Here is a 104,465-nt window from a genome sequence, read left to right on the forward strand (position 1 = left end):
CTTGGGGGTACCAATTTCCAGCACTGAAAACACTGCTGTCCAGCCGATTGATGGTACCAGCTATGTACTAACCCTTGACCGCAATATTCAAAATGTGGCTCGCGATGCTTTAGTCAAAGCGGTCACCGATAACAGGGCTGAATCGGGTAGCATTATAGTTATGGATCCTAAGACTGGCGCTATTAAAGCCATGGTAAGCTACCCCGACTACGACCCCAATAACTTTAGCACTGTCGGTGACTATAAGACCTTTGTAAACACGGCCATAACCAGTCTCTACGAACCTGGTTCGGGGTTTAAGATATTCACCATGTCGGCCGGGATCAATACCGGCAAGGTTAAGCCAGACACGACATACAATGACACGGGCGAAGTTAAGCTCGGCGACAAGGTGATACGCAATGCCGAAAATGGTAAGTTTGGTGTTCAGACTATGGCCGATGTAATCCAGCGCTCACTTAATACTGGTGTGGTGTTTGTATTGCGCCAGCTCGGCGGCGATCCCGATAAGATAACCTTAAAGGCTAAACAAACATTAGCCGAATACTTTAAAAAGTTCGGCTTTGGTGAACGCACTGGCATAGAGCTTGCCGACGAGGCTAACTCACCAATTAAGCGACCCGAAAAAAGCGCCGATATTGATTATGCTAACATGGCCTTCGGGCAGGGTATTTCGGTCACCAGCATTCAGATGATTACAGCGGCAGCCGCGATTGCAAATGGTGGCAAGCTCTACCAGCCGCAGATAATTGCCGAATCAATCGCGCCCAACGGCACTATCAAGAAGACTCAACCTAAGCTGATCGACAGTAACGTCGTTAGTCCTCAAACAGCAGCCCAGGTAGCCCAAATGATGACCCGAGTGGTGCAAAACGGTTCAGGCTGGATGGCTCGCACGACCGGCTACAGTATAGCCGGTAAAACAGGGACGGCTCAGGTGCCAAAAGCCGATGGCAGTGGCTACGAAGAAAGCAAAAACATCGGCAGCTTTGTAGGTTTTGCGCCGGTTGATGATCCTAAGTTCGTAATGTTGGTTAGAATCGATTACCCGAAAGTTTCGGGATTTGCCGAAACCACAGCTGTGCCGGCCTTTGCGGCTATCGAGCGCACCCTGTTTGATTATTACAACATCCCGCCAAGGGCGAATTAAAGTAAGTTTTTTGTTAAAATAAGGAAAGATATGTTTGATAAAGCCCTAGCTATAAGCAGCCTAACATTTGTACTCACCCAAGCCTTCGTGGCTTTTGTAGTTGCTATGGCATTTACACCGCTTTACACTCACTTTGCTTATAAGTACAAACTCTGGAAGCAGATCCGCGAAACGGCCGTAACTGGTGAGAAAGCTCCGGTTTTTCACGCCCTGCATGCTGCCAAGCACAAAAAGCCATTTCCAACCATGGCTGGCATCATAATGGTTTTAGCTATCACCTTGGTGACAGTAACCCTCAACTGGAGCCGGTCTCAAACCTACTTGCTGGTGTTTGGGTTGGTAGCAGCCGGCAGCGTGGGTTTGCTCGACGACATTATCAACATTCGCGGCCGTGGTGGTGGGGTGGCCGGCTTGCGTTCGGTAATTAAGTTTTTGTTGATCTTGGGGGTAGCCGCTGTAGGTGCGTTATATTTCTTCTTTAAGCTCGGCTTTAGCCATATTCATGTACCCGCTGTTGGCAATTTCGACATCGGCTGGCTATATATTCCGCTATTTATTGTGGTGATAGTAGCAACCTCAAACGCCGTTAATATTACCGATGGGCTCGATGGCCTTTCGGGAGGCCTTCTGTCGCTGGCATTCTTGGCTTATGGCGGGATTGCCTTCGTTCAGGGCAATATAGGCATAGCTGGTTTTTGCTTGGCAACTGTTGGTGCTGTGTTGGCATACACCTGGTTTAATATCTTTCCGGCCCGCTTTATGATGGGCGATGTTGGCTCCTTTGCACTTGGCACAGCGCTTGGCATTGTGGCTATGCTGACCAACTCAGTCTTTGTATTGCCTATAATAGGTGGTGTATTCGTGCTCGAGGCTGGCTCGAGTTTATTACAAATTTCTTCCAAGAAGTTATTTAGGCGTAAAATCTTTCGCTCTGCGCCGATTCATCATCATCTGGAAGCTCTAGGCTGGCCAGAAACAAAAGTCACTATGCGGCTTTGGATTGTTGGTGCAGTTTTGGCGTCGCTTGGGCTAGTAATAGGCTTAATTGCGCGTGGCTAAATTTGACACTATGTTTAGCAAGCGGCCGATCAGTGCTAGCCACCACAGCCGCTCGCCGGTTCAGCTAGCTCACCGGCCCGACTATGTAATAAGTGTGCTGGTTTTGTGCTTAATTGCCATTGGCATGGTTATGATTTACTCTACGGGCTGGATCGCAATTCTAAAACAGACTGGTGGCAGCAACGACACCAACAGCCTGTTTTATACTCAGCTGGTAACCTTTGCTATCGGTATTTTGCTTTGGTATTCAGCTAGCAAGGTTCACTATAGTGTTTGGCAAAAATACGCCGCTTATATTTTTTATGGTTCAGCCGTCCTAATGTTTCTGGTGCTAATACCAGGTATCGGTGTTCAGGTAAATGGGGCATCACGCTGGGTGCGTTTTGGGCCGCTCAACTTTCAACCGGTAGAGTTTTTTAAGCTCGGCATAGTACTATATATGGCGGCTTGGGTCGAAAAGAATCGTGGTCATTTGAGCAGCTTATTTGAGGGGTTAGTGCCATTTTTGGTTATTATTAGCCTAACAGCCTTTTTGGTGGTTTTGCTGCAAAAAGACATGGGCAGCGCCATGGTGATAGTGGCGGCATGTTTAAGCATATACTTCGTGTCGGGCGTTAGGCTGCCGATTTTTGCGGCTGGTGTTGGCATTTTGACAAGCTTGAGCGGGCTGCTCATAGTGTTCTTTCCATATCGTTTAAGCCGATTTTTAACCTTTTTAAACCAAGCCAACGATACCTCGGGCTCGGCCTATCATATCAACCAGGCTCTTATAGCCCTAGGTTCTGGCGGAATTTTTGGCCGGGGCTTGGGTAAAAGCTTACAAGCTTATGGTTATTTGCCTGAGTCGACTAACGATTCAATTTTTGCAATCATTGGCGAAGAATTCGGCTTGTTAGGCTGTCTGGTGGTTGTGTCTTTGTATGGTGGGCTATTGTATAGGGGCTATCGCGTGAGTCGATCTGCGCCCGACAACTTTGCTAAGCTGGTAGCCGTGGGCATTACTGCCTGGATTGGTTTTCAGGCCGTATTTAACGTGAGCGCAATGATTGGTTTGATTCCGCTAACGGGCATTACTTTACCATTTGTAAGCTATGGCGGCACTAGCTTAATTGCCTTGTTGATCGGCATTGGAATCTTGCAAAATATTTCTAAATTTACTCACAAGGAGGTTCGAAGTGAAGATCGTAGTGTCGGGCGGGGGGACAGGCGGACATATCGCGCCGATTTTGGCGGTTCTCGAGCAACTGCAAAAACTCGAACCTAATCTCAAAGTATTATTCGTTGGTTCGGGCAATGAGCTCGAGAAGAAGATTCTACAAAGCAGTGGCTTTGAATATGTTGCTATTCCGTCGGGTAAGTTTCGGCGCTATGGTCGGGGGTTGGTGCGAGAGGTTTTAGATATTAAAACAACTAGTCAAAATATTAAAGATGCCACTCGAGTGGTGCGTGGAATTCGGCAAGCTCGCAAAATATTGAATGGCTTTAAGCCCGATGTGGTATTCACCAAGGGCGGCTATGTTGGGTTACCAGTCGGTTTGGCGGCCGCCAAACTGGGCTATCCACTGGTTATTCATGAATCAGATTCGATTTTCGGCAAAGCCAATCAAGTTTTGGCTACCAAGGCCACAAAAATAGCCGTAAGTTTTCCGGTCGAAACCTACCAGCTACCAGACAGAGTTGATCGATCTAAACTGATCTACACCGGCAATCCAATACGTGGTTCAATATTAAGCGCCTCGCCCGCAGCTGCAGAAAAATTTTTCCCGTTCGACAAAAATAAACCAGTAGTTTTGATTACCGGGTCTTCACAAGGCGCCCAAGCTATCAACCAGGTAATATTTTCATCGCTAGAAAACCTTTGTAAACATTACAACATTATTCATCTAACGGGTGAGCGCGATATTGAGCGAGCCCGCTTTATGCATCACAAACTGCCGGCCGGGCTCAAAACTAGCTATCTACCATTTGGTTTTTTGCAATCAGAAATGGGGCTGGCTTACCAAAGAGCAGAGGTAGTTGTTGCAAGAGGCAGCATGTCAACACTAACCGAGGTTGCAGCAGTTGGCCGCCCAGCTATCATAATACCACTACCAAGTTCAGCAGATCAGCCATCTAATGCACGTATATTGGCCAGGTTTGGAGCTATCCGCCTGCTAGAACAAGCCGATCTAACCGAGCTTCGGTTGCGCTCAGAAATTGATCAGATACTCGAGCACCCCGAAGCAACAAACTACTTGATAAAAACATTTCACAAGTTCTACAAAGCCTATGCTTCAGAACATGTCGCTACGATTCTGCATAAATGCGCAACAAAAACTGGAGTAGAAAACTAAGTGTCCAAAGATACTCGACGACTCGGCCGGACTCGGCGCGTGGTTTATCAGCCACATTATGAAACGCCAAAAACTAAGCGCCAATGGCGTGTTTCGGCTTTTGTTCGGCCACTGATTTACATTCTTTTATTTCTAGGTGCTGCCTATGTGGTTATCATTTCACCACTGTTTCAGATTCGCAAAATAACTATTAGGGGAAACAGCGTAGTGGTGGCAGGGGAAGTTCAAAAAGCCGTAGAACAGGCACTGAGCGAGACACCGCTAAGCCGTAATATTATATTCCTCAATACGACCCAAATAAGCGACTTAATAAAGAGCCAAAATCAGCAGGTGGCTAGTGTTCGGGTGGATCGCAGCCTGCCAAATGGGATCGTGGTGATCATTCGCGAGCAAGACCCGGCGCTGCTTTGGCGTAGCGCCACCAAAGCCTATGTCGTTAGTAACGACGGCTATGCCTACAGTCAAACCACAAATAATATTAACAATCTAATCACTGTGATCGATACCTCGAATCTGCCAGTTCGGCTGGGTCAGCCTATAGTGCCAGCATCGTTTGTAAGTTTCGTGAAAGACTTGCAGACAAAGCTGCCGAGCCTTGGTATTAAACTAGCACAGTTGAATGTCGGCGAGACGACCTCTGAGATAGTCGTGGCTACCAACTCTGGTTATAGCATACGACTCGATACTACCAGGAGTTCAGACGATCAGCTCAATGACCTAAAATCGACTCTCGATGCCCTTAAAAAGCAAAATAAGAAAATTACTGAATATGTAGATTTGAGAGTACCGGGCAAAGCCTTTTATAAATAGCATTCGTTTTTTGTTCATATGACAAAGCTAAGTTAGCCAGGAAATTCCAGAAGTCTAGAAGGTAGCAGATTTTTACGGTCGGGTCACAAAAAATAGAATAGTACAAAGTCAAATAAAGTAGTGCTTAAAGGCCGAGAAGAGTCGAAGCAGGCGAAAAGCAGTTATTAATTGGCGCTTCAGCTAAGCTATTTAGCTTTGAGCAAGATATCATTTCACGACTAGTTTCACAATAATATTACTTGCAGGTAGAATTTGGTCTTCTGTTCTATGTTCGGTTTCTATTCACCCTTAACTCACGCCTATGATTGCCCAGAAGTGGCTGTACTTTTACGTATAGATTTCGCGTTTACACTATTAAAAAGTTAAGAAATAGCCAAAAAATATAAAAATCGTTAAATTACGCTTATACTCAATAGTCATAGATGCATGACGCAAAAGGTATATTGTGCGACATATGACATTAGTACTTGTAGGCGTATTAACCAGCATCTTTTGAGGTACGGATTGCGGCAGCACGGCCACATTTCTTCGCTGCAAGTAGCTATATACTAACATACCTTAGATCATCGCCTGTGAGATTTATTTATAACAACTAATTACCACGGCGCAGCTGCTTTTTATATGGCTAGCTAGCCACCAGCCAAGACCTATCTGTTACTCTTGCTACGGCGCTTGCGCGAACGTGAACTAGAACCAGATCCGCCGTGCTCTCTTCGGGATTTTAGCTGCTCGCTATATTTCTTAGGCTCAATCCCGGCTAAGTTCGGTTTGTGTTCATAGACGGGGATTTGAGGCTGCTTAGGCTTTTCGGAGTTTTCGCTCCCCCGGCTTTCGGTCTCGTCTTTTTTGCCAAAACCACTCCACTTGGCGATATCGGTCTCAACCTCAGCTTTAGATTTACTATAATGCGCCCTGGACTGCTCAATAATGGTCCGGGTAAAGTCGTGTGGCGGCTTGGGGCCATTAAGGGTTCGGGCACTAAATGGTAGCGAAGTTTCGCCGTCGATACTCATGGTTACATAGACGTTCTGAATGCCCAAATTTACCAGATCGGCTGGTTCAAAGACTGGCTCAAAGTATTTAGCCAAATAAGTGGCGTCGTCGGCTCCGACTCTGAAGGTTATCATACTGCCAACGTTGCCAAACACGGCATCTTTGACCTCATCGGGCATTTGAGCAATGTACTGGTTGGCCATGGTTAAATACAGCCCATATTTGCGGGCTTCAGACAGAATTACAGCAAAACTCTCGGTGGCAAAGTTCTGGAACTCATCGACATATAAATAGAATGGTCGGCGCTCTTCAATATCGGCAATGTCAGCCCGACTCATAGCCTCAAGCTGGATTTTGGTGATCATCAAGGCGCCCAATATTCCCGCATTGTCCTCACCAATTTTACCGCGGCTTAAATCGACCACCAGTATCTTACCTTCGTCCATCATTTTTCGTATATTAAAACTTGAGCTGCTCTGACCAAGCACGTTACGCACCAGCGGGTTGGCGGTAAAGGCACCAACCTTGTTTAGCACCGGTGCAACTGCCTCCGAGGCGAACTTGTCGTTCCAGCTAGCAAATTCATTGACCCAAAAGGCCTTAACCACTGGATCCTTCACGTTGTCAACCACCTGTTTGCGATAAGCTTTATCGGTCAGCATGCGGGTTATACCGAGCATGGTGGAGTCGGGCGATTCTAGTAGCGCCAACAGCGTAAAGCGCAAAATGTGCTCGAGCCTCGGGCCCCAGCTGTCACCAAACATTTTTTTGAGTACACCCACTATTTCGCTGGCCACACTGTTGCGCTTGTTTTCGTCGTGTACCTCCATCGGGTTAAACCCGATCGGGAATTCGGTGTCAGCTGGATTAAAGTAAACTACATCGCCAATCCGGCTTTCGGGTATAAACTTCATAATGTTCTGAGCAAAATCACCGTGCGGGTCGACGACCGCAAAGCCCTGATTTTGATATAAATCCGACAAGGTTAGCAATTCTAGCAAATAAGACTTGCCCACGCCCGATTTACCAACTATGTAGAGGTGGCGCTTACGATCGTCACGCTTGATGCCAAACTTAACGTGAGCCTGACGAAACGTGGTGCTACCTATTAGGCTTAGATTGTCGGCACTAGTGTTTTGTAGGGTTGGCAGATTAGCAGGCGGCTCCCCCACCTTGGTGGATGTATAGACTACGCCTGGTGTCTCAACTGAAACATGTGGTAAGTGGTACAGGCTGGCTAGCTCCTCGATGTTTAAGACATAACCACTGCCCTCAAATAGCCTAGCTTGGTAGGCTTTAAGACCATCCTCCCCGGCCCGTATGCCATTGTTGGTAAAGCCATTTAGGTTTATGGTGTTAAACTGTTTAAAACCGCCAATTAAAGCCTGCATACGTGATTTGGCAGCAGCATCATTATCGCCTAGATAGCAGATACGGATCTTCACACCATAGCCTAATTTTTGAGCCTTGGTTTCAACAGCCGTATTAATGGTAGTCTGGCCAGGGCTAAGCTCTTTTTTGTCTTTTTTCTCTTCCTTTTTGCTCTCGGCTGGCGGTTTGAAGGCAGCGTTAAATAGTGCGCCTACAAATGCAAATGGTGCACTCAAGGCCTTTTGTTGCCAGTTATCAAAAAACTTAGCTGCCTTGCCATTGCGTATCTCGTCGACATAGGCAATTGAGCGAGCGTGCCAGCCGTCATCAATTGGCTTTAGCAAGAACTGGACCCACATTTCTTCGGTTTCACTCAAGGAGGCCAAGACGGTTGTTAGGCCGGCCAGTGGATCTACCTCGAAGGTTAGAAAGGTGCGAATTGGAAAAATGTCGTCTTTGGTAAGTACAGCCTCTGTGGTATAGGCAGTTCGTTCTCTCACGTCGGCTCGCGAGTAGTCGGCGTCCATAGTAAAGATTTGAACGGTTGGGTATTGAGCGTAGATTTGGCTCTCGACATAATCCTTCAGCTGTTTGGGCACCCAAACATAGAAGTGAATCATATTGCCTTGGCTGGCAAACTCAAAGCTAATGTGGTCTTGGATGGTGTTCTCTTTGTTAATCTCGGCAGAGGGGCGCAATATGCCGTGCAAACTAGCAAACATTTGCTCGGCCGAGAGTTCCTTTTTCTCGTTGTTTTTCGGCACTATTATCTGCAGCACAACGTGCTCGGTATTGATAATGTTTTCGGCTTTGCGATTATTGCGCCAAATCAAATACATCAGGAAGGCTGCTATCAGAGTCCAGCCCCAGTATGTAAATAAGACGGCGCCAATTACACCGAAAATATTAGAGATGATGGTTGTAATGGCTGACATAAGAATTTTGGGTGATCAAACGGCCCCCTAGCAGCCTATAGCTATTAAGCTTTAAGCTGATTTTTTGAGACCGTAAATGCCCTTACCGACACGCTCGAACTGCGGTTTTTCCTGCAGGTTGAGCACAATGGTGCTGGGCTTAACCTGGCGACGGGCCAAAACCCGCTCAATGATTTGGTCTTTTGGTAATGGCGACTCAGCCTTCAATACCTCTTCTATGATATCAGCAACAGTGCCGGCTTTGTAGCCCCACTCTGAGAGCGCATAAATGCCTCGACCAATCAGTACGAATCGGCTATCTTTAATTAGCTCGTTGTGTACAGCCTGGGTTGTAACAGATTTAGGGTTGGCCTTGAGCTTGCCGATAGAATGAGCGATCTCGGTGAAGTGCATAGGTCGACTGGCCTTTTTGAGCACCAGATATATCTTGTCGCGGATACTACGAGGATTTACCTCGGGCCACTGGCTCAGGCCCCACAGGTCATCTAGGTTGGAAATGTTGTGAGCTGTTAAAGCTAATTGCTGCATAGCTTCAGATTTATGTGGGCCATCAATTCGAGCCATCACCTTGTCGAACTTAACTGGCTTACCTAGATCGGTTACGACATCTACTAATTGACTATACAGCTTTGCCAAGTCACGTTCTGAATAGATTGAGGCGTCGAGCACCAGATGAATATGATGATCAGTTTTGTCAACAAAGTAAAACCCCGGGTTCAAACGGATTAAGAAACTGACACGTGGGGCTGATCCACTGGCAGCTTGGAGTTGGTTTAGTAAGACGTCAAAACTGATTATGCCACCGTAGTTAGCCATAATCTGTTGGAGCCGGGCTGTTAGCTCGTGATCATGCTGACCCTGCTCGCGAATTCGCATGAGAGCAGCCTTCTCTATCTGGCGGACGCGCTCACGAGTAATACCCAGATCCTGACCAATTTCTTCAAGAGTTTGAATTCGACCGCCAGTAATACCAAACCGACGCCGCAAAATCTCTCGATCGCGATCCTTCTTGAGTGCTTTAAGTGACTGTTCAATTAAGGCGTTAAGCTGTTCGGGCTGAATACGATTGTTCATAGTTGTATCACTCTAAATTATGAATGTCGGCCAAAACTTGTAGCAGACAAAAACTTAAGACAGTTAAGATTATAACATCTAAAGCGCTTTTGGTCAATGATTTTTATAATGTTTTTACTTTTTTCCAAATCGTTTAGGTTTGGTCTTGGCTTCGGCAACCAGTTTTTGGCATTCCTTAAGGCTAAGTTTTTTAGGGTCTTTGTCTTTTGGTACCTTGGCATTGGTATTGCTATCGGTTACATATGGCCCATAACGGCCGTTCAACACCTGCAAGCCTTCGTCAGCGAAATCCTGGATAATTCGCTCGCGCTCCTGTTTTTGCTTGGCGGCAATAAGCTTGCGGGCCGTAGTCTCATCTATTTGAAACGGATCTTCACCTTTAATCGACACAAACATCTCACCAACCTTTACGTAGGGTCCAAAACGGCCAATATTGGCAGTAATCTCTTCGCCCTTGGCAGTTGCACCGACTTTTCTGGGCAACTTAAACATTTCTAAGGCTTCTTTTAGGCTTACCTCGTCGATTTTTTTACCTTCTGGCATTGGCGCAAACTTAGGCTTTTCGTCGTCTTCGGCTTGGCCTATCTGGATCATGGCGCCATAGCGGCCCATTCTGGCAATTACTGGCTTGCCAGTTTTGGGGTCATTGCCAAGCTTTCGACCCTGGTTGGCCTCGTGTCGGCTGATATCTTCAGATTGCTTGATTAATTTGTGAAACGGCTTATAAAAGTCCGCGATCATCTTGTTCCACTGTTCTTGGCCTGTGGCAATTTCGTCGAACTCCTTCTCGACCTTGGCGGTAAAGCCATAATCGACAACTTCTGGGAAAAATTTAACCAAAAAGTCGGTTACTACCAACCCGGTATCTGTTGGCACCAACTTATTTTTGTCGGCACCATAAGTTTCTTCGACTTGTGTTCGGTTTATATTCTTGGCCTTGAGCTCCAGTTCCACTACCTCGCGAATTTTACCCTCTATTTCGCCCTTTAGCACGTATTCACGAGCTTGAATGGTTGAGATGGTTGGTGCATAGGTGCTAGGTCGGCCTATGCCCTCCTCCTCGAGTTTTTTAACCAGGCTAGCTTCGGTATAGCGAGCGGCTGGCCGTTCAAAGCTCTGGCGCCCCACAATCCTTATTAGTTTTAGGGTTGCGCCTTCTTTGAGTGGCGGTAGTAATTTATCTTCTTTTTTATCGCCATAAACTTTCAGAAAACCATCAAACAGCACGATCTCCCCTTTGGCCACAAAGCTTTTATCGGTTTTGTCGGTAGTGATAGTTACAATAGTGCGTTCCAGCTTGGCATCGGCCATCTGAGTAGCTAGGGCTCGAGCCCGGATAAGCTTGTATAGCTTGGTTTGGCGCTCATCAGCTCCAGCCGTCTCTAAGCTCATATCGGTTGGGCGAATGGCCTCGTGGGCTTCTTGAGCGCCAGCTGACTTAGTTTTGAAAGCCCGCTGCTCTACGTAATCCTTGCCATATTTCTTTTCTATATAACCGGCAGCCTGCTTAACCGCAATAGCCGAAAGATTGACCGAGTCGGTACGCATGTAGGTAATGTGGCCAGCCTCATACAATCGCTGCGCTAAGGTCATGGTTTGGCGCACCGAAAAGCCTAGGCGGGTGCTGGCAGTTTGCTGCAACGTTGAGGTGGTAAATGGCGCGCTGGGTGATTTTTTACCAGGCTTTTGCTCGAGTCCAGATATCTTCCAGCTGGCATCTTTTACCGACTCCAGAAACTTTTGAGTAGCCTTTTCATCTGGCAGCTTTTCGCTGAGTTCGGCTTGCAGCACGCCATCTTTACCTAGATCGAACTCAGCTGTAACCTTAAAAAAGTCCTTGCTCTCGAACTTCTCGATCTCGCGTTCGCGCTCGACTATTAAGCGCACCGCGACCGATTGCACTCTACCGGCGCTTAAGCCCGGTCGGATCTTCTTCCACAGTACGGGGCTGAGCTCGTAACCTACCAGTCTATCTAATACTCTACGGGCCTGCTGTGCGTCTACCAGGTGTAGATCAACCTTGCGGGGGTTTTTTATGGCCTCTTCAATAGCTGGTTTAGTAATTTCATGAAATACAATCCGTTTGGTGGTCTTTTCGCTCAAGCCCAAGGCTTTGCACAAATGCCAAGCTATAGCCTCACCTTCGCGGTCTTCGTCGGTGGCCAGCCAGGCGGTAGTGTTTTTATCAATAGCCTTTTTAAGTTTGGCTACCACCTCGGCTTTATCTTCTGGCACCACATAGGTTGGCTCGAAATCTTTTTCGACATCGATCTCTAACCCACTTTTGGGCAGATCGCGTATGTGGCCGTAGCTCGAAAGCACCTGGTAATCTTTACCTAGGTACTTCTCGATGGTTTTGGCTTTGGCGGGACTCTCTACTATTACAACGTTTTTTGGCATACTATTCGATAATGCTAATGGTTAATTAAAAATTATGCAAGCACTTGAGGGCATACAAGCCTGTCCCGCATACGATGCTGCTGTAATAACAGGATGGAATTCGTTTTACAGCAAATTGATGTGCGGCGATACAGCACTATATATGAATGTGTATATTTTTGTCAAATTAATGGCCTAAAATGCGAACACCCCACAACGGGGCGGGATGTCCGCAGGTCGTGGGGCGTATGTTGGTGCGGCACGGTGTCGCGTGCTGGCTACTCGCCGGCTAGCTTGAGGCCTCGGCCCCCCAAGACGTAGACGATGGTGTCGATGTCTTCGTTGAGGAAGCCAAGGTTCAGCATGTCCTCGGAGGTGTGAGCTCGCAACTGATCGATGCTGCCGATGCAGTTGTGGTGTAGCCGACGATGGACGACCCTGAGGGAGCTGTCCGGCACGCTTGGGTTGTCCTCGGCGCTGAACAGCTCGTCGATCTCGGCGAAGGCTTCGACGTAGACCACGGCGTTCAGGAAGTCGGCGTAGCGCTTAGCGATTGGTAGGCAGTCCGTGCCGGCCTGGAGTACGACCTCGGGGTCCTCGTGCTGGACTCGAACCTCGAACCAGTCCAGTTGTACCTGGGCGAGACTGAAGCCTTCGATGTCGGCCAGTTCGTCGCGCAAGGCCTTGACCTTGTCGTTGAGCCGCGCCGTCTGACGCTCAGGGTCTTGGTAGATCCATGGCCGCCCAGAGTGAAGGCCGGGCTTGGTTTCGCTCAGCAGGCGCCAGAACGGGCCCGGGACCTGAAGCTTTGCTTCACTTTCTGTGTCCATTCGCGGTCTCTCTTTCTTTGAGTAGTTGGTTTGATGGCGCGAATCTTGTACAGCGTACCATATAAGCGTTAAAAAGTCAATAGTTTGTCATCCTGAACTGTCTCAGAATTTCTAGATTCCGGATCCTGAGCATAGATTTCCGGTCCGGAATGACGCTATGGGCTAGCTACACAGCCAGCCACTGACCGGCACCCATGGAGCGGATTTTGCCGGTGATCTCCATAAGGCTTAGTATTGTGGCGACTTGGGCGGCCTCTAGCCCTGTAGTGTCTATAAGTTCAGCTGTGCTGCAGCTATGTTCGGCTAGAATATCGAGTATTTGAGCTTCCTCTTTGCTATCAGCTTTGACGGTCGGTTTTTTGAGCAAGCCACTTTGTAGGCCCAAAAGGTCTAGTACATCGGTAGCGTCGGTAATGGCATGGGCACCGTGCTTTATTAGATTATTAGGTCCGGCCGAACGTGGACTGGTAATGTTGCCGGGCACAGCAAACACATAGCGATTGTTGGTTAAAGCAAAATTAGCGGTTATGAGGGTGCCCGATTTGGCATCGGCCTCGGTAATAATTACCCCAAGAGATATGCCTGCTAGTATGCGATTGCGAGCTGGAAAGTTAAACTTTTGGGTGGCTAATCCTGGCTCATATTCCGAGATAATGGCTCCGCCCTGCTCTAATATCTGCTCGCCAAGCTTTTGATTGCCAGCCGGATAAATACTATCAATGCTGTTGCCAAGCACGGCAATGGTCTTGCCCTTGGCATCGAGCGCAGCTTTGTGGGCTACGGCGTCGAGGCCATAAGCCAGACCACTAACAATGCAAAAGCCGGCCTTGGCTAGATCATGAGCAATTCTATAGGTTTGCTGGCGACCGTAATCACTGGGCTTGCGGGTGCCCACCACCGTAATCATTGGCAGTTCAGGGATTTGCCCACGTACATAGAGTTTTTTGGGCACGCTTGCAATATCACGCAAAAGTGGCGGAAAGTACTTGCTTTTATAATCTACTTCTTGTATATTCATATTCTACCGCTAACCTGCATAGCATAAGCGTCATTAAATTTCTTGTGGTTAGAGCTATTGACAAAGTAGTGCTTGTGTGATACCATACTTGCGATCTTGAAATCAGATATTTCCTTCGTAAAGGGAGTACTCTGCTACTCGAGAGTCAACCTAAAACTCACCCTCCTTTTAGGTTCTCGGTAGCAGATTACTCCCTTTAATTGCCACGGTCTATAGAATAATTTTTGAGGCCGCAAAATCCCATTCGGGGGCATTAAAGGGTGTGTAAAACAGACTAGTTCGATTCGTACGGCTAGTCTGTTTTATTTTGTGTTGTTTTTCATTTTTAAAAATACACACATAAATTACTCATGGCTGCAGATACTGCAGCGCAATATATTTACCATACCCCACTTTGTTAACAACATGCGAGCATGGAGCGTTTTTAAATTTTGATTTTGTTTGCGCCAGCGGCGCCAAGGTGCTACGATCGCTACATTTTTAGTATAAATTATAGCCGAACAAAAAGCAAACAGTTTATAGCAACAAATTCGAAGGAGCCCACAAAGTGAGTTCCTTCGTGAGCCAATCGATAGTCGGCTACCAGGGTGAGTTCGAGATCCAGCGACCGGTGGTGAACAAGGTGGTTTGCAAGCTATGGCAGTAGTGATACCATAGCCCCGAGCGGGCGTGGCTGGGCCGCCACAGCCGGCCGCACCACCTACAAGGGCTGTTCACGCAGCTGGTCGAATCCGACGACGTTGGCGCATGGCTGTCCGTGGAACTGAACAATGGCTGACTCCTCTCCTGCTTGGGGGTATTCCCCGGCTTGGGTGTAGCGCACCAAGTTGGCGTTAAGGATGCTCTCTCCTAAAGACGGTTCGAGCTGTAGCTGACAATTGGGCTGCCACATCTTCTGAGTCTCCTCACCCTCGCAGGTTCTTACCTTCACACTGACCAGCACGTGCCCGGGGCTGGTGAGCATGACTGTGCAGAGCACGCCAGTGGTGAGTGGAAGGCAGTCAACTGCCTCGTGTACGGCCGCTTTCATGAGTGCCTCCTGGTTGTTTGGTACGACTTCTTAACTAGCATAACTACCAGCAGGTAAAAAAATAAGTAATACGTTTTGACTCAACGCGGTTTGAGTGAAAAATATTTAACTATAGCGAGCTAGAGGTGTGTTCCACGCCTTCGGCAAAAGCTTTTTTGATTAGCCCTTCGGTTTGGGCAATTACACCTGGTAGCTGTTCCTCTTCGGCCTGGCCAAAGCGTTGCAACACATAGTCGTGAGCGCCAATCTTGGCTAAATTATTGGTCTTAATACCGATTCGAAAACGCACAAAGCTCTCGCCAACTTTGTCGATAATGCTTTTAAGCCCATTGTGGCCACCACTGCTGCCACCAATTCTTACCCTGACTTTGCCGAATTCCAGGTCTAGATCGTCAGAAACTACCCAAGTATCGGTATGGGTTAGTTTATAAAAATGGCTTAGAGCTTGCACGGCCTGGCCAGAGTCGTTCATAAAGGTTGTTGGTTTAGCTAAAACAACTTTTTCGTCGCCGACTTGAAATTCAGAGATTTCGGCCGAAAACTTAGAGCGCTCGTAGAATTCAAGCTCTTTTAGTTTGGCAATATGATCGACCACCATAAATCCCAGGTTGTGGCGAGTTTTGGCGTATTCAGTTCCGGGGTTGCCGAGTCCGACGATTAATTTCACTTAGCTTCCTTATACTTACTCTTGTACTCTATTGTAATTGGTACGCCGTTAAGATCATAGCCAGAGCGCAGGCGATTCTCTAAGAACCTGGTATAGCTCCAGTGCATGAGCTTAGGATGGGTGGCAAAAATTGTAAATATTGGCGGTCTAGTGCCCGTTTGGGTAATGTAGTTCACCTTGGGCCGCCTGGTTTTTACCGCTACCGGTGGTTGCTTGGCGTTGGCCTCAGCCAAGAATTTATTAAGAGTCGAGGTGGTTAACTTAAAGTCGAGGCGTTTGTGAATGTCTAATATCATATCTTGCAGCTGATTAAGATTTTGCTTTTCGTGGGCCGAGGTGAAAATAAGTGGTGCCCACCACACAAACTGTAGCCGCTTAGCAATTACGCGCGACAGGCGTGCCATGGTGGTGCTGTCTTTGTCTTGCACAGAATCCCACTTGGTTACAACCACAATCAGACCTTTCTTGGCTTCTTTTACGATGCCTAATATGTGTTGGTCTTGAGCTGTGGCTGGTTCGTTGGCATCTATCAATGCAAGACAGATATCGGCCTGCTCAACGGCTTTTTTGCTACGCAAACTTGAATAATACTCAATGTCGCGACCAATTTTGCCAGGTTTACGAAGCCCGGCGGTATCGAAATAATGAATTTTTTGACTGTGATAAGTTAGCTCAAAGTTATTAACATCGCGAGTGGTACCGGCTGTGCTGCTAGTAATAGCCAGTTTATTGCCGGCTAGCGCGTTCAAAAGACTACTTTTACCAACGTTTGGGCGACCCAAGATAGCTACCTGGATAGTTGGCTTTTCGGCCTTTTTAGCTTTGGGTATCTTGCTAGCAATGTAATCAAGCAAGTCCCCCGTTCCCTGCCCATTTAGGGCTGAAACTTTGAATTCAACATCAAAACCAAGCCTGTTAAATCTGTCTTGACTCACTAACTTTTTATCCGACTCCGCCTTGTTGATTGCCAAAACCTTCGGTTTACCTGTCTTATGAACTGTTTTAGCCAAGGTTTGATCGGCTTGCCCCGGCTCAACCGTGCCGTCTACCAGTAATAAAACCAGATCCACCTCGCCCAAGGTTTTCTCCAGTTGTTCCATAGCGGCAATTTTGATTTCACCGTCGGGCTTGGTGTAGCCGGCGGTATCGATTACCTCAAACTGTTGATTTTGCCATTCTGCCACGCCGCGGTTTAGATCGCGCGTAGTATGGGCCGTATCCGAGATTACCGCTTGATTACTGTGCGTTAAGCGGTTAAATAGTGTAGATTTGCCAACATTGGGCAGACCCACGATGGCAACTTTTGGCAACGACTTCATTGTGCAACCCTCCCAGCCGTTGCAAGATCAGCCGTCATTGAGCTTATTCTGGCATTAAAGCAATCAGCAAGTGAAGATAGCTTTGATACTCGGTGTTCGAGGACTGTTTGAGCCCCGACGGCACCGTCGGGGCGAGTTCCACAAGAACCCGAAGTTAAAGCCATCTGAATGCTGCTGAATTGTGTCCATGCCGGCAGTTTTGGCTTAACTTTTTGCTGCCAAAAAGTAAGTCGGCCGTTCAGGCCGAAAGCTGAGTCTTGTCCTGTGCGGACAGCACTTCTTTGTGGCCAAAGAAGCAAAGCCTCCGACATAGGCTCAAAGATCAAACACTGCCCGGCCTTGTCTGTAAACCCCGTTTTAATACCATATATATAGGGCACGCTCAGGTCTTGATTGGTAGTGGTTAGTTTGTACTGTTTGCCACTCTGAGCGGTGATTGTACTTTTTTGGGACTTTATAGTATCGCGAAACATCTTGCTATTCAAAAGTATACTGCTTAGCTTTTGCAGATCTTTGGCTGAGGCATAGTGGTTGGGCGTGTCTAGACCGCTAACGCTATTAAACTGACTATTTTCTAAGTCCCAGGCTTTGGCTGACTGGTTCATTTTGGCCGTAAAACCCTCGATCGAGCCAGCATCCCAGACAGCCAAAGCATTGGCGCTGTCGTTGGCTGATTGGATTAGCAGCGCTTGTAACATCTGCTCAACTGTAAACTTCTCGCCCGGCTGAAACCCTAGAGCCTCATCAGCCGCGCCCAGAGCTGGTAAGCCGTCTGGAATTGTAACTACATCATCTGGTTTGTGCGATTGCATTATTACCAGTGCGGTCATAAGCTTGGTTAGCGAAGCCATGGGCAGCTTGGCGTTGTCGTTTTTTTGGTACAGATATTTGCCACTACCTACATCGTAAACAAGGGCGGCCTTGGCGGCAACGGCTGGATCGGTAGCACTGGCTTTGCGCTCAGGCATGGGCTGGTATTTAGCGGCCTCAAAAACTTGGCTGTAGTTAAGCTTGCCAGCCGAAGACAGCGAGGTCAACCAATCTTGAGCTTTAGCTATCAGCCCGTTGGGGCTAATTTGAACCTGCACAACTATCAGTAGCAACACCAACCAACTAACAACAAACACTACAAAACCTCATTGGGCTTAATAATTTTGTGTTTCCCTGTGCCCAAATTACTCAAGCTCAACCCCCCCAAAGACACTCGCTCCAGAACCTTTACGGTGTAACCCAGGTCGGCTAAGGTGCGGCGGATTTGGCGATTACGACCCTCATGCAGGCTAAGCCGCCAGCGCGTAGAGGTGATTTTGCTCAAACTATCAAACTTGCTAATTCCGTCATTGAGCTTAACACCCATAACTAGCCTTTTTTGGTCACCGGCCGCCAGTGGCTTATCGAGGCCTACTACATATTCCTTGGGCTTTTGGGTTGAGGGGTGGCTAAGCTTTTGCACCAAGTCTCCATCGGAGCTTAAAATCACCAAGCCAGAGCTATCTTTGTCGAGACGACCGGCGATCTTAAGGTGCGCAAAATTCCGAGGCAGCAGGCTAAAAATAGTTGGACTATCGCCCTGTTGGGCGTGCGAGCAAATATAACCAACCGGCTTATTGAGAGCCACAACTAAACCACTATCGTGAAACTTGGCCCCACGGCCAGTTACAGAAACAATATTATTGCTAGTTACGGTGGTGGCTAGGTTATTGATGGTTTTGCCGCCAACTCGAACCTTGCCAGAGCTAATTAACTCATCGCCAGCCCGCCGGGAGTTTACAAAACCTAGTTGCACCAAGCGCTTATTAAGTCGAATTTTTTCTGGCTCGCTCAACCTACCCTCCAATTTTAACTAGGGAGTCAAACGATTAATATCGCGCGGGAACAGGGTGGCTTCTTTGACGTTCTTGAGACCCAGTGTTAACTGGACAAAACGGTCTATGCCAAAACCAAACCCACCATGCGGTGGCAATCCAAATTCAAATGCGCTCAGATAATGTCTAAACCCAGGATGCTTGGGATCTATGCCAGCAGCCGTGATCTGTTCCACGAGCTTTTCATGGCGATGTTCTCGCTGTGGTACGGTTGCAATCTCGACACCTCTAAATAGCAGGTCAGAGCTTAGGGCGGTTTTGTCATTTTCGGGATTTTCCATGTGGTAGAACTTCATAGCCTCTTTTGGCAGATCGGTTACAAATACTGCCTCACAGCCATCGTTCTTTTTGGCATATTCACAGATCCAGCGTTCTTCGTCTGGGCGCAGATCTTTTTCGCCCACAGTATTTTCGTTGTTGGCCTTGCTGTACATTTCGTGCACCTGCGCTACCGTGTAGCGAGGAAATTCCCTGGTTAGTTTTAGCTCAGGAGAATTTAACTTTTTGAGAAGTTCGGCCTGTTCTTTGTATAGCTTTTCGAGTGTATCACGAACTAGGTCTTGAGCCAAATCCAGAACATCTTTGTAAGAGTCTATAAACCCAACCTCAACATCTAGCATTGTAACCTCGCTCATATGTCGGGTAGTAGCACTTGGTTCGGCACGATAGGCTTGACCAATCTCAAAGACTCGCTCAAACACACCAACCATCATTTGCTTGTAAAGCTGCGGACTTTGAGCCAAAGTAGCCTCCTGGCCAAAGTAGTCTAGCTTAAATACCTCGGCGCCACCTTCGGCCGATCCTGCCACTAGCTTGGGTGTTTGGATCTCGACAAAGTCATTGTTGGTCAGGTATTCACGTAAGAGTTGATTGATATGTGAACGAGCCTTAAAAATAGCCTGTTCTTGTAAGTTGCGTAAGCTCAGTGCCCGGTGTTCAAATAGAGTGTCTAAATGCTCTGGCTTGTGGCTAATGGGCTTGTCAATTTCAATTAATGGTTCGGCAGTTACCGGAACCAACACTTCGATTCTAGGGTCGTGGATCTCTACACCGCCCTGTGCTCGCTCTTCTTTTACAACTTTACCTTCAATTTTCAAAACCGTGCCGATTTGTAGGCTGCGCAGCTTTTCAACTTCGTCTTTTTGTTCGACCACAATCTGAACTAAGCCGCCACGGTCGCGTAAACTAATAAAATTAAGGCCGCCAAGCAAACGCTTTTTATGCAACCAACCCTCTATCATCACCGACTTGCCAACAGCTTTGGCAAGTTCACTTGTTAGAGTTCTCATTGCATACATTTTAACAGATAAGGACATGGTTGATCAAACCAATAATAACGAAGAAGAGCCCGAAGGACTCTCCCTCGAGCTCGGTTGTTGCACCGATCTTGGATGTTGATCACGCTGGTTCGAGCACTTGGTCTCGCTTGCCGTCGACGGCCTCTTGTTCGAGGCGAGCGACTATCTGCGGTGAGACCAGTGGTTCGAACATGGGCTCTGCCTCTGGTGCTGCCACCTGTTCCTCTGTGGCGATCACCACTAACGGACAGATGCTGTGCTTCTTGGCAACTGCCGTACGTCCGATGAGCTGGATTGTGTCGCGGATTGGCCGGTTGTGCTGTTGACCAATGCTCTCACGGCTCAACTTCTTGGCTTTCCTCTTCGTGTCGAGCGCCTCCATGGCATAGAAGGTCCCCCATAGGGCCGCAAGACTGGCGGTTGAGATACCGACCATTTCGAGAATGGCGAGGAAGTTGACGATCGCCCCAATCAGTACGGCGACCGTGCCCATACCGACCCCCCAGATGAAGAAGATTCTGCCGGTCACGCTGAGGCTCTTCTTGTGTCGACGACCCCATTTGCCGCAACGACGACTCACATCGCCGACGAAGCTTCCTACCGCTTCTGCCGCGTCGTTGTTGAAGACCCAGGCGATCGGCACCCAGATAACCACGACCCGCCAGTAGTGGCACAGGTTCTCGCGGTAGTCCGGTTGGTTCTTGTACTCTCCGTGCTGCTGCCAGTATTGGTAGGCTCGGGCGTGCCAGGCGTTGGGCTGCACTGTCCAGGTACCCCTGTAACTCTGACTCATGTTGCTTCCCCTTGTTGGGTCGGTACTTCTACGAATAGATCTAGGCTTATTAAACACCCAAAACCATTAAAGGGCAACAAAAAAGACCCTTGCGGGTCTTTTGAACTTTCTAAAACGATTTAGCTAGCCGGTGCGGCGGGCTCTTCGGGCTTCTTTTCGTCTTTACCGCCCACAACTGGCTCGGTCTTGGTTTGAGTATCGGCTGGGCCCGATAGTATGCGCTTAATGGCGGCTACCACGTCTTCGAGTGTAACTTGAGATTTTACTAAGTATTGATCAACACCCAGCTTTTCACCACGTTCGCGATCCTCGGGCGAGCTTAAGGCGGTCATCATAATTACTCGGGTGTGGGCAATCTCGGGTGTGGTACGAATAATGTCTAATACATCGAAACCAGAAATTCGCGGCATCATAATGTCTAGTAGTACAAGGTCGGGGCGCTCTTTTACGGCTACAGCTAAGGCCTCTTCGCCATTGCTAGCAGTTACAATTGTGTAGCCCTCGGCTTGTAAACGAGCCGAATAGACGTCGCGCAAGCTAATGTCGTCTTCTACGATTAGGATTTTTGCCATTACTTTTAGGGTTCCCTCGGTTACTTTTCTTGATTATAACAAGTTGCTTATGATTTTAGCAAATTTTAGGCGTTCTTAACGAGTGGCAAACTAAATATAAAGCTCGACCCCGCCCCCGGTTTACTCTCAACCTTAATCTGGCCACCATAAAGCTCTATTAAGCTACGGGCAATATATAGGCCTAGGCCGGTGCCGCCGATCTCGCGCGTCATGCTGTTGTTTACTCGGTAAAACTTCTCAAACATATGCTTTTGGTCTTCTAAGCCAATACCCATGCCGGTGTCCCGTACCTTCACGGTTACAAAGTTGCGATTACCGTCGAGCTCAATATCGACACTGCCAGAGGCGGTATATTTAATAGCGTTATCGACTAGATTAGTAAGAACCTCACGAATTCGTTCGGCATCGGCCCGCACGTTATAGACTGGTGCAATAACCGTTTCGTGGTGGTTAGAGCTACCGCCAATGTGCGTAAATAGCTGTAAGTTTTTTTTGCGAGCCACCATTTCCATTTCGTTGGCAACTTGGGTTACTAAATCACTCAGATTAAACACCTGCCTGGTGTCGTTAAGTCGCTGATCTTCGATCTTGGTAACACTCAATAAGTCTTGGAACAGCTTACCAAGGTGTAAAGCTGACTGGTGAGCCTTCTCGAGATAGCTATGGGCCCGATCGTCGATGGTAGCAAGGTTGGAATTGTTGGCCATAGATATATAGCCCTCAATTGCGGCTACTGGGGTGCGCATTTCGTGACTAGCCGTACTCACAAACTCGTTGCGCTCGCGCTGTACCGCCTTTTGTTCGGAGATGTCGTGCAGCACCGCAATAGCACCTGAGATTTCGTTATTAACATCGACCGTGGGCGCAATCGACAGTGACAGCGATATTTTGTTGTGCTCCTTATCTAGTATATGAAATGAATCGGTGGTCAGCGTGCTTTTTTGCTCAAACACCTGCAAGAATGGATCGTTGGCGTTGGTTACGTCGTTGCCATTGGCGTCTTTGAGCTTGAGCACGTTGGTGTAGAATATGTCGTTGGCACTTTGAGCATCCCAGCCAGTCATGTCTTCGGCAGCTGAGTTAAATAGAACAATCTTGCGCTTGTTGTCGACGCCCACCACAGCATCGGCAATTGAGGCCAGCATTAGCTTTTCGGAAAACTTAGTGCTATCAAGCTGGTTGGTTATGCGATCAGCTGTTTGAGCAGCCTGTTTAAAGTTCTGAAAAGCCAAGGCTAGCAAAGCTCCAAAAAACACGGCTAGCCCATTTAGAGCCAAAGCTACAAAGTTAAAACTCCAGCCCTGCCCCTGCGGCACCATCAAAAAAGTTAGCATTACAAAGCTACCGAGCGCAATCGCAGCATTTATGTAAAAAGCTCGAATGCTCAGACAACACGAAATCGTTAGAAGTAGCAACCAGGCTGCATAGTACTGAGAGTTAAAGCCGCCAGTGAACACTATAACTACAAAGAATTGCAGCAAAATAAAAACCAGCGCAAAGTAAGTTGCCATGTAGGGCAAACGACCGTTTACTCTATTAAAAACAAAAAAGTTATAGATTAGCCCAACCAGCGCAATTGGGCTAATTAAATACACCATCCAGGCCCCTCCGGGCAACTTATAGCCGCTAGCCGTTGCGATCATAAAAAATGCCAAAGCTACAGCGTTGCTAACGCTGGCAATATTTATTACAAAAGCCTGAAGAGATTTATATTTTGTTAGGGTTTGCACATTATTTGCCTATACCAAGTAATTATAGCATAAGCGCTTTGTTATTTTTGGCCGCATTAGGCATCGTTAAAGGCTATGGTGTTGCGGAGTTTTATAAACTCACCAAGCACTAGCAACAAGCCATTTTGATTCTTGTACCATCCTTCACTACTAAACTCAGGCTTGGTACGACTATTTATTCGGTGAATCTGCACGTTGGCTGCGGTGTGTTTTTTCCATACACACCAGCCTCGTCGTTGCGTGTATGGTGAATTAACAACAATGAAAGAATCGTAAGTCATGTCCTTGGCATCCATCATATTGAGCGTTCGTCGAACGTTGTCGGGTATGGTTATTGACCCGTCTTCAATGATAATATCTGACTCTGGCACTCCAGACTTTAGCGCTATGGCCGCATATTGCTCGGCTTCGGTTGTATCTTCAGATTTGCCATAGAATGGCCCGCGGCCACTAAATATTACCTTTGGCGCTAGTTTTTCCCGGTAGAGTTCGACCGCCTTTTCTACTCGCAGCGGAGTGCGTGCCCCAAACACATATATATAATCGGCTGCTTTTGGCTCATCTTGTTCAGATAAATAGCTGTAACAGCTTTGCAATAATCCAATCTCTGCCGTGCTTAGTTGGGCATTTAGTATGAGCCCTACTAACTTGCTATTTAGCTCGCCCCCAGAGTCTAATATGTTCTTTGCCTCTAAGCCTGGCTTGTCGAAGATTGCCGTGTCTAAGTCAAAATGATTGTAGACATTCTTAATTGTTCTGAAGTCCACAAAATGTTTACTTTTCTGAACCGGCTCTCGCTTTTCTTCGGCATTAGAAATGTGCATTATCTCATTGCCAGCCGGCAGTCCAAGATGCGATTTCCTTTTAGTGTGTTGATTGGGTGACATTTCTTACAGCCTTTAACACATTATAAACTACGCAAACTGGCTAAAACCAACGATACAAATATCCAAACCAACACTACTAAACCCAGTATTCGTCTGGCACGAACAGTCCCCCAGCCTAGCTCCATGACGGCCCAAATTATCAGCCCAGCATTAAAGATTATCTCCAGGACTGTGTGCCACGGACCGCTGCGCACAAACAGCAGTGCAGCCCAAGCCAAACCGGCTACCACGATCGGTGCGTTTGGTGCCTGGAAGACCACAGTCTTGCCGTTTTTATCTCTAAATAGCCAACTGAATAGGTCGGGTCGAGGTTTATTTGTATTTGCCATTAGAACTTGTCGGTGTAGCCTGGGAACCAGTCACCATGGATTTGATCTTCGGCAATGCCCACCCCGGTTAATTTGTCTTTTAGGGCATCGACCATGGGCTCGGGGCCAGACACATAATAATCAAAATTGTTTAAATCTTGAACGTACTTCTTAATTAGTGCTGGGTCAATATAGCCGTGCTCGCCTTGCCAGCCGGCCGGCGGGCTTTCGCTCAATACCTCTACAAGTTTGAATTTCGGCATTTTAGCACTTACCTCTTTTAGCAGGTCGTCCACGATATTGTCTTGCTCGGTGCGGTTGCCATAAAATAAAATGATTTTTCGGTCCAAATCGTTTGTATCGAGCATGTATTTAAGCTGCGACCGAAATGGTGTTATGCCAATACCGCCCGCCACCCATACCAGTTTTTCCGATTTGGGTTTGGGTAGCACAAAATCACCGTCGGGCCCAGTGAACTCCATGCTATCGCCAGGCTCAAGATGGTACAAGGCAGCTTTAAAGCTAGAGCGCCTGCTTTGCACGAACCGGGTGCGAATTACTAGATCCGGCTCGGTTGGAGAGCTGCTTAGAGTAAACCAACGTTTTTCGCCCCTATCATCTTCGTTTGGGTGCTTTAAAACTACCTCTATAAACTGGCCTGGTTGGTAGTCGAACCCGGCGGGTTTTTCGAAATGGTTAGCCCAAGCGTCGGTTGCAATCTTTTCACGTTTGATAAATATTAACTTCATGCAATCTCCCATCTGGTATAATTATGCTATGAGCGAGAAACTAATTCAATACAAAAAGATTCCCATTACTGTTCTAACCGGGTTTTTGGGGGCTGGCAAAACCACCCTGCTCAACTACATTCTGCAGCATAACCAGGGTATGAACATTGGCGTGGTGGTAAACGACTTTGGCGATATTAACATTGATAGCGAACTTATTAAGTCTAAAACCGACAAGCGCTTAGAGCTCACCAGTGGCTGCATTTGCTGTAGCTTACAAACTCTCGATCTGCAAGACGCCATAGAGCAATTTACCTATGCCAATTCGGGCATCGACTACATTATTATTGAGGCCTCGGGCTTAGCTGAGCCGCGCGACTTGGCCATGACGCTACGACACACCCTTGGCCAAAGGGTCCGTCTCGATAGCATTGTAGCTGTTTTAGATGCCGAAAACCTCGAAGACAAAGCTAAAGAACACAACATTGCTCGCGATCAAATCTTATTTAGCGATTTTGTGATTATCAACAAGATCGACTTAGTTAAGCCAGCTAAGGTTAAAGAAATCCGCCAGCTAGTGGAGATGTTTAATCCAAAGGCTCGCATAGTTGAAACCACCAAGGGCGAGGTCGATGTGCGCCTGCTGCTCGACCAAGATCTGTACAAAACCAAGGAAATTAAGCATCCAAATGAAGGTGGTCACGAGCATGATCATAGCGATCACATTCACCACAAATACTCTCACTTCTCTTTTACATCCGATAAACCGCTCCACCCTATGAAGTTTCAGGAGTTTATTAATCGCAAGTTGCCAACTCAAGTTTATCGAGCCAAAGGTTTTGTGGATTTTGGTAGCAAAGGCCACCAGCGCAAATACATTTTTCAGCTGGTGGGTGTGCGGCCGGAGCTGGTTTGGGAAAACTGGCTTAAAACCGAGCAGCCAAAAACTCGACTGGTGTTTATTGGCCAAGATGTGAACGAAAAAAAGATCCGCGCCGATCTAGAAGCTTGTATCGATCCCGAACCCAGCAAAAAACTCGAAGGTGACATTGAACTACGCTTGCCCAAGAAGGCTGATTTATAACCTTCTTTCCTATCATTTTCGATAACCCTCCCTTTCGTCATCCTGAACTCGTTTCAGGATCTCATTATTATTGTTCGAGGTCATCCGAGAACTTAGTTCTCATCCGCACAAGGCAGATTCGAACGATAAAGCTTTTATTCCTTGTCTAATTATTGTAAAATGATGCTGCATTCGAGAAGGTCTCTCGAGCAAGGTCTGCGAAAGGACTGATCATGCCAACCAGTGACGAAGTCTACGTTTTCACGCTGCACGTTGACCTGCAACTCCCAAACGGCAAGGTGGTTACTGGTGGCCAGCTCGTCTATTACTGGGTTTTCAACGGCTTGCCAGTTGACCCAGACGGCGATTCGATCTACAACGCCTGTCGCGAGATCTCAGATGAGCTGTCATGCCGTGCCGAAGACGAGCTGGAGCTGCAGGGCTATGTGGCCATTACGCCGGCGTTCAGCTTCGACGAGGACATGAACTCAACGGCGACGCTCTCGGTCATCACGCCAACCTCGAAACGCTTTATACTTCGAGGCCGTCCGTACAGGATGCACCAACTCGACTTTACGCCTACGGGCATCCGCGATTGAGCCAAAACGGCTGCTCTCGAATTGCGGCCGGAGCCAGTGGCAACACTGGCTCCGGATCCGCCCAAAGTTTTTAAATTCGCTGTACAGCTAATCAAAGATTTTGGTAGGATTTACTCTCCGTCATCCCCGACCAGACCGGGGATCCAGGCTATTACTTTTTTGTTTCTGGATTCCCGCCTGCGCGGGAATGACGCAATGAAGAGTAGCTGATAAAATAGCAAGCATGAAAGAAAAAATTACCTATCAAGGCCGGATTATCGAAGTTGTAGAGTTCGATGGCGGTAATGGCAAGACATTCGAAAAAGCCCGCCGAGCCCCGGGCTCACGACTGATTATTGTGTCGGCCGAAGGTCAGATCTTAATTACCAAAGAACACCGGCACGAACTTGAGCAAGTTGATCTTCGTTTGCCGGGCGGCAAGGTCTATGATACTTTGACGGAATACAACGAAGCGCTTAAGGATAAGACTGATATTGCTGAGTCTGCTAAGGCCGGTGCCATCAAAGAAGCTGCCGAAGAAACTGGCTTGACTATCAAAAACCCAGAACTTATTACCGTTGCTACCGCCGGCGCGACTGTCGATTGGGACTTGTACTATTTTATTGTTCGAGAGTATCGAGAACTGCCCACCGGCCAACAGCTCGAGCATGGCGAAGACATCGAAGTTACTTGGATGAGCCCAAAGCAAATCCGCCTAGCGATTGCAGGCGGTCAAATGCAAGAATGGCGCAGCGTGGGCGTGCTTTTGGGCAAAGTTTTGCCCGAACTCGAGGGTTAACTATTCTGTAACCGTAACAGTACCGGTCATGCTGGGGTGCAGTGTGCATTTATAGCTAAATGTGCCAACTGTATTAAAAGTACGGCTAAAACTTTTGCCGCTAGCTAGGTTGCCAGACTCAAATGAGTTGTCGGTAGCAGTTACGGTGTGAACCACGCTGTCGTTGTTGGTCCAAGTTACGGTTGTGCCCTTTTTGACCGTTAGGCTATTCGGGCTAAAGGCCATATCGGCTATGGTGACTGTATTGGTATTGGTTTGATTACCGTTATCCGAAGTCGAAGCTGGCTGATTGGTTGCCAGGCTATTGGTTTGACCTTGGGGGGCTTGGGTTCGATTCTTGTTGTTTAACACATAAAACAAAACCGCACCTAACAACAAGGCGGCCACAACAATAATGACTATAATTAGAGCCGATCCTTTTTTCATAATTACCTCCTAGCTTATAGCTTAAATATACACCTAGAGGTCTTGGCCTGGCAACCTTAGCAATTAATTGAGCGTAGGTTGCTTTGGTACTGCGAGTTTATGCTATTAAGGTTAGCATTGTGAACCGAATTCTCTCGGCTAAGCGCAGCCTGTCTTGAGTTGGGATCGGATATGGTGGTTTCAATAAAGCGTGTTTGGTTGTCGTAGCGAGCGTTCTCATTGTTTACTTGTGAGCTATATTGGGCGGTAAATGAGGCCTTTTGGGCAACATTACAGCTGGCAGTTTGGCTGGCGGAGCTAGATTGACTGGGTGTAGTAGCTTGATTGGTTTGGCCACCATTTTGTTGTGGCTCGTTCGGCTGTTCGTTTTGAGTGGTGCTGCTCGAATTACCAGGTAATAGCTTTTTTACAATATTGCTCACCGGGCTATTCACAAAGTAAAAACTGGCCAGCATTACTCCAGCCGCCAGGACTGTTAAGAATATCTTGGTATTGTTTTGGAGCTCGTTTTTGAACATCTAGGCTCTCCTTTTGGTTTTTCTATGGGGGCGGCCCTGCGCAACCATGGGCTGGGTTAGCAGCACTGTTATGGCTAGCACTACCGAAAAAATCATGCCAAAGTCGAGTGCTAAGGCCCAGCCCGAGAACACAGTTTGGCCCAAGCCGGTAAAGCCGCCGCTATAAACGCTGCGAAAGGCAAACGGAAAGCCATAGGCGGCCTCGAGTGCGAACTGATTGCAGCAGCTGGCAATATTCTGGCTAAAAGGTGTAACAGTAAAGCTCATAATCGCCAAGGCCGCCAGGGTGACCCCGAGCGAAAATACCAGCTTATGACTAGTCTTTACCATTTTTTTGTTTTCCTACTATAAATGCTTACGCTTATTTTGACAGATGTGCGACCTTATTGCAACCTGTTGTTTAGATCTTCAAAATGAACGTTACAAGGCCACCTATTAAGGCGTATAATGTTAACAGATTAACCAAGGAGATAATTATGAAAAAATTTATACTACTCTACAACGGCTCAGCCACACCGGCCGAACAAATGACCTCGGAGCAAACTGAAAAAGTTATGGGTGGCTGGAAAGCTTGGATGGAAAAAATTGGCGATGCAATGGTCGATATGGGTCAGCCCATGGCCAACGGTAAATCGGTGGTTGATGATGGTTCTAGCGCAACAGCCCCCGAGCTTAGTGGTTATTCAATTATCCGGGCCAGCGACATGGACGCTGCACTTAAGCTCGTTAACGATCACCCTTTCTTGAGTGACAATCCGGCAAGTTTAGCGTTGAGGTATTTGAGCTACTGCCAGCACCCGGCATGTAGTTAGTTCTTGCTTAGATTATAACGAAAACAACGGCCCCAAAACTTTAGTTCCGGAACCGCTCGAGGGGCCGACCAAATGTCGCTTACCCCTGTGCGCATCTCAGGCGTCAGACTTCTAGTCCATTCGCTGTAACCCTTGCTAGATGCAGAGTCGCCCAGACCTGGGCATCAGCTAGGGCAAGAGCCTGACACTCCTTGTCGTCCAGTTCCCACGATCGAACGATGCTGGCGAGCGCTTCTTGCTCGTAATCGAGCTGCTTGCCTCCCTCATCGATCCGCTTGGCTTGTTCGGCGCTATCCGCCATGGACTTCTCCTTCTGTATGGTGCTATGAGAGCACAGTTACTTCTTCGTCTGGCCTTAGCCAGGTGGTTGCTGAGTTGCCGTTGGTATCGAGGTGATCCACGAACACTCTAGTTGAATCACATCGCATGGCCACCGGCCTGATTTCGAAGTGGAGTCCAGCTAGGTCCTCATGCAGCATCCAGCCAGGAAGCTGGAGTACGTCGTCGACGCCTATCTGGTCTGCTGTTTTGACTGCCACGTCTCTCTCCTCGCTAGAGCCGATCGAGCAACTTCTTGACCCCGAAGAGAGCGAAAGTGGCCACCACGCTGGTGACGGTCAGCAGAACCAGGTCTAATAGGTCATCTTCGTCGAGATCGACGCTCCTGGCCTCCTCAACTCGCTTGGCCGCGACACCAATGGCTATCGCGCCGGCGGGGATCAGACTCACGATCAAGGTGTTTAGGAACTTCTTCATTCTCATTTCTAACTCCTACGCTCAGGAACTGCAGTCGGCCTGCAGCAAGATTTGAAGTGATCTGAATAATACCATATTCAGGAGTGCAGGTAAATGATGAAAGCCTACTTATTAACCTCGCCCTTTACTAAATCCAACACTATTTTGTCACCTGTTTTTAATACCTTTGTGGCTTGCTTGGTGCCAACTATGCACGGCAGGTTAAACTCACGCCCGACTATGGCTGCGTGCGACATCATACCGCCATGGTCGGTAACCATGGCCCTAGCCTTACGCATAAGCGGCACATAGCTAGGGCTAGAGGCTGGTACAACAATAACATGATCATCTGGCACCGGGTCTGTTGGGCTAGCGACGATCACTACCTCACCATTTACAAAATGTCGGCCGCCGTTGCTAGCCACAAGACCATTCAGTGCAGTGGTTGATGCTTTAAAATCAACATAACGCTCCCAAAGATCCTCGGTTTCGGCTGGCCCGATTAAGTCGACCTTGCCGTCGTGGTAAAACCAACCATCTTTAACTTTGCTAGCGGGTTTTTTAATTTCGCGACGAGTACGCATCATCCAGGCCTTACGATCGTCCATGAATTCGGCCAGCTTTCGTGCTAAATTCAGAGCACCAACTTCTTTTGGAGCTAACTTGTATTTGTCTGCAAGTTCTTCTCTTTTTGTGCGATTATCGTTTATCACACTACCATAACTGTCCTTGAGCATGGGCAGTCGCTTTTTAAAGTAGGCCTCGGCTTTGTTGTTGACTCCTCTGTAGCCATCGTCTATCCACGGGTATTTTTCGGCCAAGGCTTTGGGATCGCCACCCTCTATCAGCTCATCATCTATTTTAGATAAAAACGTTGGCTTATCAGGCAACGTAAACCCGCCCCAAATTTGCTGTCGCTGTTTCGGCTGCAAGCGATCTAGCATTTTCGCCACAGCACTCTCGGCGCCATATAGCGCAAACTCTGCAAAAACAGTAAGGCCCTGAGCTTCTGCCAAATCCTTGGCATCAGCCTTTTGTTTATCAAGACTCTCAACCAATTTCTGCCAATTTTCTCTGTCCGTATTAAATCGATTCTGCTTTTGATAAGCTTCAAAAGTCCTTTCGGTGAATTCGGCAAACTTCTGGGCGTTTATAAGCCAAACGTTTTTGCCCTTGTAAAATAATGCGAGAGTTTTGGGTGGATTAGGCATTTCTGGATTGTTGTGCGCAGCTACAAAAAATTCTTCGGCAGCCGACATAAAATCGCTCATATACAGTGGCTTAGCTCGAGACGGCCCCCAGTAAAACAGCTCATCTGGCTCACCCAGATAATCTTGCTGCGCATAGTTTACAACTTGCGCACCGGCATTTAGCGATATGTAGTCACCATCCTTTAAGACCTTCATGCAGTTGTCGGAGCCGACTATACAAGGCTTCTGCAGCTCTCGAGCCACAATTGCTGCGTGCGAGGTAATTCCACCCTCAGCGGTTATAAACCCGGCAGCCAGTTTCATGGCTGGAGTGTAGTCGGGCATTGTAACATGGGCAACAATAATATCGCCCCGTTTCACTTTGCTCAGATCACTTTTACTGGCAATGCGAACCACCCTGCCCTCAGCAGTGCCTGCAAATGCCGTCGTGCCCGGGCTTATGAGTGAGCTGCCTTTATCTTTCGCCGAGCTGGCTATAATAGTCTTTGCTTTTTCGATAAGATTTTGGTCTAGCTCAACTATGGCTTTACTGTCCGTGTAATAATACAGATATTGTTGATCTAGCCGTTTGGAGGTCTGCTGGAAACTAGGTGCCTGTTGTTCTTTCACAAAGCCGTCTATTTCAACATCCAATAAATTGGCAATATGCTCAACCGTCCAGTCCTTGCCGGTTTTTTGGCTCAATTCCTTGGCTAAACCGGCAAACACCTCGCGTAGTGTAGTCTGTACCCGTTTAAGTTGATCAATCCGGTCCGTCCGCAAAAGTGCATACTCTTTTATTGCCAAGGCCTGTGTTAAATAAGGTTCTGGCAAAATTTGTTGGAGCTCACCTTGCTGACTATCGTCGATGGAGTTATTAATCTCCTCGATTTCAGCCCTGGCGGCAGTTTCAGTTAATTCTTGCAGCTCATTTTTAAGTTGCCCAGGGGTTAAAAGCGGCTCAACAAATGAATACTCTGGCACATGTTTAAATGTCTTCGCGATTTCGGCCAGCTTAATTTTAAGCTCTTGCTTAGTGGTGTCACTGACTTTTAGTCTACAAAGCTCGAGTCTCATCTTTTGATAATCGTGCAGGGCTTTGGGTGTGGCCACAATATCTATAACCCTCTGAGCTTTGCTTGCAAACTTAGTTTCTACATATTCCTTAAACTTTGGGTACAAGATAGCATCGATGGCAACACCCGTATACAGAAATACACTCAACTTAGTTAAGAATTCTCGGTAGCGTGTAAAAATGTCCTCATAGTTGCTAGGCTTGTCCTCCACAAACTTAATAACAGTTTGGGCAAACTCTTTAAGTTTGTTGTAGCTATCGAGATGACTATTTAGTTTCTTTTTGGTATTAACGCCTTCCAGGCAGAGGCCAAGAATCTTTTTTGAACCACCAGCCTCAAGATAATAGGCCCTGGTTGTGCCCTCCACCGGGATGGTCACTACATCGACTGGCGCAACTATATTAGAGGTAAAGCGTACAATCTCATCGCGCTGCAATGTGGCCGGTCGAGCGATGGTTTTTACACAATGGCTAAAGAACTCCGGTAGCTCAGCGCCCGCACTATTAAGGGTTGTGATTGGGCGAGATTGCACAATATAGATTTGTTGATTCTCGATTGCAAACTCAATGTCTTGTGGCGCATCGTAATAATCTTCAATTTGCTTGCCCTGCTCTACCAGCTTTTGCAGCAATGCTTTTGACAGAATCTGTCCTTTTTTGGTCACGACAGCTTCTGTGTTTTTGCCATCTTTATATACAAGCATTTTGGCCTGGCGGTGCTTTGTATGATATATTGCACTGCCCGTCTTTTTATCGACGGTGTAGCCTTCTGGAGTTACTAAGCCCTGTACCAGCAACTCGCCCAAGCCATGGATCGCCTCAATTACCATTTGTTCTGGATTGCTACTAAGCGGATTTGCGGTAAACATTACTCCAGACACTTCGCTATCGACCATCTTTTGCACAACTACAGCTACGGCCTGCTGTTTTTTGGGTATATGGTGATCTTTGGCATAACTTTGGGCGCGATCAGACTCTATCGACTGCCAGCAGTGCTTAATGGCATCGAGCAAGCCTCCTCTGTCAACATTGAGCTCGGTATCGAGCTGGCCCGCCCAAGAAGCGCCTGCGGCATCTTCGGCAATTGCTGAAGAGCGTACAGCTACTCTTTCGGCACCTAGCTTATCAAATACTGCGTAGATCTCTTTTGTGAGGCCGTTAGAGTCAACTAGGCTTTTATTAAACGACGCTGTGGTAATTACAAACCCTGGCGGAACGGCCAATCCGGCATTCGTCATCCGCCCCAACGAAGCACCTTTGCCACCAACCTCATTTACGTTGGTTGCTTCTTCTAGAAAAACCACACTTTTCATGACTTTATCATATCAAAAAAGAGGCCAGATGGCCTCTTGAATTATTCATGGTGATCCCACGGGGAGTCGAACCCCGGTTGCCAGGATGAGAACCTGGTGTCCTAACCACTAGACGATGGGACCTCGTCTAAACTGTGCTTCGATAGCTATTGCAAACTTCTCGGGTTTGCAACTTATATTCTCGCACTGTTTCTCCTTTCGATTCAAATTTCTTCGACAATTTGAATCGGTCAACAGCTATCGCAAAGAACAAATTTCATTCTCTGTCGAGTCGGGGTAGCTGCAGCAAAGTAAAGTCAGAACACGACCTTAACATAAACCTAAGCTCATTTCAATACTAGCATCGTGCTTAGCATAGGCGTATTATAAATCCAAGTTTTGTTTTTGTGAGTTCGATAATGTGGAGTTGACAATAAGGGGGTATTTTCGTATTATGTTCGTAAGCATAAATTTTTTAACGTGTGTTAAAAAAATCCTTGACGAACATCTAATACTCTATATATAGTGGTAATGCTTATAGTTCTTACGCTATATGTAGTGTTTGCTGCTTATAAAACATAAAAAAATGGAGGGTTGACGACATGGCTTTTACGCATATTAAAAAACGCAACGGACAAACGGCCGAATTTGACCGAGCACGGATTGAAATTGCGATTGGTAAAGCCAACGATTCGGTTGAGGGCGAGATTGCCAAGGGCGCTATAACGCCGCTGGTCGATGGCATTGTGGCCCGTCTCGATCAGGAGTTCGACGATGTCTTGCCCGATGTCGAGTCGATCCAAGACCTTGTAGAGCAAGCATTAATGCAAGCTGGTTACTATCGCACCGTGCGCAGTTACATTCTTTATCGTGAGCGGCATAGCCAAGAGCGGGTCGAAGCTCAAGAAGAAATCATCCACAAACTCGAGCAAAAGCAACTAACAGTTGTTCAGCACGACGGCAAAAAAGAAAAGTTCTCCGAAGAAAAAATCGCTCAAACCATCCAAGCTTATACCAAGGATCTCAAACATGTCGACGTGCCCATGCTGGTAGGCGCAGTTAAGATCAACCTCTACGACGGCATTGTAGCCGATGAACTTTACGACGCTATTATTGTGGCCGTACGCTCATTTATAGAACGTGACTACGAGTACTCGCTTTTGGCGGCTCGGCTGCTACTCAATAAGCTCTATTACGACATAATTGGCCCCACTACTCTAACCCGATTCGGTTCGACCTACAAAGACGGCTTTGCTAACTACATTCAAGAGGGCGTTAAAAATAAGCTTTTGCTGGTTGAAATGCTAAACTTTGACCTCGAAGAGTTGGCTGGCTACCTCAAACCCGAGCGCGATGAAATTTATAGCTTTATGGCTTTGCAGTCTATGTATGGTAATTATTTCTTGCGCCCGGAGCGCGAGAGCAAGACTGTTTTGGAAACACCTCAATTCTTCTGGATGCGTGTGAGCATGGGTATGGCCCTGAATGAGCCAGTCGAAAACCGCACCGAGCTGGTGAAAAAATTTTACGATATGGTCTCAACCAAGCGCTACACACCAAGCTCGCCTACTCTATACAACTCCGGCACCTCATTCCCGCAAATGAGCTCGTGCTTTTTAAACACTGTCGACGACGATCTCGACCATATCTTTAAGGTCTTTCGTGACAACGCCATGATGAGTAAATTTTCGGGCGGCATTGCCACCGATTGGACCAACATTCGCGGTACTGGCTCACTGATCAAAACTATCAACATCCCCTCGCAGGGCGTGATACCTTTCTTAAAGATTGCCAACGATGTTACCATTGCCATTGCGCGCAGTGGCCGCCGGATTGGTGCCACCTGCGTATACCTAGAAAACTGGCACTACGACTTCGAAGACTTTTTGGAACTGCGCAAAAACACTGGCGATGAGCGCCGCCGCACTCACGACATGAACACTGCCTCTTGGGTGTCAGATCTATTTATGAAGCGTGTGGCTCAAGACGGCCAATGGACCATGTTCTCGCCTAGTGAAGTGCCTGAATTACACGACCTATACGGCAAGGAATTTGAGGAAAAATACGTCGAGTACGAAAAAATGGCTGATAATGGTGACATTAAGATGTTCCGACGCACTTCGGCTACTCAGCTCTGGCGCAAGATGCTAACTATGCTATTTGAAACTGGCCACCCGTGGTTGACGTTTAAAGATGTTTGTAACCTGCGCTCGCCTCAAGACCACGCTGGTGTGGTGCACAACTCTAACCTATGCACCGAGATTACCCTAAATAACTCGGCCGACGAAACCGCCGTTTGTAACCTGGGCTCAGTCAATCTCGCAACTCACGTTAAAGCTGGCAAGCTCGATACTAAGATGCTGTCAGAAACTGTCGCTTGGGCAATGCGCATGCTCGACAATGTGGTCGACATTACCTTTTACCCGACCGAAGAAACCAAGACCTCTAATATGCGCCACCGCCCGGTCGGTTTGGGCATCATGGGCTTTCAAGATGCTCTTTACAAGCTAGACATTCCGTTTGAGTCTGAGGCGGCCATAAAGTTTGCCGATGAATCGATGGAGCTAATTAGTTACCACGCCATTATGGGTTCGGCTAACTTGGCTCGTGAAAAAGGTGCCTACTCGAGCTTTAAGGGCAGTAAGTGGGATCGCGGCATATTCCCGATCGACACCATTGAGCTAGTTGAAAAAGAACGTGGCCAAAAGATCGACGTTAGCCGCACTGGCAAGCTCAACTGGAAACCTGTGCGCGAAGCCGTTAAAAAGTATGGCTTGCGCAACTCCAACACCATGGCCATCGCCCCAACCGCCTCAATTGCCAATATCAATGACTGTTATCCTTGCATTGAGCCGATCTACAAAAATCTGTATGTAAAATCGAACATGAACGGCGAATTCACGGTTATTAATCCGTTCTTGGTCGAAGACCTTAAAAAAGCTAAGCTTTGGAACGACGACATGATTGAAAAGCTTAAGTTCCACGATGGCAGCATTCAAAAGATTACCGAGATTCCGCAAAAACTGCGCGACAAGTACAAAGAAGTTTTTGAGACTGATTCTAAGTGGCTAGTGCGCGTAGCTGCCTACCGCGGTAAGTGGATCGACCAGAGTCAAAGCTTTAATGTTTTTGTACGCGGCGTTTCGGGCAAGGCCTTGAGCGAAATCTACACCTACGCCTGGAAGATGGGCCTCAAAACCACCTACTATCTGCGCTCACTGGCAGCCAGCCAGGTTGAGAAGTCCACAGTTGATACCGGTAAGTTTGGCAGCACCCACAAGCGTGATTTTAGCGCCATTGCCGTCGAAACTGTCGAAACTGCTCCAGTGCCGGCGCCAATTGCCGAAAACGCTCCAGTTCCGAAGCAACAATCAAGTAAATCTAAAAAATAAAACTTTTAAGGAGAATATGTAATGCCACTTACTAAAACTACTAAGCGTCCCGACATCAATAAGCGCCGGATTATCAACGGCGTTGATGCCGATGTGGTGCAGCTGCACCCTATGAAACACAACTTTGCTTGGGAGGCCTATAATACCGGCAATGCCAACCACTGGCTGCCAACCGAAATTGCTATGCAAGACGACATAGAGATGTGGAAATCGGGCAAGCTGACCAGCGACGAGCGCTTGGCTTTCGAAACAGCCTTGGGCTTTTTTACCACCGCCGACTCGATTGCCGCCAACAATCTAGTGCTAGCTTTTTATCGACACGTTACTAGCCCCGAGGTGCGCATGTACTTACTGCGTCAATCTTATGAGGAGGCCATTCACACTCATGCCTATCAGTATATTGTGGAAAGTTTGGGCCTAGACGGTGGTAAGATCTTTAATATGTACCGCGAAAACGCCTCGCACTTTTCGAAAGCTGACTTTATTTTGACTTTCAACGAGGGTGTGTATGATCCTAAGTTCAAGACCGGCACCTTTGAGGCCGATCAGAAATTTTTAGAAAATATGTGCGTGTTCTCGTTGATTTTGGAAGGCATATTCTTCTACTCCAGCTTTGCTGTGATATTTGGTTTTCAGCGCCAGCACAAGATGACCGGCAGTGCCGAGCAGATTCAGTACATTATGCGCGACGAGACTGTGCACCTCAACTTTGGCATTGATATGATTAACACCATTAAAGATGAGCAGCCCGAACTCTGGACCAAGGACTTTCAAAAACGCATTGTTAAGCTGGTAAAAGATGCTGCTAAGCTCGAATACGCCTATGCCAAGAACGTTTTTCCACGCGGCATATTTGGTATGAACGCCGATGGCTTTCGTCAATACATAGAGCACATTGCCGACCGTCGCCTAAGTCGAGTCGGCCTGCCGCCTCAGTTTAATGTCGACAATCCATTCCCGTGGATGAGCGAAGCTGTCGACCTAAGTAAAGAAAAGAACTTCTTCGAAACTCGAGTAACCGAATACCAAACCGGCGGCACTCTTAACTGGGAATAAGCTAGATCAATTCTCTCTTGTCATCTGAAACGACGACAGCTTGATCGTCATTGATTGATACCACTTCCACTCCTTTGGCATTGAACGACTCTTTGATTGATGCAATTATGTAGCCATACTTTTGGCTGTCGGCGTGAACAAGCGGTTCAAAATCAACCAAATTAAGTCCCTCCCACATAGCTTCGGGGGCCTCTTTTGGATCATCTGCTAGGTCAAAATATTTTAGCGATGGGCTCAACACGATTGCGCCAGCACTTCCGCCGCCAATAACTAGCCCGTTATTAGCCTCTTTGGCGAGAATCTTGTCTGCGCCAACCTTGTGCAACCAATATCTTAAATAGAAGGTGTTTCCGCCACCCATAAACACCCCGTCGGCAGATTTGATCTTATCTAGCAATTCGTCTTGCTTGTTTACATAGTTCCTTAAATCTATTGCCTCTTACTTAATGTCGTAATCGCCTAAAATGGCATCATCCCTGTTGCGCTGGGTTACAAACACGCTGCCCTTATAATCTGAGGCATTATGGATCGTTAAGACAAGTGGCTTTTTTTGTCCACTTCGCTCTGTAGCCAAAAGCTTTTTGTAAACAGGTATTAATTTGTCAGGAAGCTGAGCTAAGTTAAGAGACGAAAGAAATAGCTTCATATGATCTCCATGATAGCGCTTAAGTACTCTTTTTGACCAATGTCGTGTTTGCCATTTGGGACTACCTTAAGTGTTGATTCTCTAATGACGGAATTTGCACGTTTGGCTACAGTCATCATTTCCGGTTCCCTTACTGATTCCTTTTCTCCAACAAGCAAAGTGGTTTTAGATTTAATCTTTTTGCCAGCTTCTAATAAAGAAAAGCTCTTAAAATCGGCCGCTCTATGTTTTCCAATGGATTTGGCCCAGCTGTCGGGAATCGTCTCCATATCTTCTGCAAAGAATGGTGACAAGGAACACAATACCAGTCTGTCTGGGCAGAACTTAGCTGCGCTTATAGTGGCTATCATCGCCCCAAACGAAAATCCTAGTACCAGGTTGAAGTCTCCACTTTTTGAGTTATATAGTTCGTTGAATTGAACAACATAGTCGCTCATTATTTTATATCTCCAGTCAATATTGACCTTAACGGTCTCAAAAGACTGTTGTGCTAGCCTCTTTGAAATTTCATCGACACCCTTTCTTTCAGGTGTTTCGGTATAGCCTGGGACTATGAAAGCTACTTTTTTCACAATAGATTTTTAGCCGTTTCTAACCTTTTCAGTGACTCTTCTTTACCCAGAGTTGCAAAGATATCAAAAAGACCTGGAGCCTCGGTGCGGCCGGTTAGGGCTATGCGTAAGGCATAAAATAGATTTCCGGTGTTTATATCACCCGCTTCGGCAAGTTTGCGTAGGGCTTTCTCGATAACATCGTGATTAAATTCAACATCTTTAAGATCGCTGGCAACAACCTCTAGCCAATTCTCAACATCTTCTGGCTTATCTTTCTTGGTTAGCAGCTCCTTATCAACTTTTGGCTCAGTAAAAAATATCTCCATAAGATACTCGGCGTCACTTAGCTTCTTTATACGGTCTTTATCGAGCTCTACAACTCGAGTTAGATAATCGTTGTGTTTGTACCAACTCGCCGGCAAAAACGGCTCTAAGCGCTTTAAAAGCTCGTCTGTGGGTAACTCGCGTATGTATTCGCCATTCATCCAGGCCAGGCGATTAATATCAAATACCGCCGGGCTTTTTTGTACTCTATCCAAACTAAAACGTTTCACCAGTTCATCGTGGCTAAATATCTCTTGCTCGGTGCCGTCGTTCCAGCCTAAAAGTGCCAAAAAGTTCACCAGTGCCTCTGGCAAATAACCCTTTTCCTTATATTCCAAGACATCGACATCGCCATCGCGTTTACTGAGCTTCTTTTTGCCATCGGGGCCTAAGATTGGTGGCATATGCACAATTGTGGGTCGATCAATCTTTAGTAAGTCGTACAGTGCGGCATACTTTGGCATGGAGCTAATAAACTCATCACCACGAATAATATGGGTAATTTTCATTAGGTAATCATCAACAATATGGGCAAAGTTATAAGTTGGAAAGCCATCGGCCTTGATTAGTATAAAATCATCTATTAGTTCGTTCTTTGTCTCAAACTCGCCCCTTAGCTCATCTTTCCACTTTGTGACTCCGGCTGGGACCTTCAGCCGTACTGGATAACCATTCGTTTCCTTTGAGTGCTCTTCAGGCTCCATATTTTGTTTATAGACAAATGGCTTCTTGGTATCGATTGCGGCAGCTTTATGTGACTGAAACTCTTCAGGGGTAATGTATGAATAATAAGCATTTCCCTGCTTAATTAACTTTTCGGCAAATTCTTGATAGTTTGGCAACCGCTTCGACTGCACATATGGAGCATGCTCGCCCGTTTCGGTATACCACACCCCTTCGTCGGGCTTAAGGCCAAGCCAATCAAGGCTTTTAACTATATGTGTGGCACCCCAGTCTACAAACCGCTCTCGATCAGTGTCTTCGAGGCGTAGAATAAAGCTACCCTTTTGATTTTTGGCAAATAAGTATGCAAACAGTGCTGTGCGAACATTGCCAACATGCAAAAACCCAGTTGGACTGGGTGCAAAACGAGTTCTAACAGGCTTGCTCATAGCTACATTATAACAAAATGGAACCCGCTTAGCTCAACAGGTCTTCGGCCTGAATCTCGTTCCAGTAGCCGTCGGGTTGCCCGCGGTAGAAAACTACTTTTGTAGATGTTTCTTCTGGGTCGTAAACATACTGAACGCGATTGGCGCTACCAGTTTGATGATAAAAAGTTTTCTTATCAATAATTACTGGCCCGGCAATTCGCTCAATCTTATACTTAACATTGTCTTTCTCAAACTCAATACTCTCGACAGTTCGAGTAAGGTCTTTGTTGTCTTCGAGTGGTTCGGTTTTGCGGTTGGAGTTGTCGATTTGATATTTTTCATCTATCAGATCAATTAACTCGTCCCAGGCACGATTGGTCATAGGCTGGTAGCAATTTTGATTAATTGGTCTTGGTTCAGACCGCTAGTATTGCCCTCTAGTCTATACCAAGTGCCCTTATTAATCCAGCTGGCTTGGTTGTTGCCATACATGTATATGGTTAACCCCTGAGCCTGCAAAGCCAGGTAGTTGTCAGATTTCTGAGTCACATAGTTTTCAGCTAAGGCTTGAGAGTCCCAGTCGGTCTTAGCCTCTTGCACCTGCATCTGCTGACTGCCGTTTGAATTGCTAACATTGTAACTAATAAGTCCTGGACTGGCCTGAATGTCGCCCGATACCTTCCAGCCTGAGGGCAAATAGTTTGGCAAACTGGCGTTAATACCCGCCTTGCCACTGGCGACTTTAAAAGCCAAGTTTGGATAGTTGATTTGCCATACATACAATCCAACCACCACCACACCAATTAGGCTTAGAGCCACACTGGCCGGCTTAAGACCAGGCTTTTTCTGCCCGGGCTGAGAATTATTTAATTGAGCTATGACGGTTGGCACGCTATTGGGTTTAGGTATAAGGTGAGTCGGCAGCCCCATTTCCACTACTCGGCCTGAGCCAGGTGTCTGCCTGGCATTGGTTAGTTGGCTATTGGCCCTGGTTGTGGGCGGGAGTATGCTTGGTGGCTGAACAGAATTAACGGCTTTAACTACAGGTGCAGTTTCGGCAGTCGACAGGCCAGGGCTTAAGGCGCTCAGAGTGTTGTGTTTGGGCGGAATGTACTCCACCCCCGGGCTGGCCGCAGGCCGAATATCGCTCATGACTTTGAGGCTGGACTGGGACGGTTTGGCGCTGCCCTGAGTGGCTTTGGCTAGTTCATTAAGCTGAGCATCAGAAAAAACAGACTCGTTTTTGGTATCCAACCCCCCCAGCTCACTGCCGACATTCTCACTCGCAGGGGCTGGATTAGGCTTGGCTAAGTCTAGGTTTTTAATTGGCGCCACCCTCGACACAGTGGGTGCAAATTGAGGTTGGGGAGCCGACTTTGGAGTCTTTTGACCCTCTAAAAGTCGTTGTAGTGAAGACTCGTCGTGAGCATGCTGGACTTTAGATGTGATTTCTGCAGCCGCCTTGGTTTGAGGCTGACTTCTGCTGTCGGGCTGGGTCGTTGGGACTACAGCGGGCTGCGGCACTGGCTGTGCTTGGCTGATTGCCGGTTGTTCAGCAGGGTTTGAAGACAGTGGCTTGGGCGCTCCGGCTGGTTGCTGTGAGCTTGATTGTGCGATAGGTTCTGGCTGTATCGGCTTGGTGCTGCTTACTGCATTGGCCGATGCTGGTTCGGCCGGTTTTGGCGCAATGACTGTAGATGGGGGTGCAGCCAGGGGAGCTAGGGCAGGCGCTGCTTGGGTGTTGGTACCATCAGCCAGTGGTGCTGTGGCAGCTTTGACCGCCACATCTGCAACCGGTGCGCCGGAGCTTGCTGTTTGGCTGTCTGTAGTTTGGACGGGCGTACCACAGTTAGCACAAAAAGTCTTACCTGCAATGGTTATTTGATTGTCGGAACTACAATTTGCACATTGATTCATACTAAAACTCACCCTTCCAGAGTCGATAATATTATATCTTGTTCAAGCTTAAGCGTAAAGCAGATTAACTAGGTGTTTTTGCGCCAGTTAGACCTAGCCTGTCTATGTACAGCCCACACAAATTTAGGGATAGCCAGCTGGCGGCCGATTCGGCTGGGCTGCCGAAACAGCCGCCAGAGCCACTCTAGTCCGGATTTTTGAATCCAAGCTGGCGCCCTCCTAATCTGACCTCCAAGCTCATCATAATCAAAGCTGCCACCCTCACCTATCATCAGCTTGACCCCTACGTATTCGCGATACTTGGCCATAAACAATTCTTGCTTGGGAAAGCCCATAGCCACGAAGAGAATATCTAACTTACTACTAGCTATGTCCGCTACTAATTTTCGTTCATTACTGAGATCATAATACCCACTCCATGATTCGACTCGCGACAATCCAGGAAATCGCTTGATTAAACTCTGAGCGGTCATTTCGTGGTTGATCGGCCCGCCCAAGACCCCTATCTTGTAATGCTTTTTTTCGGCCAACTTTAGAATTGGTACCGTTAAATTAATTCCGGCCATTTTCTCAGGGATTATTTGGTTGCGCCAGGTCATTTTTTGCATATTTACCAAGCCACTCCAAGCTAGTCGGAAGAGATTGGGTCGGCTACGAGGCTTGCCGTACAGGTAGCTGGCTGCCCACTGCAGCGACACTCCATCTGCCAAACAGAGCATAGACTGATTTAGTATTTTCTGAAGCGCAGCATCGTCTTTGGCTAATGATAAAAATTCGACGTAAGGCTTGGTAATGTAGGTCGGTGGACTGCTAGATTCCAATCTGTCCTCGACAATTTTTAGTACTTCTGATTTTGTAACAGGATCGATTAAGACTCCCAGTATATCAACCTGGACTCTATTCATGAGTCCCCTCGATGCTATCTACAACTCTGGCAAGTTTTTTTACGAACCGCTCAGCAGAAAACTTCTTAGCTTGAGCTAGAAGGGTATTTTCACTCCAATTTATCTGCTCTGCCCTAGTGATTGCTTGGTTTAAACTGTCTTCATTGTCTTGGTCGAAAAAAACACCCGTTTCGTTTGCAACTACGGTCTCATTTGCTCCTCCGCCGCGTCGCGCGATCACCGGTGTCGAGGCCGCCATAGCTTCAACTGGCGTGAGGCCAAAGTCTTCGATGTTGGCAAAGACCAATCCTTTGGCCTGCTGCAGTAACTCAATCTTTTTGGCCTCGCTAACTCGACCCAAGAACTTTATGTTTGGCGAGCTAGCTGCCAACTCTATAAGGCGGTCTTTGTCCGGGCCGTCGCCAGCAATCACTAGCGGCAACTTGTTTTTATTGAAAGTTTTAATTACAAGTTCAATGTTTTTATATTTAGACAGTACCGATAATATTAAATAGTAGCTGCCTTTTTCTTGACCAGTTGCGGATTTGAATTGCCCAACATTGACCGGTGGATAAACAACCTCAGCGCCGCGGCGATAAAACTTTCTAATGCGGTCTGCAATATAATTACTGTTTGCTAAAAAATGATCTACCCGATTTGAACCATAGAAATCCCAAAGCCTTACTCTAGAAGTTGTTCGGCTAATAATGAATCGTGAGAGCGGCCCCACCTTGAACGGCCTAATTCGCTGGCCATCTAGATATTTTGGCCAGCTGTCCCACAACATCCGAGCTGGAGTATGACAATAGCAAATATGAACACAGTTTTTGGGTTTTTGAATATTCTTGGCCCAAGCGCTGGAGCTAGACACTATTAAATCGTAACCACTAAAGTCAAGATTATCCACAGCCCTCGGGATAAGCGGCAACATAAACTGCGGTCGCTTCTTTAAGGCACCGGGGGCGTACTGCAAAAAACTAGTTTGGACTTTTCGATCGTTTAGACTCTCGGCAAAGAGCTTTTGATTACATATTAGGCTATAAAGATCAGCTTCTGGATACATTTTAGCAAGCTCAAAAAAAACTCGCTCAGCGCCACCAGACTTAACATTCAGCCAGTCATGAACCAGGGCTATCTTCACTTTTTACGACCTTCTATAACGCCAAAAAACGTAAAGGCCACTAAGGCCAAGCTGCTGTCGGCCCAGCTGTGCAAAAATAAATTTGCTATCAAAATGCCAATAAGTGCCGCTGCTGCGCCTATCAAAATTTCGGTCTTTGGTTGTCGTAGCCAGCCAACTACCAAACTCCCAAAAAGCACCAGATAAGCCAAAATACCCAACCAACCGTATTCATAGCCAATTTGTAAATACCAGTTTTCGGTAATGAGTTGATTTGGGCTATAATAGCTGGCTGGCCCAGCTGTACCTAGGCCGTGACCCCAGGGCTGTTTAATAAACAATTCATAACCCCGTGCTAAGGCGCCGCCACGCACTACGTCGGGTGGCCCAATGGTTTTGTTGCTAAAAAACTGACCATGCAAGAAGATATTTTGAAGCACCACATTGTTGGAGTTACTTAACTGTGGCGCCAACAGAACATAACCTATTAAAACCAACCCAGCTAAGCTGGCGGCCATAATGATCTTAAATTTTGCTGGCAAAAACAAAAATAATACCAGCGTTATTGCCACTATGGCTCCAAGCCAGCTGCTACGCGAGAAGCTTAGGCCAAGCGCTACTAGCAAGAATGCTAATATCGGTAGATAAACTAGCCGTTTGGTTCGAATAAGCGCTGCAAGCGCCAAAGCCACTGGCAATATCATATATGTGCCCATCTGGTTTGGCCCGCCCAAAGTTGCAAAGGCTCTTGCTATGCCGCTACTCGCATCAATTACTTGCAGTGGATTAATAGTCATCGGGTTGTAGCCGATCAGCTGCAGCAGTTGATAAGGTATAACCGTAACCTGCAGAATGGCCAGCACCGACACAATCAGAGCCGGCAATAGAACAAGTCTTAACAGTTTGTTGTCGCCAAAATCAGCCGCATAAGCTTGGGCTATCAAAAACAACCCAAGCGGTACTAGGTTGGTCTTAACGCCAAAAATTAACCCGTTGAGATTCGGCCTGTAAATAATGCTTACTCCTATGCCAAGCAAAATAATAGCTAGAACGGTTAAATTGGTAAAGCTAAATTTAAAAAGAAGTTTTTTTCGCAAGACGCAGTTATACAACCAGATCGCTGCTAAGCCTACAAATAGCACTTCTTTCCAGGCCTGAAAGGCCGCCTGGTATCCAAAAACAGATCCCAGGACTACGCTTAAAAAGGCGTGAAAGGGCATAATTACCAATATTGCAATTAGCCCCCAGACTGACAGTTGATTAAGTAAATTAAGCTGTTTTTTAATCGTCATTAGCGGTTACTCATTACGCTTCGTATATATTCATCTAGATTCTCCATAGCTATACCTGTACCTTTGGCCACACACAACATTGGTTCTTCAGCCACATAACTGGGCACACCGGTTACCTTTGTCATTAGCTTATCAATGTTTTTTAGCATGGATCCGCCGCCAGTCATAATCATGCCCCGGTCGATAATGTCACTTGAGAGTTCGGGCGGGGTCTGCTCTAACACAGCTTTTACTGCCAAGATAATATCGTCTAAGCATTCGCTAATAGCCTCGGTTATGTCGTCGGAACTAAGCTCGATTGTCTTGGGTAGCCCAGATACAGCATCGCGCCCACGGATCTGCATTTTTTGTGGTTTTTTGAGTGGCAGAGCCGATCCAACTTGCTTTTTTATGTCCTCGGCGGTCTGCGAGCCCACCACCAAGCCATGATTCTTACGAATAAAGTCAGTAATAGCGGTATCAACCTTACCGCCACCAATTCGCACGCTATTCTCAGCTACAATTCCGCCCAGACTAATAATAGCCACTTCGGTTGTGCCCTCGCCGATGTCTACTACAAGGTTTCCGGCCGGCGCAGCTATCGGCACATTGGCTCCGATTGCAGCCGCGACTGGTGCGCGAATAATGTAAACCTTACGTGCACCTGCATTTAGGGCGGCGTCGATTACAGCCCTCCGCTCGGTTGAGGTTATGCCGATAGGCACACTTATCATTAGCTCCGGACGAGTTAGCCTGAATTTGCCAGCCACCCGGTTTATTAAAAACTTCAGCAGTGCTTGGGTGATTCTGTAATCAGCAATAACGCCGTCCTTTAGTGGCTTAGAGGCGGTGATTATGTCGGGAGTCCGGCCCAGCATTTCTTTAGCCTCGTTGCCGACAGCGACAATTCGGTTGTCGTCGATGCTGACAGCCACCACTGATGGCTCATTGGCCACAACGCCCTTTTTGGGTACATAAACTCTGGTGTTAGATGTGCCCAGATCTATCGCAATTCGTTTTTTGAGCATAGGCTTATTTTAGCAAATTAGCTATAAGACCAACATGTTGTTGGCTACTGACCATTGTCTATACGTTCTATTTTTGCACCAAGCGACCCGAATCTCTTATCGAGATACTCGTAGCCCCGGTCGATATGTTCAACTCGATCAATAGTCGTCTTGCCTTCTGCAATCAGTGCGGCAACCAGAATTGTTGCACCAGCCCGAATGTCAAAACTAACCAGATCTGTACCATGAAGCTTAGTTGGACCCTTAATTAGGCCCACATGCGTGTCCTTTAGGCTTATATCTGCCCCCATTCTTTGGAGCTCGTACAGATAGCTCAGTCGGCCCTCATACATGGTTTCAAATATTTCAGATTGACCGGTCGCCTGGGTCATTAAAACAGCCAATGGTGCCTGTAAATCAGTTGGTAAGTTTGGGTATGGTTGAGTCTTCACCTTGGTGGATTTTAGCTTGTCAGATGGACAGATTCTAATCTCTGTCGGGCTCAGTATCTCAAAGTTCACATTCATTTCAATAAAAACATTCAGAAGTGCATCGTGGTCGTCCTGAACAAAGCCATCTATCTTAACCTCCCCTTGACTGGCCGCAGCCGCAATCGCCAAGGTACCTGCTTCAAGCTGGTCTGGAATTACTGTCCCCTCACCGCCGTGCAAGATCTCCACCCCCTCTATCTGGAGATTGTGTGTATCTATGTTACTAATCTTTGCTCCTAGTGAGTTTAGAAAATTACATAGACCCACAATATGAGGTTCCATCGCGGCCATTCGAACCTCTGTTTTGCCAGGCGCTAAAACAGCCGCCAGAATAGCGTTCTCGGTTGGCGTAACACTTAGATCGCCCATAATCACCCGAGCCGCTCTAGGCTTGCCTATAAGCTTAACCCTATCTTTAGCTTCAACAACTTTAACACCCATGCTGCTAAGGGCATGGAGATGTCTATCGAGTGGCCGTACACCTATCACATCGCCGCCCGGGGGTACAGTTTCGGCCTGGCCAAACCTCGCAACAGCTGGGCCAAGTACGAGGATAGAGGCTCGCATTTTACCGGCCAATGTCGGGTCTACGCTAGCTGCCTGGGCACTACTGCCGTCTAGGGTTAATGTATTCGCTTGCCGGCCAACTTTTACGTTAAATAATTCCAAGATAGAAGCCATAACCTCGACATCTGAGATACTGGGAACGTTGTAGAGTGTGATCGGCGCATTGGCGAGCAGGGCTGCGGCCATCATGGGCAAAACAGCATTCTTGCTACCACCAACTTTGACCTCACCGTGTAGACGGTTCGGTCCTGTTATGACTAACTTTTGCAAGTGTTTAAAATATCCCTTTATTCGTAGTTAGAGTATAATTGTTCTCGAGACTATAACCCATGATATCACAAAAAACTCGCAATAGTTTGCTTTATATACTGGCCGTTACGGTGATAGTATTCGGCTCTATTTTTCTGGTTTCACTTGCCCAGGGCTATGAGTATGACTTTTTGCGCAATCGTATTCGCTTGACTGGCTTGGTGCTGATCGGTTCCCAACCCAATGGGGCTAGCATTGGAGTTAATGGCAATCAGGTTAAACCCAAGACACCCTATAGAATTGAGAATGTCACGACCGGCAATCTTGAAATTGAATTAAGCAAAAACGACTACCAAAATTGGAAGTCAAATTTTAATGTAAAGGCTGGCGAAGTTACGTTTGCCAACTATGCCTTGCTTGTGCCCAATAAGCTAAATTACACCCAGATTGGTCAGCCTAACACTTTTACCAACCTGGTGATTAGCGAAGACCGTAGGCATCAGTACGCCATTAGTAATAGTCCTGTTGGCATTTGGCGCATAGAAACTAACCGGTTAGCACCGCTTTACTCCCCGCCTGTTGACGGCAACAAGCCCAACCAAAGTGTTACCGAAATAACAGCACTGCAAGCGTCTACTGATGGGTCCAGTTTGCTGTTTCAGCAAAAGACTGCCGACGGCAAATTAAACAACATGTTTCTCAATACAGCCAGCGGCCAACTTACAAATGTCTCTAGCGAGTTTGGATTTAACTTGGCTCAGCTTTATTTCAATCCAGCAAATAGCCGCGAGCTTTACTGGCTTGATAGCCAGAACCTGCGCCGCATAAGTATAGACAATAAGACAGTCAGTGCAGTCTTAATATCGTCGGTTGCATCGCTTCAGCCCAGCCAGGATCGGCTGATGGTGGTTGAGGCGCCAACAGAGCCCAACAAGATTGAACAAAGCTTTTATAGCTATAATTTAGACGGCAGTGATAAAAAACTAGTTGGTACAATTGTGGCCGATCCCGCTGGTTACGACTTGGCCTATGTAAAAGGTAGATTCAATAGCTATGCAGCTGTTAGAGCTCGGTCTAAAAACGACTTTTACTTGGTAAGAAACCCGCAAAGTGACAGCAACAAAGCAACCACGGTATTAACTCGCGATATCCGGTCGTTTAGCTTTAGTCCCAGCTCACGTTTTTTGGTCGTTAACCGTGCTGGTCAACTCAAGACCTATGACCTTGAATTTACACAGATCTATGACAATCGCTACGAGCTTGGTGATTTAAGGCAGTGGCAGTGGTACGATAACTACCATTTGTTGTTGATTATTAATAATCAAGCCAGACTTGTGGATTTTGATGGTCAAAATAGCTATACCATACAGTCATCCGAAGATCAGGTGGCAAACATTGTCCCCCTGGAGTCAGATAAGTACATCGACTATCTGAACAAGGCTGGTAATTTAACCAGAGTCGATCTAGTCCTCAAGCGTTAGCTGCGCTGCCTTAGTGCTTCAAACAATATAACTGTTGCGGCGGCCGAAACATTCAGTGAGTCGACTTGACCGTGCATAGGAATTCGAACCTTTTGCCCGGCCTGGTCTAACCAAGTTTTGGATAGACCAGATTGTTCGGCACCAACTGCAATGGCAATCTTTCCGGTCAAATCAGCTCGAGTATAAGGCTGCTTAGCTGATGGTGTGGCGGCTACAAGCTGTATCTTGTTTTGGGCGCTCCATTCAAAAAGTTCTTGGCTAGTAGCCTGCCCAACTTTTATCGTAAACAGGGCGCCTACGCTGGCTCGAACAACGTTGGGGTTAAAAACATCGGTTACGCCATCACAAATAATTACAGCCTCGGCGCCGGCAGCATCGGCACTACGCAACATTGTACCTAGGTTGCCTGGCTTTTCGACTGACTCTGCAACCAAGAACAATGAGTCAGGATTTACCGGCAAGTTTCTGATTGATGTGTCGAACTGTGGCCCAATAGCAATCAAGCCTTCAGGCTGATCTCGGTAAGCCATCTTTGAAAACACCTCAGCTGTGGTTTGGTAGGTTTTGTAACCACCAGCATTTTGCCCTAAAAGGTTCTCTACAAGCTCTTGCTCCTTAGAGCCAGAATATAGATCAGGGCAAAAATATATCTCATTCAGTGCAAAACCATTTTTGAGAGCTAGGCTGACAGCGCGATAGCCTTCAACTAAGATCAACTGGTTTAAGTCGCGTTGGCGACGACTTTTGAGTCTTACAATGTGTTTGATCTTAGGGTTTTGCAAGCTAGATATAAGCACCCCTACTGCACCTCGGGTAAGCGTTGTTGCTGGGCTTTTGCAGGCGGTACGGAGGTTTCGGTCTGTGCAGCTGGTTGAGGTTTACGACCTGTAACTGTATTCCATAGCTTAGCAAAGAAATCTGAAATCTGACTCCAGATAGAGGGCGCGGCGCTTGGCAGCACAGTATTGGCTGGAGGTTGCGAGGCTGTGTTTTGCTCGGCCGGGCTGGTAGTTTTATCTTGAGTCGCAGCAGGAGCCGGTTCAGTTTGTTTAGCACTCACAATAAAACGCTTCCAGCTAGTGCCAGGGGGTGTACAGGTAATTAGTGTAGAGGTTGGTTCGGCTGTCTGCTTTAATACGCTTAGATCAGTTGGCTCAACAATCTTGGTCGAAGTTACTGTATAGATATATTTGCGAGAATTGTAGTTAATCTGATATGTGTCGCCAGGCGCCAGTTTTTCTAGCAATACAAACACATACTTATAGTTGCCGGGTTGCCACCAATCGTTGCTAGAGTGCCCAAAGAATACGGCGTTGCCAACATCGCCCGGGTTGGCAGTGCCGGCATAGTGAGCCACGCCGCTCTCTAGGGCCTTAAGTACCACAGCCTCATTTATACTATCTGGAAAGACCAATGGAGCCCTAACATTAATTTTGGGAATAATAATTACATTCTCTGGAGTGGTAAGTTGAGCCTGAGCCGGTGCGTTGGTTGTTTGGGTCGGTGTCGGGGTTGGATTAACTTGCTTAGACTGTTGAGTGCTGGGTTTATTGAAGAAAAACAAGAATTGGCTGTAAATAACTTGGTAATTGAAAACGAGCGCGAAGACCACAAAAGCCACCACCGCAAACCGCACATTGCGCCATCTTTGCTTCTTCTTAAAGTCTGCCAACTCATTGGTAACTGCTTGCTTTTTGTCGGCCGATAGCTTTTTGGTTTTAGGACCAGCTTTGGCCAAGCTGTTGCCACGGAGATCAATTTTGGGCACACCCTTGGCTGGGGTTGGGACATTTGAAAGCTCACTTATCTCGAGCTCGGGCTTTTTTTTGTTGGCTTTACTCATACTTTGGCAAAATTATCATAATCTATTATAATACAGTAACCTGATTTGTTGCGACCCCAATGGTCAGCCGCGGTGGTGGAACTGGTAGACACGCGGGTCTCAAAAACCCGTGAGGGCAACCTCATGAGAGTTCGAGTCTCTCCCGCGGCACCAACTGCCATTATTGATACTTTTCTAAGACTGCTTGTAGCTTCTTGTCTAAGGAGCTATTATTTGTTTTAGTAACTTGGCGCAGCAAAAATGCAGCTGTTAGACTGCGCTCTAAAAAGTCATGTTGCCAAAGCCTGGAATCAGCCAACAAACAGCTTAAGATTGCAACCACCATAGTCTCTACTTCAAGCTTGTTAGTAGTTTTGAAATTTGTCACCCCAAACCTACCAGACTGGGCTGGGTTGCAGCTAATGACTTGGCTGGTTTCGTAGCAGACAACTGGCCAGCTCAACGAGTCAGCCAGAAGTCTTATTACGCTCAGCTTGTTGTTAATACCAGCTCCGGCTTTTAGACTTACAGCTAGATTAGCCATATTGGCAAGTCTAATTAGGCTCTTAGTGTCAAGAACAAATACGCCCTTGTGGTTTTTCAATAATCCGGGCGAGGTCTTTACTATTGGCAAAAGACTATTGGTAGCCAATATTGGTGTTTGTGTAGAGCTAATAACCTTCTCAACTAGGATTTGGTACTTGCTGCTTATTTCTAGCTCAAGTCCCATTATTACAAATGCTGAATCATTAACAATCTCCATAACTTGCTCGGTGTTGGCAAAATGAAGCTCGTTTTTGATATCCGGCTTTAGAAACACGTCGGCCGGAACATCGCGAGTGCGCAGGGCATGAGCAGCGATAAGCCGGCTATGATGATTCATGATGTTTATAAGCTGGTAGGCATCGTGAATTTGTTTGAGCTTGGCATGGCGGCCGGCCAAGAGTGTAATGTTGCGCGCCCTCAATCTATTAATAGGTCGTTCAAATAAGATGTTTCTAAACAACAACTCATCTTGTTGGCGCACGATGTTTACTGGGGTTGGAGCGCTATCTAGCATTCGGAGTATAGTCGGGCTAGGCTGGCCGGTAGATAATCGGCTATAAGCTGGGAGTGGTCACGACTCGATAGTATCTTCAAGGTTTTGAAGTAAGCTTTTAGGCTATTCTTTAGTTCATTTTCATCGGTCAAGCCCGACTGGATCATGGCCGAGCGTACAAAGCGGTCTATCTCGAATTCACCCTGTATATCACTAAGCTTGTGGCCAAATAGTCGTCTTTTTGGCCACAAATAATGCGGCATGGCGGCAAAAACCTGTTGGCGGCTACGCTCATTAAGATTCATGTATAGCGAGTTGGTGATAGCCACGGCAATGTTTTTGGCCTCGATCTCATTGGTCAAGTTGGCGTACTGCTTTATTAGGGCCAAGAAATAGTCTGGTGCTTGCATGTTTTATCCTAAATATTTTGGCCAATCATACCACGCGCCAAAGTGTTTAGCTAGCTTAACTATTTTTCGAAATTTTGCTTTAAGGTTGCAACTCGATTTTTGGCAGTTTGCAGATAACTCTTTAATTCTTTTGCCAGTTCGGTGCCACGTTCAAACCTAGCAATGGCTCTTGCTAGGTCAACCTCACTGCTCTCTAGATAGTCGGTTATCTCCTCTAGCTCCTTCAGGCTATCACTAAAATTAAAGTTTGCCCCGGTGTCTTTTTTTGTGCTCATCGTTTCTTCTTTCGCCCTTCAGCTGCTTGTTGGTTCGACGCAGGCTCACCTTTCCTTGGTGCAATTGTAGCACAATTGTATCTGTAGCCGAAACTTGATCAGCAGAATGCACAACATGCGAGCCGACAGTAGCAATACTGTAGCCACGAGCTAATATTGCTTTGGGATCTAAGCTTTGTAGCAACCTACATATTGAGGCTAGCTTGAATTCTTTCTCAGCCAAAATGTTTTCTAGTGCCGTCTGCAGCTTGTTAATTTTCTGTTCGACCGTTTGTGAAATTTCTATAAAATTATTTCTAAATGCGAGTTCAAATTTGTCTATGCCATAGAAGCACTGTTCGATTTTGCTAATAATCTGGTGCGACATAACATATACCGAATCAGTTAGAGTGTCTATTACAGCATTCTTGTCGGGCACTAACCGCCTAGCCGCATCACTAGGTGTGGCAGCTCTTAAATCGGCAGCCAGCTCGGCCAAACTCACATCGTCTTCGTGGCCTATAGCAATTAGTGTAGGTACTTTGGATCCAAACACCGCCCTTACAACCGACTCTGTATTAAAAGCCTGGAGGTCCTCGGCGCTGCCACCACCGCGAATAATCACCAGTACATCAAACTTAGCCGAACGAGCACTAAAGTACTCAATCGCCCGGGCAATTTGATCCGGCGCCTCGGCGCCTTGCACTTGAACTTGGGCATGAATAACCTCTAACCCAGCCCAACGATCGTCTAAAATTGTCACAAAATCATTAAAAGCTGCAGCCTGTCTGGAGGTTATTAAGCCAATCCGTCTCGGATGGCTGGGCAATGCCCGCTTTCTCTCGATCGCAAACAAACCCTCGCGTGTAAATTCAGCCTTCAAAAGTTCAAAAGCCTTCTTTACGGCGCCCTCGCCAGATAATTCAAGTGATTTTACGGTTAAACTAAACTTTCCCCATTTAGTTAATCTGGGTGCACACCTAATTTTAACTAGCATGCCGTCTTCTACCTTGGTTTTAAGCTGAAAGATTGGCATAAAACAACTAATGACCGAGTCGTCGTCTTTTAGATCAAAAAACACCCACTTCTTCTGACTAATTTTGAAGCTTGCAACCTCGCCCTCAATCATTATCTCAGGGTAAGCAAACTGCAAAGTCTGATTAAGAATTGCATTAAATTCGCTAACTGTTAAAACCTCAGTCTCCATCTATCACCCCGTGCTTGTACAAATAAACTCCAGCCGGCACAAACAGCCACAGCGCAATGCTACGGTAGACAATTGTTACAGAAAGAGCTAAGTCAAAACTTACTCCTAAACCTACAAAAGTTGCAATCATGGTAGCCTCGAATAACCCTACCCCAGCGGTAATAATTGAAGCCAGCGATGCCGCCTGTGCCAGCGTATAGCCGGCAATAACAACACTTGGATTTATCCAGGTGCCAAAGGCCAAGAAAACAACATAGACACTAGCAAAATCAAACAACAACATAAGTAAAATGTGCCAGAATGACGGTCCGAGCTTTTGCCAGTTATCCTGTATAAAAAATAAAGAATCGTGAAACTGATCAATAAACTCTGCGACCTTCTCATCGGTAATCTGTTGCTTGTGAGATTTGCGCAACAGCCAATTAACAGGCCTTAGAACAATCACAATAGCTTCAACCGTAAAATTCTTGTTGTAAATAAATATCAGCATGCCTATGCAGACCACCAGTAAGGCAAATAAAACTACCAGGGTAACCCTGGAGCTAACTCTAATCACCCTGTTAGACAATAATAGCAACACAAAAGCCACGGCTAAACTTGCCACTAAGGCAATAAATAGCAGCACATAGTAAAAGAACTGAGCCAAGGTTATGGTTGATGAGCTAACATCTTTACCAACCTGCTTTCGTAGGTAAGATAGGCCCGATATGCCGCCGCTGGGAAAAATAATGTTTACAAAGTTCATTGCAGTGACCGCCCTAAACAAATGTTTAAAGTTTGTTTTTTGTTTAAATATGGCAAAAAATGAAGCAAAGAACTTACTGTTTTCCCGATAATAAAGAAACCGTAGTGGCAGGATTAGAATTAGTATGAAGATGTTTAATTTTTCGAGGGTTGAAATAAACTTCTGGATTTGACCGAACTGGCCTATTAAAAGCCCGGCCACAAGAATTAAGCCTAAAAAAAATAGAAGCTGGCGCAATTTCATAACTATTATTGTACTCCAAACTCAGCAACCGCTAAAATTTGCTACAATTTAGTAGATGAAGATAGCAATACTTGGTCGCGAGGCAAATTTGGCTCTAGCAGAGCTAGAGACCCGTGGAAAAGAGCTGGTTAAACACGGCACCTGGGCCTGTTCTTTTGAGCCCAGGAATTTGCCTGCTAGTGTCGATGACTTTGGCTCAATTGTAAAAATTGGCGAAATTTTAAGCGACAGACTGATGGCTACAGATTCAGAAAAGATTGCCGAAACCATTGCAGAAAGTTTGGTCAAGTTTGGCAAACGCAAAATAAGCTTTGGCCTAAGCATTTATGGGAGTTCCGCTTTTACCAGGCAAGTCGATCGTAGGCTAGCCTTTAATATCAAGAAAAGACTTCAGGTGGCTGTTGGTGTGCCAGTCCGCTATATCGCCGCTAAGTCTGGTTTTGAGCTCAATTCCGCCCAAGTTACGCATAATAGCCTAATAAGTCGTGGTGGTGATTTTTTGTTAGTCCAAAGCGGCAAGCAGTTAGTTGTAGCCCGAACAATCTCGGTTCAAAACATTGAATCGTTTGCCCACCGGGACTACGGCCGACCGTGTCGCCCAGCTAAGGTCGGCATGCTGCCACCCAAACTAGCCAAAACCATGATCAATCTGGCAGATGCTGGGTCTGGCGTTGGCATTATTGATCCATTTTGCGGGAGCGGTACAGTTCTGCAAGAGGCGCTGTTAATGGGTTACGACACCTGCGGCAGTGACAACTCAGCTCAAATGATCAGCTGCAGCCAGAAGAATCTGGACTGGCTACAGCGAGAGTACAAAGTCGAAAATTTTTTTGAGGTTGGTCTTCAAGACGCAGCTAGATTCAAGCTTGGTAGCACAATCAAGAATTATGCCGTTGTTACCGAAGGCTATTTAGGCCAGCCCTTCTCGGCTGCACCCAGCACCGCTAGGCTAGCTACGCTACAATCTGAGCTGATAAGACTTTACCTAGGATTCTTGAACAATCTTTTAAGCCAAACAAATTTGCCAAAATCGGCTGTTATGTGTTTGCCGTTCTGGCGAACTAATAGCGGTTATAACGATCTAAAGGTTATTGACCAAATCGAAAAATTGGGGTATACTGTTAGGCAGTTTCAATCTGTTGATTCATCACAACTTCGATATCAGCGACCGAATCAAATAGTTGGGCGACAAGTACTAGTGCTAAAACCAAACCGAGGATAACTAATGTCACATACAAAAGCCGGCGGCTCTACTAAGAACGGCCGGGACTCCCAAGGTCAAAGATTAGGTGTTAAGCGCTTCGGCAGCCAGATGGTACGCCCTGGTGATATTATTGTTCGCCAAAACGGCACTAAATGGTCAGCCGGTAATGGCGTTGGGGTTGGCAAAGACTACACGCTTTTTGCACTCACAGCCGGTAGTGTACAATTTAAAACCACCCGCCAAACTCGATTTAGCGGCAACAGTCAGCGAAAGACCGTGGTTTCAATAGCTTCTAGCTGAGAACTCTCTTGTTTGACTTACAATTTGCAGTCGGCTTATAGCTGGCGTTTTTGATTGTGGCACCAATAAACTCTCGGAATAACGGATGTGGCCGATTTGGCCTCGACAAGAACTCCGGGTGAAATTGAGAGGCCACAAAAAATGGATGTTTATCTAGCTCAATCATCTCAACTAGACTATTGTCGGCCGACTTGGCAGCAAAAATTAAACCAGCGTCCGATAACTTCTTGGCATATTCATTGTTAAACTCATAGCGGTGTCTGTGGCGCTCGGTAATCTTTTTGACGCCATAAATTTGCTCTGTCCGGCTATCTGGCCTCACCTGAGCGGTATAGTTGCCCAGCCGCATGGTGCCGCCCATATTTTTACCGCTCTGCCCGGGTAGAATATCAATTACCGGATACTGAGTATCTGGGTTAAACTCGGTTGAATGAGCACCCTCTAAGCCCGCGACATTGCGCGCAAATTCAATCACAGCCGCCTGCATGCCCAAACATAAACCTAAAAACGGTAGGTTATTCAGCCGCGCGTATTCAATAGCTTTTATCTTGCCTTCGACACCACGTTTGCCAAATCCTCCTGGCACAACTATACCCTCAACCGTTTGTAGCGCACTCACATCGGCCTCAAGTTCTTCGGCATCTATCCAAACAATCTCAGTGTTTCGGCTGTGGTACCACCCGGCCGCATGTATAGCTTCGCAAACACTTTTGTAAGTGTCTTCGTTGCTTAGATACTTGGCCACCAAACCAATTCTGGCTATTTTCTTTGAGCGCAGTATGCTGTCGACCAGAGCACTCCAGTTCTCAAGCTCAGCGGCGCGTTGCACCAAGCCCAGCCTCTGGCAAACTACTTTACCAATTCCCTGCTGCTCCATGCTAAGTGGCACCTGGTAAACAGTTTTTACAGTGGGCAGTGCCACGATTGCATTTGGATCGACGTCGCAATATAGACTAAGCTTTTCGTAGGCATCTTCGTTGAGAGGGTTGTCTGATCTAACGCAAAGCAAGTCAACCTGAATCCCAACCTCGCGTAGACCGCGCACACTATTTTGAGCCGGTTTGGTCTTCATCTCCTTGCTGGTTCCAAGGTACGGTACAAAAACCACATGAGCATACATAACATTTTCTGCACCAACCTTTTGTCGTAATTGTCGGACAGCTTCTACCAATGCCAAGCCTTCGTAATCACCAACCGTGCCGCCGATCTCAGTTATTTGAACGTCGAAGCCATGACTAGCTTCTAAAATATGTCGCTGAATCTCACCGGTTACGTGTGGGATTATCTGAACGGTTTTACCCAGATATTTGCCGGCTCGCTCATCGTCTAAAATCTGGCGCAGTATCCGACCCGTCATGACCGAAGAACTCTGGTCGAGCTCGCGATCAATAAAGCGCTCGTAGTGACCAAGATCTAGATCTGTTTCGGCGCCGTCGGCCGTTACATAAACCTCACCGTGCTCGGCTGGATTCAAAGTACCAGCATCGAAATTTAGATACTGATCGAGTTTTTGGATATTTACAGAGAATCCTCGTGCTGTGAGGATCTTGCCAAGGCTAGCAGCTGTAATGCCTTTGCCCAAACCTGACATGACACCACCGGTTACAAAAATGTATTTTGTTTGCTTACTCAAAGCCAACTCACCCCTTTCAATATTTCTATCATACCGCTTATGTCGAGGGTTGTGCAATAGAGTTGAGCTGACACTAAACTAAAATTTCTTATACCATGATGGCATGCATTTCTAAGCTCGGCAAAGAGCTATCTGAGCAAAAGGACTGGACCGAGTCGCGGAAAAAAGCAGTTGAAGCCCACCAGACACCGAGGGAGAGATTTACTCCGATACAATTCCACTAAACCGAGATCACCTCACATCTGCAGCTCGCCTGTCCTTTGTGGGACGGGCGTTTCGCGTTACTGGACTTTTGCTCCAGCAACCTCTAGGGCTTTTTGAAGCTGAGGATCGCGGCCAGCATTATAGTCATCTTGAGTAAGTTTAACCTCAACATTTGGCGTTATGCCTTCTTTGCTAATATTAATGCCGTTTGGCGTAAACCAATTGGCCACCGTTACCTTTAGGGCGTCGGTACTACAATTTTCACTGCTCGTACTAGCCAGACTAAAGCCACCCAGGCAAATTACCTCCTGAACGCTACCTTTTCCAAAGGTCTTCTCACCAACCAGCGTAGCTCGCTGGTTGTCACTCAGGGCACCAGCAGTTATTTCCGAAGCGCTGGCACTGCCGCCATTTACTAGTACCACTATCGGAATTGTGGTCATATTACCACCAGGCAATGCTTTGAATTTTTTGGACGACTCGCGAATCGAGCGTTCCTCTACTACAGTACCGTTGGCCATGAATTGTGAACTAACCTTAACTGCACCATCCAAATATCCACCCGGGTTGTCACGCAGATCGATTACCGCTGCCCTTACGCCCTGCTGCATAAGTGCTTGGGTGGCATTCTCTAGGCTTTGAACTGTATTGGCGCCAAACTCCCGAATCTTAATATAGCCTATATTGCCGGCTTTAACCTCAGTCGTAACGCTTGGTACGGTGATCTGCTCGCGAGTTAGGGTGATTTCATTGGGCTGTTGTCCGGGCCGCACAATTATGAGCTTTACCTGTGTACCTGCCTGACCACGGATCATTTTTACAGCCTGCTCAGTCGTAAGTGCGCTAGAATCCTTACCATCGATGGCAGCAATCAGATCGCCAGCTCTTATACCGGCCCTAGCAGCCGGTGTGCCATCAACTGGCGCAATCACGGTTAACCTGTTGTTTTTAATACCTACCTCAATGCCTACGCCGCTCAATGTTCCTTTAAGCTGGTCGTTTAAATCCTTATTCTGCTCGGCTGTTAGATATGTCGTATACGGGTCCCCCAGCGCCGCCACCATACCGGCTACCGCTCCTTGAGCTTGCTTTTTAGCATCAATACTGCCATCGAACTTTTGACGCAAAATGTCATTTACCTGCCAAAACTGAGTTAGGTTTATCTGGTTTTGACCGGTCAAAACCCAGGGGTAAAGCCCTAGTCTGGTCGGAACTATCGATACACCCAAGCCCAACCCAAAAGCGACCAGTCCTACTAATATAAGTCTAGCTACTGGGCGCCGGCTAGCTGGCCTTGCACTATTAGCCATGTTTGGTTGGGTATCCACAAAATCAACCTAATTAAAACTGGCCAGGTGGGCATACAAAGTTACATAGCCATTATCTTGCCTAATTTGCACCATATTGCCATAACCACCGTTAAATCCCGCACCATATGGATCCCAGCCTCTAAAAATTATATCGCCATCGGCTGGAGCGCGGATTGGGGTGCCAAAACTGTTAGCAATGTCAAGGCCGCTATGAAAATTACAACCATACTGAGAATTCCATGGTTCAAAAGGAAATGGGCTGCAGCCATAGTTCTGGGTGATGGTGCCCGAGGTGGCGCTAGTATACGAAAACCCTGAACCGTTAGGGTTAATATAATTACCGCTGGGGTTAATAACCGAAAAGTGAAGATGCGAGCCAGTTGAATTGCCCGAACTGCCCATATAAGCAATAATCTGTCCAGCTCGAACCCGACCCTGGCTAACATAGTTTCCTCTAGCTGCCGCGGCCGCCTGGCTAGCAATTTGCTGATTAACCTGCTCGCGCTTCTTGGCTAGATCACTTACGTTTTGACGGAACTTAGCCTCATCGCCCTGGGTTTGAGCTAGTAGGGTAGCTTTTTGCGACCGCTGCTGAGCTATACTCTGAACCTGAGCCGTTTGTTGGCTAGACAGTGCCACCAACTCCTGTTTCTTGTCATCAAGAAGTTTTTTCAACTGCATAATCTCTTTAAGATTACTGTTCACCTTGTCTTTAATGGCCGAGAGATACTGCTGTTGAGCCACAAAACTACTCAAGTCCTTACTAGATGCAATCACCTCCAATAGGCTAATTTCGCGCTGGCGGTAAGCCAGCTTCAAATTGTCTTTAAGGATTGACTGCTGGCGAGCTAGTCTGGCCATAGCCTGATCCAAGTCCTCCTGGGTTTTACTAATCTGCAGATTAGTAAGGTTTAAGCTAGCTTGAGCCGAGTTTATGTTGCCATCTAAACTCGCAATTGTCCCCTGTAAGGTATTAGCTTCGCCACGCTTGGCATTGGCAGCATCTTGATTTTGTTTGATTTGATTATTAAGAGCATTAATCTTATCTTGAAGCGTTTCGGCTCGAACCCGACCCGCACCAATAGTCCATAGACCATACAAAGAGCCGCTAATCGCTAGTCCAAACATTACAAACACTAGCAATTTTTTGGTTTTAGTTGACTTATAAATATCTTCTATCGACATAATAGGCGCTGATAGCTGGGGGTACGCCATTGGCTTAGCACAACCGCATTTACAAAATCCTGTGCAGACAACAACACGGCTGGCCGCTGAACGGCCGGCTGCCAAAACATTTGTTTTATACTATTCAGCTATATCACCCTCCTTGGAATGATGTTATCAGTTTAATAAAAAAACCTGCTGGTTGCAAGTCGGTTTAGCCAAAAAGTTTATAAATAGAGTAGTTTTTATAGCTTAAGGTGGCGAGCAATTGCCAACAAGCTCGAAACAGCCCCAATTACGACACCAGTCAAAACCAAGCCCAGCACAACCAATATAATATGCGACTGAAAATACTGCAGGGTAGAGCCAGCGTTAAGTCTATCCGCTAAGAATGGTCCAACCGAGCGAGCAAATGGCACCAATAGCAGCAAGGCAATAAAAGCCCCAAAGGCTCCGTACATTGAGCCCTCCACCAAGAAAGGACCGCGTATAAACCATTTAGTGGCCCCTACTAACTTCATAATTTCGATCTCTTCACGGCGTGTAAAAATAGCCATGCGTATGGTATTAAAGATTACCAGTAGGGCTACCACCAAAAAAATCATACTCAAGACTAAGCCAATGCGTGATACAGCATTGCTAATTTTAATCACATTTTCAATCACCCCTTTGCGGTTGTTATCACGGTTATCGTAGCTAGTATCTGAAATCACTTTATTATCATCGAGCGCGCGGATCTTGCCGTTGGTATCACCAATCTGGTCTAAACTTTTAAGCTTAACTTGAAAACTAGCTGGCAAGGGGTTCCCGATCTCAGTGGCCGATTTGGCCAGCTGGCCACCTTCGGAGCTGCTGCTGGCTAGTTGGTTTAGAGCGTCGGCCTTACTAACAAAAGTTACCGACTGAACGTTGTCCACTGTCAGCATTCTACTTTGGAGATCTTTTATATTATCGGCTGGGGCTTCGTCGCTTAAGAAAATAGTCAAATCGATTTTATTTCTTACTTCAGCCAGTTGGGTACGCACAAACATAGTTGAGAACACAAAAAATGTCATTATTAGAAGAGTGATCACCATGATAGCGGTGGCCGCCGTACTGAGCCAGGCATTGCGAAAAGTGTTGCGAAAACCACTCTTGAATATGCGCCAAAAAGTAATCACAGGCTATATCTTCCTATCTTTTCGTCTTTTACTACCCGGCCTCGGTTTATTGTAATCACCCGTTTTTTAAGAGCATTTACAATTTCTTTGTTGTGAGTTGTGAGCAGCACGGTTGTGCCAAATCGGTTGATCTTTAGCAGCAATTCAATAATATCCCAAGAATTTTTGGGGTCGAGGTTGCCGGTCGGTTCGTCGGCTATCAATATTTTTGGATTACGAATTAAGGCACGAGCAATTGCCGTACGTTGCTTCTCGCCGCCCGAGATTTCACTGGGGTAGTTGTGAGCTTTTTCGCTCAAACCTACTAGTTGCAATATTTTGGGCACAGCCCGTTTGATTTCGCGGGTTCGAACGCCCGAAACTTCGAGCGCAAAAGCTACGTTTTCATACACGGTCAAATTGGGTAAAAGCTTATAATCTTGAAACACCACTCCAATTCGGCGTCTTAGGTGTGGAATGTTAGACTTATCGATAGTGTCATAGTCGATTGAACCAACAATAATCTTGCCACTAGTCGGCACATCTTCCTTAATGAGTAATCTAATCAAAGTACTTTTGCCGGCACCCGAAGCCCCCACAATGGTTACAAATTCTTTGGGTTGAATATGCAAAGAGACGCCAGAAAGCGCCACGGTTTTATTAGGATAAATAACCGATACTCGATCGAGCAATATCATCGTGTACTCATTGTAGCACTATCGCTATGCGCCGTAAAACTTATGTTTGCCAGCTAATTTTTTGATTTCAGCTGCCAGTCTAAGTAAGCTTCAATTAGGGGCTCGAGCTTACCTTCGAGCACACCCGACACATCATTAGTTTCGTAGTCACTACGGTGATCCTTAACTTTGGTGTAGGGCTGCATAACATAGCTGCGAATTTGCGCACCCCAGTCGGCGGATTTGGTTTGGCCGCTAAGTTTAGACACATTTTCGGCTTTGGCCTCTCGTGCCAATTCATTCAGGCGAGATAACAATATCTTAAGTGCAGCTTGCTTGTTTTTGAGCTGTGAGCGTTCATTTTGTACGCTCACAGTAACTCCGGTTGGAATATGGGTAATCCGCACTGCACTGTCGGTGGTGTTCACGCTTTGACCGCCACGGCCGGAGCTTCGAAAAGTATCAATTCGCAAGTCACGCTGGTCAATTTCGCTGTCTTCATCTTCTATTTCAGGAACCATATCAACCAGAGCAAACGAGGTTTGGCGCAGGTTTTGAGCATTAAATGGGCTGAGCCGCACCAATCGATGAACACCCTTTTCGGCTTTCAAGAGCCCGTAGGCAAACGGCCCACTTATGCGCACGGTTGCACTCTTAATGCCAGCTTCTTCGCCGTACGAGGTGTCAAGCACTTCGGCCTTCAGGCCTTGGCGCTCAGCATACTTTAGATACATTTCCATGAGTATTTGAGCCCAGTCGGCCGCATCGGTACCGCCGACACCAGCTGTTATTTGTATAATTGCCGGTGACTTATCATATTCACCATTGAGCCTAACAGCCACCATAGCTGCTTGGATTCGCTTTTCTAGATCCTTAGTTAAGCCCTCAAACTCCTCAAGCTGTGTGTTATCGGCTGTCTCGGCCAATTCTAGGGTTGTTTGCACATCATCTTGGAGTCTATGCCAGTCGACCAGATATTTTTTAAGCTCAGCTGCCCTTCGGCTAACTTCTTCGGCTCTTGACTGATTAGACCAAAAATCGGCCGACTGCATATCGGCCTCGAGTTTGGCTATCTGTTCAGCATCTTTGTTTAAAGCCAACACCTCCATGGCTCTTTGGACTTCAGCTAGCAAGCTGGAAAGTTTTTCGATTATTGGTTTCATAGCTTATATTATACCTTTTATGTACCAAAAAGACCCGCTGATTACTCATTGGGTCTTTTGGTTAGCTGCTTTCTAATTACTTCACGTTACGCAAGGCAATTGAGACAGCTTTTTTGCTTTTTCGCAGAGCATATACACTGTAGCTGATACCAGTCATACCAAGCATGCCAGCCACACCACCCGCAACACCAGTCTGTGGCAAAGTTGTTGGCTGAGACGGTGTAACTGGAGTTACTGGAGGAGGTGTTGGTGTTAGTGGTGTCGGGGTAGGAGGCTTAGGTGGAGTAAAACTGGCTGTACTACAGACGTCTTCGCGGGTTTCGTTAGAGCCTGTACAGGCAACATTATCAACAGTTGTTACTGTAGCCGGAATGTTGTCTTTCACCTTAGCCAAAAACTGAATGTTACCATCGGCATTTGGCGAGTAATCACCCACCATCACGCCCTCACGGAACAATGCAGTATCATTTAGCTGTACGCCTTGGGGTTGGGTCACTAGATACATCTTTACCGACCCAGGCACAATATCAACGTATTGTGGCAATTTATCGGTTACTACCACTTGGCGCATAACTGCATTGCCGGTATTCTTGTAGTTGATGTTGTACTTTACAATGTCGCCTGGTTTGGCAGCCATAGTCTTCTGCCAGTTACCGCTACCGGGCACACTAATTTCTTTGTTTATTTTTAGATTCGATGCAGTCACTTTAACCTTAATGGTCACAAGCAGGCCGTACTGAAAACAGCCCTTGACATTACCGTCGGGGCCAGTCTCGCCAATTGGTGCACCATCGCCTACAATGCTATCGGCTAGCTTGTAGCCGCCTGGCACACTGTTGGTGTAGGCTGTGGCGCTTCCTTGCTCATACTCTAAGTTAAAAGGCTGGGTACTTTTTAGATCCACACTAGCAGCCACCGTACCTGGCTGGGCATTGCTAGCTGAAATGTAGCTGATCGAACGTAGCGCCGTGTCATTGCCGGCTGGCACCAAAATTTTAACTTTGGTGTTGCGAGCAATACCAGCGCCACTAGCGTTCAGGCTAGAATCTGCGCCGTTGTGTACATAAGTACGCATCAGCAGCTCTTGGCCTTCACGAACCTGCATGTTATCGGTAAAACCGCCTTCACTAGTGTTAGCGGCGTCTTTTACAGTGTAGAACTCGCGCTCATCGCCATAGTTGGGGGTGCCCACAAAGGAGTTAAATGTAACATAGTCAAAGCCAGCCACACCAGGTGTGTACTGCTTAACTGGTCGCTCTGGACTCCAGTCTGCTACTGCCATGACAGGAACTAAGATCCCAATCACAACAATGCCGATCACAGAGGCCAGCTTACGCAAAACATTCTTTTTCATAAGCTATAAGCTCCTTTCATAGAAGTATTAGTTAATTAAATAGCGTTCTCGTTCGGTTGTGTATATGCAATGTAAAAGGACTTTTGTATCTATTGAGCAGTAATGGTACTATATTATACGCTTTAAGTCAATAGATAATTGTTATGTTTTTGCAGGGTTTTTCGAAAGGCCCTGAGATCAAGTTTTTTATGAAAGCCTGATCTCAAAGACTTATAGTTTCGGGTGGGTGTCGTCCCGGAGACCGAAGTCTCCAGGACGAGCGACACCCAAGAGTGGACTCTGTGTGCCATCGCACCGCGAATTGAGTCCGCTAATTCGCGGTGTTTAAGCCCTAGGCGGGCTTGGGCGACGGACCGGGCGGGGCCGTCGTGGGTGGCACCGGCGCCGAGCTGGGCGGCGTTGCCCTGGTGGTGGGCGGGCTTCCCCCCGGGCACAGCTGCGGACAACCGGTGCTCGGGTTCGGCACTCCTGGATTGATGTCCGGGTTGGGCGGCCTGGGGGTCACCCCACCGCAGCCACTTGGACCACAGCCTTTCACCGGCGCCGGCACAGCCGGATTGCTGATAGGCTGCTGCTCGGCGATCTTGCCCTGAGGCTTGGTCGTCGGCGTCGTCACCGTCGGCGGTGGGATGGTCGGCCCTCCCGTCGGCGGGGGCGTCACCGTCGGCGGTGGGATTGTTGACTCCGGTGGCAGGTTTGGCGGAACCGGCACCTGCGGCACGTTCGGCGTGGGCTTGAGCGACCCCCTGTTCCCGCACGAGGCGAAGAACATGATGTATGCGTTGTCCTTCCAGAACTTCACGTACAGCCGGGGCGTGCTGGTGACGTAGTCGAACTGCACCACGGTACCGTTTTGCACGACTGTGTTGTACAGGCGGGTACCCGCTGGCAACACTCCACGTTCCACCATGGAACCTCGAACGAAGTCCAGCACGATGAACAGATCCCAACCGGCCTTGGCGGCATCGCCGACCGGGCGGGGGTCCTCGTAGGGCTTGTCTTGGCTGGCCATGATGGTCCGCGCCGCATCGTCCAAGAATGCCGGGCTGCCAACACCCTTCAGGAGCAAGTCGGAGAACATGTCCTCCGGCGTGTTTCCTTGGATGCCGTTGAGCACAACACACTTGGTCTCACACGTCACGCCCACTCCCTGTACGAGGCCACGGCGCTGGGCAATCTTCTGAACGAAGATGGCAAGGTCGACGGTGTCGGGCTGATGCGGTGGCGCCGTGCTTGGCGGTGTGGTAGCCATAGTTGTTGGCGCAGCTGTGCCTTGCGGTTGTGTCCCGCTCGGTACTGCCGTGGTGGTGGAAGGAGCCGTGGTGTCGCTGGGCGATGTGCTTGGCGTTGAACCACCCCCGTTGCTGGTGGTGGTAGTGACGCCGGCCAGGATTGCGACGCACTTGGTGTCTGGCGGGTCCACTCCGAGTTGCTTGAGCTTGTCGGAGCTTTCCTGCACCACCTTGGCGTCGTCGCTGCCAACTCCCTGGCACAACTCGACTGTCAGCTTGAGACATTCGGTCGGCGTGATGCCGGCCTCTTGCAGCTTCTTGTCGTCGTCGGAGTTGTTGGTGACTCCGATCCGCTTCTGGCAGTCCTCCAGACTCACCTTGGCCTTGCGCTCTTCGGTGGTTGCGGGCGGAACAGACGCGGTCGGCGCTGGCACCTGGGTGGTGTCGGAGCCTTGAGGCCCAGGTGATTGCTGGGTTGGTTGGGCACTCGCAGTGCCGCTTTTGGCTGCAATACCGGCTACACCCACCGCCCCCAAAAGGACAGTGAACACAACCGCGCAAGCAGCGAAGATCGCATGACCCCTGGTCATCCGATCACCTCCTTGTTGTTGTCTGGGTGATGTAAAGCTGCGAACTGGGTGCAGGTTTTCTCTCCTGTACTCAGCCCACATATCAGATTACACTCTTTTCGTCTATACACAAGTATAAATCTCACATTTGGGTTGAGCGGGTGGCGCCCGGCGGGAACTCGATCCGAAGATCGAAGCTCCCTGCCGGGACCACGAGGTAGGGGCCAGAACGTCATCCTGACCGCTACTTTGTGCCGTGCTTGAACAGCGCCGTGCAGCCGATGATGCCACCGATCACAAACGGGGCAAGAAATGCCACGATCCGTGGCCCGCCTGCGTCCGTGAGCATGGCAGCCACGACTGCACTGCAGATTGCTGCGAACACCGTTGCAAAGCAGCCCATGAGCACGCCCACAAGGATGTGGAGGCTCTTGCCATTGGCTGGGTCTGCGCCGCCGCCAGCGGGTGGCGGCGGTGTGGCGGCATTGGCCGATGGATCGCGTGTGAGGAACCAGAAGGTCCCCCCTGCGCCACCCAGGCCAACCACCAGGGCGGTGAGGAATCCATACAGCCACGACCAATTGAGTCCTGCGACTACAAGGGTCACGAGCAGCAGGACTCCGCCAATCACCCCGCTGATGATCAGCTGGGTTTGCTGGTCGAGCCCACCTCCGGGCGATGGGGCCGGCGCGGCATAGCGCGCACGGTTGAAACCAGGCATAATGCCCACCTTCTTTCGTATATGTTCGGGAGCGGTACCTGGTCGTGAACTTCATTGTTCATGTGCCCTCACGGGGGCAATATACCAGGATAGCGATCCTGAAATTGTGGGTCACGAGCGGCCGCGCTCCGGGGTAAACCGGAGCACAGCCTCTCGCGTGGCGAGATCACGTGAGCACTTGGTCGATGATCTCGAGCATTGCGGCCTTGAACGCCTTGTTGGCATCTTCGTCCACAACGTCCGGGAAGGACTTCAAGAAGTCGGGGCCACAGAGGTCGATCATGGCCTGCACGCCTTCCTTGTTGAACTTGACCGTGCCGCCGCCGCTGATCTCCAGTTGCTCGAGAGCAACCTTCTGCAGCAGCTCCAGGGCGCGGGCCTTCATGGCCGGGTCGGCGTCGGCTGTTGCCGACTTGGACTTCTCGTAGCGGTCTTTGCTGAACGCCATGATGATTCTCCTGCATGTTCGTGAGCGGTACCTGGTCGCGAACCGAAGTTCACGTGCCCTCACAGGGGCAATATACCAGGATAGCGATCCTAACATTCTGTTGAGTTGGCCGGGGAGCTCCGCTGCACACAGTGTGCAGCGGAGCCAACCCCGTTTACCGCTCCCGGTAAATCTAGTCGTCGGCGAAGACCTCCTCGATGATGTCGAAGAACGCGGCGTAGAACACGTCGCGATCGGACTCGAAGTCACCGTTGGGATACTTCTCGAGGTAGAGGTTGAGGGCGCAGAACGCCACATCGGTGATCCCTTCCTCACTGAACGACCATGGCTTGCGAAGCGGGTCGCGCGCCCACATGCCGACGGGTGTGCGCTCGATGCACTGCTTGGCTGTCGCCACACGCGCGTCGAAGTTCGGTGGCCGAACATTGGAGCGTTGCTGTCCCGAAGGACCGCCGCGCGAACCAGCACCCGAACCACTGCTACCACCCGGTCGACTCGACGAGCCGCCACTGGCGCCAGCACCCGACCCGGACTTGGGCCGTGCGCCTCTGCCAGAGGAGCCACCTTGCGAGCCGCGTGGTCGTTGCCCATTGCCGCCGTTGCGAACGAAGATCCCCTCGAGATTCTCTCGAGTGATGTCGTCGTTCCGGTCCGGATGGGCAAACGCCAAGACGCTTCGCCAGCAGAACTTGGCCCACTTCTTGCGGTCGCCGTAGGTGAACTTCTCGCCCTTCGGGTCCACCTTGCGAGCCTCGGCCTCGAAGATCACCATGATCTGGGTCATCCAACCCCGGTACTGGCGATACAAGTCCTGCTCTTCTGGTGTACGACGCGCGAAGGCGGTGAAGCGCGCCAGGTTGTCGTCGTCTCGTGGTGGCGCGCCGAACTCGGCATGCAAACCCTGGACACCCGAGAAGTTCTCGCGGATGCCAGAGATCGCGGTGTTCAGCTCTGTGATCTCTCGATCGTTCATGTCGTCTCCCTCCTGGGGGTCTTTGGTTCCCCCCGGAGGGGATGTAGGTTCTGGTTCTTCTGCAAGATCGAGCATGAGCGTGACGATGCCACGCTTAACCATCTCGAAGCTGGCGTTGGCTTTGCGTGTCGCGTTGAGGTTGACCCCAACAATCCGACGCACGAGCCGCCACGGCTCGGGGTCTTGCTCGGTCGCTTGTACGGGTATGCCTTGTGCTTCGAGCCATGGCACCCAGTCTTCGTAGGAAAGGGTTGGCTCGGGGTCTTCGCCTTCTGGTGGTGTGTCACCTGCCCCTGAATCTTCAAGGACTTTACCAAGTGCCACCAAGAAGTCTTCTTCACCCACCTGTCCGTCATCGGCAAGCTTGTCGCCCAGTTCAACAATGAGCTTGGGCTTAAGGTCGATCGAAACTTCCAGGTCAGCACATAGCGTTTCGAGATGCGGCATTGCTTCCCTCCTCGGGTAGTGCCCCGGGAGGGGCGTCTTGTTTACTGTTACCTACAGGAGCCTGCGTACGGCATTCAATCTTGGGCGGCAAGATCGCTTACACGTACACAGGTGCCTGTAGGCAGTTTGTAAACTAAAAAGCAGGTAAAATAGCCTGTTCTATACGAACAAGCAACCCTCCTGCCTACTTATTTAGGGAGCGGATATTTCAAATTGAACGATCCATAGCCTAAGCTATGAACTCGGAAACAATATACTACAAAACTATCGTTTTGTCAAGTATTTTCTACTATTTTTGGTATTCAGCTCGTAGTGCTTTTCGAGCTTCAGATACGTCTTCGAACAGCTCGGTTTTCATGCGCCTAATCTCTTCGGCTACAATTGCCTGGTAGTCGAGTACATGATCGTTCAGGTATTGCCCCACCTTGGTGTCATCACCTGCATCCATTAACACTACAAGCTCGTTAAGCTCAGTCTCGGTTAAGGCATCTATAATTCGAACCGCCAACCTGTTCTGAACAATCTCGGCCATAGTATCCAGCAGTTCAGCCTTTTGTTCATCCGAAACAGCTTCGATCCCCAGCTCTTTAAAAAGTACAACCCCAAATTGATCTGTTGGGATTTTTTGATTGTCCATTGTTACTTTTTCTCCTTATCTTTCTTATCTTTGCGTCGTTTTTGAATAATAAACTCAGCCAAACCAAAGCCACCGGCCACAGCCGAAGCACTTACGGCATTTGGCACCTCGCCGGCCAACGATACGCCCGCAACCGCCGCTGAGCCTATTAAGCCCAACCCTACAGACGTAGCTATCTTATACCGATTACCTCTACCCTGTTTGGCCGCCTCTTTACTCTCCGATTCCAGCTCGTAATTTAGGGCCTTGCCTACAATATTTGCAACCTCCCTAGGTTTGTTGTTATAAATCCAGTTTTCTATGCCGCCTACCTGAGATGGTTTTATACCGCTACCCCTCGTTCTGGCAAGCTCATTCTCGGCCTTTTGCATGTTTAAAAGCATAAGCTGAACTTCTTGGGGCAGCTCCTGGCCAGTGGTGGCGTTATTAATAAAGGCCTGAGCCTCAGGGCTTAAGGTCTCTCCAGGGACATTGTTAACCCTATATACAAATGTGTCGAGTACAGCCTTGCCGGAGGCATTGTTTTCTGACAGTATCTTATTGAGATCTTTCTGGAGGTTCTTTTCTTTGCGGCCCTCTCGAACTGTTTCCTGTCCTCTATCTATATTGCCCCTGGCAGCCATATATCCTCCTAAGCCAATCATGGCCGGAGCAGGTGCAAAGCCCAACATGGTGGCCCCAACCCCACCTACCATCAACCCTATACCAAGGCCTACCCTTAGCCCAGGGTGTCGGGCTAGGAATGCTCCCGCTCTACCACCTTTGCGGGCCGCCTTGGCAGCGGTTTCGGACTTAGCTCTCTCGCAGCGCTCATTTGCAACCATCATCAACAGCTGAACCTGGGTCTCGGGCTTTTCCAAGACTTCTAAATTGTTTCGGTTTACCAGCTCTTTCATATTTTGTTTCACCTGGTTTTGCAGCTCCTGATTATATTGAGCTTCGGCATCTAAAATGTCCTGCTTACCAAAGCCCAGCCATCTGGCAAAAACTGACTTTTGTTTTTCCCTGGCCACAGCAAGGGTATTTCTGGCTTTTTCTAGATCGGTCAGCTTGGGGTCGGTTGCAAACTCTTTATCTCTCTGGGTAGCCCAATCAAAAACCTTGTTGCCACCACGAAATATACTCTCTGCAGCGTTCTTTACGCCCCTGCCAAGCTCTTTACCGACTGTTTTGGTGGCATCAACTATCTTGCCAACATCCATCGAGCCCTCGTCGCCCCGTAATCTCGAAGAAGAGGCAGCTTCAGACTCGGCACGCATGTTTTTTAGGTCATCATAGACGTTTGAGCTGGCGCCAGAGTCACTAGACTTTTCACCAGAATCCTTTGGCCCAAAATTTACGTTATAATTTCCAGGCGAACTGCTGTATGCTTCAGCACTCATAGTTACCTCTGATTATAGTTTAATTTACAGATCAACGCAAACAGCTTATGCTGAGCCTAGCAGTTCTTTGAGCCTTGACTCAATTTGATCTGGCATATAGCTCCTGTGCCACTTTTTATAGTCGTAATCTGGGCGTGGAAACACAAAACGAGCCAATTCTGGATAGTCGCCGCTATCTTTGGCTATTTGCATGGCCGTGCGTACCTCGGCGATTTCGCCCACGCACTCTAGCGGCTTAATGCCATCTAAGCCTAACATCTGCTCGAAGGTACCACGTAAATTATTATCGGCAAACAAGTCGCGACCATTGAATATCTCCATAAGCTCGGCTTTTTTTAGAAAAGGCGAGAATATAGTGTACACAAAGGCGCATTTAGGGCATTGGCCGCACCAGCTAAGCTTGTCTTTTTTATCCAAGTAAAAGTTACCATTGCAGCTCGAGAACAAGCCTTTGTATTTATCGAAGTAGTCTCGACAAAAAATCTCGGCAATTCGCAACTCGCTCAAAGGTCGCAAAACTGAATAAAAGTCCATATTAGCAGCTACATTATCTTTCAGGTATTTGTCCATAATAACCTCAAACATTGAGCTTTTTGAATATTGGTGGTTTACCGGCAGGTCTTTCCAGGTGGTGTTGGGTTCATCAGTTGAGGATTCAACCGCCCAAACCAAGCTCTTTTTGCCGGTTAAAATAGCCAAAACTGCCCCCATAAAGCCAATAATGGCCGTGACCGGCACATGACCGTTGTAGGCATCTTGCTCGTTAACCTCTTTTAGCTTGGGGTCGATTTGCCGGTTTATGCCAAAGCTTGGCTTGCCAATTTTATCTAGCAGGGGCTTAAACCGGTCGTGATGATAAACCACCCAGGTGAAATAATCCTCGCCTAACTTGTCTAACAACTCAGCGGCAACTATTGAATCCTTACCGCCTCCAACAGCCAGCAGCGAGCCTTTTAAATCTAGGCTTGGAGCCGGGCTGGCATGATCTGAACCCGCTGGAAACTTGGCAACCACAGCCGGATCAAGCTGGTTGGTATACAAAAACTGGCTTAAGCCATACAGATAAACGTCGTCGAAAAACGCCTTTTGAGCCGAATTAAGTCCACCTTTTTTAACGACTATCTCGGGTGCAAGATAAGCTTTGTAGTAACTAATGCCGGCCATTATCCACAAGCCAAACAAGACCCGATCGAATGCGGCTTGGTCGTAGCCTGCTGGATCGAGATTATCCCAGATTATTCGCTCCTCGAACTTAAGCTCGCCATCGAAGCTGTACTTTAAGGTCGCTATGTTAGCTTTGGTATCAAAGCTGTAATCTTCAAATATAAACTGTTTATACTTTGGCTTCATTTTAACTTTCTCACTGCTTCTATAAACTGATCGCCGCGGTCTTCGTAATTAGCAAACATATCAAAACTCTTGGCGCCAGGTGACAGCAACACGGCATCGCCGGCTTGAGACGACTTTGCGGACATCGTTACGGCTTCTGACATGTTTTGGGCCTTGGCATACTCAACCTTTCCGCCTAGTTGAGCGGCAAGACTATTGGTAGTGCTACCAATCAATATTATTTTTTTAACCTTATTATCTATAAGTTGTGACACTAATTGGCTGTAGTCCTGATTGTCGTCTTGGCCGCCCAAAATTAATACTTTTGGCTTGCTAATAGCCTCTGTCGCCACCCTGGCGGCAGTTGGGTCTTTAGATATTGAGTCGTCAACATATTCGACACCGCCAATCTCACTAATAGTTTGTAACCTGTGTGGCAAGCCCCCAAATTCAGACAGCACCTTAGAGTAAACAGTCTGGCCATCCACCAGATCAAATACGGCTGCACAAGCAGCACAGACATTATCTAACACATGGGCTCCGCGCATTTTAACATCGGTGGTCTTGGCAACTTGGTGTTCACCAACCAAGATCCGACCATCTTCCACCCTCGCCGCAGCTGGGTCGGTAGAACCTCTATCAAACGGGATTTTTGTTTTAGCCTGCGAGGCTTCGGCGGCTTGCTTCACCTTCTCGTCGCCAGCATAGAAGACCGCTACATCATCGGGCTTTTGGTAGCAAAATATATTAGCCTTAGCCTGCATATAGCCTTCAACACTAGGATGTATATCTAAGTGATCTGGCTCAATCATTAAGTGTACAGCTATGTGCGGACTTTGCTTGATGTCGGCTAATTGAAAACTAGACAGCTCAAAGACCACCCAATCTTTGGCGCTAACTTGCCCTAAGCTTTCCAGTGGAGCATCACCGATATTGCCAATCAGATGAGCTGTTTTGCCATCGGCTTTTAAAAATTCTGCTATCAACGAACTTGTGGTGCTCTTACCTTTAGTGCCGGTAACGCCAATTATGGGAGCTGGGCACTTAGTAAAAAATTCTATGGTGTTCGAGGTGATGGGCGCCGTGGTTTTAATGCGATGTGGCAGAATATCGGCTGTGCGCACCACTAGATCGAAGTTGTCGAGCAAGCCTGCAAAATCGGTGTTGCGCAGGACCTCCTGTAACTCCACATTGGCTGGAAGATTGCGAATCGGTGAGTTTTGGGCTGCTTGGGGGTTTTTGTAGTAAAACACCGTGCAATCTGAGCCTTGATTGCGAAAATAATCTAAGGCCGCGCGACCCTCACGGTTGTAGCCTAGTATTGCAACTCTTTGGTTAGACATAACTACATTATAACTTATTGAATTGCCATTAGCTGGACATCGAATACTAACGTAGCATTTGGTGGAATAGCGGGCGGATAACCTCTCTCGCCATAGGCTAGACTAGCCGGAACCGTAAGCCGGCGCACCACCCCCACCTTCATGTCTTGCAGACCAATGTCCCAGCCCTGGATAACTTGGCCAGCACCCAATTTGAAAGCGAATGGCTTTTTTTCGCCTTTTAGGCTAGTGTCGAACACATTGCCGTCAGTAAAGTAGCCTATGTAATGCACAGCCACGGTATCACCAACCTTGGTTTTACGATCACCCTGACCAGAATTATACTCTTCGATTTTCAAGCCATTACTAAGTGTTTGGCTGCGAACCGGCTGCGACTGTTGAGATGACGATGACGATTGCTGTCCAGTCGAACCCTGTTGCGAGTTAGGAGCAGTTTGCGGCTGGGTGGCAGGTGCTTGCAAAGTTTGCTGGCCCAAGTTGCCATCGAGCCCTGGCAAAGCAATACCGTTGCCATTGTAGTTAGACTCACTGCTTACTATAACCGGCTGGCTGGCTTGATCGTATTTATAAAACAAGTAGCCCACGGCGGCCATCAGCAATAGTAAAACAACCACAGGAACTAGCCATAGCCATTTTCTCTCAAAACGTCTTTTTTTAGAGCCAAATTCCATTTTGCCTAACGCTTCTTTTTCTTCTTTTTGAGCCTTTTGCGAATTGGTTTAAGCTCTGGTGATGCAGCATGTGAGAGCTTGTTGGCCTTGGGGGTTTTAGCTGGCTTAGACCTATCCTCAATCTCGGTCGAAGCAATGGCATGCTTAGCACCCTCGGTTATGGCAGTCTCAGGCTGGATCTCGATCACTTCTTGTGGCTGTACACTGACTTTGAATATCGTTTGTGATATCTCGGCATCTATGCCATTCTGGAGGCCTTGGAAGATCTTATAAGCTTCGGCCTTATACTCAACCAAAGGGTCTCTTTGACCATAGCCACGCAAGCCAATCCCCTCTCGCAGATGTTCCATGGTCTCGAGGTGCTGCAGCCAAGCGCGGTCAACAACCTGCAAGCAAACTAAGCGCTCAACTAATCGAGAGGTCGACTCGCCAAACTCTTTTTCTTTCTTACCATAGAGCCTTTCGGCCTTATTGGTGAGATCATCGATTATATCGTTTGGAAGTTTTGAGGTTACTTTCTTACTCCAGTTATTGTCGAGCGGAATAATGTTCTCAGCCTGCTTGGCAACACCGTCTAAGTCAACCACATTGGTGCTCGCATTGGTATTAGCGGCCACAACGCTGGCAAAGCCGGAGCGCACCATTGCTAAGATTTCTTTCTTTAGATTATCTCCACCCAAAAATGTACGGCGCATTTTATAAATAATTTCACGATGCGAGTTCATAACATCGTCGTACTCGACAAGGTGCTTGCGAATATCAAAGTTGTGACCCTCAACCCGTTTTTGAGCGGTTTCGAGCGCTCGGGTGATCATTTTGTTCTCAATTGGCGTGTCATCAGGAATATTAAGAGTATTCATAAGTGAACCAATTCGCTCACCACCAAATATACGCATAAGATCATCCTCGAGACTAACAAAAAACTGACTACTGCCAGGGTCACCTTGGCGCCCAGCACGACCCCGCAACTGGTTATCGATTCGGCGCGACTCATGGCGCTCTGTACCCAACACGTGCAGACCACCGAGATCTTTTACGCCTTCGCCCAAAACAATATCGGTGCCACGCCCGGCTATGTTGGTAGCCAGCGTAACCGCACCTTTTTGGCCGGCCGCGGCTACCGTTTCGGCCTCACTCTCGTTGTTCTTAGCATTTAGTAATTGGTGGGGCACTCTGGCCTTCTTAAGCTGGGAACTCAAGTACTCGTTGCGCTCAATGCTGACCGTGCCAATCAAAACTGGCTGCCCCTTGGCGTAGCGCTCAGCTACATCGGCCACTACGGCATCGTATTTGGCCACTTGAGTTTTATAAATTCGATCCTTCATGTCCTGACGAACCATGGGCATGTGAGTCGGGATAACCGTAACTTCGAGGTTGTAGATCTTAGAGAACTCTTCGGCCTCAGTTAGAGCCGTGCCGGTCATGCCCGACAATTTGTCGTACAACCTAAACAAATTTTGAAAAGTAATTGTAGCCAAGGTTTGGCTCTCGGCCTGAACTGTAACGTTCTCTTTGGCTTCAATGGCTTGATGCAGACCCTCTGAATAGCGGCGGCCGGGTAGCAAGCGACCAGTAAACTCATCGACAATCACAATCTCGCCATCGGGGCTAACGACATAGTCACGATCGCGCTTAAACAGGGCCTCGGCCTTTAAGCTTTGTTCAATCAAGTGCACATCTTCGATGTGGGCCGGCTCATAAATGTTCTTTAGGCCCAATGACTTCTCTAGGTCTTTTATACCGTCGTCGGTCAAGCTAACAGCTTTTTGCTTTTCGTCGATGGTGTAGTCTTTTTCGGGCTTGAGCGATCGAGCTAGTTTGGCAAATGTATAATATCGGTCGGTCGACTTTTGGGCTGGCTGGCTAATAATCAGTGGCGTTCGAGCTTCATCGATTAGAATTGAGTCGACCTCGTCGACAATGGCGTAATTGAGCGGCCGCTGTACCATTTGCGTGGAATCTTGTACCATGTTGTCGCGCAAATAGTCGAAGCCGAACTCGTTGTTGGTACCATAAGTAATATCGGCTCCGTAGGCCTCTTTGCGGCTGATCGGCTTGAGATGTTGCAAACGCTCATCATGGTGCGAATCGTCGATAAACTCCGGATCATACAAAAAAGCCTCGTCGTGCTTAATAACAGCCGTACTTAGACCAAGGAAGTGATAAATCTGAGCCATCCAGCCGGCACCTAAGCGCGCCAAATAGTCGTTAACAGTTACCAGGTGGGCACCTTTGCCACTTAGGGCATTTAAATATAATGGTAGCGTCGCAACCAGAGTTTTACCTTCGCCGGTCTTCATTTCGGCAATCTTGCCCTCGTGTAGCACAATCCCACCCACCAGCTGGACATCGAAATGCCGCTGACCGATAGTACGCCGGCTAGCTTCACGTACCACAGCAAAGGCTCGCTCCAATATATCGTCGAGTTTTTTGCCGCTTTCCAACTGTTTTTTAAATTTGTTGGTTTCCTCTTTGAGTTGCTTGTCGGTGAGCTTTTTAATTTCGGGCTCAAGCGCATTAATCCGTTCCACCCTAGCCCTGGCCTTCTTAATCTCACGCTCATTAGGATCACCAAAAATTTTTGTAACAAAAGACATAAACTGCTAAATTAACCTAGTTATTATACCAGATAACAACAGATAGGTCGAGGCCGTGACTACTTTTGCCGTAGTTTGCCTAGAGCATCTTTAATACGTAGCCGTTTAGGGACACTCTTGTCTTTGTAGCGACGGATTTGATCTTTGAGCTTGGCCTCAACAATATCGACTGCCGAATGCGGATTAATGGTAGCGGTTTCGGCCACCAAGTCAGGACCCGGCACCTCTAAAACTGCCGTGACTTTGTAGCGATTATCCTCGCGGCCCGAAGGATCGCGAAACACCTCCACGCGCATAGCCACAGCCTGGTGAGCTCGCGGCATGTATTTATCGAGCTTGCCAAGCTTGGTTTCTACGTATTTACGAAGGTTTTTGTCGATCTCGTACTGGCGCCCGCTAAGCTGTATTTTGATCATAACACCTCCTTATAACTTATCGGCTCCGTAGTATTTTTGCAGAACCCTAGGAATCGCTACCGAGCCATCTGCTTGCTGATAGTTCTCCATGATTGCAATCATGGTTCGACCCATTGCGAAAGCCGTGGCATCGTTGGTATGAGCAAAGCTAATATTTCCTTCACCGTCTTTTAATCGTAGGTTAAGACGTCGTGCCTGATAATCGGTCATATAATCAGCTGAATGGGTTTCACGATACTTATTTTGCGACGGAATCCAGGCCTCAATATCAACGCCGCGGAAATTAGGGTCGCCCATGTCGCCAGTACATTTAAGTAGCACATGGTACGGAATTTCTAGCTCCTGCATTAAATATTCCTGCACCGCAACCATAAATTTATGTTCATTCATACCGTCTTTTGAACCTGTAAAGCTCTCCATTTCTAGCTTGTCGAAGTGATGCATGCGCAAAATACCGTGCAAATCCTTACCGTAGCTGCCGGCTTCGCGACGAAAACTCGTAGAGTAGCCCAAAAAGCGCAATGGTAAGTCCTTGTTATCTAAAATTTCATCCTGATACATAGCTACCATGCTGTGCTCGGCGCTGCCTATGAGCCACAAGTCATCATCGGCTAACTTATAAGTAACTTCTTCGGCCTTTAGGCGCGCAGTGGCGGCATAGCTATCCGTTCGCAACATTACGGGTGGCAGCATTAGCTGAAATGGCCTAGTTGAGACACATAGTTTGGACTGATCAGTTATTTTTTTGATCTGATCTTCGCTAGTTAATACATCAATTGTCCAGTTTATAATTGCAAATTGCAGCTTAACCAAACCGTTCATTAGATAGGCAAAACGCGCACCTGAAACTTTAGCCGCCCTTTTTAAATCAATCGTTCCATGAGCCTCTCCAAGCGTTACGTGATCTTTTGCTTTAAATTCAAATTTTGGCCGTTCGCCCCACTTCGAAATCTCAACATTCTCTGACTCATCTTTGCCAACAGGTGTGTCTTGAGATGCAATATTAGGAACAGCGTAGAGCAACTTTAGATAATCAGCATTTACCTGGTTATAAGATTTATCTAGACAGTCTGCTTTGACTTTTAGATCTTTGCCTTTTTGCACTAAATCCTCAGTCGGCTTGCCACCTTTCGACTCTCTGGCCAGGGAGTTTCGCTCAGATTGTACACTTTCCAGCCGTTGAAGCTCATCACGTCTCTGGTTATCAAGTTCAAGTAGCTTGTCGATATCAACTTTTGCGTTCTTATTCTTAGCCGCATTCCTAACCTCATCGGTGTGCTCGCGGATGTACTTTATATCTAACATATTAGGCTCATTATAGCCGATTTTGATCTAGTCAGAAAGCTTAAGCTTTGCGAGCCAATCTATCTAAAACAAATTGTTTATCGAGGCTAGCCAAGAAATAGCCGGCTTTGGGGCCCGAATCTTTGGCGATAAACAGCTGGTATATGAGCTTAAAAGCATCGCCAGGCTTTAAATCGCAGGCCACGGAAGTTTCGTAAATAGCCGTATGAATAGCCTCGGGCTCGAAGCTGCCACCCGACAGTTCTTCGGCTAGCTTGTTTAAAAATTTCTCTTGCTCAGATCTGAGCTCAAGTTTTGGTAACTTCTGCTGAATCTCAAATTTAACAGTCTCTGGGGCGAACTTTTTGAGCCAGCGCCTAATATACTCGCATTCTCGCAAAATCGAGTCCTTTTGGGTTTTAACGGCTTCTTGGTGCCCCGTGCGATTAAGTAGCTCGAGTATCTCTTCGTCCTCTCCCTGAGCGGTTTGATAGACGGTTACTAAATGGCTAAATGGCACCGTGCTCACCACATGCTCATCGCCCTGCAAACTAGCAATTTGCCAAGATCGTTTGAATTCTGGCTCTTCGCCAGCCAGCGTTTCGGATTCGGTCTTAGCATATTCATCCACTAGGTTATATAAGCCTATACCTGGGTCAAAGAATAGTTGTCGTTCGGGTCGACTTTTGAAGGTAAAGTAGCGCAGAATTTCGGGTGGGATTATCTGCAAAGTATCGGTAATACTAACCAGGTTGCCGATTGAACTCGACATCTTCTTGGTCTCGCCTTTTAGGTTAATTGTTTCGTAGGGCACGGGATATGGTGCCGGTGAACCAAAAACCTCTTCCATAATTGCTTTGCCGGTGTCGTAGCTGCCACCTTTGGTGGCGTGTTCACGCCCAAAACCTTCGAGCTGGTTGCCCCAAATCTTCCACCAGGCCGGCCAGTGCACCCGCCAATCGAGCTTAACTTGGCCTTTGGCAATATTGGCTTGATGCTCTTTGCCATCGGTGCCCAGATAGTTAACCAAACCTGTTTGAGAGTTAAAGCCGACAAACTTAGCCGTGCGCAAGCTATTGCTGGTTTCATCAAGTACCTGAATTGGCTGCCAGCCGTCTTCAACCGCTCGACCACCAACTCGATGTAAAATTTCGGCAATCTGATCGCGCTTTTGTAAACTTAAACTAATTAACTCAGCAAAAGCACCTTTTTGATACTCTTGGTGGATGCGCACAACCTCCATCTCAATTCCAAGTTTTTTGGTAGCGTTTAAGTATTCATTGAAGTACTGATCGGCGTAACTCTTGGATTTACCATCTGGAGCAGGCACCAAGTAGAGTGGTTTGCCGGCTTCACTCTCGTAGCTTTCTGGCAAATATGGATAACGTTTGCGCAAAGCATCAAAATCATCGACGAAATGAACATGGCGGATAACACGGCCGTGTTCCCTTAAGCCGCGCAAAATCGCGTCTGGCACCAGAACCTCGCGCGAATGCCCTAGATGGTACGGCCCAGACGGCGTAATGCCACTGCACACCAAAAGCTCACCCTCCGGATACAGTTTTTGTATGTGACCGCAAATAAGATCGACCCAGTAGCCCGAAGCCGCAGCTTGATCCGATGTGTTACTCATAAATTTAGTATACGAGATTTAGCTTGATCGCAACAGTGTAACTAATTGACGCTTACAATTTTGTAAGTAATAGTACCGGCCGGGATTTCAACATCGACTTCTTCACCAACTTTACAGCCGATTAAAGCCTTGCCAATTGGGCTAACATCAGAGATCTTACCTTTGTCTGGGTTGGCTTCGGTGCTACCTACAATCTTAAATATCTGATCACCATCAGCCAGCAAAACTTTTACAGTTGAGCCAACAGCCACCACATCGGTTTTTTGATTCTTAATGACTTTAGAATGCTTTAGAATATTCTCAATTTCGGCAATCCTGCCCTCTATGAACACCTGTCGAGCCTTGGCATCATCCCAATCGGTATTTTCACTAAGATCACCAAACTCCTTAGCTTCTTTGAGTGCCCTAGCAACTTCTTTACGCTTATTTTTTGTGAGGTCAGCTAGCTCGGTCTTGAGCTCTTCAATGCCCTCCGACGTTAAATAAAAATCTTGCTTCTTTGCCATTCCCGCAGATTACCTCGCTTTCAGAAACACTTGGTTACTACCAAGCAAAACGACCATGTTTTTTGCATGGTCTAAGTTAAGCAATTTTACAACTGAGATTTACATCTCACCCTCAACACATGCGGTGTTTGTTTTCGAGTTTAAACCTGTAAGCCCAGCCTGTCAAGCTATTTGTTGCTTTTACCGCTCTAGCGTGGTGAAAAATACCATTTTAGAATCTCGTTGGTTACTGGCACCGAGTACTCAGCGCCTTCTCCAGAGTTCTCTACCAGCACCACCATGGCGATCTGGGGGTTTTTAGCCGGCGCATAAGCTACAAACCACGCATCTGGTTTAGTGGTTGGATTCTTGCCATCGAAGCCTTGTGAGCTGGTTTCGGCCGTACCGGTTTTGCCAGCCACCTGCACTGGCACTTCGTTCTTTATGCTACAACAAGCGGTGCCTGCCGCCACAGCTTGTTCCATGCCTTGGCGAATTAGATCGAGAGCCTGGGAGCTAACAACATTTTGCCTAACCGGCACCGGCTCAATCTTACGCACAGTCTGACCAGACGGGCTGCGCACCTCCAAAGCTACGCGTGGCTCATAAAGAGTGCCGCCATTAGCGATTGCTGCGGTCGCCATAACCAGCTGCATAGGCGTAGCCAAAAAGTCACCTTGGCCAATTGAAATATTATAGGTGTCGCCTAACCCCCAAGGCTCGCCAGTTTTTTGCTGTTTAGTAGCTGGCGTTGGCACATAGCCGTTGCTCTCGGATTTTATATCAATGTTAGTCTTTTGGCCAAAACCAAACTTTTTGTACCAGGCGACTAGCTTTTCTGGGCCCACCCCCTTAAACCCCTGGTAACCGCCACCCACCACGTAAAAGAAGATATCCGAGCTCCAGGTAAGTGCTTTAACTACATTAACAGGTCCCAAGCCACTAGCCTCCCAGCCCTTAAAAGTATAAACAATCGATGGGTTATATTGATTTTGTACCTCCAGCTTGCCCTTGTCATCGACAATAGTGCTGGCATTTATTACCTTCTCATCTAATGCGGCGCTCGAAATAAACGGCTTGATAGTCGAGCCAATGGGGTAGCTGCCATTCAAGGTTCGGTTAAACAGGGGCTTGGAGGGATCGTTGAGCAAGCGGCTATAGTCGGCCTGAGATATTCCTTTGGCAAACAGATTGTTATCGTAGCCCGGATAGTTAACTGCTGCCAACACCTGGCCGTTTTGAGGATTGACTGCTATTGCTGCTCCCGCCTTAGCGCCAGCCTTCTGAACTCCAGCCGCCAAAGCTTCGTAGGCTTTTGCCTGTAGATTCTTGTCGATTGAAAGAATTAAACCATTGCCAGGAGTTGGCTCAATTTTTGCCAAGTATTTTATAGGCTGTCCCGAGGCATCGACAGCCGTTTGTTCCTTGCCATCTACTCCCTTTAGATCTTGCTCATAGGATTGTTCGAGACCACTTTTGCCAATGTAGTCAATTTGGCGGTAGTTGGGGTACTGAGCCCATTCCTCGGCTGATATGCGCCCGGTGTAACCCAAAAAATGCGATAAATTACCCCCATCTAGATATTCCCTGATCGGGTTGACCTCTATAGAAAAGCCCCTCAGGCCGGCCTGGTATTCATCAATATTTAGAGCCGTGTCGCGGTCGACATTTTCGGCCACCACAACTGCTTGAGAATATTTTAGCCCTTTTGATTCTGCTTTGGCTTTTAGCTCGGCCGGCGAAGACCGCAACAGCCCTGCCAAGAGATTGTATTGAGACTGACGATCAGTAGCATTGCTTGGAAGCTGGCTCGGCATGGCTGTTAAATCGTAGTTGGCTACATTGCGCGCCACCACCTGACCATTACGATCATATATGGTGCCGCGGGGAGCTGTAATGTTTTGTGAGCGAACTCTGTTGCCAGCTGCTAGCGCCGTCGATTGCCGGCCATTTACAATTTGTAAATTGGCTAGCCGCGCAAACAAAACGATCGCCACGCCCAGCGTAGCAACTGCAAATACTATAAAAAAGGCGATCGGTAGACTGTCATAACCAGCAACCTGGTCGCTGCTACCGGTCATAACTGCTGCCGACCAGTCCTCGCTGGTTTTTACCGATTGCTCTCGCTTCGACGGCTTAAAACTTATGGCTCGATCATAAAAGTCACCAAATATCTTCAAGCTAACCCCCTGTTTGAATAGTAACCCCTACCTAGCATAAAAGTGTGACCATCGTCCGAGTAGTTGATAGAGAAATTTTATGGCTGGCAAGAGTAGCCAGGTCAACGCTCCAGCCACAACAGTCCGCCCCAATAGTATTAGTGCGATACTCGTCCAACCAGATACCAGTAAGAACTGTTGGGTGCCTACAACCCGAATAAAGCCGTACAGCAGACTAAAGCCACCGGCCAGCAGAATCATGACTATTACCGACGGTTCTTTTTCGCCCAGCTTAAAGACTAACTTAGATATCAACACCACCAACAAATAGTAAACCATGTGCAGACCAAAATCGCTGCCGCTATAGTAGTCTGCCAGAACTCCTGCCAGAATAGCTGGAATCAAAAGGCTGTCTAAGGGCAGCAGTACTGCCAACACAACCAGCAAGATAATGCTCAAATTCGGCCAAAGATTGCCCAGATTTGAGCCAACAGTTACCTGAAGTAAGCCGGCAAATATTAAGACAGCAACTGCAAAAACCGTTTTCATTGTTTCAACCCCAAAACCACAAAAACTAATTCTACTCTATTCACATCTACCAGCGGCTTTAGCTGGGCACTCTGAAACACAGCGTTGTCAGCCTTGTTAACTTGCTCTATTTGGCCAATTAGAATACCGCGTGGAACTAGGCCAGTACCGGTCGTTATAACCATCTCACCCACACCAAGACTGTCACCTTGCAAAACTTGACCAAATACATAGCCGCTACCCAGCTGGCCAGAGACAATCCCGTTGGCCCGGCCGTCTTGGGCAGTACCACGTATTTTAAACTGCGGGTCGCTTACCAAGAAAACTCTCGAGCTATAGTCATTAACCTGGTCGACCGTACCAACTAAGGCACCACTACTAACCACCGCCATACCTTTTTTTATGCCACTAGAGTTGCCTCTATCAATCGTAATATAACGCTGGGTCGTATCGACATCACTAGCCACAACTCTGGCCGGCGCCAAGTCTAGTGAAAGACTTTTATTAAACTCCAGTTGGGTGCGCAACTCTTCATTTTCGCGAGCAACTTCTTTAAGCGTAGATAATTGCTGTTTGAGTTGCAAAATTTCATCGGCTTGACGGCCATTTTCGCGATTCAGGTTCTGAACCTTGCCCAAAAACCCAAACACGTCAGAAACCGAACGGCCAACGCGAATTAGGCTGCGTCCGACCGGGTTAAAAATTTGATCGTGGATAATCCTAAATGGCCACAGAAACCCCAATATGTAAAGCAACATAATTAAGCCCGCAATCGCAGCCGCCACAACCACAGCAGGTGCATTTTTATTTTTCATGCCTTAATCCTATGGCCACGACTAAATCACGGATTTTAGTGCGATTCGAGGCGTCTATGGGCAGTGAATGTAGTCGTACTAACAGGTACGACGAACAAGCCTCGGAATTGGCAACAAAGAAGCCTGCAACATCCATGGTTTAGTAAGGTGCCTTCTCGTACTGGGTGCTCACCAGCACGTCTTTTAGCCTATCAATGTCTTCGAGTACCATGCCCGTACCCCGCACCACGGCGGTCAAAGGGTCTTGGGTAATGTGCACCGGCATTTTGGTTTGTTGTTCGAGCAGCTTATCGAGTCCACGCAGCAGCGCACCGCCACCAGCCAAGTAAATGCCGTGGTCCATAATGTCGGCTATTAGCTCCGGTGGTGTTTCTTCGATGGTGTGCTTAATGGAATCCACAATTGCTCGCACACTACGAGCCAGCGCCATTCGCACTTGGTCGGAATCGATAATCATCTCTTTGGGCAGGCCAGTTACCATGTCGCGACCGCGCAGTGGCGCCTCGAGGGTTTTGTCGAGCTTTAGAGCTGAGCCGATAGTGATCTTAATGTTTTCGGCGGAGCGCTCACCCACCTGCATGTTAAATTTCTCTTTGGCATAGTTAATAATATCTTCGGTTAGCTCGTCACCCGCTATGCGAATGCTACGACTAGCCACAATGCCGCCTAAAGATATCACCGCCACCTCGCTGGTGCCGCCACCAATATCGACAATCATATTGCCAGCGGCGTCGTGCACCTCTAGACCAGCCCCTACTGCCGCCGCCATGGGCTCCTCGATTAAGAAAGCCTGCCTGGCGCCGGCATTGCTGGCGGCATCTTCAACAGCCCGCTTTTCGACCTCGGTAACACCCGAGGGGATGCCAATCACCACACGGGGGCGCGGGAACAGCACAAAGCTCTCACGATGCACCTTTTCGATGAAATATTTAAGCATTTGTTCGGTAATCTCGAAATCACTCACGACACCATCAACGAGTGGACGAGTAGCTACAATATTGGCCGGGGTTTTGCCAACCATGCGTTTAGCCTCGTCACCAATTGCCAAGATCTGCTTGTTCTTTTTGTTAATGGCCACAACTGAAGGTTCGTTAATTAAAATGCCCTTGCCACGCACGTACACCAAAGTATTGGCAGTGCCAAGGTCAATGCCAATGTCGTGGCTGAATCTGCCAAGCAAAGAGTTGATCATGCGCATCCACCCCCAAGTTTCAGTGCGCATAATTCAAAAATATCCAAATTGTTTTTCTGCCAACGTTGGATCATGTAATTATAGTGTAACAAGCTACAAGGGCTGGTACTAGATAAAATCAGGTTTAAATTGCGTAGAAATGAAGAAGGGGCCCGAAGACCAGTGGTCGCGATGATCTCGCGAACCCCTTCTTCAGACCCCTGTGGGGACTGTCCCGTGCTACTAGTCCGACCAGACTTCCGGTGCGCTGTGCCGGGTTTGCCGGGCGCCATGCCAGTCGGTCTCGAGCAGAACCCGATTGCTGGCCAAGTTCCACTCCAGACGAGGAACCCCCACCCATGTGCCGTCTGGCAGGCAGAGCTCATAGCCAGCCATCTCGACGTAGGGCAGACGCTTGCCATCCTGCTGCTGAAGCAGCTTGGGGTGGTAGGCGTAGGCCGCCAAGACCTCAGCGTGGGCCAAGTTCCTGGACTTCTTCTCGGATCGCTGACAGATGTTGCCAACCATCCGACCTTTCGAGGGCTCCCAGTTCGCCAACAGATCGATGTGGACCAGGTGGATGCCCCGCTCGTAGTTGCACGCAGAGGAGTTGAGACGGAGATGATCCGCATCGGCGCACATACGTTCGGCACGAGTGTTGTCATGATCAACGCGGATCACTCGCCACCACGTCTCGAAGGTGGCATCGGGCGAGCCGAGGTCGACATAGAGCAGCAACAGGTCGTCGATCTGTTGCGCATGCTCCAGATCGTCCTCACTGAAGACACGCTCGAAGTCCTCGTCGCTGAGGGCGTAGTTCCAATACCCGGCGTTGTATTCACGCAGGAGCGCCATCTGCTCATGGATTGTCAACAGCTGAGCGTTGTAGCGGTCATACAGGCCCTCAACCGAGAACTTGCCGTCCACCAGAGCTTGCAGCCCCGCGATTGCCTCGTCAGCTGGACGCTTGCCACTCTTGACGAATTCGAAGAGGCGGTTGTACACCACCCCCAGGTCGCCGAGCTCCTGTCGTGTAGCTCTCTTGGCCATCTTAATGGCCTCCTTTGCCGGTGTTCATCCACGCTTACACTGTGTCGTGCATCGTGGTCTCAAGCCTCAGCTTGAGAGCGGCGCTTTATAGTTAAAAACGTTAACCACCATGCTTCTGTCAAGGTCTTGTTATCTGATCCAACCGGCAAGCAAAGCAAAAGCCAGCAAGTTGTTGAGCATGTGCAAAAATATGCCAGGAACAATGCTTTTGAGCCGCATATACATTAAACTCAAGAACATACCCAGCAAGAAAGTATAAATAATTACATTGGGCTGAAAGTGCAAAACAGCAAACAATATGCTGCTACCAGCCGCCCCAATTAACCAACCCCAGCGGCGCACCAAGGTTGGCAAAATCACCCCCCGAAAGTATATCTCCTCGACTATAGGCACGATTACTACGGTCGAGGTAAAACTAAATGCTAGTCCTGCCCCTGACTTGCCAAATTCAAAGCCCACAGCCTGAGGTGCATCGGCATTAAAGCTTGGCCAAAGCACTTTTATAGCCACATAGCTGATTGCCACTAAAACGACTGTTAATATGTAGAACAATACAACATATCCGGCCGAGTTCAGTGGCTTAAACTTACGCAAGCCAAAGTCAACTAGCTTAAGCCCGTATTTTTGCTTTAACATGAGCAAAACCAGGAATTCGATGGCTACGGTAATCAGCGTGAGGCTCACCCCAGACCAATACGGGTCGGTAACAAAAAAACTACTTAAAAAGCCTGGGAGCAAGCGGCTTTTAGCCAAAATAATAAGCATAATATAAAAACCAACCGGCAAGGCAACTATCATTGCCAGCGCCTTGGCGGCATCGCGCAGCCGCCAAGCTACGCCGGCAATCGCAAGATCTTTGCGCAAGGGATCCATGGCTTTATTATAGCCGAATGCACCTAGATGTTTTAGCGGCATTACAGCAAACAGGAAGCCAAAGAGGTTGGTGTGCTCCATGTTCGAGGACTGTTTGAGCATAAGTGAGTTCCGTAGAGCTGGAAGCAACAAGCTCTTTGGTGCTCTTGACTAGCGTCCATGCCGGCAGTTTTGGCTTAACTTTTTGCTGTCAAAAAGTAAGTCGGCCATTCGGCCGAAACTGAGTCTTGCGCTGTCCGCGCGGGACTTCTTTGAGTGAGCAAAGAAGCAAACTCACCGACATGGGCTCAAATCTAGAATCACAAAGTTGTCTTCACTTTCTGTTCTGCGACAGAGACGGCACTCGTGCTCGAACAGAAGCATTCAGACAACTTTGCTTTCTGATTTTCGAATGTCGGAGAACTACGGTAATTAGCGCAGTCGGTTTATGTCAGATATACTCACTACAATCAGCAGTATAATTAAGGCTGCAAAACCCAAAACGTGCACCAGGTTTTCGCGCGCCGGAGTAATCTTAACTCCAACCCGGCGCAAGATTATCAGTAGCTCTCGGCCACCATCAAGCGCCGGTAGTGGCAGGGCATTTATTACCGCTAGGCTCAATGATATCGAGGCCACAAACACCAATATGTAGCGCCAGCCAAACTGAATGATCTGCGAGAAGATCGAGACAATACCAATTGGCCCAGCTACCTGCTCACTGACCTTGGCTTGAGTAAACAGACCGACAATTAGGCCAGCAAAAGCACCTATTGTGGCCTCAACAAGCTGCCAAACCACCACCACCGCGGCAACCGGTGCCTGCCACCATGAATAACGCATAAGCTGCAAACTATCTGAGGCCACGCCTAAGTTGCCCTTGTTTGGATCGGTACCGAGTGTCGCTGTTGCCGTGTGCTCGCCCTGCGAGTTCTTGTAAACCAGAGTTATCTGTTGTCCGCCATGAGATTTGGTAAAGTCCTGCAACTGCTGATTGCTACTCAACATCTGGCCATTCACAGAAACCAGTTGGTCGGCCGTCTTGAGGCCGGAGCGGGCGGCGGCCGAGTTGGGCGTTACGGCCAAAACCGTTAGCTTGGCCTCGCCAATAGGTGCGGGCTGAATCGGGCCGAAACTTGGTAAGCCGCTTGGCAGCAATGGCGGCATGCCAACAATAAGTAGAAATGTAATCAATAAATAAGCAATCAAAAGATTCATGGTAACGCCTGCCATTACGATCTTGGTCTTTACCCAAGCCGACTTGCTGGCAAAACTGTCGGCACCCTTGGCCTCGCCATCTTCGCCTTTGAGGCGCACAAAGCCACCAATTGGAAAGGTGTTTATGCTAAACAAGGTACCGTTACTCTTACGACCCCATAGCCGCGGCGGAAAACCAACGCCAAACTCATCGACTTTTACGCCGTTGCGGCGGGCAGCCTTATAGTGCCCCCATTCATGAGCAATCACTAATACCGAGAACACCAACAGAACCAGAACAATCGTTAAGATCATTTGCCCCCACCATAGCGTCGTTCGCGGCCATTAAAGTCGTCGATCACATTATCGAGCCAGGCTACATCGAAGTCTGGCCAGTAAGCCGGCACAAAATTTAGCTCAGAGTAGGCACTGTCCCAAAGCAAGAAGTTACTCAGCCGTTGCTCGCCGCTAGTTCGCACTATTAGGTCTGGTGCGGGTGTATCGTGAGTAAAAAGGTGGCTTTTTATTACCTCTTCATCCACTTTGTCGGCGCTGATCTTGGAATCAACAATCTCCTTAACCGCCATTACGATCTCTTGCTGACCACCATAGTTAAAGCACAGATTCAACGTGCCAGCAGTGTTTTTGGCAGTTTTGCTCTCGGTTTCGTCGATGGCTTGTTGCAGCTTCGCACTCAAACGCTCACGAAAGCCCCAAAATCTGATTCGCACGCCCTTGCTATTAAGCTCTTCGAGATCTTGAGTAAAAATCCGATAAGCCAGGTTCATTAAATATGACACCTCGGCTTCTTGTCGGTTCCAGTTTTCGGTCGAAAATATGTAAGCACCCACCTGGGCAATACCTCGATCAAAACAGGCTAGGGCAATCTCTTTGAGGCGTTCGTAGCCAGCCTTGTGGCCGTCGAGCTTGGACAATCCACGCTCAACTGCCCAACGGCGGTTACCATCGACAATAAAGGCAATATGGTTTAGCTGGCTTTTGGCTTTGGCCATACTGGGGCTTTGGCTAGATAGCCATTAGCTCCTTTTCTTTGACCTCAACGGCCTCAGAAACCTTGCCCTGATAACGTTCAATCAAAGAATTCAAATCCTTTTCAACTCGAATTAGGTCATCCTCGGTAATTTTTTTGGCCTTGGAATCCGATTTAGCCTCATTCAAAACTTCGTGGCGCCCGTTACGCATACTCACATTGGCTTCTTCAGCTTTTTGACCTAGTAACTTAACCATTTGTGAGCGAGTTTCTTCGCTCATTGGCGGAATGTTCAGTCGCAGCGTGTGGCCATCGCTACTCGGGTTTAACCCTAGGGCCTGGTGTTCACGAATGGCCTTGTCGATTGCACTTAAATTAGCCTGATCCCAGGGTTGAATTTGAATGGTTTTGGCATCGGGCGTGGTGATCGTAGCCAAACCCTTAATGGGCATGGATTGGCCATAAACCTCAACCTTAATGCTGTCCACCAAGCCGGCATTAGCCCGGCCCGAGCGCAGCCCAGCTAGATCACCTTCCAGGTGCTCTAAGGCGGCCTTCATTTTGGTTTCAGCAGCGTTTAAGTACTGTTGATTCATGCTGGTTATTATACCGCAAGCGTTGGTTGGTCGCCACCAAGGCTTAGGCGTACAAAGCGTCGAATCACAATGTTTTCACCTAGCTTAGCCACTAGAGCTTGGCGCATCTGTTCGATGGTTTGCTCAGGATCTTTTACAAATTTTTGATCGCTTAAGCAGACAGCCTCGTAGTATTTGTTAAGCTTGCCCTCAACAATTTTGTCGGCGTGCTCGGCTGGTTTGCCGCTGGCCACCACCTCTTTTTTAATAACTTCTTTTTCTTTCTCTATCACATCTTCGGGCACCGATTCTTGGTTCAAGTAGACCGGCTCGGCAGCGGCTATGTGCATGGCCAGATCGTGAGTAAAGGCTTTAAAGTCGTCGGTGCGGGCTACAAAGTCGGTTTCGCAAGCCACTTCAACTAGCACACCAATCTTGCCACCATGAATGTAGCTTTCAATTACACCATTTTCGGCCGCTCGATCAGCCTTTTTGGCGGCTTTGGCCAAGCCTTTGAGGCGTAAAACTTCGAGGGCCTTGTCGTAGTTACCCTTAGCTTCTTCGAGTGCAGCTTTGGCATCCATCATGCCCGCCCCGGTGGCTTCGCGAATCTTTTTTACATCGTCGATACTAAAATCGGCCATTACTTCTCCTCCTTTGTAGCAACTTTGGCGGCCTCCATATCTGCATCTTTGGCGGCTTTGGCCCTGTAGGCCTCGTGGCCAACTCGGGCAGCCTCGGCAATTTTTGTAGTAATTAGTGTAACGGCCTTAATGGCGTCATCGTTAGCTGGAATGGGGTGCTCCACTCGGTCAGGATCAGCGTTGGTGTCGCAAATAGCAACCACCGGTATGCCTAGCTTGTGAGCCTCGGCAATGGCAATGTCCTCACGCGGCATATCAACTACAAACAGTGCCGCTGGCACGGTGTCCATGTCGACCACGCCACCAAAGATCTTTTCAAGATTTTCGAGCTCTTTTAGATTCTTAGAGCGGTCTTTTTTGCTCATGTCGGCAAAGTCGTTTTCGACTTGTTGAGAGCGCAACTTCTTCATGCGCAACACGCGCTTGCGGATAGTTTCTAGATTGGTTAGCATGCCACCCAGCCAGCGCTGATTTACATAGGGCATCTCGGCACCCGCGGCCGCTTTAGCCAAGACATCTTTGGCCTGGCGTTTGGTGCCAACAAATAAAACGTTGCCGCCACGTTTAGTGACGTCTTCGATGAACTTTTCGGCACTCTTTAGAGCCTCGGCAGTTTTGGTGAGATCCAAAATGTGCACCCCGCCTCGAGCAGTGTAAATAAATTCACCCATTTTGGGGTTCCAGCGAGCCGTTTGGTGACCAAAATGAGCCCCGGCCTCGAGTAGCTCGCGCAAGATTGGGTCAATCTTTGTCGTTGTTTTTTTGGTGGCTGGCTTTGCAGCAGCAGTTTTGACTGTAGACGTTTTGGGCGCAGCTTTTTTAGTAGCTGCAGTTGTTTTTTCGCTCATATTTCTCCTTGATAGCCTCGCTGCAGTATCCCAGTTGGGAGGAGCTTGCTGCAGGTGCGTGATTTAATACATTTAAGTGCAATAATTGTAACAGATAGGCTTAAGATGGTCAAAAGCTTCATAAAATGACGAAAGCCCCCGGCGAGGGAGTCAGAGACTCTCGTCGAGGGCTGTTGGTGTTCTTCGAGCTCGAGTGGGCTCAGGCCGGCACGAGGAGTTCGAATTCCTGAGTGACCGGGTTAAACCGGCGGAGGTTCTCGAGCTTTGGAACCTCGGGGAGGAGCTCGAGCGTGCCGGGCGGAAGACGAATGTTGTCCGCCGAGATCAGCACGAAGTCCATGAAGATCATCTTGTAGTCACCCAAGGGGCGCACAAGCTCTTCGAGACGCTTCGAGTGACCATCTCCCTCATCGAACAGGTTGAGGAAGGCATAGGCCCGAGACTGGCGCTGCGAAAGCAGAGGGGATCCTTCTCGCCGAACGCGACCAAGCTCCTTGGTGAAGGCGCCATAGTCATCGATCCCCAGCGGGATAACGAAGCCCATTTGGCCCGAGTTCTCAGGGTTCCTCTCAGGATCAAACCCCAACCCGAACACGAACACCGCGCCGAAGGTCACGGCAACGAACCTCGCCACTGCGTACCCTTCATGCTCGCCTTGGCGGCGAAATTGCTGTGGCTCCATTGGGGAACCCCTTTCTGTCGAAGATCAGAAACACAGTATACCACTAACGGTGTTGCTTGTCAATGGTACTTAATGCCTCCCAGATTACATCAAATTTGGCCTGGAGATCGGCTCGATACCAATCAGGGCGCTTAGAGGCCCAACAGAACTGGTCGACCGCTACAATCCAGCACATCTGGAGCTGTGTTTGGGACAGTACTTTACACGCAGTCTGTGCAAAAACCTCCCACAGAGGCTCTAATTCACCCAAAGGGCAGGTTTTACGCAGCACCGACTTCAGTTCTCGCTTTCCAGGAAGCTTAACCTGGTCCATATCAAAACTGCTCACTTTCACTCCGCCGGGAATGAGTGTGACAGTAAGATTATACTCCTAAAATGGCAAATGCCCCCAGAACTGGGGGCGTCTGCCTCCATCCTGAGGGCTTGCGTACTAGTCGAGCCTTGTCATGATGCCCGTCGGATCCAGCCGCTCGAGCGCAGCAGTTACCGCCACAGCCTTTGCCACCATTTCGCCGCCTCGGGCAACGCGGCTTTGGCCGGTACTGCCAACGGCCTTAGTAACCGAATTGACCAGGCAGAAGCCTGGGTGGCTAGAGCCCAGGTTGGGGTTCTTGTCACGTTCAGCGTCTTCATAGATCAACTCCAGGAGCCGGTCGTCAGAGACCACCTCGAAGTTTATCTTGGTCACTATCTCGGTAACTGCAGTCCTGTTGTGGTCGAAGCCCGCCTGATTGTCCACGTCGGTCGTGTACTCAAACTCCAACATCAACAGATTGCCCGACTGCAGCATCCAGAAGCTTCGGTATTTCTTGGCCTCACGAAAGTGATGCTCAACAAGCAAGATCGCCCTCGTCGAAAGCATCTCGCTCTGCAGGAAGCTGTCGTCGTAGACCCGCTGGGCGACGTTTCGGAATTGGTATGAACCAGCGCCCGGACGTTCCCAAAGGTGCTTCTTGATTGCCTCTGGCTTCATGGTGACATACTCCATGTGTGGCCCGAGGTCGTGCAGCCACAGCAGCACGAAGTCGTGCCACTCCTCTGGAGTGACTTCGGCGGGCGGGATGTATTCACCGCCGCGCATTACGGCTCGGCGAACCGCGGCCTTCACTTCTGGCCTGTTGGACGAATCCATTGCCAGGCTCCTTTGCTGTACCTTGGGGCGTACCCCTACCAGTATCGTTGCGTCGTCGCAGGTTTGCGACAATCAAGCTAATTGAACCATTAGCGGAGTTCATATGCAAACGTAACAGCTATCCAGCTAAATCGTACTTCTTGAGCTCAGCCTTGCGCTTGTCTTTGGCGCCAATGGTTTGCAAGGTTAGCAGTTCGGCGTAAATGCCTTTTTGCTTGGCCAACTGATCGGGTGTGCCCATTTGCGACACCTTACCGCCTTTGAGACCCACAATCATATCGACATGCTCAATGGTGCTCAGACGGTGGGCAATAATCATGGTGGTACGGTCTTTCATAAGCCGCTCCAGCGCCTCCTGCACCTCATGCTCGGCTTTGCTATCAAGACTACTGGTGGCCTCATCGAGTATCAAAATTGATGGGTCTTTCATAATCGCTCGAGCAATGGCAATGCGTTGCTTTTGGCCGCCACTCAGCTTAACGCCGCGCTCTCCAATTTCGGTATCAAAGCCCTTGGGCAGCTTCTTGATAAAACCATAAGCATTGGCCGCCTTGGCAGCCTCAATCATATCTTTTTCGGCTGGGTCGTCTTGGCCATAGGCAACGTTCTCACGCACGGTGCCGCTGAATAGTTGGGGCTCCTGGAAGACCACGCCAATATTTCGGCGCAGGCTCTTTTGAGTGACCTCGTTCACATCTTGGCCATCAATTAATATTTGCCCACCAGTAGTCTCGTAAAAGCGCAGCATTAGATTGGCAATAGTGCTCTTGCCCTCGCCGCTTTCGCCCACCAGGGCAATCTTTTGACCCGGCTTAATGGTAAAGCTAATGCCGGTTAAAACTCGCTGACCTTTTTCGTAAGCAAAGTCGACCTTGCGATATTCAACTTGCGACTTAGTAATCTTGAGCTCTTTGGCGCCTGCTTCGTCGGTAATTGCCGCTTTGGTGTTCATAATTTCGAAGTAGTCACGGCTATCGGCTGTAGCTCGCTGCAGAGCATCAACAATAAAGCTAGAGCCAAACAACGGAAACTCCGCCTGGTTAACTAAAGTAATTAACAGCACCACCGTGCCCAGGCCATAGCGGCCGGTAAAAGCCTGCCAGATTATAACCACGTATATACCCACAAACACCAGATTTAGAATGAGTCGGCGGGCCACATCGTAGCGGTGCCATTTATTGGACTGGTTGCGGGTGAGGCTCTCAATGTTGCGTCGCTTTTTGCTAAAGAAGTTTAGCTCGCTAATTTCGGTTACAAACGACTTAATAACTCTAATCTGGCTAATTGACTCCACAAAGCGGCCATTGCTAACATCGCGCTCAGTGTTAATTTTGCCTTGCACCTTTTGCCAAGAGGTCGAGCTGAGGTGGGTTATCCAAATGTAGGCTGGAAATATAACCGCTAGTAGCACCGCCACCGGCCAGCTAAACCAGGCAATAACGGCCAGGGTGATAGCAGTCGTTAAAAAGAACTGTATAAAGTTATTGCTAAGAGTTTGCATTAATGTGCTTATGCCGGTAATTGAGCGCTCCAGGCGAGCTGTGATCTTACCAGTAATTTCGTTGTCGTAAAAACCAATTGGTAGTTTGAGCAGGTGATCAAAATACCGCTCCGAGAGTAGGTTGTTGAGCCTAGCAGCCATATTGTCGCCCAAGTAGCCGTTAACGTTGCTAAGTAGAGTAATTACAACATTTACAACCAACAGGCCAAATAGAAGCCTGCCGAAGTAACTAAACTGCACCTTGCCGCCAGCTAGCTGGGTGGTGAGACCGTCAATTAAGCCCTTAATTAAAAACGGTGTTACTAGGGCTAAAACCGACAGTGCCAGCACAAAAACAGCAATTGCTAAGTAGTAGCGCCAAAGAACGCGTGAGAAGTTAATTATTCGCCAGATTTCTTTCATATATACTACTTAATGCCTATGGTGGTTTTGCTTTGTATTATTTTATCTTGAATTCGAATCAAAGTCTGCAGCTCATCGACACTTACACCGCTCAAAAGCTTATCTACCACCTCTATGTGCTTAACATGAAAATCTTTATAACAGTCCTGGCCTTTGCGACTCAATGAGATCTTTACCACTCGCCGGTCTTGTTTATCCTCAGACCGAACCAAAAGACTACACCTTTCCATACCCTCGACCAGCTGGGTGGCGGCGCTGCTAGTAACCGAGCAGCTTTTGGCAATCTCGCCAACACTCATAGCCCTGTTCTTGTGCAGGTTGTACAGAAGCTCTATCTGAGCCTTGTTGAGTCGACGCCCTTGCATTGGGCAAGCACAACTAGCATCGATGGTACGGTGAAAGTGGAAGTAGCTTCTTAAGAACTTGTCGATTAGTTTTTTACGCATAATAACTAGGGATATATAAGTTACTTAATATGTTAGCTGCTTACATAACCTACTGTCAATACCTTTCGTGTCCACAATATTCAAAAAACTCGCTTAAATACTCTGGGCACGGGGCATGCGCCTTCTAGAAGACTAGCTCCAAGAAGGCTGCCCCGTTCGCTTACTTGCTAACTTCCACCTCGCCGTCGGATTCAGCCGGCACGAACCACCAACTGCCGGTTCGCAGGTTGAAGTAGGTCGTTTTTACCCTGCGGCAGAACTTTTTGCGGTGCGGGTGAGGCCGCAAGAATGCTGGCATCTTGCCTGGTTCACACTCCTGCTCGAAGCTGGGCAGGCTCGACCTCAACTGTAGCCTGGAGTGTTTGCAGTAGTAGTCAAGCCGACAAAGCACGGCATCTTTGCCAGCATTACCCACCGACACCCATGCCACCATGTAGCCACCCTCGTTCCAGCCCGGTCGCCAGTGAGTACTCACCACCTTCGAGCCTTCTGGCAGCAATTCGGTCAGCTTGGCGGCCAGCTTGCCACGTCGTTCACGCTCATGGTGCACCTCTTTTCTGATCTTGTCGGCCAGCCAGTAGCCAACGGCGATGATCATGAGCAGCACTACTCCACCTAGAAATAGCCAGAAGCAGATGTTGCCAATTTGTTCAGACAGTTCGTCGTCCGCCATTACGAATCCTCCTTGTTGTCAACGGGCTGTAAGCGAACTTGTTACACCCAACCAGATACGGCTCGATGATTAAGGCTATTTATATCACATTTTAGCGCAACAAAAAAGACCTTTATAAGGTCTAATTGTTGGGCCGAACCACAATCTACAATTGGCTTGCAAACTCTAGTTCGGAGTGTGCTACACTGATTGTTTCTCTAGAACCTCAAAGCGCTGGCTGTGATCGTCAACCCGCTCAATAGTATTATCGAGTTTAACTTCGATACGGTTTTGGCCAAGTTTAAGCTCCTCAACATTAGACTTAACCTCCGTTATATCGGACTTAACCCCTGCTATGTCGTGGTCAACCTTCTGGAATTTGTCACTCATCTGATCAGTTAGATCACGAATTACTTCGCTTATCTCATCAACAACACGATTAGCTACCCGATCTTCGGACTCTTTAAGGCTTAATTCGAGTTCCCTTTTGGCAACAAACTCATTACTTTTCATGGCTAAATTATAGCAGCTACCCACAGATGCAGCAATGACTTTTGGCCGAACCACAATTCACACTTTTGTCATCCTGAACTTGTTTCAAAATCTATGAAACACCAGACACGGCTTCGGACCATGTGAGTGAATTCTGTGCTCGTTTTTCCTCACCCCAATTATTTGACTCGCCCCTGGAATTTCTTACAAAAACATTAACTTTTGTACCAACACGTTAACAATACCCTTTCATTGTTCGAACTTTTGTGAGAACTAAATATAGTTCTCGTCTCCATCTATTGGTAGATTCTCGAACAATAACACATCTATTGATTTACCTGACTAGGAGTACTTGACTGAGCTGGCTGTAGCTGAGAGCCCGAGCTATCACTGGGTTGGGGTGAGCTAGAATTCTGTAGGCTCGAATTACCGCCGCCCTGTATGCTCTCTGGCTGCCCGGGCGTTACATTTTGCAGCTTATCTTGATTCTGCACATTGTTAATCTGTTGAGTGCGGGCATTTTGCACTACAAACCACAAGATTGCCACCACAACAAGCAATATGGCTACAACTATTAGTAAATACTTGGCAATTTTGGGGTTCACAATAGCCTCGTGTGGCACTGGCTCGGTTAAGTCTTCGGCCAGATCAACACTCTTGGGGTCTTTTAGCTCTTTTTTAGGCTCAATCTTTTTCTTGGCAGCTGGCTTTTTTGGCGCTGCGGATGGTTTGGATGATTTACCTGCCGGCTTTCTCTTCTTTTTCTTGGCCATTTATTCTCCTGAAATAAGGTTAAGCTCTATTCTAACAAGTTTTATTTGCAATGGCGAACCAGTATTTACAATCCTGTGCTGTAGTAGTATAACGACAATTAGACCTTTCACACCAGCGCACGAGCGGAGGACGGCGGTGCCAAATGACCATATCCCCGAAGAAGTTCCCAACGAAGCCGATGGAGGCTGGATCGATCAGAAGTACCACTACGACCGAGTTACCGAGTTCTGGCAGGATGACGTATTCGCCACCGTGAACAACGGCGGAGCCAACCCCAAGATCAGCGACCATGAGTTGCTCTTTCATGCCTATGAGTTCGTGGGCAAAAGCGCCGAGGATCGCGAGATTCAGGTAGAGCTGCTTGCGGCAATCATGCCCGATCCACGCAGTCCCAACGACATGCGGTTCGAGCTAGTGCAGTCTAGTGAGTTGGCAGTGTGGGATGAGCGACTGGCCAGGCTTGTTCTGAGCCAGCTCTCTACCCGGGCCAAGCTTCAAGCCGGCACAGAGCGCCATCAGGAGGAGACGTGGAATCTTCTGATCAAGTGGTTCTACGACAGGTATTCGCTGCCGATCTGCTTCGTGCTGATGGGTAGAAAAGCCGACTGGACAAATCAGACCGCCAACAAGAGGCCCAACATCCGCCTGTTCTTCCCGGTCAAGCCACACAAGATCTACGCCACCTTTGCCCTGGTACAACTCCAGACAGCACTGGTGGCATAAAAACCCCGTTCGGGACCCCTGAGCGGGGTTCCGGCGTTTGTGGGGTAAAATTACAACCTGAAAATTCAATTCGCTGGACTGCGAATTTAAATACTCAGGTTGGGGCAGGATTTACGCCTTCTGGATTTCACTCCAGAAAACACCTGCCCAAGTTCGCTCTACGGCCACGGAGTACCGTCCCATCGGTTCTGCGGCACTTGTCTTTGGCGTTTCTTGTCGAAGTTGCGTAGGTTCCTTTGGGCACTGGGGTGGCGGTCACCATCGGTGTACAACCAGTACGTGGCGCCGCCGGCCAGAACTACGCCCACGGCTGCGACTACCAGATACTTTAACTTCTTCATCACTTACCCCTTTGTTCTGTTGAGCTTGTCGCGAACGAACAGACCCAGGTAGTAGGTACCGACCAGCGCGAACACTATCGCACCAATCCACTTCCAAATTGCCTTCTTCATGTCTTCAACCTCCTAGGTGAATGTAGCAACAAGCCCCACGAAGAGACCGAGAGCAGTCAGGCAAATGGCCGAGAACCCACCTATCACGTCGCGCGGATCTACCTTGTCGCGAGGTTGGCCCTCGAAGTCGCTCTGTCGTACCGAGCTGCCCACCGGAATGATCCTGTGGGTGAGCCCCCATAGCCAGAACCAGATGAACAGAGGCACAAAGCAGCCGGCGGCCAGGCCAAGACCCCAATGCTGCCAGTCTGGCCAGCGCGTCGACAGGAACTCATAGGTAGGTACAGAGCTCAGCATCACCGCGAAAGTGACGACCGCGCCTACTGGCACAACCCACAGGTGTGGGTCAACTATCTTCACCATTCTTGCTCCCATTGCCTTCCTCCTGTTTCTGGTTGGATTTGCTCTGGGCTCGTGCCCGTTTTGATTGTCTTGCTCTTTCGTCCCAGTACACAGGCCAGGAGGTGACTGTAATGGCCACCACCAGGAACAGTGCGACCGTTCCGGCTATGGCGCCAAAGACCTCGCCAGGTACTCGCCCTACCAAATTGGTCAGCAATTCATCTGGGTTGAAGCTGGCAGCTCCTGCCCAAGCACACAGACCGCCGAGTGCAAGCAGACCGAGCACAAACACCCCGAGCCTCAGGCTGTCACCGGGTTTGCTCGGAAATGGATCTCGCACGGTACTCGCGACCACCAAAGTAGCCCCAAGAACCAGTAGGGCGCTCAGGCCATACCAGGCCAGGTTCCAACTATTCCAAAAGTCCATATCGCCTCCTATTTGGCTAGCAGAATTTAGTTTGGCCCGCTAGCCCTCCATTCTATCTTCCAGCTCGGCATCCGAGAATAGGCCGTATTGACACCTGTAGGCCACCAAGGCCTCGTGGATCTCATTAAGCCGAGCATCTAGATACCGAATGCGGTCGTGATGAATTGGAGCAACTTCATACACCAAATCCTCTGCCCCAACCAGCATAGCCTCGAGCTCAAATACGTCGTAGCCTCGAAGCATTAAAGCTTCAACTATCCGATACTTCACACTGTATCTCCGGCGTTGCAGCCAGAGTTCCTGGGTCCAGGGGTCTGGCATTATACACCTTCCAATTGTCAAGGCAGCCTCGGCTTGAGGCCAGCAAACTGGCTAATTTATAACATATCTACTCGAATAGCGCGAGCATAAGAGTATAGGTAATTTGCCCTCTTTTAATCTGTCAAGCATAAAAATTATAGATTTTCCTATCTGTAGAGTATAAATTATCCACAAAAAGCTCTTGACAAATATGCTTATGCTTGGTATACTAGCGCTCGTTCAATGAAACGAGGCCAATAGGTCTCTTTTCAGTTGAGCACCTACCATAAGGATTTTCCCCTTTCACGCTGGCCTGCAAAGGCCAGCTATAGGTCGAGGATTGTCCTTCTAAAGAGCATTAACAAAAGAAAGGTTCCGGGCGGAAGTTTTTACTTAAAAACGACCATGCGTAACCTAGCAACAACAATATCGGCCGCTGTGGTGATATTGTTCCAGGCGATTGCTCCTGTGGTGCCCAACCTAGTCGCCGCCGCAACTCCGGCTCAACCTGCCGAAGCTGCTGGCACCTCAAACTACACCTTAACACTAAACACCAAAACTCAAACTGCCCTGAACTTGCAACCCAAACACGGCAGCTTTGACAACGATGTCTTAGCTCCCCTAAGGGCTGCTCAAGAGACACGGGCCAAGGCAGATGCCGAGGCTGCTGCCAAAAAGGCCGCTGAAGCTGCTGCCGCAGCTGCCGTTCAGACTGCTGCGGCTAAGGTGGTCGTATCTACTCCCGTAAATACCAACTTTAGCTTTTCTGGTGGTTCTATCTCAGATGCCGCCATTCAAGCTCTAGGTATGTGTGAGTCAGGCATGACCGCTAACCGCAACTCGGGCAATGGATTCTATGGCGCCTTTCAGTTTTCTACTGGCACCTGGAACTCCATGGGTACTGGTTATGCCCGCGCTGATTTGGCTCCAATCGATGTCCAAATCCAAGCCGTGCAGAAGCTGCTTTCACGCAGCTCCATCTACAATCAGTTTCCTGGCTGTGCCCGAAAACTTGCTGCCCAAGGCTTAATATAAGCTGCCGGTAAAGCAAGCCAGAGAGTCCCGTCTCGTAATGAGGCGGGCTTTTTGGTATAAGCCTACGCTTGCAATTGTAGCGGCGGTGTTGCAAAATCTAGTCACCCGTTCAATCACAACCATTCGAGGGACCAGCATGGCCAGAGATCAATATACCGACGCAGAGCCGGTAGACGTAGCCAACCTGCGAGCCGGAGTCATCATAGATGTCGACCCCATCCAGCTGTGGGTAAAGAACGACGAGGGCCTAGTGTCCTTCGAGGAGTCCGTTGACCCCATAGAGATCCATAGCTTGCGCGGCGAGATCCGGGTCTTCTCCGTCGAAACCAGCACCGGCGTATGGCTCGGCGAAGACCAGCTGGTCAAGATCGTTCACTACCCAGGGCTCGATCCTGACGATCGGCCCTACGAGCTCTATCTTCAGCCTGGAGACGACGTTCTGGTGCTGGGCAGCTTCGATCCCAACTCCAACCGGCAGAAGAAGCGCAAGCGACAGTTGAAGCCCCAACACAAGAGAAAGAGGTAGCTATCAGAACGGGCTCCAATCTGGTTAACTAGATTGGGGGTCCGACCGAGACAGCCAATAGCTGCTTGGGTCTGGCCCCAGAATCAAAAAAGACTCCTTGGACTTTAGATCGGAGTCATTTTTTGTTTTTGCTTATAAACTCGCTACTTTACTGGCAAGCCTCGCATTCTTTGAGCTCTTCGGGGTCAATTGGGCACACCATGGGTTTGTCCCAGTCGCTATCAGCTATGCTGTTTTTTTGCGCCTTCTTGTCTGGCATAAACTCACCCTCCTTTTGTTTTGTTTAATAGTGATAATGCCTATTTTAGACTTAAGCATTATGCTTGTAAAGAGTATTTTTGAGACTTTTTCGCTACATATAGTGTTTTTATGCTTAGTCCAACGCTATATAGGTGATTTTGCAGTTTTTAACTATCTAGTCAAAAAAGGCTCTCGGCCACAAAAACGCGGCTAAGAGCTTGCCGGGAGATCCCAAGTGGGGCGGCGGATGACCACCTGGGATCTCGACCGGTCCAGCAGCGAGGCAAAGCGGGCGGATTTGGGGCCAACCTCACTGCTGGTAGAGCGCCCCACCCGAGCCGAGCCAATGGGCCCGCGCTTTGAGCGCTAAGCTCGGGCAGGAACAAGTGGTGCGTGTAGGTGACGTGCGACGCTCCTGTCGCATGAGACAAGAGAAGGAATAGGTTGGCGACAAGAAACCGCCACCCACACACACACACACACACACGAAGTGTCCGCACACCAGGTTTTGGATGAGATCGGGGAAGATGTTCACCCTCTGCCTGGTGTACGGAACGAACTCCGAGGAGCAGATCTAGCGCGTTTACGCTTAATCTAGCTGGCAAGAGCGCTTGGAGAGCGCTGGTAGATGGAGCCAGCGAGACAAGAGCCTCGCTCCCCTGAGCAGAGGTTATGGATGCCACAAATCCATTGCCGATCCAGACAACTGAAGCCGTCCTTCACGGAAGAGCTTTCGCCCAACCTCCAGATTTCAACGATCAAGAATGATCTTAGCTAGAATTATATACCCATTCAGCTTATTTACAAGGCTTAAGCTAACGGTCTATTTTGCTATAATAATGTCTACTACAAAACTTGGAGGGAGATATGGAAAACAAAGACTCACTAGCCGAAATCCAGCGCTTGCTGCCCGAGATTGCCGAAACTAGGGCCAAACTCAAGACCGTACGCGACCAACTGCGTGATGCTATGGAGCAAAGCGAGGAATTCAAAAAGCTGGCCGATTCTATTAAGGAGCTAGCTACCAAACGTGCTGAGGCCCGCAAACTACTCATGGACGACAAAGATTACCAACAGCTCAAAGACGAGGTCGAGGATTATCGGCTCAAGCTCAAAGATCTCGAGGAAATCTTGAGCCACTACCTGCTTAGCCACTACGAACAAACCAAAACCACCCAGATCACCGATAGTAATGGCGAGACCCGCCAAGTAGTAATAACCGCCAAGATTGGTAAAGCTACTGAGTAGTTGCCCTCCCCGGCCGTTGCTGTGATCAGCAAACGAAGCCACTAAGCAACGCCCTTTGTTGCAAGAATTCGCTGTCTAGCGAACCGCGCAGCAACAGGAAGTTGCGACTGGCTGAGCACTGATAGAATCGTAGTACAGGCCAAAACACTTTTGCCTTCTTTTGGTGTTTCAAAAGAATGGTCGCTTTTCAAAGCGAAAATTGAGTCTTGCCATTCCATGGCGCGGCCAACTTTTAGCAGTAAAAGTTGGATAAAACTGCCGACATGGGCTCAAATCTAGAAACACCAACTTCGACTTCTCTTTCTGTTCTGCGCTGCTATGCAAGCAAGTTCTCGAAGCAGAAACGCTTAGTCTCGTTGGCTTTCTGATTTTCGAATGTCGGAGGAGAAGATATCCGGTTCTTTAAACTAAAACGGAACAAGCCTTACAATTAGGTTGCAAACTAACAACTTAACGAAAGGACTTGTTCCATGTATACATTACTAAATTTACCTCAGAATAACCAGGAGTGTGTTGAGCTGGTGGTACATCAACTC

The 104,465-nt window shown here is 48.1% G+C and carries 104 protein-coding genes and 2 tRNA genes (1 of these 106 only partly in view); 19 read left to right on the forward strand and 87 right to left on the reverse strand.

Annotated features, from left to right (window positions below):
- The 5 genes in view from HYX70_00815 to HYX70_00835 are tightly spaced (at most 30 nt apart) and all read left to right on the forward strand, a layout consistent with a single transcriptional unit that may run on beyond the window.
- Positions 1–1,150, forward strand: partial view of a penicillin-binding protein 2 gene (locus tag HYX70_00815; protein MBI2797825.1) — the 3' portion only. The gene continues 596 nt to the left of window position 1, outside the view; the window shows 1,150 of its 1,746 coding nt (coding positions 597–1,746); the start codon falls outside the window, past its left edge; it ends in the stop codon at positions 1,148–1,150.
- 30 nt (positions 1,151–1,180) lie between these two features.
- On the forward strand, positions 1,181–2,209 hold the full coding sequence (mraY, locus tag HYX70_00820) for a phospho-N-acetylmuramoyl-pentapeptide-transferase (GenBank protein ID MBI2797826.1): 1,029 nt from the start codon (positions 1,181–1,183) through the stop codon (positions 2,207–2,209).
- A complete protein-coding gene (gene ftsW / locus HYX70_00825) occupies positions 2,202–3,473 on the forward strand; it encodes a putative lipid II flippase FtsW (protein ID MBI2797827.1) in 1,272 nt (423 codons plus the stop codon). Before mraY ends, ftsW begins: the two co-directional genes overlap by 8 nt.
- Positions 3,385–4,542, forward strand: a complete 1,158-nt coding sequence (locus HYX70_00830) for a UDP-N-acetylglucosamine--N-acetylmuramyl-(pentapeptide) pyrophosphoryl-undecaprenol N-acetylglucosamine transferase (protein ID MBI2797828.1) — start codon at positions 3,385–3,387, stop codon at positions 4,540–4,542. The genes ftsW and HYX70_00830 overlap by 89 nt, the downstream gene beginning before the upstream one ends.
- Positions 4,543–5,352, forward strand: coding sequence for an FtsQ-type POTRA domain-containing protein (locus HYX70_00835; protein ID MBI2797829.1), 810 nt, complete (start codon positions 4,543–4,545; stop codon positions 5,350–5,352). It begins immediately after the preceding gene.
- 647 nt (positions 5,353–5,999) lie between these two features.
- Here HYX70_00835 and HYX70_00840 read toward each other — a convergent pair.
- The 17 genes from HYX70_00840 to HYX70_00920 form a co-directional block, all read right to left on the reverse strand.
- Positions 6,000–8,651: a type IV secretory system conjugative DNA transfer family protein gene (locus HYX70_00840; GenBank protein ID MBI2797830.1), complete on the reverse strand. Its 2,652-nt coding sequence runs from the start codon at positions 8,649–8,651 to the stop codon at positions 6,000–6,002.
- Positions 8,652–8,702: 51 nt separating this feature from the next.
- Complete coding sequence (locus tag HYX70_00845; protein MBI2797831.1) at positions 8,703–9,725, reverse strand: hypothetical protein; 1,023 nt, start codon at positions 9,723–9,725, stop codon at positions 8,703–8,705.
- Between the two features lie 114 nt (positions 9,726–9,839).
- Positions 9,840–12,125: a type I DNA topoisomerase gene (gene topA / locus HYX70_00850; protein MBI2797832.1), complete on the reverse strand. Its 2,286-nt coding sequence runs from the start codon at positions 12,123–12,125 to the stop codon at positions 9,840–9,842.
- A 257-nt stretch (positions 12,126–12,382) separates the two neighbouring features.
- Positions 12,383–12,934, reverse strand: coding sequence for a hypothetical protein (locus HYX70_00855; GenBank protein MBI2797833.1), 552 nt, complete (start codon positions 12,932–12,934; stop codon positions 12,383–12,385).
- A 166-nt stretch (positions 12,935–13,100) separates the two neighbouring features.
- A complete protein-coding gene (gene dprA, locus HYX70_00860; GenBank protein MBI2797834.1) occupies positions 13,101–13,952 on the reverse strand; it encodes a DNA-protecting protein DprA in 852 nt (283 codons plus the stop codon).
- 700 nt (positions 13,953–14,652) lie between these two features.
- A complete protein-coding gene (locus HYX70_00865) occupies positions 14,653–14,883 on the reverse strand; it encodes a hypothetical protein (GenBank protein ID MBI2797835.1) in 231 nt (76 codons plus the stop codon).
- Between the two features lie 208 nt (positions 14,884–15,091).
- Entirely contained in the window at positions 15,092–15,649 is a 558-nt protein-coding gene (locus tag HYX70_00870; GenBank protein ID MBI2797836.1) for an aminoacyl-tRNA hydrolase, read from the reverse strand.
- A complete protein-coding gene (gene der, locus HYX70_00875; GenBank protein ID MBI2797837.1) occupies positions 15,646–16,968 on the reverse strand; it encodes a ribosome biogenesis GTPase Der in 1,323 nt (440 codons plus the stop codon). The genes HYX70_00870 and der overlap by 4 nt, the downstream gene beginning before the upstream one ends.
- Positions 16,965–18,095 (reverse strand): D-alanyl-D-alanine carboxypeptidase, encoded by a 1,131-nt coding sequence (locus HYX70_00880; protein MBI2797838.1) that lies wholly within the window; start codon positions 18,093–18,095, stop codon positions 16,965–16,967. The genes der and HYX70_00880 overlap by 4 nt, the downstream gene beginning before the upstream one ends.
- A complete protein-coding gene (locus tag HYX70_00885; protein ID MBI2797839.1) occupies positions 18,095–18,793 on the reverse strand; it encodes an rRNA pseudouridine synthase in 699 nt (232 codons plus the stop codon). Before HYX70_00885 ends, HYX70_00880 begins: the two co-directional genes overlap by 1 nt.
- 18 nt (positions 18,794–18,811) lie before the next feature.
- Entirely contained in the window at positions 18,812–20,122 is a 1,311-nt protein-coding gene (aspS, locus tag HYX70_00890; GenBank protein ID MBI2797840.1) for an aspartate--tRNA(Asn) ligase, read from the reverse strand.
- Positions 20,123–20,231: 109 nt separating this feature from the next.
- Positions 20,232–20,894, reverse strand: a complete 663-nt coding sequence (locus HYX70_00895) for a hypothetical protein (protein ID MBI2797841.1) — start codon at positions 20,892–20,894, stop codon at positions 20,232–20,234.
- 149 nt (positions 20,895–21,043) lie between these two features.
- Positions 21,044–21,496 (reverse strand): response regulator, encoded by a 453-nt coding sequence (locus HYX70_00900; GenBank protein ID MBI2797842.1) that lies wholly within the window; start codon positions 21,494–21,496, stop codon positions 21,044–21,046.
- Positions 21,497–21,561: 65 nt separating this feature from the next.
- Positions 21,562–23,226 (reverse strand): PAS domain-containing protein, encoded by a 1,665-nt coding sequence (locus tag HYX70_00905; GenBank protein MBI2797843.1) that lies wholly within the window; start codon positions 23,224–23,226, stop codon positions 21,562–21,564.
- 56 nt (positions 23,227–23,282) lie between these two features.
- Positions 23,283–24,113: a YdcF family protein gene (locus tag HYX70_00910; GenBank protein MBI2797844.1), complete on the reverse strand. Its 831-nt coding sequence runs from the start codon at positions 24,111–24,113 to the stop codon at positions 23,283–23,285.
- 20 nt (positions 24,114–24,133) lie between these two features.
- Positions 24,134–24,442 (reverse strand): hypothetical protein, encoded by a 309-nt coding sequence (locus tag HYX70_00915; protein MBI2797845.1) that lies wholly within the window; start codon positions 24,440–24,442, stop codon positions 24,134–24,136.
- Positions 24,442–25,170 carry an FAD-dependent oxidoreductase gene (locus tag HYX70_00920; GenBank protein MBI2797846.1) on the reverse strand — a complete coding sequence of 243 codons (729 nt, stop codon included), beginning with the start codon at positions 25,168–25,170 and terminating at the stop codon, positions 24,442–24,444. The genes HYX70_00915 and HYX70_00920 overlap by 1 nt, the downstream gene beginning before the upstream one ends.
- 28 nt (positions 25,171–25,198) lie before the next feature.
- On the opposite strand from HYX70_00920, the gene HYX70_00925 reads away from it, so the two are divergent.
- From HYX70_00925 to HYX70_00935, 3 genes are all read left to right on the forward strand, one after another.
- Positions 25,199–26,233 carry a GTP-binding protein gene (locus tag HYX70_00925; GenBank protein ID MBI2797847.1) on the forward strand — a complete coding sequence of 345 codons (1,035 nt, stop codon included), beginning with the start codon at positions 25,199–25,201 and terminating at the stop codon, positions 26,231–26,233.
- Positions 26,234–26,445: 212 nt separating this feature from the next.
- On the forward strand, positions 26,446–26,811 hold the full coding sequence (locus HYX70_00930) for a hypothetical protein (GenBank protein ID MBI2797848.1): 366 nt from the start codon (positions 26,446–26,448) through the stop codon (positions 26,809–26,811).
- A gap of 223 nt (positions 26,812–27,034) precedes the next feature.
- Positions 27,035–27,589: an NUDIX domain-containing protein gene (locus HYX70_00935; GenBank protein ID MBI2797849.1), complete on the forward strand. Its 555-nt coding sequence runs from the start codon at positions 27,035–27,037 to the stop codon at positions 27,587–27,589.
- On the opposite strand, the gene HYX70_00940 is transcribed toward HYX70_00935, so the two are convergent.
- From HYX70_00940 to HYX70_00950, 3 genes are read right to left on the reverse strand one after another with little or no spacing between them, the layout of a single operon-like run.
- Positions 27,590–28,015, reverse strand: a complete 426-nt coding sequence (locus HYX70_00940; protein ID MBI2797850.1) for a cupredoxin domain-containing protein — start codon at positions 28,013–28,015, stop codon at positions 27,590–27,592. It lies immediately after the preceding gene.
- A gap of 56 nt (positions 28,016–28,071) precedes the next feature.
- Positions 28,072–28,533, reverse strand: a complete 462-nt coding sequence (locus HYX70_00945; GenBank protein ID MBI2797851.1) for a hypothetical protein — start codon at positions 28,531–28,533, stop codon at positions 28,072–28,074.
- On the reverse strand, positions 28,534–28,863 hold the full coding sequence (locus HYX70_00950) for a hypothetical protein (protein MBI2797852.1): 330 nt from the start codon (positions 28,861–28,863) through the stop codon (positions 28,534–28,536). It lies immediately after the preceding gene.
- 146 nt (positions 28,864–29,009) lie between these two features.
- Between HYX70_00950 and HYX70_00955 the strand changes: the two genes are divergently transcribed.
- Entirely contained in the window at positions 29,010–29,345 is a 336-nt protein-coding gene (locus HYX70_00955) for a hypothetical protein (protein ID MBI2797853.1), read from the forward strand.
- Between the two features lie 103 nt (positions 29,346–29,448).
- Here HYX70_00955 and HYX70_00960 read toward each other — a convergent pair whose 3' ends face one another.
- The 5 genes from HYX70_00960 to HYX70_00980 form a co-directional block, all read right to left on the reverse strand.
- A complete protein-coding gene (locus tag HYX70_00960) occupies positions 29,449–29,646 on the reverse strand; it encodes a hypothetical protein (protein MBI2797854.1) in 198 nt (65 codons plus the stop codon).
- A 22-nt stretch (positions 29,647–29,668) separates the two neighbouring features.
- Entirely contained in the window at positions 29,669–29,884 is a 216-nt protein-coding gene (locus HYX70_00965) for a hypothetical protein (GenBank protein MBI2797855.1), read from the reverse strand.
- Between the two features lie 13 nt (positions 29,885–29,897).
- Positions 29,898–30,101 (reverse strand): hypothetical protein, encoded by a 204-nt coding sequence (locus tag HYX70_00970; protein ID MBI2797856.1) that lies wholly within the window; start codon positions 30,099–30,101, stop codon positions 29,898–29,900.
- A 104-nt stretch (positions 30,102–30,205) separates the two neighbouring features.
- Positions 30,206–33,658, reverse strand: a complete 3,453-nt coding sequence (locus tag HYX70_00975; GenBank protein ID MBI2797857.1) for a hypothetical protein — start codon at positions 33,656–33,658, stop codon at positions 30,206–30,208.
- Positions 33,659–33,706: 48 nt separating this feature from the next.
- Positions 33,707–33,781: transfer RNA gene (locus tag HYX70_00980), tRNA-Glu, on the reverse strand.
- A 458-nt stretch (positions 33,782–34,239) separates the two neighbouring features.
- On the opposite strand from HYX70_00980, the gene HYX70_00985 reads away from it, so the two are divergent.
- Together HYX70_00985 and HYX70_00990 are read left to right on the forward strand one after the other, a co-directional pair.
- Entirely contained in the window at positions 34,240–37,029 is a 2,790-nt protein-coding gene (locus HYX70_00985) for a ribonucleoside-diphosphate reductase subunit alpha (protein ID MBI2797858.1), read from the forward strand.
- A gap of 21 nt (positions 37,030–37,050) precedes the next feature.
- Positions 37,051–38,085, forward strand: a complete 1,035-nt coding sequence (locus HYX70_00990) for a ribonucleotide-diphosphate reductase subunit beta (GenBank protein ID MBI2797859.1) — start codon at positions 37,051–37,053, stop codon at positions 38,083–38,085.
- A 1-nt stretch (position 38,086) separates the two neighbouring features.
- On the opposite strand, the gene HYX70_00995 is transcribed toward HYX70_00990, so the two are convergent.
- The 11 genes from HYX70_00995 to murA form a co-directional block, all read right to left on the reverse strand.
- Complete coding sequence (locus HYX70_00995; protein MBI2797860.1) at positions 38,087–38,482, reverse strand: Type 1 glutamine amidotransferase-like domain-containing protein; 396 nt, start codon at positions 38,480–38,482, stop codon at positions 38,087–38,089.
- 42 nt (positions 38,483–38,524) lie between these two features.
- Positions 38,525–38,731 carry a hypothetical protein gene (locus HYX70_01000; GenBank protein MBI2797861.1) on the reverse strand — a complete coding sequence of 69 codons (207 nt, stop codon included), beginning with the start codon at positions 38,729–38,731 and terminating at the stop codon, positions 38,525–38,527.
- Positions 38,728–39,303: a hypothetical protein gene (locus HYX70_01005; GenBank protein ID MBI2797862.1), complete on the reverse strand. Its 576-nt coding sequence runs from the start codon at positions 39,301–39,303 to the stop codon at positions 38,728–38,730. The genes HYX70_01000 and HYX70_01005 overlap by 4 nt, the downstream gene beginning before the upstream one ends.
- Positions 39,300–40,721, reverse strand: coding sequence for a glutamate--tRNA ligase (locus HYX70_01010; protein ID MBI2797863.1), 1,422 nt, complete (start codon positions 40,719–40,721; stop codon positions 39,300–39,302). The genes HYX70_01005 and HYX70_01010 overlap by 4 nt, the downstream gene beginning before the upstream one ends.
- A 28-nt stretch (positions 40,722–40,749) precedes the next feature.
- Positions 40,750–41,085, reverse strand: a complete 336-nt coding sequence (locus HYX70_01015) for a hypothetical protein (GenBank protein ID MBI2797864.1) — start codon at positions 41,083–41,085, stop codon at positions 40,750–40,752.
- The gene (locus HYX70_01020) at positions 41,082–42,620 is read right to left on the reverse strand and encodes a DUF4367 domain-containing protein (protein MBI2797865.1); all 1,539 of its coding nucleotides are present in this window, start codon (positions 42,618–42,620) and stop codon (positions 41,082–41,084) included. Before HYX70_01020 ends, HYX70_01015 begins: the two co-directional genes overlap by 4 nt.
- 68 nt (positions 42,621–42,688) lie before the next feature.
- The gene (locus HYX70_01025) at positions 42,689–43,525 is read right to left on the reverse strand and encodes a WecB/TagA/CpsF family glycosyltransferase (GenBank protein ID MBI2797866.1); all 837 of its coding nucleotides are present in this window, start codon (positions 43,523–43,525) and stop codon (positions 42,689–42,691) included.
- Positions 43,518–44,645, reverse strand: coding sequence for a glycosyltransferase (locus HYX70_01030; protein ID MBI2797867.1), 1,128 nt, complete (start codon positions 44,643–44,645; stop codon positions 43,518–43,520). The genes HYX70_01025 and HYX70_01030 overlap by 8 nt, the downstream gene beginning before the upstream one ends.
- Positions 44,642–45,916, reverse strand: a complete 1,275-nt coding sequence (locus HYX70_01035; GenBank protein ID MBI2797868.1) for an O-antigen ligase family protein — start codon at positions 45,914–45,916, stop codon at positions 44,642–44,644. The genes HYX70_01030 and HYX70_01035 overlap by 4 nt, the downstream gene beginning before the upstream one ends.
- Complete coding sequence (locus tag HYX70_01040; protein MBI2797869.1) at positions 45,916–46,923, reverse strand: rod shape-determining protein; 1,008 nt, start codon at positions 46,921–46,923, stop codon at positions 45,916–45,918. The genes HYX70_01035 and HYX70_01040 overlap by 1 nt, the downstream gene beginning before the upstream one ends.
- 44 nt (positions 46,924–46,967) lie before the next feature.
- Positions 46,968–48,230, reverse strand: a complete 1,263-nt coding sequence (gene murA, locus HYX70_01045; protein MBI2797870.1) for a UDP-N-acetylglucosamine 1-carboxyvinyltransferase — start codon at positions 48,228–48,230, stop codon at positions 46,968–46,970.
- Positions 48,231–48,289: 59 nt separating this feature from the next.
- Between murA and HYX70_01050 the strand changes: the two genes are divergently transcribed.
- Positions 48,290–49,690: a PEGA domain-containing protein gene (locus HYX70_01050; GenBank protein MBI2797871.1), complete on the forward strand. Its 1,401-nt coding sequence runs from the start codon at positions 48,290–48,292 to the stop codon at positions 49,688–49,690.
- Here the strand turns inward: HYX70_01050 and HYX70_01055 are convergent.
- Positions 49,687–50,487: an RNA methyltransferase gene (locus tag HYX70_01055; protein MBI2797872.1), complete on the reverse strand. Its 801-nt coding sequence runs from the start codon at positions 50,485–50,487 to the stop codon at positions 49,687–49,689. The genes HYX70_01050 and HYX70_01055 overlap by 4 nt on opposite strands.
- Before the next feature lie 2 nt (positions 50,488–50,489).
- Complete coding sequence (locus HYX70_01060) at positions 50,490–51,533, reverse strand: sortase (protein MBI2797873.1); 1,044 nt, start codon at positions 51,531–51,533, stop codon at positions 50,490–50,492.
- 66 nt (positions 51,534–51,599) lie between these two features.
- Between HYX70_01060 and HYX70_01065 the strand changes: the two genes are divergently transcribed.
- A tRNA-Leu gene (locus HYX70_01065) sits at positions 51,600–51,686 on the forward strand.
- Positions 51,687–51,693: 7 nt separating this feature from the next.
- On the opposite strand, the gene HYX70_01070 is transcribed toward HYX70_01065, so the two are convergent.
- The 5 genes from HYX70_01070 to HYX70_01090 are packed head-to-tail and all read right to left on the reverse strand — an operon-like array spanning position 51,694 to position 55,410.
- Entirely contained in the window at positions 51,694–52,572 is an 879-nt protein-coding gene (locus HYX70_01070) for a hypothetical protein (protein ID MBI2797874.1), read from the reverse strand.
- Entirely contained in the window at positions 52,566–52,961 is a 396-nt protein-coding gene (locus tag HYX70_01075) for a hypothetical protein (GenBank protein MBI2797875.1), read from the reverse strand. The genes HYX70_01070 and HYX70_01075 overlap by 7 nt, the downstream gene beginning before the upstream one ends.
- Before the next feature lie 59 nt (positions 52,962–53,020).
- Entirely contained in the window at positions 53,021–53,236 is a 216-nt protein-coding gene (gene xseB / locus HYX70_01080) for an exodeoxyribonuclease VII small subunit (GenBank protein ID MBI2797876.1), read from the reverse strand.
- Positions 53,202–54,422, reverse strand: coding sequence for an exodeoxyribonuclease VII large subunit (gene xseA / locus HYX70_01085; GenBank protein ID MBI2797877.1), 1,221 nt, complete (start codon positions 54,420–54,422; stop codon positions 53,202–53,204). Before xseA ends, xseB begins: the two co-directional genes overlap by 35 nt.
- Entirely contained in the window at positions 54,412–55,410 is a 999-nt protein-coding gene (locus HYX70_01090) for a flippase-like domain-containing protein (protein ID MBI2797878.1), read from the reverse strand. The genes xseA and HYX70_01090 overlap by 11 nt, the downstream gene beginning before the upstream one ends.
- 55 nt (positions 55,411–55,465) lie before the next feature.
- On the opposite strand from HYX70_01090, the gene HYX70_01095 reads away from it, so the two are divergent.
- Both HYX70_01095 and rpmA read left to right on the forward strand, forming a co-directional pair.
- Positions 55,466–56,632: a hypothetical protein gene (locus HYX70_01095; protein ID MBI2797879.1), complete on the forward strand. Its 1,167-nt coding sequence runs from the start codon at positions 55,466–55,468 to the stop codon at positions 56,630–56,632.
- A 3-nt stretch (positions 56,633–56,635) separates the two neighbouring features.
- The gene (rpmA, locus tag HYX70_01100; GenBank protein ID MBI2797880.1) at positions 56,636–56,914 is read left to right on the forward strand and encodes a 50S ribosomal protein L27; all 279 of its coding nucleotides are present in this window, start codon (positions 56,636–56,638) and stop codon (positions 56,912–56,914) included.
- Here the strand turns inward: rpmA and HYX70_01105 are convergent.
- The 39 genes from HYX70_01105 to HYX70_01295 all read right to left on the reverse strand — a co-directional run bounded on the left by HYX70_01105 (position 56,907) and on the right by HYX70_01295 (position 98,635).
- A complete protein-coding gene (locus HYX70_01105; protein ID MBI2797881.1) occupies positions 56,907–58,505 on the reverse strand; it encodes a CTP synthase in 1,599 nt (532 codons plus the stop codon). The genes rpmA and HYX70_01105 overlap by 8 nt on opposite strands.
- Positions 58,506–58,828: 323 nt before the next feature.
- A complete protein-coding gene (locus HYX70_01110; GenBank protein MBI2797882.1) occupies positions 58,829–60,061 on the reverse strand; it encodes a S41 family peptidase in 1,233 nt (410 codons plus the stop codon).
- A 27-nt stretch (positions 60,062–60,088) separates the two neighbouring features.
- Positions 60,089–61,246, reverse strand: a complete 1,158-nt coding sequence (locus tag HYX70_01115) for a peptidoglycan DD-metalloendopeptidase family protein (protein ID MBI2797883.1) — start codon at positions 61,244–61,246, stop codon at positions 60,089–60,091.
- A 224-nt stretch (positions 61,247–61,470) separates the two neighbouring features.
- Positions 61,471–62,385, reverse strand: a complete 915-nt coding sequence (locus HYX70_01120; GenBank protein MBI2797884.1) for an ABC transporter permease — start codon at positions 62,383–62,385, stop codon at positions 61,471–61,473.
- The gene (gene ftsE / locus HYX70_01125; protein ID MBI2797885.1) at positions 62,382–63,062 is read right to left on the reverse strand and encodes a cell division ATP-binding protein FtsE; all 681 of its coding nucleotides are present in this window, start codon (positions 63,060–63,062) and stop codon (positions 62,382–62,384) included. Before ftsE ends, HYX70_01120 begins: the two co-directional genes overlap by 4 nt.
- A gap of 53 nt (positions 63,063–63,115) precedes the next feature.
- The gene (gene prfB / locus HYX70_01130) at positions 63,116–64,204 is read right to left on the reverse strand and encodes a peptide chain release factor 2 (GenBank protein ID MBI2797886.1); all 1,089 of its coding nucleotides are present in this window, start codon (positions 64,202–64,204) and stop codon (positions 63,116–63,118) included.
- Positions 64,205–64,280: 76 nt separating this feature from the next.
- On the reverse strand, positions 64,281–65,558 hold the full coding sequence (locus HYX70_01135) for a DUF11 domain-containing protein (protein ID MBI2797887.1): 1,278 nt from the start codon (positions 65,556–65,558) through the stop codon (positions 64,281–64,283).
- 331 nt (positions 65,559–65,889) lie between these two features.
- On the reverse strand, positions 65,890–67,380 hold the full coding sequence (locus HYX70_01140; protein MBI2797888.1) for a hypothetical protein: 1,491 nt from the start codon (positions 67,378–67,380) through the stop codon (positions 65,890–65,892).
- 223 nt (positions 67,381–67,603) lie between these two features.
- A complete protein-coding gene (locus HYX70_01145) occupies positions 67,604–68,080 on the reverse strand; it encodes a hypothetical protein (GenBank protein ID MBI2797889.1) in 477 nt (158 codons plus the stop codon).
- Positions 68,081–68,246: 166 nt separating this feature from the next.
- Positions 68,247–68,528, reverse strand: a complete 282-nt coding sequence (locus HYX70_01150) for a hypothetical protein (protein ID MBI2797890.1) — start codon at positions 68,526–68,528, stop codon at positions 68,247–68,249.
- Positions 68,529–68,700: 172 nt separating this feature from the next.
- The gene (locus tag HYX70_01155) at positions 68,701–69,948 is read right to left on the reverse strand and encodes a hypothetical protein (GenBank protein ID MBI2797891.1); all 1,248 of its coding nucleotides are present in this window, start codon (positions 69,946–69,948) and stop codon (positions 68,701–68,703) included.
- A gap of 289 nt (positions 69,949–70,237) precedes the next feature.
- Positions 70,238–70,585, reverse strand: a complete 348-nt coding sequence (locus HYX70_01160; GenBank protein MBI2797892.1) for a hypothetical protein — start codon at positions 70,583–70,585, stop codon at positions 70,238–70,240.
- A 2-nt stretch (positions 70,586–70,587) separates the two neighbouring features.
- Positions 70,588–71,967: a hypothetical protein gene (locus tag HYX70_01165; GenBank protein ID MBI2797893.1), complete on the reverse strand. Its 1,380-nt coding sequence runs from the start codon at positions 71,965–71,967 to the stop codon at positions 70,588–70,590.
- A 45-nt stretch (positions 71,968–72,012) separates the two neighbouring features.
- Positions 72,013–73,317, reverse strand: coding sequence for an endonuclease domain-containing protein (locus HYX70_01170; GenBank protein ID MBI2797894.1), 1,305 nt, complete (start codon positions 73,315–73,317; stop codon positions 72,013–72,015).
- A complete protein-coding gene (gene murD / locus HYX70_01175) occupies positions 73,314–74,639 on the reverse strand; it encodes a UDP-N-acetylmuramoyl-L-alanine--D-glutamate ligase (protein MBI2797895.1) in 1,326 nt (441 codons plus the stop codon). The genes HYX70_01170 and murD overlap by 4 nt, the downstream gene beginning before the upstream one ends.
- Before the next feature lie 14 nt (positions 74,640–74,653).
- Positions 74,654–75,232: an FKBP-type peptidyl-prolyl cis-trans isomerase gene (locus tag HYX70_01180; protein MBI2797896.1), complete on the reverse strand. Its 579-nt coding sequence runs from the start codon at positions 75,230–75,232 to the stop codon at positions 74,654–74,656.
- A gap of 83 nt (positions 75,233–75,315) precedes the next feature.
- Complete coding sequence (gene secA / locus HYX70_01185) at positions 75,316–77,907, reverse strand: preprotein translocase subunit SecA (protein MBI2797897.1); 2,592 nt, start codon at positions 77,905–77,907, stop codon at positions 75,316–75,318.
- 59 nt (positions 77,908–77,966) lie between these two features.
- Positions 77,967–78,323: a ribosome-associated translation inhibitor RaiA gene (raiA, locus tag HYX70_01190; GenBank protein MBI2797898.1), complete on the reverse strand. Its 357-nt coding sequence runs from the start codon at positions 78,321–78,323 to the stop codon at positions 77,967–77,969.
- 9 nt (positions 78,324–78,332) lie between these two features.
- Positions 78,333–79,628: a serine--tRNA ligase gene (gene serS, locus HYX70_01195; protein MBI2797899.1), complete on the reverse strand. Its 1,296-nt coding sequence runs from the start codon at positions 79,626–79,628 to the stop codon at positions 78,333–78,335.
- Positions 79,629–79,668: 40 nt separating this feature from the next.
- Complete coding sequence (gene lysS / locus HYX70_01200; GenBank protein MBI2797900.1) at positions 79,669–81,240, reverse strand: lysine--tRNA ligase; 1,572 nt, start codon at positions 81,238–81,240, stop codon at positions 79,669–79,671.
- 41 nt (positions 81,241–81,281) lie between these two features.
- Positions 81,282–81,746 carry a transcription elongation factor GreA gene (gene greA, locus HYX70_01205; protein ID MBI2797901.1) on the reverse strand — a complete coding sequence of 155 codons (465 nt, stop codon included), beginning with the start codon at positions 81,744–81,746 and terminating at the stop codon, positions 81,282–81,284.
- Positions 81,747–81,934: 188 nt separating this feature from the next.
- Positions 81,935–83,905 (reverse strand): penicillin-binding protein 2, encoded by a 1,971-nt coding sequence (gene mrdA, locus HYX70_01210; protein ID MBI2797902.1) that lies wholly within the window; start codon positions 83,903–83,905, stop codon positions 81,935–81,937.
- Positions 83,906–83,932: 27 nt separating this feature from the next.
- Positions 83,933–84,433, reverse strand: a complete 501-nt coding sequence (locus HYX70_01215) for a hypothetical protein (GenBank protein MBI2797903.1) — start codon at positions 84,431–84,433, stop codon at positions 83,933–83,935.
- A complete protein-coding gene (gene mreC, locus HYX70_01220) occupies positions 84,430–85,227 on the reverse strand; it encodes a rod shape-determining protein MreC (GenBank protein MBI2797904.1) in 798 nt (265 codons plus the stop codon). The genes HYX70_01215 and mreC overlap by 4 nt, the downstream gene beginning before the upstream one ends.
- 139 nt (positions 85,228–85,366) lie before the next feature.
- Entirely contained in the window at positions 85,367–86,419 is a 1,053-nt protein-coding gene (locus HYX70_01225; GenBank protein MBI2797905.1) for a rod shape-determining protein, read from the reverse strand.
- A gap of 222 nt (positions 86,420–86,641) precedes the next feature.
- Positions 86,642–87,448 (reverse strand): hypothetical protein, encoded by an 807-nt coding sequence (locus HYX70_01230; GenBank protein ID MBI2797906.1) that lies wholly within the window; start codon positions 87,446–87,448, stop codon positions 86,642–86,644.
- Between the two features lie 129 nt (positions 87,449–87,577).
- Positions 87,578–88,423, reverse strand: a complete 846-nt coding sequence (locus HYX70_01235; GenBank protein MBI2797907.1) for a CPBP family intramembrane metalloprotease — start codon at positions 88,421–88,423, stop codon at positions 87,578–87,580.
- 309 nt (positions 88,424–88,732) lie between these two features.
- A complete protein-coding gene (locus HYX70_01240) occupies positions 88,733–89,812 on the reverse strand; it encodes a site-2 protease family protein (GenBank protein ID MBI2797908.1) in 1,080 nt (359 codons plus the stop codon).
- Entirely contained in the window at positions 89,809–90,510 is a 702-nt protein-coding gene (gene uppS / locus HYX70_01245) for a di-trans,poly-cis-decaprenylcistransferase (GenBank protein MBI2797909.1), read from the reverse strand. Before uppS ends, HYX70_01240 begins: the two co-directional genes overlap by 4 nt.
- A gap of 13 nt (positions 90,511–90,523) precedes the next feature.
- The gene (frr, locus tag HYX70_01250; protein ID MBI2797910.1) at positions 90,524–91,084 is read right to left on the reverse strand and encodes a ribosome recycling factor; all 561 of its coding nucleotides are present in this window, start codon (positions 91,082–91,084) and stop codon (positions 90,524–90,526) included.
- Positions 91,085–91,092: 8 nt separating this feature from the next.
- Positions 91,093–91,707: a translation elongation factor Ts gene (gene tsf / locus HYX70_01255; GenBank protein MBI2797911.1), complete on the reverse strand. Its 615-nt coding sequence runs from the start codon at positions 91,705–91,707 to the stop codon at positions 91,093–91,095.
- The gene (gene rpsB, locus HYX70_01260) at positions 91,707–92,555 is read right to left on the reverse strand and encodes a 30S ribosomal protein S2 (GenBank protein ID MBI2797912.1); all 849 of its coding nucleotides are present in this window, start codon (positions 92,553–92,555) and stop codon (positions 91,707–91,709) included. Before rpsB ends, tsf begins: the two co-directional genes overlap by 1 nt.
- Before the next feature lie 199 nt (positions 92,556–92,754).
- Positions 92,755–93,237, reverse strand: a complete 483-nt coding sequence (locus HYX70_01265) for a hypothetical protein (protein MBI2797913.1) — start codon at positions 93,235–93,237, stop codon at positions 92,755–92,757.
- 430 nt (positions 93,238–93,667) lie between these two features.
- Entirely contained in the window at positions 93,668–94,369 is a 702-nt protein-coding gene (locus tag HYX70_01270; GenBank protein ID MBI2797914.1) for a hypothetical protein, read from the reverse strand.
- 118 nt (positions 94,370–94,487) lie between these two features.
- Entirely contained in the window at positions 94,488–96,272 is a 1,785-nt protein-coding gene (locus HYX70_01275) for an ABC transporter ATP-binding protein (protein ID MBI2797915.1), read from the reverse strand.
- Between the two features lie 5 nt (positions 96,273–96,277).
- Positions 96,278–96,637 carry a MarR family transcriptional regulator gene (locus tag HYX70_01280; GenBank protein ID MBI2797916.1) on the reverse strand — a complete coding sequence of 120 codons (360 nt, stop codon included), beginning with the start codon at positions 96,635–96,637 and terminating at the stop codon, positions 96,278–96,280.
- A gap of 241 nt (positions 96,638–96,878) precedes the next feature.
- On the reverse strand, positions 96,879–97,391 hold the full coding sequence (locus tag HYX70_01285; protein ID MBI2797917.1) for a hypothetical protein: 513 nt from the start codon (positions 97,389–97,391) through the stop codon (positions 96,879–96,881).
- 180 nt (positions 97,392–97,571) lie between these two features.
- On the reverse strand, positions 97,572–97,883 hold the full coding sequence (locus tag HYX70_01290) for a hypothetical protein (GenBank protein MBI2797918.1): 312 nt from the start codon (positions 97,881–97,883) through the stop codon (positions 97,572–97,574).
- Between the two features lie 305 nt (positions 97,884–98,188).
- Positions 98,189–98,635, reverse strand: coding sequence for a hypothetical protein (locus tag HYX70_01295; protein MBI2797919.1), 447 nt, complete (start codon positions 98,633–98,635; stop codon positions 98,189–98,191).
- Between the two features lie 136 nt (positions 98,636–98,771).
- Here HYX70_01295 and HYX70_01300 point away from each other — a divergent pair, with 136 nt between their 5' ends.
- The gene (locus HYX70_01300) at positions 98,772–99,359 is read left to right on the forward strand and encodes a hypothetical protein (GenBank protein MBI2797920.1); all 588 of its coding nucleotides are present in this window, start codon (positions 98,772–98,774) and stop codon (positions 99,357–99,359) included.
- 158 nt (positions 99,360–99,517) lie between these two features.
- Here HYX70_01300 and HYX70_01305 read toward each other — a convergent pair whose 3' ends face one another.
- From HYX70_01305 to HYX70_01320, 4 genes are all read right to left on the reverse strand, one after another.
- Complete coding sequence (locus HYX70_01305; GenBank protein MBI2797921.1) at positions 99,518–99,700, reverse strand: hypothetical protein; 183 nt, start codon at positions 99,698–99,700, stop codon at positions 99,518–99,520.
- 123 nt (positions 99,701–99,823) lie between these two features.
- A complete protein-coding gene (locus HYX70_01310) occupies positions 99,824–100,174 on the reverse strand; it encodes a hypothetical protein (GenBank protein MBI2797922.1) in 351 nt (116 codons plus the stop codon).
- Positions 100,158–100,580 carry a hypothetical protein gene (locus tag HYX70_01315; GenBank protein MBI2797923.1) on the reverse strand — a complete coding sequence of 141 codons (423 nt, stop codon included), beginning with the start codon at positions 100,578–100,580 and terminating at the stop codon, positions 100,158–100,160. Before HYX70_01315 ends, HYX70_01310 begins: the two co-directional genes overlap by 17 nt.
- Before the next feature lie 39 nt (positions 100,581–100,619).
- Complete coding sequence (locus HYX70_01320) at positions 100,620–100,901, reverse strand: hypothetical protein (GenBank protein MBI2797924.1); 282 nt, start codon at positions 100,899–100,901, stop codon at positions 100,620–100,622.
- A 384-nt stretch (positions 100,902–101,285) separates the two neighbouring features.
- Here HYX70_01320 and HYX70_01325 point away from each other — a divergent pair, with 384 nt between their 5' ends.
- The 3 genes from HYX70_01325 to HYX70_01335 all read left to right on the forward strand — a co-directional run bounded on the left by HYX70_01325 (position 101,286) and on the right by HYX70_01335 (position 103,929).
- Positions 101,286–101,915 carry a transglycosylase family protein gene (locus HYX70_01325; GenBank protein ID MBI2797925.1) on the forward strand — a complete coding sequence of 210 codons (630 nt, stop codon included), beginning with the start codon at positions 101,286–101,288 and terminating at the stop codon, positions 101,913–101,915.
- Between the two features lie 136 nt (positions 101,916–102,051).
- Complete coding sequence (locus HYX70_01330; protein ID MBI2797926.1) at positions 102,052–102,441, forward strand: hypothetical protein; 390 nt, start codon at positions 102,052–102,054, stop codon at positions 102,439–102,441.
- A 1,107-nt stretch (positions 102,442–103,548) separates the two neighbouring features.
- A complete protein-coding gene (locus tag HYX70_01335; GenBank protein MBI2797927.1) occupies positions 103,549–103,929 on the forward strand; it encodes a hypothetical protein in 381 nt (126 codons plus the stop codon).
- A 41-nt stretch (positions 103,930–103,970) separates the two neighbouring features.
- Here HYX70_01335 and HYX70_01340 read toward each other — a convergent pair whose 3' ends face one another.
- On the reverse strand, positions 103,971–104,147 hold the full coding sequence (locus tag HYX70_01340; protein MBI2797928.1) for a hypothetical protein: 177 nt from the start codon (positions 104,145–104,147) through the stop codon (positions 103,971–103,973).
- Between the last annotated feature and the right edge of the window lie 318 nt (positions 104,148–104,465).

The sequence above is a fragment of the Candidatus Saccharibacteria bacterium genome (assembly GCA_016191105.1).
Lineage (GTDB): Bacteria > Patescibacteriota > Saccharimonadia > CAILAD01 > BJGX01 > JACPPH01.

Bases quoted from the DNA above. Each gene is read 5' to 3' on its own strand.
- HYX70_01000 (MBI2797861.1), bottom strand. From the start codon at position 38,731: ATGAAGCTATTTCTTTCGTCTCTTAACTTAGCTCAGCTTCCTGACAAA.
- lysS (MBI2797900.1), bottom strand. From the start codon at position 81,240: ATGAGTAACACATCGGATCAAGCTGCGGCTTCGGGCTACTGGGTCGAT.
- HYX70_01090 (MBI2797878.1), bottom strand. From the start codon at position 55,410: ATGAAATTGCGCCAGCTTCTATTTTTTTTAGGCTTAATTCTTGTGGCC.
- HYX70_01165 (MBI2797893.1), bottom strand. From the start codon at position 71,967: ATGAGTGCTGAAGCATACAGCAGTTCGCCTGGAAATTATAACGTAAAT.
- HYX70_01305 (MBI2797921.1), bottom strand. From the start codon at position 99,700: ATGAAGAAGTTAAAGTATCTGGTAGTCGCAGCCGTGGGCGTAGTTCTG.
- HYX70_01150 (MBI2797890.1), bottom strand. From the start codon at position 68,528: ATGGCGTTCAGCAAAGACCGCTACGAGAAGTCCAAGTCGGCAACAGCC.
- HYX70_00955 (MBI2797853.1), top strand. From the start codon at position 29,010: ATGAAAAAATTTATACTACTCTACAACGGCTCAGCCACACCGGCCGAA.
- HYX70_01265 (MBI2797913.1), bottom strand. From the start codon at position 93,237: ATGGAGCCACAGCAATTTCGCCGCCAAGGCGAGCATGAAGGGTACGCA.
- HYX70_00910 (MBI2797844.1), bottom strand. From the start codon at position 24,113: ATGTCACCCAATCAACACACTAAAAGGAAATCGCATCTTGGACTGCCG.
- HYX70_00930 (MBI2797848.1), top strand. From the start codon at position 26,446: ATGCCAACCAGTGACGAAGTCTACGTTTTCACGCTGCACGTTGACCTG.
- HYX70_00915 (MBI2797845.1), bottom strand. From the start codon at position 24,442: ATGGCAAATACAAATAAACCTCGACCCGACCTATTCAGTTGGCTATTT.
- frr (MBI2797910.1), bottom strand. From the start codon at position 91,084: ATGAATCAACAGTACTTAAACGCTGCTGAAACCAAAATGAAGGCCGCC.
- HYX70_00970 (MBI2797856.1), bottom strand. From the start codon at position 30,101: ATGAAGAAGTTCCTAAACACCTTGATCGTGAGTCTGATCCCCGCCGGC.
- HYX70_00945 (MBI2797851.1), bottom strand. From the start codon at position 28,533: ATGTTCAAAAACGAGCTCCAAAACAATACCAAGATATTCTTAACAGTC.
- rpsB (MBI2797912.1), bottom strand. From the start codon at position 92,555: ATGAGCGAAAAAACAACTGCAGCTACTAAAAAAGCTGCGCCCAAAACG.
- HYX70_01275 (MBI2797915.1), bottom strand. From the start codon at position 96,272: ATGAAAGAAATCTGGCGAATAATTAACTTCTCACGCGTTCTTTGGCGC.
- HYX70_01330 (MBI2797926.1), top strand. From the start codon at position 102,052: ATGGCCAGAGATCAATATACCGACGCAGAGCCGGTAGACGTAGCCAAC.
- HYX70_01020 (MBI2797865.1), bottom strand. From the start codon at position 42,620: ATGAATCAATGTGCAAATTGTAGTTCCGACAATCAAATAACCATTGCA.
- HYX70_01340 (MBI2797928.1), bottom strand. From the start codon at position 104,147: ATGGAATGGCAAGACTCAATTTTCGCTTTGAAAAGCGACCATTCTTTT.
- HYX70_00950 (MBI2797852.1), bottom strand. From the start codon at position 28,863: ATGGTAAAGACTAGTCATAAGCTGGTATTTTCGCTCGGGGTCACCCTG.
- HYX70_01290 (MBI2797918.1), bottom strand. From the start codon at position 97,883: ATGAAAAGTAATGAGTTTGTTGCCAAAAGGGAACTCGAATTAAGCCTT.
- HYX70_01145 (MBI2797889.1), bottom strand. From the start codon at position 68,080: ATGCCTGGTTTCAACCGTGCGCGCTATGCCGCGCCGGCCCCATCGCCC.
- HYX70_01135 (MBI2797887.1), bottom strand. From the start codon at position 65,558: ATGAAAAAGAATGTTTTGCGTAAGCTGGCCTCTGTGATCGGCATTGTT.
- HYX70_01115 (MBI2797883.1), bottom strand. From the start codon at position 61,246: ATGTCGATAGAAGATATTTATAAGTCAACTAAAACCAAAAAATTGCTA.
- HYX70_00840 (MBI2797830.1), bottom strand. From the start codon at position 8,651: ATGTCAGCCATTACAACCATCATCTCTAATATTTTCGGTGTAATTGGC.
- topA (MBI2797832.1), bottom strand. From the start codon at position 12,125: ATGCCAAAAAACGTTGTAATAGTAGAGAGTCCCGCCAAAGCCAAAACC.
- HYX70_00845 (MBI2797831.1), bottom strand. From the start codon at position 9,725: ATGAACAATCGTATTCAGCCCGAACAGCTTAACGCCTTAATTGAACAG.
- HYX70_01310 (MBI2797922.1), bottom strand. From the start codon at position 100,174: ATGGTGAAGATAGTTGACCCACACCTGTGGGTTGTGCCAGTAGGCGCG.
- HYX70_01110 (MBI2797882.1), bottom strand. From the start codon at position 60,061: ATGGCTAATAGTGCAAGGCCAGCTAGCCGGCGCCCAGTAGCTAGACTT.
- HYX70_01285 (MBI2797917.1), bottom strand. From the start codon at position 97,391: ATGGCGGACGACGAACTGTCTGAACAAATTGGCAACATCTGCTTCTGG.
- mraY (MBI2797826.1), top strand. From the start codon at position 1,181: ATGTTTGATAAAGCCCTAGCTATAAGCAGCCTAACATTTGTACTCACC.
- der (MBI2797837.1), bottom strand. From the start codon at position 16,968: ATGAAGTCGTTGCCAAAAGTTGCCATCGTGGGTCTGCCCAATGTTGGC.
- HYX70_01070 (MBI2797874.1), bottom strand. From the start codon at position 52,572: ATGCTAGATAGCGCTCCAACCCCAGTAAACATCGTGCGCCAACAAGAT.
- HYX70_01215 (MBI2797903.1), bottom strand. From the start codon at position 84,433: ATGAAAACGGTTTTTGCAGTTGCTGTCTTAATATTTGCCGGCTTACTT.
- prfB (MBI2797886.1), bottom strand. From the start codon at position 64,204: ATGAAACCAATAATCGAAAAACTTTCCAGCTTGCTAGCTGAAGTCCAA.
- HYX70_01050 (MBI2797871.1), top strand. From the start codon at position 48,290: ATGATATCACAAAAAACTCGCAATAGTTTGCTTTATATACTGGCCGTT.
- HYX70_00990 (MBI2797859.1), top strand. From the start codon at position 37,051: ATGCCACTTACTAAAACTACTAAGCGTCCCGACATCAATAAGCGCCGG.
- HYX70_01295 (MBI2797919.1), bottom strand. From the start codon at position 98,635: ATGGCCAAGAAAAAGAAGAGAAAGCCGGCAGGTAAATCATCCAAACCA.
- HYX70_01270 (MBI2797914.1), bottom strand. From the start codon at position 94,369: ATGGATTCGTCCAACAGGCCAGAAGTGAAGGCCGCGGTTCGCCGAGCC.
- HYX70_01325 (MBI2797925.1), top strand. From the start codon at position 101,286: ATGCGTAACCTAGCAACAACAATATCGGCCGCTGTGGTGATATTGTTC.
- HYX70_00900 (MBI2797842.1), bottom strand. From the start codon at position 21,496: ATGGCAAAAATCCTAATCGTAGAAGACGACATTAGCTTGCGCGACGTC.
- HYX70_01240 (MBI2797908.1), bottom strand. From the start codon at position 89,812: ATGATCTTAACGATTGTTCTGGTTCTGTTGGTGTTCTCGGTATTAGTG.
- HYX70_00940 (MBI2797850.1), bottom strand. From the start codon at position 28,015: ATGAAAAAAGGATCGGCTCTAATTATAGTCATTATTGTTGTGGCCGCC.
- HYX70_01225 (MBI2797905.1), bottom strand. From the start codon at position 86,419: ATGATCAACTCTTTGCTTGGCAGATTCAGCCACGACATTGGCATTGAC.
- serS (MBI2797899.1), bottom strand. From the start codon at position 79,628: ATGTTAGATATAAAGTACATCCGCGAGCACACCGATGAGGTTAGGAAT.
- HYX70_01010 (MBI2797863.1), bottom strand. From the start codon at position 40,721: ATGAGCAAGCCTGTTAGAACTCGTTTTGCACCCAGTCCAACTGGGTTT.
- HYX70_01320 (MBI2797924.1), bottom strand. From the start codon at position 100,901: ATGCCAGACCCCTGGACCCAGGAACTCTGGCTGCAACGCCGGAGATAC.
- HYX70_00925 (MBI2797847.1), top strand. From the start codon at position 25,199: ATGAGCGAGAAACTAATTCAATACAAAAAGATTCCCATTACTGTTCTA.
- murD (MBI2797895.1), bottom strand. From the start codon at position 74,639: ATGTCTAACCAAAGAGTTGCAATACTAGGCTACAACCGTGAGGGTCGC.
- HYX70_01180 (MBI2797896.1), bottom strand. From the start codon at position 75,232: ATGGCCGCCGTGGGCTACTTGTTTTATAAATACGATCAAGCCAGCCAG.
- HYX70_00975 (MBI2797857.1), bottom strand. From the start codon at position 33,658: ATGAAAAGTGTGGTTTTTCTAGAAGAAGCAACCAACGTAAATGAGGTT.
- tsf (MBI2797911.1), bottom strand. From the start codon at position 91,707: ATGGCCGATTTTAGTATCGACGATGTAAAAAAGATTCGCGAAGCCACC.
- HYX70_01170 (MBI2797894.1), bottom strand. From the start codon at position 73,317: ATGAAGCCAAAGTATAAACAGTTTATATTTGAAGATTACAGCTTTGAT.
- HYX70_01075 (MBI2797875.1), bottom strand. From the start codon at position 52,961: ATGCAAGCACCAGACTATTTCTTGGCCCTAATAAAGCAGTACGCCAAC.
- HYX70_01160 (MBI2797892.1), bottom strand. From the start codon at position 70,585: ATGGACAATCAAAAAATCCCAACAGATCAATTTGGGGTTGTACTTTTT.
- mreC (MBI2797904.1), bottom strand. From the start codon at position 85,227: ATGAAAAATAAAAATGCACCTGCTGTGGTTGTGGCGGCTGCGATTGCG.
- HYX70_00935 (MBI2797849.1), top strand. From the start codon at position 27,035: ATGAAAGAAAAAATTACCTATCAAGGCCGGATTATCGAAGTTGTAGAG.
- uppS (MBI2797909.1), bottom strand. From the start codon at position 90,510: ATGGCCAAAGCCAAAAGCCAGCTAAACCATATTGCCTTTATTGTCGAT.
- HYX70_01040 (MBI2797869.1), bottom strand. From the start codon at position 46,923: ATGCTCAAAAAACGAATTGCGATAGATCTGGGCACATCTAACACCAGA.
- HYX70_00960 (MBI2797854.1), bottom strand. From the start codon at position 29,646: ATGGCGGATAGCGCCGAACAAGCCAAGCGGATCGATGAGGGAGGCAAG.
- HYX70_01015 (MBI2797864.1), bottom strand. From the start codon at position 41,085: ATGACCAATCGTGCCTGGGACGAGTTAATTGATCTGATAGATGAAAAA.
- aspS (MBI2797840.1), bottom strand. From the start codon at position 20,122: ATGAGAACTCTAACAAGTGAACTTGCCAAAGCTGTTGGCAAGTCGGTG.
- rpmA (MBI2797880.1), top strand. From the start codon at position 56,636: ATGTCACATACAAAAGCCGGCGGCTCTACTAAGAACGGCCGGGACTCC.
- greA (MBI2797901.1), bottom strand. From the start codon at position 81,746: ATGGCAAAGAAGCAAGATTTTTATTTAACGTCGGAGGGCATTGAAGAG.
- HYX70_01280 (MBI2797916.1), bottom strand. From the start codon at position 96,637: ATGCAAGGGCGTCGACTCAACAAGGCTCAGATAGAGCTTCTGTACAAC.
- HYX70_01335 (MBI2797927.1), top strand. From the start codon at position 103,549: ATGGAAAACAAAGACTCACTAGCCGAAATCCAGCGCTTGCTGCCCGAG.
- HYX70_01025 (MBI2797866.1), bottom strand. From the start codon at position 43,525: ATGAATAGAGTCCAGGTTGATATACTGGGAGTCTTAATCGATCCTGTT.
- HYX70_01035 (MBI2797868.1), bottom strand. From the start codon at position 45,916: ATGACGATTAAAAAACAGCTTAATTTACTTAATCAACTGTCAGTCTGG.
- HYX70_01060 (MBI2797873.1), bottom strand. From the start codon at position 51,533: ATGAGTAAAGCCAACAAAAAAAAGCCCGAGCTCGAGATAAGTGAGCTT.
- HYX70_01095 (MBI2797879.1), top strand. From the start codon at position 55,466: ATGAAGATAGCAATACTTGGTCGCGAGGCAAATTTGGCTCTAGCAGAG.
- HYX70_01140 (MBI2797888.1), bottom strand. From the start codon at position 67,380: ATGACCAGGGGTCATGCGATCTTCGCTGCTTGCGCGGTTGTGTTCACT.
- xseA (MBI2797877.1), bottom strand. From the start codon at position 54,422: ATGGAGACTGAGGTTTTAACAGTTAGCGAATTTAATGCAATTCTTAAT.
- HYX70_01315 (MBI2797923.1), bottom strand. From the start codon at position 100,580: ATGGACTTTTGGAATAGTTGGAACCTGGCCTGGTATGGCCTGAGCGCC.
- ftsE (MBI2797885.1), bottom strand. From the start codon at position 63,062: ATGATATTGCTCGATCGAGTATCGGTTATTTATCCTAATAAAACCGTG.
- HYX70_00985 (MBI2797858.1), top strand. From the start codon at position 34,240: ATGGCTTTTACGCATATTAAAAAACGCAACGGACAAACGGCCGAATTT.
- xseB (MBI2797876.1), bottom strand. From the start codon at position 53,236: ATGAGCACAAAAAAAGACACCGGGGCAAACTTTAATTTTAGTGATAGC.
- dprA (MBI2797834.1), bottom strand. From the start codon at position 13,952: ATGAATATACAAGAAGTAGATTATAAAAGCAAGTACTTTCCGCCACTT.
- secA (MBI2797897.1), bottom strand. From the start codon at position 77,907: ATGTCTTTTGTTACAAAAATTTTTGGTGATCCTAATGAGCGTGAGATT.
- HYX70_00855 (MBI2797833.1), bottom strand. From the start codon at position 12,934: ATGGACACAGAAAGTGAAGCAAAGCTTCAGGTCCCGGGCCCGTTCTGG.
- HYX70_01105 (MBI2797881.1), bottom strand. From the start codon at position 58,505: ATGTCAGGTTTGGGCAAAGGCATTACAGCTGCTAGCCTTGGCAAGATC.
- HYX70_01230 (MBI2797906.1), bottom strand. From the start codon at position 87,448: ATGGCCAAGAGAGCTACACGACAGGAGCTCGGCGACCTGGGGGTGGTG.
- HYX70_01155 (MBI2797891.1), bottom strand. From the start codon at position 69,948: ATGCCGCATCTCGAAACGCTATGTGCTGACCTGGAAGTTTCGATCGAC.
- raiA (MBI2797898.1), bottom strand. From the start codon at position 78,323: ATGATCAAAATACAGCTTAGCGGGCGCCAGTACGAGATCGACAAAAAC.
- HYX70_01235 (MBI2797907.1), bottom strand. From the start codon at position 88,423: ATGCTCAAACAGTCCTCGAACATGGAGCACACCAACCTCTTTGGCTTC.
- HYX70_00920 (MBI2797846.1), bottom strand. From the start codon at position 25,170: ATGAAGTTAATATTTATCAAACGTGAAAAGATTGCAACCGACGCTTGG.